Below are 110,433 nucleotides of genomic sequence, written 5' to 3'. Positions count from 1 at the left end.
ATGATGGGCGGCAACCGGGGCCAGGGCGGCAACCCCATCGCAGCACTGCTGCTCGCCTTCCTCGCACCGCTGGCCGCGGGCCTCATCCAGACCGCGATCGGCCGCACCCGCGAGTTCGACGCCGACGAGGACGGCGCGATCCTCACGGACGACCCCCTGGCACTCGCCTCCGCCCTCCGCAAGCTCGCGAGCGGCACGCAGCGTGCACCGCTGCCGCAGGACCAGCGCCTCGTGAACACCTCGCACCTCATGATCGCGAACCCGTTTAAGGGAGGCGGCATGAACCGCCTCTTCGCGACCCACCCGCCGATGGACCAGCGCATCGCGCGCCTCGAGGGCATGGCCGGACGCCCGACCGGCTGAGCACCCCGACGACGACGGCGGCCCCACCTCGCACAGGTGGGGTCGCCGTCGTCATGTCCGGGTGTCTCCGAACGGGTCAGCGCATGTTCACGAACTGGAGGTCCGCCTCGTCGAAGTTCCGGAGCAGCGCCATCGTCTCCTGGAGGTCGTCGCGGGACTTCGAGCTGACGCGCAGCTCATCGCCCTGGATCTGCGACTTAACGCCCTTGGGCCCCTCGTCGCGGATGAGCTTGTTGATCTTCTTCGCGATGTCCTGCGCGATCCCCTCCTTGATGGAGGTCTCGAGGCGGAATTCCTTGCCCGAGGGGTAGGGCTCGCCGGTGTCCAGCGACTTCAGCGAGATGCCGCGCTTGATCATCTTGGACTGCAGGACGTCGAGCACGGCCATCACGCGCTCCTCCGAGTTCGCCTTCATGAGGATCTTCTCGCCGCTGAAGTCCACCTCGGCACCGACGCCCTTGAAGTCGTACCGCTGCGCGATCTCCTTCTGCGCCTGGTTCAGCGCATTGGCGACCTCCTGCTTGTCCACTTTGCTTACGACGTCGAACGTGGATTCGCTCGCCACGATGCCTCCTAGGGGTGGTTGGGTTTCTTGCCATCAAGACTATCCGTAACGCCTCTGCGGCGGCGCGGGCTGTTCACAGCCGGCGCTCAGGGAGCGCCGGGGACGCGCACACACTCGGGTGGCACGGTGGGAATCACGCCACCGCCCTCGAAGGAGCTCCATGTCCGAGATGCCACGCCGCCGCTATCAGGTCCGACTCCGGAAGGCCGTGGCGGGGTCGTTCCTCGCCGCCGCCGGCGCGGCGTCCCTGACGGGGTTCACGGCCGCCCCGGCGCTCGCCGTGCCACCGCGGGTGGTGGCCACGGGCGCGGACACGGCCGACTACGAGGCGGGCGACATCATCCTCGGGCTCGACTCGGCGGCGGCCGTGACGGTCACCTCGCCCATCGCCGTCACGAGCTCCACGACGTCGGCGGAGGAGCGGCTCGCGGGCGTCCGGGCGGACCTCGATCAGGCTGTCCTGCTGCGGATGGTCACCCCGGAACAGGCGGACGGCTTCTATGCGCAGATCGAGCGCCGGGTGGCCGCAGGCCTGTGACCCGTGGCCCGATTCGTGTCCGGGGCGGTTTGTGGGTAAAGTTGTCTTGCCCGCGCTTGCTGCGGGCGGTCTTCCTGTGAAGACGTTCGGCAGATTACCCGAGCGGCCAAAGGGGGCTGACTGTAAATCAGCTGGCAACGCCTACGGGGGTTCGAATCCCTCATCTGCCACAGCAAGGAACGGCCGGTACTTCCACTGGGAATCAGGGGAGGTGCCGGCCGTTCGTATTCCCGGCTCGGCCCGCTGGAGGGAAGGCATCGGACGCCGCCTCCTCACCGGCACGCGCCTTCTGCCGTCGATGCTCCGGTACCGGGTACTGCAGGAGGTGGCGGGATGCCCTGCCCACGACGGCACCTCCAGTGGCGCAGGCGGGTCCGTCAGCCGGTGAGGACGAGCCTCGGCGTGACAGGTAGGCGCTACCGCAGGAACAGGTGTGCCGCTCCGGTGTCGCGACGACGGACGGCCGCGTGCCCCGGAGGCCGCTCGAGCAGGTGCGTCCACACCGAGGAGTAGGCGAAGGCCGGCTCACATGACCGTCGGACGGGCACGGCGAACGGATCGAGCCGCGTCGACGGTGCGGGGACTGTCGGCGCTGCCGTCAACTACGCGACCTCCGGCCCATCCGCACGGGGGCGCTCAACGAAATGTCGGTAAGCCTGCTTACAGTGGACAGGATGGCTGGGAGGTCGTGATCGTCGTTTCGGGGAGTACACGGGTCGGATGGCTCGACAGCCTGCGCGGCGTCGCCATCCTGCTCGTCGTCGTGCTCCACGCGGGGGAGGCCCTCCGCGTCGCCGTCGGACCCACTCCCGGGCTGGACCAGGTCAACCTGTTCCTGGAACCCTTCCGCATGCCCGTGCTCATGTTCCTCTCGGGGTTCCTGCTGCCGCAGTCGCTCGCCAAGTCCGGGCGGACGTACTTCGCCGGCAAGGTCTCGATGGTCGCATGGCCGTACGTCCTCTGGTCGGTGATCCTGCTCGCGGCGAGCGGCGACTTCGGCCCCGAGGGGATCGCGCAGATCTTCTACCTCTCGCCGACCTACCTCTGGTACCTGTGGTTCATCCTCGTGTTCTATGCGGTCGCCTACCCGCTGCGGCGCGTTCCACCGCTGGTCCCCGCCGGTGTGGGCCTTCTGCTGTCCTTCCTGCTGCCCGACGGCGGCAGGCCCGAGACCCTGGCCTTCCTCGCGGCGTTCTTCTTCTTCGGGGCGTGGTGTGCCGGGCACGCGCAGCTCGTGGAGCGGTTCATCGGGAGGCCCTGGGTACTGGCGCTGGCGGCGGCGTCCGCGGTCACCGTGGGAGCCCTCAACGTGGCCGGCCGGGAGGTGCTGTACCGGGGCGAGTTCGCCTGGGGCGTGGTGGGGGCACTCGGCGTCGTGTGCTGGGTCTTCCCTCGGCTCGGCACGCACCGTGCGACGGCGGTCCTCGAGTTCGTGGGGCGCTACTCGCTCGTCTTCTACGTGGCGCACCTCGGCCCGATCATGCTCACCCTCGCCCTCGCCGACGCCCTCGGGATCGCCGGTACCTGGCTCGTGCCGGTGCTGCTGGTGGTCGGCGTCGGCGTGCCGCTGGGCCTGGCGTGGGTGTACTCGACGAGGGAGCACGCCTCCGTCAATCTGCTGTTCGAGCTGCCGGCCCTCAAGCGCCGGCCGCTGGAGGCGGCACGCAGCACCGGCCGGCGGTCGAGGGCCTGAACGTAGCCGGCGCCGGTACCTGCCGTGTCACTGCCGCGTCAGCGCCGTCGTGAGCAACTGGTCCTTCGACGGGCCGGTGACATCCCAGGTGTAGTCGATGGTGCTGGGGGAGGTGACCGTGAACTGCACGCGGTAGGTGTCGGGAGGGCAGGCGTGTTCGTCCCGGCTCGTGCCGCTGCGGAGGTCGAGCCGGCAGAGGACACGGCCGTCGGCGAAGTGCACGGTCGCCACTGCACCCGCTGCGCTGATCCGATAGGAGCGCGACGCCGGGCCCTCGAAGTGCGGCCACGTGACGGTGCCCTCCTCGTCCCACCGCAGTCCGTCGCCGTCGGGGGTGAAGGCGGTGATGCCGGTAAAGATGCCCGTCACACCCGTGGTGCGGTCGAGCAGTTCGCGGCGCGTGGACCATCTCCCGGCGAGGAAGGCGAGGGTGTCGCCCACGCCGACGCCGCTTGCCCCGTCCTGCATGGTCCCCTCCCGTCGCTCCACCCCACGCTAGCGCCGGCGCGGCGACATCGCACCTTGCCGTCGCGGCGCAGAAATGTTAGGCTGCCTAACTATGAACTCTTCCGCGACGGACGTCCGACTGCTGGCCCTCGCGCAGTCCTTCCGCACGACGCTGCGCCACGCCGTGTACCTCAGCCGTTCCATGGACGGCGACGGGGAGCTGACGACCATGCAGATGAGCACGCTCAGCATGGCCGCGGAGGAGCCCCTCCGCGTGAGCCGTGTCGCCGCGAACCTCGGGATCCGGGTGCCGTCCGCCACCGAGCAGATCATCAAGCTCGAGCAGGCAGGACTGGTCAGCCGGGGGTCGGACCCCACCGACTCGCGCGCCGTCCTCGTGCAGCTCACGGAGAGGGGCCGCGAGGCGTGGGAGGCGGCCAGCCGGCGGCGCAACGAGCTCGTAGCCGCCCTGCTCGACCAGCTCGACGACGACGACCGCGCCACGCTCGCCGCGGCCCTGCCGATCATCGACAGGCTCAACGCCACGGGCTGAACCGCCGCGCGGCGCCCGCGGGTCACTCCCTCCGCGGGCCTGCCACGCATCCGCGTCACCCTGCCAGGATCGAGGTCGTCGCCCCGTCCTCCTCGCCGGCGAAGTAGCGGTCCAGGACGGCCGTGAACCACGGCTCCTGGGGTGCGGCCCGGCCGAAGAGCGTCATGGAGGACTGCAGTTTGCGGGCGTCGATCCCGCCGAGCACTGCGACCGGATCGCTGCCGTCCAGATTGAGGAGCGCGTGGACGCTCTCCATCAGCCGGGGCCCGAGCACCGGGTGCGAGAGGTAGGCGCGCGCCTCGTCGAGGGACGCCACGGCGTACCGTACGGAGGTCGGGCTGCTCCCGAGCCCGGCGATCTGGGGGAAGACGAACCACATCCAGTGGCTCGTCTTGCGGCCGCGCTGCAGCTCGGCCAGGGCCTGGTCGTAGGTGCCGTGCGCGTCCTGCGCCTCGACGAACCGTGCCAGATCGTGCGGGTCCTCCACGTGTGCCTCCGGGTATCTCTCGAGCGTGCGTATTCTTCATCGGTAGCGAACAGGCCTGACAAGGGCATGGTGGGGTCGCTAGCGTTAAGGGATGTCGACAATCAATATCACCGAGGCAAGCTTCCCGGAAACCATCGAAGGCAACGACATCGTGTTCGTTGACTTCTGGGCCGACTGGTGTGGGCCGTGCAAGCAGTTCGCGCCGGTGTACGACGCCGTGTCGCAGCAGCACGAGGACGTCACCTTCGCGAAGGTGGACACCGAGGCCGAGCAGTCGCTCGCCGCGGCCGCCGGGATCACCTCGATCCCCACGCTCATGGCGTTCCGCGAGAAGGTCCTCGTCTTCTCGCAGCCCGGTGCCCTCAACGCGACCCAGTTCGGCGAACTCGTCGATGCCGTCAAGGGCCTGGACATGAAGGCCGTCCACGAGCAGATCGCCCAGCAGCAGGAGGGCGCCTCCGCCCCCGACGCGCAGTAGAGGCGCTGTAGACGCGCTCACGCCGTCCCGGGAACCGAGAAGCCCCGCACTCACCGAGTGCGGGGCTTCTTCCGTGCTGCCGTCAGGCCGCCTGGTCCGAGCGGACCACCTCCGCGGGCCGGGCGAGCAGTGCGCTGAGGGATTCGCCGAGGTCCTGGACGGCGGGTCCGCGCAGGTGTGTGTCCAGCAGCTCGGTGGACTCCCACTGCTCGGTCAGGACGATGCGGTCCTGCTGTGCGTCGGTGATCTCGTAGCGGATGCACCCGGGCTCCTGCACCACCTGCTCGATGGCGATGTCCAGGGCGAGCTTCACGCGGAAGAACTCGCCGTCGAGCGGGGTGAACACTGCGGTGACGTCTACTGGTCGGCTCATGCTCCAACCCTAGCGGTGGCGATGATCCTCGGGGGTCAGGCGCGGCCCGTAGGCCTGCTTGCGGAACCCGCTCGCGTACAGGGAGCGGACCACGCGCTGCCGCTGTCCCTTCCACGGCCTGAGCAGCTCGATCATCCCGGCGTCGTCGGTGCGGCGTCCCGTGAGCGCCGCGCCCACGTAGGCCGCCAGGTGGTAGTCACCCACGGAGATGGAATCGGGGCAGCCGTGCGTCCGCTGTATCACCTCCGCGACGGTCCACACGCCGATGCCGGGAACCGACCGCAGGCCCGCCCGCACTGTGTCACCGCCGGGCTGGGAGCCGAGGCGTTCGAGGCCGCTGGCCACGAGGGCGGCCTTGAGGATGGTGGTGGAGCGCTTCGCGTCGACGCCGGCCTTGTGCCACTCCCAGGAAGGGATGCGGCGCCACTGCTCGGGCGTCGGGGGGAGGCGGAGCCCCGCGGGCGCGCATTCCCCGGCACCGGGAGCGGGATCCCCGTAGCGGGTCAGCAGGTAACGCCACGAGCGCTTCGCCTCGAGGTTGGTGACCTTCTGCTCGAGGATCGCCCTGACGATCGTGTCCAGCATGCGGCCCGACGCGGGCAGGCGCAGTCCCGGGTTGAGGTACCGGCCCTTGCGGGCGAGGTCGGGCAGTGTCGCCGCGAACGCGGCGCTGTCGAACGCGCTCCAGTCGTCGTCCGCGCCGAGCAGGCGCGGCACCGACTCGAGGGCGCGCGCCGCCCCGGGTCCCCACGCCGTCGCCTGGACCCGGCAGCCGTTGAGCGGGCCGCGCTGCCGCAGGGCCAGGGTGACGGGCCCGTCCGCGGTGCGGTACGCGAGCCAGTGGTCGGGGCCCTGGACGATGAAGGAGGGGTCGTACGGCCCGCACTGCAGGGTGCCGACCGTTCCCGCGAGGTTGTACGGGCCGTCGGGGGTCCACTCCGCGGCCTCGGCACCCGACGGCACGACGGCGGGGGCGATGGTCATGCGTCCAATGGTGTCACGGTGCGCGGGTCCGGCAGAGCGCCCACGGCGTGTCCCGCCTCGCCTTCCCGGGAGTAGCATCGGGCATCCGGTGGAATCGTGAGGACCAGCAGATGGCCGAGTCACGCAGGGGTGGAGCGAGTGGCTCCTCCCTGCCTGCGGCCGGGCAGCGGCGTCACCTCCCGGGGACGGGCATACGTGTTGTCGTCCTCCTGTGGTCGGTCCTGCTGTGCGGCGGGTGCCCGGGGAACGGGGCCGAGGACGCCCGACAGAGCCCGGCACCACCGGCGGAGGCCCGGGACCTGGCGTCGCCGGCGCCCACGCCGACCCCGATGCCGTCTCCCGTCGCCTGCACGGACTGCGTCAGTGTCGTCCTCACGGGCGACCTCCTCGTGCATCCCCAGCTGTGGGACCAGGCCGCAGTGGACGCGGCCGCGACGGGTGGGTATCCGCTCGATTTCGAGCCGCTGCTCGCGGGGCAGCGCCCCTACCTCTCGGCCGCCACCCTGGGCATCTGCCACCTCGAGACGCCCGTGGCCTCGGCCGGAGGACCGTTCGCGGGGTACCCGCGGTTCAACGTCCCCCCGCAGATTGTCGGCGCCGCCAGGGAGGTCGGCTACGACGCCTGCACCACGGCCAGCAACCACTCCCTGGACCAGGGCACGGAGGGCGTGGAGCGGACGCTTGTCGCCCTGGAGGCGGCGGGCCTCGACCACACCGGGTCCTACGCCGGCGCCGCGGACGCGCAGGAGATCCTGATCCTCGACCTGCCGGAGGCACGGGTGGCGGTCATCGCAGCCACCTACGGACTGAACGGGCTCGTCGCCGACCAGCCCTGGCGGGTGGACATGCTCGACGCACCGGCGATGATCGCGAAGGCCCGGGCCGCCAGGGCCCAGGGCGCGGACATCGTGCTCGCGGCACTGCACGCCGGGGACGAATACGCCTCGGTCCCCAACGCACAGCAGACCGAGGTGGCACGTGCGCTCGCCGACAGCGGGCAGGTGGACTTCGTCTACGGACACCACACCCACTCGGTCCTGCCCATCGAGAGGTACAACGGCAGGTGGATCGTGTACGGGCTGGGGAACGGGGTGACGGAGCTGTCCCCGACCTACGCGGTCAACAACGAGGGCCTGATGGTCAGGGCCCGCTTCAGCCGGGACGACGGGGGGACCTGGACGGTCTCCGGGCTCGACTGGTTGCCGTCCCTCATCGTCGCCGGGCCCTATCGCTGGTGTTCGCTCGCCCCCGACCGGCCCGTCGGCGCGTGCTCGTCACCCGAGCACGAGGCAGCCGTCCGGGAGCGCACGCGCAGCGTGGTCGAGTCCCTCGGCGCAGCCGGGGCAGGAGCCCGCCAGTGGGAGCTCTCCGCCGAGGGCACGGGGCGCTAGGAGGTCCCAGCGACGGCGGACGCGATCGTCGCACCCAGCGACGCCGTCGTGCCCGTTCCTCCGAGGTCCCGGGTCAGTGCCCGGCCGCCGGTGGCGAGCACCGACTCGATCGCCGCGAGGATCCCGGCCGCGGCCTCCGTCTCGCCGAGGTGCTCCAGCATCATGGACGCACTCCAGATCTGTCCCACCGGATTCGCGATGCCCCGGCCCGCGATGTCCGGGGCGGACCCGTGAACCGGCTCGAACAGGCTCGGGAAGGTGCGGTCGGGGTTGATGTTGCCGCTGGGTGCCACGCCGATGGTCCCGGTGCAGGCGGGCCCGAGGTCGGAGAGGATGTCGCCGAAGAGATTGCTGGCCACGACGACATCGAACCAATCGGGGTGGAGCACGAAGTTCGCGCACAGGATGTCGATGTGGAACTTGTCGGTGCGGACGTCGTCGTACCCCGCCGCCATCGCCTCCACCCGCTCGTCCCAGTAGGGCATGGTGATGGAGATGCCGTTGCTCTTCGTCGCCGAGGTCAGGTGCTTCTTCTCCCGCTTCCGCGCGAGGTCGAAGGCGTACCGGAGGATCCTGTCCACCCCCGTGCGCGTCATGACGGTGTCCTGGATCACCGTCTCGCGGTCGGTACCCTCGAACATCCTGCCGCCCACGCTCGAGTACTCGCCCTCGGTGTTCTCGCGGACCACGTAGAAATCCACGTCGCCCGGCTCCCGGCCCGCCAGCGGGCTCGTGATCCCCGGCAGCAGGCGCACGGGGCGCAGGTTGACGTACTGGTCGAAGTGGCGCCGGAACTGCAGCAGGCTGCCCCACAGGGACACGTGGTCCGGGACCACATCGGGCCATCCCACCGCACCGAAGAAGATCGCGTCGAAGCCCCGTAGCTCCTCGAACCAGCCGTCGGGCAGCATCTGCCCGTGCTTTAGGTAGTACTCGGCACTCGCGTAGTCGAACTCGACGGCGTCCACCGCGAACCCGTACCTGTCCGCCGCCGCCCGGAGCGACCGCAGCCCCTCCGGCATGACCTCCTTGCCGATCCCGTCGCCCGCGATGACCGCGATCCTGTAGGTGTTCGTCATGGTCGGGTCTCCTCGTCGACGGGCGGCATGTCGTTCCAGCCTAGGCTCCCGCTCCCAGCACCCACAGCACCACCACGGCCGCCGGCAGCACCACGGCGGTGACCAGCAACCCGGCCACGGCGAACGGCACCCACCGGATGGTGATGCCGAGCGAGCGGAGCCGTTCGGCCCAGAGCAGCGTCGCGAGCGAGCCCCACGGCGTGACGAGCGGCGCGAGGTTCACCCCGATCAGCAGCGCTGCGAGGCGCAGCGGGGACCCGGCCACCGGTTCCAGGGCGAGGTAGGCCGGAAGATTGTTCACTGCGTTGGCGCCGGCCGCACCGACGGCGGCGAGCCGCAGCAGGTCCGTCAACCCCTCCCCCTCCCCGGCGAGCGGCGAGACGAAGGCGTCCAGCCCCTGCGCGTGCGCTGCGGTGACGAGCACGAAGAGGCTGAGGGCGAGCAGGAGCGGTTTGACGGGAATCAGCCGGATGGTCAGCACGTCCCGCCATCGGATCGCGAAGAGGACGGCCAGGACGACGGCGGCCGCGCTCGCGCTCAGGGCCACGGGGATGCCGCTGACCAGGGCGGGGAGGAGGAGCGCGAGGACGGCGTAGCCGCAGCGCAGCAGCACCCGGTCCTCGGCCGCGCGCGGTGGTGCGGGGGAGAAGCTCCCGGAGAGCTGACGCCGGAACAGCAGGTACAGGACGAGGCACGGCAGGGCGACGCCGACGATCGCCGGTCCGTGGACCAGACCCGCGAACGCGGCCGGACTCAGCTGCAGCTCCTCCTGTACGAGCAGGTTGGTGAGATTGGACACCGGGAGGAGCAGCGACGCCGTGTTGGCGAGCCACACGATCGTGATGGCGAACGGCAATGGCGGCAATCCCGCCCGACGCGCGAGGAGCACCACGAGCGGCGTGAGCAGGACCGCCGTCGTGTCCAGCGAGAAGAAGACGGTGCAGGACACGGCAAGGAGCACCGTGACGAGCCACAGTGCGAGGACGCGGCCGCGCGCGAGGCGTGCCGAGGCCGAGATCACCCGTTCGAAGACCCCGGCGTAGAACAGGAGGTCCGTGACGACGGTCATCGCGGTCACGAAGAGCAGGATCGGCCAGATCCGGGTCCACAGCTCCGCGAGGTCGGGGCCGGGCAGCAGCCCGCCGACCACGCAGGCCACCGCGAGGGCCGGCAGGACCGCACGCAGGGCGGTGCGACGAGTCAAGGGCTCCTCCGTTTCGCGGGAAAGTATCGCACGATCATCGGGGTGGCAGGCGTAGCGCCTTCCGCGTCCCACGGCGTAACGGCGGCGCGGGAGGACACGGCGCCAGCCGGTAGCGTTGTACCCATGAGATACGCCAATTCCATCGTTGACCTGATCGGCAACACCCCGCTGGTCAAGCTCAACTCCGTCACCGAGGGCATCAGGGCCACCGTGCTCGCGAAAGTCGAATACCTCAATCCAGGCGGGTCGGTGAAGGACCGCATCGCGGCGAAGATCATCGACGCCGCGGAAGCCGAGGGCAGGATCAAGCCCGGTGGCACCATCGTGGAACCGACCTCGGGCAACACCGGCGTGGGGCTCGCCCTCGTGGCCCAGCAGCGCGGCTACAAGTGCGTCTTCGTGGTGCCGGACAAGGTGGGCGAGGACAAGCGCAACGTCCTGAAGGCCTACGGCGCGGAGGTCGTGGTCACCCCCACCGCCGTCTCACCCGACAGCCCCCAGTCCTACTACGGCGTGTCCGACCGCCTGGTCCGCGAGATCCCCGGTGCATACAAACCCGACCAGTTCTCCAATCCCAACGGCCCGCTCAGCCACTACGAGACCACCGGCCCCGAGATCTGGAACGACACCGACGGCACGCTGACGCACTTCGTGACCGGCGTGGGCACCGGCGGCACGATCACCGGCACCGGCCGCTACCTCAAGGAGGTCTCGGCGGACCGCGAGGTCGGCCCGGTGCGCATCATCGGCGCCGATCCGGAGGGCTCCATCTACTCGGGCGGCACCGGGCGCCCCTACTTCGTCGAGGGCGTCGGCGAGGACATGTGGCCCGACTCCTACGACCCTTCAGTTCCCGACGAGATCCTCGCCGTCACCGACGCCGAGAGCTTCGAGATGACCCGGCGCCTCGCCCGCGAGGAGGGCCTGCTGGTCGGCGGCTCGTGCGGCATGGCCGTCGTCGCCGCGCTGCGCGTCGCGAAGGACCTCACCGAGGACGACGTCGTGGTGGTGCTCCTGCCCGACGGCGGCCGCGGCTACCTCGGCAAGATCTTCAACGACGACTGGATGAGCTCCTACGGCTTCCTGGACAGCGGCGAGGAAGCCAGCGTCGGCGAGGTGCTGCGCACGAAGAACGGGTCGCTGCCGGACCTGGTGCACACGCACCCCGCAGAGACCGTGCGCGACGTCATCGCGATCATGGACCAGTACGGCGTCTCCAACATCCCCGTGCTGTCGCAGGAACCCCCCGTGAAGTTGGGAGAGGTACTGGGCTCGGTGCATGAGCGGTCCCTGACCGCGAAGATCTTCCACGGCGAGGCGAAGCTGACGGACAAGATCTCCGAGCACATGGATGCGAAGCTGCCCCTCATCGGGTCGCTCGAATCCGTCGCCACTGCACGCGAGCGCCTCCGGGACAGCGACACGCTGATGGTGACGTCCGTCGGCTCGCCGGTGGGAATTCTTACGCACCACGACTTGCTGACATACATGAGCAAGTAACCACCACCGGATTCCAGGAGCATCGTGACCCACTCCGCCCAGGGCTTCAACACCCGCGCCGTCCACGCCGGCCAGACCCCCGATCCCGCCACGGGAGCGGTGATCCCGCCCCTGTACCAGACCACCACCTTCGCGCAGGACGGCATCGGCCGGCTGCGCAACGGCTACGAGTACGGCCGTGGCGGCAACCCGACCCGCGACGCGCTGCAGGTGCAGCTCGCCGCGCTCGAGGGCGGCAAGCACGCGTACAGTTTCTCGTCGGGACTTGCCGCCGAGGACGCCCTGATCCGGGCCGCCCTCCGCCCGGGCGACCACATCGTCCTCGGCAACGACGCGTACGGTGGCACCTACCGCCTGATCGACCGCGTCCTGTCCCAGTGGGGCATCACCAACACCGCCGTCGACATGGCCGACCCCGACGCCCTCCGGGCCGCCATCGCCGCGAACAACACGAAGATGGTGTGGGTCGAGACGCCGTCGAACCCGATGATGAAGATCACCGACATCGCCGCGACGGCCCAGCTCGCGCACGACGCCGGTGCCCTCCTCGTAGTCGACAACACCTTCGCGTCGCCCTACCTGCAGCAGCCGCTCACGTTCGGCGCCGACGTCGTCGTGCACTCGACCACCAAGTACATCGGCGGCCACTCGGACGCCAGCGGCGGTGCCGTGGTGGTGGACGACGACGAACTGGCCGAGAAGATCGGCTTCGTGCAGTTCGCCGTGGGCGCCGTCTCCGCGCCGATGGAGGCCTGGCTCACCACGCGCGGGTTGAAGACCCTCGGAGTCCGCATGGACCGTCACTCCTCCAACGCGACGGCGGTCGCGCGCTGGCTGCTGCAGCAGGACGAGGTGGAGCGCGTCTACTACCCCGGACTGCCGGAACACCCGGGCCACGAGCTCGCCTCGGCACAGATGAAGGACTTCGGCGGCATGATCTCCGTGACCTTCAAGGGCGGTGCCGAGGCCGCGAAGAAGGTCGCCGAGTCCACGCACGTCTTCCTGCTCGCCGAATCCCTGGGCGGCATCGAGTCGCTCATGAACTACCCGTCCGACATGACGCACGCCTCCGTCAAGGGCACCGAGCTGGCGGTACCGGAGAACCTCATCCGGCTGTCCGTCGGCATCGAGGACATCGAGGACCTGATCGGGGATCTCGAGCAGGCCCTCTCGGCCCTGCGCTAGGCCCCTACGGCGAAAGGCCCCTCCTTCGGGAGGGGCCTTTCGTGTGTCGTGCTACTGCGTGGCGGCCCCGGTCGCCCACGCCTCCGCGTAGAACGCGGGGGAGTGCGAGTCCAGCAGTTCGTCGTACAGCACCGGGTCCAGCGCCTGGGCGGAACCGTCCGGGACCGTCGGGACGAAGGCGGACACCCCCAGCCCTGCCTCGGAATCCTCCAGTGTCAGGCCGGCGGCCTCCAGGATCGTGGGGTACATATTCAGCTGGTCCACGCCGGGGCGCAGTGCGACGTCCTCGTCCCCGCCCGGGACGCGGATCCGGTTGAAAATGGTGCGGTTGTCGTGGTGGTCGAGCTGCGCGTGGAAGGCGTCGCCGGCACTCATGTGCTTGAGGTGGTCGCCCATGATCACCACGGCGGTGTCCTCGAGGTACCCCTTCGCCTCCATGTGCTCCACGAACCCGGCCACCTGGGCGAGGGAGCAGGCGAACACGGAGGTGACCTCCTGCTGCGTGTCCACGGTGCAGGAGGGGTAGACGTGCACCGGCTCGTGGGTGTCCAGCGTCAGCAGGGAGAGGTTGAACGGCCGGCCGGTCCGCTCCGATCCGGCGTGCAGCCGGTCGATCTCGTCCTTGGCGTGAGCCAGGAGACGTTCGTCGCTCAAGCCCCAGTCGCTGCGGAAGTTCTCCTCCGCCTCTCCGGCGGCGCGCCACTCGGAGAGGCCCTTCACCTGGGAGTAGCCGTGGCTGCGCAGGAACGTGTCCTTCCCTGCGAAGGAGGAGTTGGCGCCACCCAGGAAGACGCTGGTGTAGCCGTGCGTCTCCAGGACGTCGCCCAGGCAGGTGGCCCCACCGAGGTAGGTGTCGGTCTCGCCGTCGAGCTCATCGGTGGTATCGCCGCTGCTCGAGGAGCCGGTGCCCTTCAGCGGGACGCCGCACTGCGTGGCGGTGAGGCCCGCCATCGTCCAGCCGCCGCCCTTGTACTGCCGGAGGTCCTCCACGCTCTGCCAGCCCTCCGCGGCCGGAGTGGACTGCTTCAGGGAGGCGAAGGCGTCCTTCTCGAAGAGCTGGTCGTCCGCGAGGGTGGCCTCGCCGGACTCGAGGTAGATCAGCACGAGGTTGCGCCGGTCCTCGTCGCTGGTGACGGCGGGTTCCACGTAGTAGTCGCCGAGGTCGTGCTCGGAGTTCGCCGCTTCGATGTAGTCCCTCATGCCCACGGCGGTGGCGAAGGCAGTGGTGCCGCCCACGACGACAGCCCCCACCAGCGCGGTGGAGACGGAGCGCATGAGCCAGGGGGAGCGACGGGGACCTGCGCCGTCGCCGGCCAGGCGGCGCTTGCGGCGCCGCCGGTGCTGCCAGAGTGCGATCGCCGAGGTGAGGAACAGGGGAGCGACGCCGACCGCCAGGATACCGGTCCACACGATTGCTCCGCCCCCGCCGTCGGTCTCCACGGAGACGAGGTTCAGGAGCATCTGGCTCACGGAGATCTGACCCCAGTAGAGGTGGATGCCGATGGCGGCGCTGAGCAGTGCGAGCCCCGCCCAGATCAGGACGTAGACCACGATGCCGCCCAGGACGACGCCGCCCCGTCGGGTCGCGGAAAGAATCCGGCCAGCCACTGCACCACCTCGCGTTCGCGATGTCCGGTGCTCCCCGAACACCCTCTCCATCCGACCCGTCCCCGGAGCGCATGAGAGCCCAGTAGCGCTCTGCTACTCGTTCAACACCAATTTACCCGTTGTCCACCGGCTGTTCATTGACGGGTCGGCTCGGGGATGCAGCCGCGGGTCAGCGCGCGCCCGGCAGGCGGAAGCGCTTCCTGGCCTTCGGCTCGGTCAGCTGGAAGTAGTCGCTGCTCTGCGGCAGCCACATGAGCAGCATCGCGACCAGCATCGCCCCGGCGATCAGGGACAGCCCGGGCGTCCCGCGCACGATGATCGGGACGCCGACGATGATGCCGATGGTGCTCAGGACCTCCCGGGCGCTCCTCCTGCCCCGCCGCAGCGGGAGCAGGAGGAGCAGCTGGAGGACGGCGAGCGCCCCGAAGAGCGCACCGAGTCCGATGAACCCCGCGCGGTCGAGGTCCTGCACGGCGGCCGAGGTGATGAACGTGCCCGCTGCGACGAGCAGGAGCAGCGCGACCGCGAGCCACAGGACGATCGCGGCGCGCAGCGTGAACGGCCGCGGTGGCAGGGGCTTCGGCAAGGGTGGCGCCTAGCCCCGAGGAGCGACGGTGCCGCTGCGGGTCTCGACGTCGTAGGAGTAGACCTCCGTGCCGCTGATCCACACCTGCAGGGCGCGCTGCATGACGTCGAGCGGGTCGCCGCTCCACAGCACCAGGTCCGCGTCCTTGCCGACGGCGAGCGACCCGAGGCGGTCGGCGAGCCCGAGGACCTTCGCGGGGTTGATCGTGATCGAGCGCAGCGCCGTCTCCCGGTCCAGGCCCTCCTTGATCGCCAGGGTGGCCTGGTGCACCAGGAAGTTGATCGGGATGACGGGGTGGTCGGTGATGATCGAGATCTCCACACCCGCCCGCGCGAGCTTGCCCGGGTTGGCGATCGAGCGGCCGCGCAGCTCCACCTTGGACTTCGTGGTGAAGAGGGGGCCGATCAGCACGGGGGTCCCGCGTTCCGCCAGCACGTCGCCGAGCAGGTGCGCCTCTGTGCCGTGGTCGAGGACGAGGTCGTACCCGAACTCGTCGGCGATGCGCAGGGCTGTCGCGATGTCGTCCGCGCGGTGTGCGTGCTGGCGCCAGGGGATCTCGCGGCGCAGCACCATGGCGAGTGCCTCGAGGTGCGGATCACGGGCGTTGTCCTCGGCCTTGCCCATGTAGTTCTGGGCCTTCATGAACGCCTCGCGGATCACGAGCGCCGTGCCGAGGCGGGTGGACGGCATCTTGTTCTTGGCACCGTACACGCGCTTGGGGTTCTCGCCGAGGGCGGACTTCAGGCCGCTGGGGGAGCGGAGCACCATCTCCTCGAGGTAGCGTCCGTGCGTGTGGAGGGCGACGGCGAGGCCGCCGATCGGGTTGCCGGAACCGGGATTCACGTTGACCGTGGTCACGCCGCCGGCGAGGGCGTCGTCGAACCCGGGGTCGTAGGGGTTGATGGCGTCGATCGCGCGGACGCCGGCCGTGTTCGGCTCGGTCATCTCGTTGGTGTCGTCGCCGGCCGCGCCCTCACCCTCCTCGTGCGTGCCGAGGTGGACGTGCGCGTCGACGAAGCCGGGGAGCAGCCACTTGCCACCCGCGTCGATGACGTCGGCGCCGTCGGGTACCGCGACCGACGCACCGAGGGCGGTGATGCGGCCGTCCTCGACGACGACGGTGCCGTCGAACGGCTCGCCGTCAATCGGGACGACGTGCGCGTTCGTGATGGCTGTGGCGCGCGCGGGGGGAGTGGTTCCGCTGGGGGAGGGCATGGGTGCATGGGCCTTTCACGGGAGGGCAGGGTGATTTCCAACATACCGCGCACCCGGGAGGTGGCCCGGCGCCATGCCTACACTGGATGAGCCGTTCCCGGGCCCCCACCGGGCCGGTACGAGCACCACGTCCTCCGGAAGGAAAGTATGAGCCAGCGCAGCAACCCGGCGACCGTCCGGGCGCTGGGCCTCGTCGCCTCCGTGATCGTGGCCGCGGCGCTCGGCCTCTGGGCCTTCGCCTGGGCCGACTTCATCGGTCTCGACTTCCGGGTCTACCGGATGGGCGGGCAGTCGGTGGTCGACGGCGACGGCTCGCTCTACACGCGGTCCTTCGGTGAGGGCAAGGGCTCGCTCCTGTTCACGTATCCGCCGTTCGCGGCTCTGGCGTTCACCGTCCTGACGCTCGTGAGCGCCGAGACCGGGGCCCTGCTCTTCGTAGGTCTGTCCGTGCTCATCGCGGCCGCCACGTCCCTGCTCGTCATGCGGTACCTCGGCGGCTTCCGTGCCCTGCGGGACGTGGTGGCGCACCCCACGGCGCTGCCGCTGGCCGTCGCAGGGACCGGCCTGGTCTGCCTGCTCGGGCCGTGGCGGGAGACGATGGCCTTCTCCCAGGTCAACATCCTGCTCTTCGCGATGATCGCCGCCGACCTCCTCTCGGGGCCTCACCGGAGGATGCCGACGGGCCTGCTCACCGGGATCGCCGCCGGCATCAAGCTGACACCCCTGGTCTTCGGTCTGTACTTCCTCGTGCGCGGCGAGTGGAAGCAGCTGTTCACCATGGGGGCGGGATTCTTCGGCACCATCGCGATCGGTTTCCTCCTCCTGCCGGCCGAGTCGACGACGTACTGGCTGCAGATGCTGCGCGACACGGGGCGGATCGGCGGCGAGGGCTATGTCGACAACCTCTCGGTCCGCGGCGCCATCCTCCACTTCCTGGGGCCCGATTTCCCCTCCACCCTCCCGTGGCTCGTGGTCTCCCTCCTGCTCGTCGCGGCCACCGCGTACATCATCCGGACCTCGACGCGGCGCGGGGACCGGTTCCTGCCCATCGCGATGACGGCGCTGCTCATGCTGCTCATCTCGCCCATCTCGTGGTCCCACCACTGGGTGTGGATCGTGGTGGTCCTGGCGGTCCTCGCCGGCCAGGCCGGCGGGCTGCCCGCCGAGCTGCGGGCGTACCGGACGACGGCGGCCGCCCTCTTCGTGGTGACCCTCCTGGTCTTCATCTACTCTCCGAAGACGATCGGCCTGCTGTTCGGTGCCGGGGACCTCAATTCCCAGCTGACCACCGGCTGGCTCATGGCCTCCAGCGCAGGAGTGTTCTGCGCGCTCGCGATCACGGTCTTCTGGGTCCTGCTGTCACGCACGCTGCAGGCCCGGCCCGGTGCGGGGACCGTCGAGGGGGGATCAGCAGCCGGAGCCAGGGCGCCCCTGCCGGCCGGGCGGACGCGGGCGACCGCCATCGGACACCACCCCGACGTCCCCGGCCCCCGCACCCTCTGATGGACCCGGCGGCCCGGCGCACCCTCGCGGCTCCCGTCAGCCGACCGCGCGTCGTCGCGGGCTGCGCCGTCGCGCTCGTCCTGCCCCTGCTGCTCGAGGCAGCAGTGTTCTCGGCGGGCAACTCGCTGCTCGCCGTCGACGTCCTCTTCCAGCTCGCGGGCGTCATCGCCGTCGCGCTGATCGGAGGGCTCTGGTCCGCGCTGCTGGCAGCGCTGTGGAGCAGCGTCATCCTGAACTACACCTCCACGGAGCCCTTCGGCTCGCTCGAGATCTCCGATCCCGAGAACGTGATCACGGTGCTGATCTTCATCGCCGTCGCGGTGACGGTGTCGCTGGTCGTCGGGCTCTCGGCACGCCGCTCGCGCGAAGCGGTCCTGGCCCAGCAGGAGGCCGGGTTGCTCGGTGAGTTGGCGCGGGGGGCCCTGGCGGAGGAGGACACGCTGCAGGGTTTCCTGCGCCACGTCCAGAGCCAGTTCGACGTCGATGCGGTGGCCCTGTTCGGACCGGCACAACCGGCGGGCGACGACGCCGGCGGCCCGGCGGCACCAGCAGGCGCGATGAAGCGTACGGCCCTCGCCGTCCGCGCCGAGGACGCGCCGCCACGCAGTGGGGAGAGCGGGCCGCCGCCCAGCAGCACCCGGCCGGGTCGGGAGGCGACCGCGCACCCACGCAGCGGGAGCACCGTCCGTCCCCACCCCGGGGCCCCGGCCGACCGCTGGACCCTGGAGCGCGCCACGACCACGGAGCCGGTCGACGGCGGTTTCGTCCTCGCGCTGTACGGACATCAGCTGTCGGCACGGGATCGCGGCCTGCTCACCGCCTTCGCCGGGCAGCTGCGGTCGATGCTCCAGCGCCAGGAACTCCTCGCGAGCACCCGGACCAACCGCAGGCTCGTCGAGGGCAACGTCATGCGCACGGCGATCCTGCGCTCGGTCTCCCACGACCTCCGCACCCCGCTGGCCGGCATCAAGCTCGCCGTGAGCAGCCTCCGTTCGCCGGACGTCACCTTCTCCCCGGAGGACGAGGACGAGCTGCTCGCGACCATCGAGGACTACTCCGACCGGCTCGACGCGCTGGTCAACAACCTGCTCGACATGTCGCGCATCACGGGTGATGCCGTGAACCCGCACGTGCGCCCGCTGCGCTGGTCCGACGTCGTCGGGCCAGCGCTCGCGAACGTGTCCGGGGACCGCGTCCGCGTCACGATCCCGCCGAACCTGCCGGCCATCGAAGCCGATCCCGGTCTGCTGGAGCGCGTGCTGGCGAACATCGTGGAGAACGCGGTGAAATACGCGCCCGACGCGCCGATCGAGGTGACCGCGTCCGTCGGAGGCACCGGCAAGGCCCTCGTCAACGGTTTCCCGGCCAGCGAGCTGCGGGTGATCGACCACGGGCACGGTGTGTCCAGGGACGACGTCGCTGCCATGTTCCGCCCGTTCCAGCGCCTCGACGACGCCCCATCGGGAGCCGGTGTGGGGCTCGGCCTGGCCGTGGCCAAGGGGTTCACCGAGGTGATGGGCGGAGTGCTCGACGCCGAGCAGACGCCGGGCGGCGGCCTGACCCTCGTGATCCGCCTGCCCATCTCGACGGGAGCCGGCCGGTGACCCGCGTCCTGGTGGTCGACGACGAACCGCAGCTCCTCCGCGCGCTCGAGATCAACCTGCGCGCCTACGGCTACCAGTGCGTGACGGCGGTCGACGGCGAGACCGCCCTGGCGGCGGCGTCCGAGCACCATCCGGACATCATCGTGCTGGACCTGGGGCTGCCCGACCTCGACGGCGTGGAGGTCATCCGCCGGATCCGTGGCTGGTCCCAGGTGCACATCATCGTGCTGTCGGCCCGGCACGGGTCACAGGACAAGGTGGAGGCCCTCGACGCCGGCGCCGACGACTACGTGACGAAGCCCTTCGGCCTCGACGAACTGCTGGCGCGGCTCCGGGCGGCAGCACGGCGGGCCGCCGTCCAGGCCGATGCGCCCGTCATCGAGACCCCCGACTTCACCCTCGACGCCGGGGCGCGGCGCGTGGTCAGGGACGGGAAGGACGTCCGGCTGACGCCCACCGAGTGGAAGATCGTCGACCGGCTGATCGCGCACCCGGGCAGGCTCGTCTCCCAGCAGCAACTGCTGCTGGACGTGTGGGGGCCCGCCTACGCCAAGGACGTGCAGTACCTCCGCGTCTACATGGCGCAGCTGCGCAAGAAGCTCGAGCGCGACCCGGGCGCCCCCCGCTACTTCGTCACCGAGAGCGGTATGGGCTACCGCTTCGAACCGTGACAGGGCGGACCGCGAGCGCGCGACGCCGCATAGGATGGTCGCCATGACCACTGGCACCCTCCTGGCAGTCTGTCGCGTGCACGAGTTGCTGCCCACGAAGGACGCCACCGGCGTGACGGCCATCGACAAGCGCCCGGTCGAGGGCCCGGTGAACGTGCATCCGCTGGGGCTCACCGGCGACATCCAGGCCAGCCGCAAGCACCACGGCGGTGCCACGAAGGCCCTCTACGCCTATGCGCAGGACGACGCCGATTTCTGGGCCCGCGAACTGGGACGCGACGTCCGGCCGGGCCTCTTCGGGGAGAACCTCCGGGTGGCAGGGATCGACGCCTCCCGGGCCGTGATCGGTGAGCGCTGGGCCGTCGGTGAGCAGGTGGTGCTCGAGGTGACCATGCCGCGTACCCCCTGCGTGAATTTCGCGCGGTACCTGGGGGAGCGGTCATGGGTCCGGCGCTTCGCCGAGGCCAACCGCGTGGGCACGTACCTCAGTGTCGTGACGAAGGGCAGCATCACGGCGGGCGATGCCATCCGCCGGGTCGTCGTCCCCGCCCACGGCATCACGGCTGCCCAGGTGTACGGGGGCCTCGACGAGGAACAGGCCCGTACCCTGCTCGATGCCGCGGCCGCGGGACACTTCGCCCTCACCCCGCAGGTGCGCAAGGCGGCCCTGCAGGGGCTGAGGACGTCGCAGGTGGCCCCTTCGGCCTGACGTGCCGAACATCACCTGTCCGTGGTCGTCCCCGGTCCGCGGATGGAGCGGGTGTGCCGTAGACTTGTTCCATCCCCCACACCGGTATTCCCTTTACGTCCGCCCCTTGGGCCGGATTGGTTGTGTTGGGGCTCGGAGCGCAGACTCGCGAGCAGATTCATCAGGGAGCGCCGGCTAGAAGAAAAGTCACACATCACTGCTGAGAGAGCAGCGAGCAGGTGTGGCAGGAAGTCCTGCCGCGGGATTGAAACAGTGCCGGATTTCTATGTTCATTCGGCCCTGCGGTCTCCCGCCAGGCCGTCCGGCACCTACCTGGAGGACTCTTCCCGTGCCTGAAAACCTGTCCGAGAACACCACCGACATCACTCCTGACGCCGAGTCGACCGCAGCGGTTCCCGCCGTCGAGTCCGACGACGCCGTCACCGTCCGCTTCACCGACCTGAACCTCGACGGCCGCGTCCTCGCGGCCCTGTCCGACGTCGGTTACGAGACGCCCTCGCCCATCCAGGCCGCCACGATCCCCGCGCTGCTCGAGGGCCGGGACGTCGTCGGCCTCGCGCAGACCGGTACCGGCAAGACCGCCGCGTTCGCCATCCCCGCGCTGTCGAAGATGGCCGAGCTCGCCGACGTCAACGGCGGCCCCAGCAAGAACACGCAGGTCCTGGTGCTCGCACCGACCCGTGAGCTCGCACTGCAGGTGGCCGAGGCCTTCACGTCCTACGCCAAGCACATGGAGGGCTTCACCGTCCTGCCCGTCTACGGTGGATCGCCCTACGGTCCCCAGCTCACCGGGCTGCGCCGCGGTGCGCAGGTCGTCGTGGGCACCCCCGGCCGCGTGATCGACCACATCGAGAAGGGATCACTGGATCTCTCCAACCTCGAGTACGTGGTGCTCGACGAGGCCGACGAGATGCTGCGCATGGGCTTCGCCGAGGATGTCGAGAAGATCCTCTCCTCGACGCCGGCGGAGAAGCAGGTTGCACTGTTCTCCGCGACCATGCCCCCCGCCATCCGCCGCATCGCCAAGAAGTACCTGAACGATCCGGCCGAGATCTCGGTCAAGGGCAAGACCACGACGGGCACCAACACGCGCCAGCGCTACCTGCAGGTCATGGGCCCGCACAAGCTGGACGCGATGACCCGCATCCTCGAGGTGGAGGATTACGACGGCATCATCGCCTTCGTCCGCACCAAGATGGCTACCGAAGACCTGGCGGACAAGTTGCGTTCACGGGGCTTCTCGGCTGCAGCCATCAACGGAGACATCCCCCAGCAGCAGCGTGAGCGCACCGTCGAGGCCCTGCGTGAAGGCAAGATCGATATCCTCGTCGCCACGGACGTCGCCGCCCGTGGCCTCGATGTGGAGCGCATCTCGCTCGTCGTGAACTACGACATCCCGCACGACACCGAGTCCTACGTGCACCGCATCGGCCGTACGGGCCGTGCGGGCCGTTCGGGCGACGCGATCCTCTTCATCACGCCGCGCGAGAAATACCTGCTGCGTTCGATCGAGAAGGCCACGCGCCAGCCCGTCGAGCAGATGCAGCTGCCCTCCACGGCAACGATCAACGAGCTGCGCCTCGGCAAGTTCGCGGAGAAGATCACGCAGACGCTCGCCACGGAGGACGTGTCCCTGTTCCGCGAACTGATCGCGAACTACGAGCAGGAGCACGACGTGCCCGCTGCGGAGATCGCTGCTGCACTGGCCGTCATGGCGCAGGGTGGCCAGCCGATCCTCGTGCAGGACATCCCTGTGGCGCCCGCCGGGCAACGTGAGCGCTCCGAGGGCCGCAAGGACGCGTTCGGGTCGCGTGGCCCCACGCGCACTCTCACCGAGGGCAACGCCACCTACCGCATCGCGGTGGGTCGTCGCCAGCGCGTGATGCCGGGCTCGATCGTCGGTGCCATCGCGAACGAGGGCGGTATCTCGTCCGCGCAGATCGGCGGCATCGACATCCGTGCGGACCACAGCCTGGTGGAGCTGCCGGCTGACCTCTCCAAGGACCAGCTGCGTGCGCTGTCCAAGACGCGCATCGGTGGCGAGCTCATCCACCTCGAGCTCGACAAGGGCCGCAAGCCCGCAGGCAACCGCGGTGCGGGCGAGTTCAAGAAGCCCTTCAAGAAGGATTTCCCGAAGCGCGACGGCGACACCCGGTTCTCGGGCGAGGCGAACCGCAAGCCCCGCCAGGGCAAGGGTGCCGGAGCCGGCTCGGGACGTTCCAGCGCCCAGTCCGAGCAGTGGTAGGACCTAGCTGACCAACCCCGTCGGGACCGTGCCCCACCCAGGCCCGACGCGGGATCAGGGGTCCGTCCTCCGGGGCGGCTGTCGATTTCGCACCAGCGGCAGGGTACTGGTAAAGTTTCTTGCTGTTGCCCCCCTAGCTCAGTGGTAGAGCGCGTTCTTGGTAAGAACGAGGTCACCGGATCGATTCCGGTGGGGGGCTCATGAATGAGGGGCCCGTGACGATCCTAGGATCGGTGCGGGCAACCTCATTTAGGGCGGTGTAGCTCAGCTGGTTAGAGCGCACGACTCATAATCGTGAGGTCGTGGGATCGAGTCCCACCACCGCTACAGCAAAGACCCCCGGAATCCGCCAGATTCCGGGGGTCTTCTTGTATCTCACTCGATTGAACGGCGCGTCGGAAACCCTGAGGCGCGAGATCCGCCTTCGCTCGTTTCCTTGCCAATAGGCGATGCGGTGCCCGGGAGCTGGGATGCTGGGTACATGACAGACCACCCCGTCGAGGAGCAGCCCAGGCCGCTGCGGTTCCTCACCCTGCAGCAGGTCGCTGATGAGCTGAACACAAAGCACAACACCATCCGCGGACTTATCCAGTCAGGGGACCTGCCGGCTATCCAGATCGGCGGCCGCGGCCAGTGGCGCATCGAACGCTTCAAGCTCGAGGACTACATCGCCAGCGCCTACGCCAAGGCTCGCACCGATGTCGAGAAGGGCGAGGTACAGCCGTAATCGATCTGCAGCTCCAGGAACTGGCGGCCGAAGCGGAGGAGATACGGGATCCAGACGGGCCTCAGTGCCTGCTGAGGCCTGCGACCGGGAAGTGGTGCGGGAAGGGAAGGGGCGCTGGGTCCGCCCCTTCCCCTGTCAGAGCATGTCCCTCTCGCTACCAGTCCGCATTCCGTGAACGTCTCTGACTAGTGGTGCCCGGCTTCTGTGGTGCCGAACATCAGGGTTCGGCGTTGCACGTCGTAGTACACGGTCTCGGCGGTGGAGAGCAGGTCCTGGAGGTTGTCTGCATCATCGGCGTCGATGGTGAGAACTTCCTCCCATGCTCCCTGGTCGAGGACCAGTTGCAGGGTCCAGGAGCCGGGCTGGCCCGGGTCGCCGGCTACCCAGCTGAATTGGTAGTGGCTGAGTTGGCGGACCTTGATGCTGTCATCGGTGACGGGTTGATTCAGGTTCTGTGCCATGGTGGTTTCCTTCCTTGCACGCTCCACCTGGGGGCGGGCGCTGTGACCGGTTCGGACAGATACCAGGAGAGTCCCTTTGCAGTGCTGAGCGGATGGACTGGGCTCACCCGGATGCCCCCAAGGTAGTGCCGCCGCCGACGCTGGTAAACACCCGCGCATCGGGACCGGGGAATCCTTGACGCCGGGACAGTGGACACGTGTCGGCAAGCAAAGCCGGGGACCTGAGGTCTCTGGTCTGTTGCTCTGGTCAACGGCGCCGGGTAGTGGAAGGCTGAGGGGTCCTGAACGAGACGAGGTTGGTCGACGCGGTGAAGCGTGAGGACGCCCGGTCGTCCAGTACGGAGGATCCGAACAGCGAACCCGTCGACGTCGCAGAAGAACTCACCGTCAGCGGAACCCTCGTCGGCAGCATCCCCGAACTCAACACACCCGACGATCGTGAAGCGACATGAACCTGGTGCTCAGGTACCCGAATACGAGGGGAACGACTGAGGGCGGGTTCTGAAAGGGTCGAGGTCGATGGTGAGGCTGAGGGTGTGCTCGACCGGGTCCTGGCAGAGCGTGTCGTGCATGAGGCGCAACCATAGAAGTGCTTCGTCCTTGTCAGTGAAGTACTCGCAAGGGTAGACGGCGTGCTCGTACGGGGCGGACAGCATCCGATCCATGGGTGTGCTGCCGAGCATCGCAGCGACCAGGATGTTTCGGGCGGAGGAGAACACCCGCCGGGCCTCAGGTGAGACATCGATGGTCATACTCACGTCGACCAGGACGACGTACTGGCGGTGCTGGGTGAGTTCGAAGCTCTCGTGCAGAATCCTGAGGGCGTCCTCCTCCGTGATGCACATGGGCCGCGCCAGGGATACGAAGACCGCACACCTGTCCAGGCGCACGATCCGGTAGTCCCTGAAGTTCGTATTGGCTGCACTGATGCTGGTCATGGTTCTCCGGGGCAGGATCTGGTTCGGACCTCACCTTTTTCGATGCCAACCCAACACCAGCTCCGAGACCAGCCGGACGTCAAAGGATTCCCCATCCTAACCACAGGTGCGAAGGCCGCCGATTCGACCACAGGTGCACGGCTGTGAGCTCCACCCTTCGGGTTCCACCCGCCCCCAGTGGATGACCCTCCAACGAGCGGGTTGTAGATGCGAGGAACCGCTTTCACTTGTCGGACCAACCCCGTGGGGGAGACGGACCCGATTGCCCGCTGAATCGGGTTGTGGCCCCGCTGGAGTGCGTCTCGATGAACGATGGCGGTCTCAACCGGTCGCTCCGGTCGATCCAGCCGTTCTCAGCATCGGCGGGAAGTTCTATGTCCCTATCGTGTCTCATGTCGGTCATTCTCACCGAAACAGAAGAAAGCCTCTGACGAGCGTAAGGGGCATGGGACGGCAAGTATCAGGTACGCCAGGGTCGGCAGCCCGGCAGCGTACCCGCCGATGGCCGGTCTTGAACCCGACCTCTCAGCCTTTACTGTGCACAGTTCCCCTGAACCTGAGACCTGCACCCCTGTCGGTATAGAGCCGAGGCCATTTCAGGTGCTTTTGGGTAGGGCGGTGAGGACGACGTTCTTGCCCCAGGGATCTTCGGTGTAGCAGCTGATGAGGACGACACGGTGGGGGGTGACGTTCCAGATGTCGCTGTCTTTGAGGGTGTCTTTGTCGTGGGTGATGACCGATTCCACGACGTAGGTGATAGCGCCTCCTTGGGTTGTCAGGGTGAACTCGGAGCCGAGCAGGGATTTGTCGCTGAGTCGGTTGAAGGGGGCGTCCTTACCGTCCCAGCTGTGCCCGACGATGTAGGTGGTGTCAGCTGATTCGGGTCCCGGGGATCCGTAGGGGGTGAGCCAGTAGGCGTCGAGGGTGAGTGGGGGGACTAGTTGTTGCGATGCGAGTTCGGTCGCGCTGGGAGTCAGGGCCAGGATGGCCATGTCGATGTCTGCGGCCGGGAACTTCAGTGCCAAGGGTTGTGATGCCGACGCATCGTTCGAGAGTGTGGGAGTGGTTGGAGGAGCCTCGGGCGTTGGGGTCGACCCAGCAGCCGGCGATGAGATGTCACCCGTTGCAGGTTGTGCTGACCGGTCAGGTAGCGGATCGGTGGGGTTGGTTGTGCCGGGTTGTACGGGTGTTGCCGGGGCCGAGATGCTGCTGGACGGGTCTGTTCCGGGTGATCCCTCCGATGCGGCCGGCGGTATCACGGCAACAGCGAGGGCGAGTCCGGTTCCAGCAATCAGGGGCAACGCCAGCCAGCGCGGTCGGCGGGACTTGGCCGACCCGGGTGGAAGGGGGTTTCTCGCTTCCCGTTCATCTCGAATGTGGGGCTGCTGGGGTTGCTGCTCCATGGTGTCCTTGGCTCGTGGGTTTGGGTGTGAAGTGGTCCGGCCCCGTTTCGCAGGGTGGGGCTGCTCAACGGGGCCGGAGAATCTACTTCATCAGGGTGCTCTCGGGGGAGAGGGGGGTTACTGGTCGTTCATCTTGAGTGAGCGGCGTGCCCAGACGCCGGCTGCAGCGAGGAGCCCGAAGCTGGCGGCGAGCATTCCGCCCAGGGGGACTCCGCTGTCGGAGGTGCTCTCCACTGCGGTGCCGGTCTGGACGTTCATGCCACGGTTGGCACTGGAGAGCGTCGAGCCCTGGCCGCCGGTTCCGCCGGTGCCGGTGATGATTCCGCCACCGATTCCGGTGCCGGTTCCGCCACCGACGATGACCTCGACGTTGCCGTCCCCATCGATGTCGATGTCGATGTCGATCGTGATTGTGCCGGAGCAGGCGACGATCGCGGCGTCGAAGAGGTCTTCGAGGGCACCGAGGTCGATGCTGATCGCGTCGGCATCGATGCGGATCTCGTTCGCTGCCGCGACTGCGGCAGTCAGGCGTGCGTTGGCAGCGATGATCGCCTCGAGGTTCGCGGCCGCGGCCAGTGCGTCGCGGGCTTCGTCAACACGATCCTCGGCGGCGGCCAACGCAATCAGGGCGGCATCGAGATCGGACTGAGCCGCGTCAACGTCGGCTTGTCCTTCAGCCGCTGCTGCGACGGCCGTGGCGAGGGAAGCCCGTAGGGCGACCAGATCGATTCCCGCTTGGATACGTACCTGTGCTGCGCGGGCGTCGTCGATGTCCTCCTGCAGGGCGTCCAGGTCGATGTCCACTTCAGCCTGAGCCTGTACGGCGAGAGCATCCCTGAGCTCGATGCGCAGATCGGCGAGGATTGCTGCTGCGGCGTCCCGATCGTCCTCGAGAGCATCAAGGGTCGCCTGCAGGGCTGTGATCCTTGCGGTGCCTTCGCCCTGGAGTGCGATGGCTGCGTCGAGGGTTGCCCGCAGGGCTGTGATTCTCGCGGTGCCTTCGCCCTGGAGTGCGATGGCTGCGTCGAGGGTTGCCCGCAGGGCCGCAACCCTCTCTGCACCGTCGGCTTGCTCACCGAGGGCCACATTGAGGGTGATTTGGAGGGCCTCGATCGTCCTGATGCCTTCAGCCTGATCGGCCTGCGCATCGGCGAGGATCTCCCGGAGAGCGGCGGTGGCCTGCACATTGGCGGCCGCATCGGTCCGGGCATCATCGAGTTCGATCCCCAGTGCGATGATGGCCTGCTCATTCGCGACCACAGCACCATTGGCGAGGCCGAGCTCCGCCCGAAGGTTCGCCACGAGAGTCTCGCCTGCGGTATCGGCGTTCACGGCCGCGACGAGCGTGGCCTGCAGGCCGCCAAGCGTCAGCTGGGCAGCGGCCAGAGCCGTTGTGGCTGCTGCGAGATTCACGCGGGCGGCGACGACAGCCGGGGAGTCCACGGACACGGCCACCAGGGTTGCTTGTGCGGTCGCTAGGACAGTCAGTGCTGCGGTGTTGTTCGCGTTGGCCTGGTCGAGCGCTGCTGCTGCGGCATTGATCAGTGCCTGATCTCCGGTCCCGACCGCAAGGGCCAGATTGGCCTGCGCAGTGAGGACTGCAGTGTTGGTGGCGGCGGCGTTCTGGCTGGCTACGTTGACGGCGCCCTGAGCTTGAGCGATCACTCCGGCCTGGATGGCAAGTGCTTCGTTCAGAACCCCAGCGGCGATGTTGGCCTCAGCCTGCAGTCCACTGACGGTGTTGGCACCAATGGTCACATTCGCGGCGGCGACGTCGACGGCGGCCTGCAACCCGGGAAGGGCCGCTACGGCAGCATCGAGCCGGAGCGTGAGATCGGCGGCGTTACCTGCCAGGACGGGCCGGGCAGCGATGGCATTGGCGAGATTGCCTTCCGCGGTCACGACGGCGGCATTCAGTCCGACCTGCGCCGCGATGACAGTGGCAAGGTTTGTCTCTGCGGCGGTGACAGCCGCGTTCAAACCGAGCTGGGCTTCCTCCGCGCGGTTGACGTTGAGCTGCGCAGCGAGGACAGCGGCGTCGAGGGGCTCCTGATCTTCCTCGGCAGCAAGAAGATTCACTCGCGCTGTCGCGACAGCGGTATCGAGGGCTTCCTGGTCTTCCTCGGCGGCGTCGAGGGCGTCCTGCGCGACGTCCACAGCGGCGTCCAGAGCCACCTGGTCTTCCTCCGCGTCGTCGAGGGCATCCCGGGCGGCATTGACGTCAGCGTTCAGGTCGGCCAGAACACCGACGGCGATCGTGACCTTGTTCTCAGCGGCTACGACGTCAGCCTCAAGCTGCGCCAGAAGGGTTACAGCGTTCGCCCGCGCCGTCACTGCGGCGTCAACATCGGCCTGCGCATCCGCAAGGGCCCGCACTGCGATGTCGAGATCGATTCGTGCGTCCTCTACGGCCTGGTCAAGGGGTTCCTGATCCTCTTCCGCATCGTCGAGGACCTCTTGAGCTCCTTCGGCGTCAGCCTGCGCGTCGGCCAGAACGATCAGCGCCGCGTCCAAGGCGGCTTGAGCGTCCTCTATGTCACCGGGAACGGCCGCAACGAGCGCGTCACGCTCGGCCAGGGCAATGAGCACGGCCTGAAGAGCTGCTCCCAACTCATCCGAGAGCGCCTGGTCCGTCTCGGCGTTAGCCAAAGCCGCCCGGAACAGGTCCTGGGCAGCGAGGCACTCTGCGGTATTCGGTGCGGCCGAAGCCGGGGCCGCGGTAAAGAAAAGACCGCCAGCTACGAGAGCGGCGGTCGAACCTGCGGCAAGAAGTCGGTTGTGCTGAGCCATGACGATGTTTCCCCTTTGAAGAATGCTTTCCTGAGTAAAGCGAGCCAGCAGGACGCCGTTGAACCTGAGAATCGGCTGAGAGACCTGAGAATTTCCTGTAAACGTGTCCTAGGTCTTATGCCACACCACCCCTGGAGCGGGCGCCACGGCCACGCGGCTAGACATCTTTAGCCGAACGGCTACTAAGTAGCCTGAGTAATCGGTGGAAAGTACCCGAGTGGTCAGGGACACTGAACAAGTGGCCAGCGTCGGCCGCCCGGGGGGCAGGTGGGGGAACATGCGCATTGCAGCACGGTCTCAGAACTATGTGAAGGTCCATCTGGCGTCGAAGGACGTCCTGACAATCGCCGGGTTACGGCAGCTTCTCAAACCCTGTTCGTTCATCACCGTCATCGGCACAAGTGCCGATGAGTCCTCCACGATGGCAGCGATTACAGCCGAAACCCCTGACGTGCTCCTCTTCAGCGCCAACACCGAAGCGGATGTGAGACGGGTCGCCCGAGCTGCTCGTGCCATCAACGAGTCGCTGAAGATCGTGGTCCTGACCGATGAAGCCCTCGCTGTGCAGCTCATGGCAACCCGCCAGACGCGCCTCGAGGGAATCCTCATCGCAGGCGGGGACTGTCTTCAAGACATCGGCGCAACTTTGCGCATCGTGCACCACGGCGGCCACGTGACTTCCCTCCATCACGAGACCCGGTCCTACCCAGGCCCGCAACCAGTCAGCCCCAAAGTAGCTGCACGCCTTCGCTCCCTCTCCGGCCGGGAGACCACCATCCTGCGGGAAGTAGTCAAAGGCTACACAAACGCAGAGATCGCCAAGCTCCTTCACGTCAGCGTCGCCACCATCAAAGCGGACCTGGCCCGGATCATGACCACCATGGGAGTCTTCAGCCGGGTCGAACTCGCGGTCATCGCGGTGCAAAGCGGCTTCGTGGACGTATTTCACCAAAGCCAGGGCCATTTGCGTCCGATAGCCTCGCTTACCGGGCGGGAATACGGAAGCCCGGTGTGACCGACTAGTCATGGAGGGTCAACTCGTGGAGCCGATGAATCACGCGGCATCCCGGGATCTGTTCGCGCTCCTCAGCATCTGCGCTAACGAAGCCCTCAAAGTCCTCGTGCTGCGGGTCGAGTATGCGCGGTAGGAGCGATGTGTTCACCCGTCGCATCGCTTCCCTAAAGGTCCAGTAGATTCCGGACAAGGCGCTGCAGGACGGGTTCATCCGATACGGGCGGGTATACCCCACACACATGGAGGTGAACCGCAACGGGATCCTGAGTGCGCGCCCGGTTTTCCTGCATGATCCTAGGTGACGCACCTTTTCTGGATCAGAAGACCTCTCCGAGCAAGTTGAACCACTCCGGTACGTTTCGATGCGCTCCTTAGAAAACCTGCTCATGGACCCTGTGCTGAACCGCCTGCGAAGGCGCCCGAGTCTGGCCGACACCGCACACGCCATCCTGGGACGGACCCTCAACCTCTGAATACCACCCACGAGCGTCCGCTTGATGGCCAGATCCAGGCTTTCCGAGGTGTTCTGCGTAGCGCGCCACGGGGACTCCGGTGGAGGAAACTCTTCATGGAGGTCGGCGTCGAGGTGACTGCCGAATACCCGCGTATTCAGGTTCAGGCCCGATGCTGGTCGGACTCGAGTGACGTCAGCTGTGCTCGTGGTCCTGAGCTTGGTGCGTTTGATTTCCCATCCTTACCGCGAGGATTTACAAGAGCAGCAATCACTCCTCGCTCCTGATGCCATCAGTGGCGTGTTGGGCGCTATGTCAGATGGTGGACGTCAGTGGGGTCGAGCATGCGATGACCGATGACTGCGTGGCCCTGTGTGCGTGATGGGACCGCTCGTTGGCACGCACGTGTCGTCCGCGCTTCATTCCCTTCGCCTGCCGGCCAGTACGGGATTGGGGTGAGGTCAATGTGACGCGTCGCTCCCGGGGAACCTCTTCAAGCAGTGTCATCCACGTGCCCGACGGGGTGAGGGTGGTAACTAGGAGCACTTTGAGGAGGTTCAGGATGCTCCTGGTGCGGGATGCCGGATTGTCCATGGAGGTACCTTTCGTTGTCATTGCCTCCATGCTTCTAGCTGTGACGTCTGCCCACATCGGGGCTTGGTGCGACCTACTCATAGTGACCCTCCGCCCTGGGAGGGAGTGGTGAGTCACCCTCGACTGCGAGGGGGGGGGAGGTTTTCCCGAGAGGGTCGGTGCACCCTTGTGCGACCAGGGTAGGAGGGCTGGTCGTCTCTGGGTGCGATGCGCCGGCTGCTTGTCGGGACAAGAGTGGAAAGCGCACATTTCAGTCTTCCAACGAGTTCGTCCGTGAATAGCACGTCCCTGCAGTCCTTTCCCCGCCGCTTCATGATCGGCGGATTCGCTTTCCTGTCGATGGTGACGTTGTCCTCCTGCGCGGGGCTCAGTGACCCGAACCACGAGAAGGAATCGTCCTATGCCAAGGCCAGTGATATGGACGAGGGGACCATTGAGTTGCAGAACTGGATTCCGAGAGAGGCGACTGACGTGAAGATCAAGTTCAGCACGACGGCCGAAGCCCGCCCGATCACCCGCTTCACCCTGCCGGGCGGGCAGCTTCCCGCACAGTGTGAGGACGCAGCCACCGCGCCGTCGGCACCACAGCTCGAGGCGGAGTGGATGCCCGAGGACGCCGCCAGTCAGGCAACAACTCTGTGTGGCGACTTCGCTATTATCGCGGACGGATCAACGATTACCGCATGGGACACCAGAGCACCAGAAGCGAGCTGAGAGGGTTCCTCAAGTAACGCGTGGAGCGGAGTCACCACTGCACAAGCGCGGTCAACACCGGCGAGTCGGCCGATGCTCGCTACGACGGGTAGACGTCGCGGGATCAGGGCAGGATCGGGTCACCTGCGTGTGCATGGTCGGGGATGCATGTCCATAGGGGAGCTGGCTTCGACCGGGAGTACGATGCCGCCGATCACTGCGCGTCGTTCATCGATGCCTCGCACGGTCTCAGGTTCCAGTGCTCCCAGGGTTGTCGCTGGCGCTCCGCCCGCAACACCTCGGACGCGGCGGCAGCCTGGGCACACGAGGATCCTCCTGCGGGATGGTGCTGTTGCACTTCCAGTCACGCATCAGATGAGCCTGCGCCCGTTGGTAGCGTCATCACCAGGTAATGCTGTGGCGGTTACCGAGGGGGACGATCATGCACTTCAAGCAGGCAGCAGCGGCAACAGTCCTGGTTTCAACGCTGATCGTGATCAGCGGATGCAGTAGTGCCGAATACGGCATCGCGGCCTTGGATCGGGAGGCCGCCGCTGAGGACCGGTTACCAGACGTCGTCATCGATGAGAGCGTGAATGCCGACTCGGTCAGGAAGGTCGCTGAGCAGCATCAGGTCGCCTACTTCGTAGGGGTGATGAACGACGACCAGGGCTACTGCGCGTACGCGGTCGATAACGATGACTTCATTGGAGGTTGTGGCCGCGGCAATGGTCAACTAGTCACCGTCTCGCCAGGTGGAGGCTCGAAACTGCCTCAGATGACGCTGGTCATGGACTCTTATGACAGCGCTGACCTGAAGCGCGACAACTGGGTTGAGGTCCATACCAACATCCTCATCCGGTAGAGCCGGAAAGGACTGCACCTGAAGAGATCCTTAGAGAACCCCTTCTTCTCGGGGACCGAAATCCTTGAATGCGACTACCTCTCCGAACAATTCCTCTCCTGTCGGAACGAAACCGAGCTTGAGGTAGAACCCTTCCGGGCCGTGTTCTCCGTGTTCCCACAGGACAGAAATGCGTCGTACGCCGCGGTTTCGCGCCTCCTCCTCCAAACTACGGACGGCGAACCGTCCCACCCCGCGACCCTGAGCGGTTGCGGCCACATTGAGCCGCCAGATCCCGGCACGGAAGGCTTCGATCTCGTGGTCGGGATCGAAGTTCCCCATGATGAAGGCCAGCACTTCGTCCCCGTCGACTACAAGACGCGGCCAGGCCGTGGGGTTGACGTAGGCTTCGGCGATCGATTGCACCACCGGCGCTACGAACGCTTCCTGTTCGGGTCGGAGCGTGATGCGCACGGCCTTACCGAGGTTCTCCGAAGTCAGGGAAACAAGTTCCATGCACCGACGATAAGCACCATTGCGGTCACCCGCAGTCCTGATCGACGGACGATCACCAAGGCATCAGCCGGCGCTATACGGCCACAAGACTGCTTTTCATGACGACGTTGGGCTGACAGAGGCAGTAGGTGTCGACGCGAGAACACGCACATGACTTGCCACAACGGAAACAAACCTTTAGTCTTTCCACCATGGAAACTAATCATCAGGGACCCTCACGCGATGAAGCCATACACGCGCTGGAGGGGCTTGCCGTAGACCGTGACCGGCTCGCGGCAGGTATCCAGGTTCCCTGGTTGCTCCTTGCAGGGTTAGGAGCAGTGGCAGCGTGGTGGGTCAGCGCAGCCGCCGCTACAATCCCTGGCGAGAACTACGAGCCGCCAGCGGTAGGTGGGCTCGTCCTGGCCATTGTGTTCGTGATCATCTACCTGATCCAGAGAGAGACTGGCGTCCGATTCGGGAGCATGGGATTGCGGGCCGGATTGGCCGTGGTCGGTATCGTCGTCGGCTGCCTGGCGCTGTTCAGCGTCTCTCTCGGCCTGGTGTCCTTCGGCCTGCACTGGACCGTCACTTTTACCAGCATCATGGCGTTCGCCCTCACGACATGGCTGGCGTCAGTGGCCTATCGCTCCGCGGCCCAGAACCTCCGCCGTGGGTGAGGCGCGTTTCGACGACGTCATACACGCGCCGCTGCGCTTGCGGATCTGCGGGCTTCTCCGCCCTGTCGACCGGCTCGACTTCGCGGTTCTCCGGACCGCCCTGGAGGTCTCGGACGCAACACTGTCGAAGCACGTCAAGACGTTGATCCTTGCGGGGTACGTTGTTTCCGATAAGACGGCGTCGGCGGATCGTAGTGATGCGCGCCGGGTGATGTGGCTGTCACTGTCCCGACCCGGAAGAGCGGCTTTCGACGCACACATACGGGCACTCCGGGAAATAGCCGGCACCGTCTGACACATCATTCGTGGATCAGGTGTCAAGGGATCCCTCGCCGCATGTCGCCAGATGCGATCCCGCTGAGTGTCCCGTTGAAGGACGCTCGAGCCGGTCCGCAGTGTGCTCGACTGCCCGAGAGACGAGCTCCTGCTCTGGCGAAATGAATGACCACAAAAGTACGCGGCCCATTCCTTCAGGCCCGCCACTGACCTGAACCGCCCACGACTCTTCAAGGATTCGGCTGCGAACAGTGGGGTACGCGCGACCCCTTTCTCTGCACCTGTCCGAACAAAAAATGCGCCTCTGTGGCACAGTGAACACCGTTCGCGGCAACGCATGAGGGGGACGGAATAAGTGCACCACGATGGTTCGGTTTGCTTCTCGCGGGGATAGTACTGATCTATTCCGTCATAGCTGGAGTCCGGGGATCCGGTCCTCTGTGGGCAACCGCTGCGGCCATGGTCATTGTCATCGCAGGAATCCTTCGGAGTGCTCGAAAAAGTCGGCCCCGCCAAGGACCGCCGCCACAGAACCCAGCACCATGAGTGGCGTCCATACCGGGCCCTAAGCGCAACCGTAGGCAGCACGGATCTCGCGTTGCTTGGTAGCTGACCCGTACGTCCCGAAAGACCATCCTGCGGTGGGACGACTCCGGCATGTGTGGGCGCCGGGCGCGGTGCTCGATTTGATAGGCGGCTGGTTTTGCCGGGCTGCTTCGGGCATCAAGCTTTCGAGCGCATCATCTTCTCTGCGGTGTGGAGAACGAAGTGCTTGCTGAGGACCCGCGTCGACAAAGCGGCAACGAGACTGTTCATGCGTCCGTCGACGACGGAGGGCGCTTTCGTGGGCATGGCTTTCCACGCAGTGTCGACCACCTGGTGTGTTTGGCGCTTGTTCTTCCCCGCTCCGGGGTTCATCGGGGTGTCGGTGTCTCCAGGGGCAACGGAGAAGATCTGGAGGCCGTGGCCGCGATGTTCCATAAAGCGCTGCGACCTTCGCTCCACTTACCGCTGCGACTCACACGAGAAGTGGCTGATTGTTGTAGCGGAACCGGTTTCTATGTTCCACTTCTATCCGATGGTGGCGGGTTCTGTTACCTTCGGCTTTGTGTCAGTCGGCGGAGCCTGGCTTGTTGATAGCTTCGTCACGCAGGCACCGCCTGCGGGGCCATTCGCGGCGTACCAGCGGAGGTTCAAGGGTATGAATTCGGGCGAGAGGGCGCGGGCAAGATGAACGAAACTACGGCGAAGCCCGACTTCACCGACGCCGAACTGCAGTTTCTGGACTCGGTTTTCGAGCTCGCACGGGAGGGACACACTGATGAGCTCATGGGTCTTGTGAGTTCGGGTATTCCAGTGAACCTGACGAACTCTCGAGGCGACACACTGCTCATCCTCGCGGCGTACAATCGACGGGCAGACACGGTATCAGCGCTCCTCAGTGCAAGCGCGGACACCAGCCGGGTAAATGACATGGGTCAGACCGCACTCGCAGCCGCGACGTTCCGCTGCGATGCGGGAATAGTCAGCGATCTGCTCCGGGCCGGCGCAGATCCACACCTCGGATCTCAAAGTGCGATCGCTGTCGCCCGGCAATTCGATCTAAGAGACATGCAGACCCTATTCACTTGATCGCCGGTGCCGGTGACCTGTCCGAGGTACTGGGCGGACACCGTAGTAGCCGAGAACTAATCCGACGCTGATGTCGGGCACGAGGCGTCGAATGGTTACAACGACGGTCGGGGTGGTTCCACCGAGGGCTACGCCGGTTAAGGACCGCAGGTGCCCAGCCTCTGAACATACTGCCCCCTGTTATCTCAGTGACAGGGGGCAGTATGCGTCATGTGCCACGAAAGGGAGCGTCCGGGGAACCGTCCTCCTGGAGGGCAGGCTGAAAGGCGTCCGGCCGGACTAGCTGATGGTTCTTGTCCAGGTCTCTTGATTGGCGGTGCGTTGCCAGTGCTGGCGTGGGTCTTCCCACTCGCGTGCGGCATTGGTCAGCCAGATGGTCGTGTCGGGGTTCCACCCGGCGATGACAGTGGACGTGTCGGCGTCGACGTGCAGCGGACAGTTGGCGCTCGTCAGGTACGCCAGGGTTGTCAGGTGCACCGCGTCCCACCGCTCCGCGAACTTTTCCCAGTCCGGAATCACCCACCTGCCATCGTGTCCGGTGCAACGGAACCAGTCATGACGTCGGGACGCGGTGACTTCCAAGGGGTGTTCACGGCACAGGGACACCCAGTCCTCACCACTGCGTATTTCGTAGGTGCGGCCGGTACCGCGCACGGCGATCACGGTTGCCTGCTCCCAGCCAAAGGAGTCTTCGATGAGATTCAAGCCCAGGGGTATCTGCCCCACCGTGTGCAGGGTTCCTTGCGGGAAGGACCACCACGTACCCGACCAGGGGGCGTGAGGATCTCGGGGCCGTTCCTTGGCGGCGCGCACTTCCTCGTCGCGTGCACGGCGAGCCCATGCAGCCAGGGTTTGTGATGGTTCCCGGGGTAGAGGTGCTGGATCATCGGGTGATCGCCAGTCGATGGCCCACTGTTCGACCTGCCGGCTGTGCAACCACCACTGTGTGGACGGTGACGTCATGATGTGGTGGGCGAGTGGGGTGAGGGCAGCTGTCACCTCGGGAAGGACGGCGAGGACGTCCTCTCCGTCAGGTTCCTGCCAGGGACGTGATGTGTCGACCGCCTCAGCCAACGCGCGATCGATGGCCTCAGGCCCAGCCTGTGTGACCTCGAATGAGGCCAGAGCGCTGAGAAGGTCTGTGAGCGAGGGCCGCGGTGGCAGCTCAGCGTCGTCGTCTGAGATGGAAACTAGAAGTACCCGGGACGTGCCACTGCCCGGATCCAGGTCATGGGCGAGCCAGAACACTGCAGACCTGACAGATGGATCCAGCTCCGTCACAAGCTGCAGGCACAGGCGTCGCCCACGAGGCCCTGCCAACAGCGCTTCCGCCCCCATATTCATCTGCTCACCTTACGTGCGAGCTCGCGTTCACCACAGGATCGCCTTCCGGTGAGCTCATTGACACGTGGAGAGCTGGCTGACTGACTAGCGGGATGACGACCGACGCGGTTCTCGACAAAGTGCTGTCCTTGAGCCATGCAGCGGTAAGCGGAGATTTGCTCTCCGACGCAGATTCCCTAGCAGCAGGGATCGGCGCGACAGGCTGGAGCCGCTCAATCGACGGAGGGCACTGGCATTGCCCTGATGAACCGTCCTGGTCGTTGATTTCTTCGGATCACGCCCCAAATCTCGCGGTCTTCCTGACCGACGAGGACGCGGCAGCGATCTTCACAGCAGGCCAGGACCTCGCACGACGACTCGATCGGCTCGCAGGTGTGTCCCGTCACGGGGTTAGTCCCGGCTGGCCGACCTGGTCCCTGGACGACCAACGCTGGGCAGAGTGGAACGGGCTTGGGCCTGACTGGGTCATGTGGAGCGGCGGTCCGGCCCGGATCTCGCTGAACGTCAGTCCCGCCTATCAGCCAGGACGTCACAATTCGCCGCCGCACCTGCACTTCCAGATCGAGCGCCTCGACACTCCGTCGGAGGGTCTTCCGGTGGACCATGATCGCGCCCGTCGGATCGTGCGCTCGGGATCACCTGTCGCGCGGTGGTACCTCGCCGGCGAGAACGACTTACCCCAGGACGTCATCGACGCACTTCAGCGTGATGAGGACACGGCTGTCGTTGCGGCCGTGGAGTCAGGCGAGAAGTTCCGCACCATGCATGCTGCTGCCCAGGAACACATGAGGCGGCATGAGGAGTCACCCCAACTCCGGCCGTTGGCATTCCCGCCGAGGGCTCCCTCAGCGGCATCCTCACCGTCTTATCGGATGTGCCGCTGCTTGAATAGAGCTGATGAATTGAGCGACCGATGTAGGGGATGTGACGTGACACCAGCAACTGGAGAAGCCCACGATGTATGGAACCGGGGTACGTGGAGCAACCCTCCCGTGAGCGTGGTCGCTGACGGCCGGACGCTGCTGGTAACCGCAGCCGAGAACAGTGACGCCTGGAGGCACACCTCCTACGGCTTCGTCCATGACAGCGCGCACGCCCTGCTGGCACCGTTCCCCGTAGAAGGCGCGGTAGAGGTCTCATTCCTTTTGGATTACACGGAGCAGTTCGACCAGGCAGGGATCTATCTGCACGTCTCGGAATCTGTGTGGATCAAGGCCGGCGTGGAGGTGTCCGACGGCATCCCACAGGTTGGTGCCGTCGTCACACATGGGGTCTCCGACTGGTCAGTGGCACCTGTCCCCGAGTGGATTAACCGGGAAGTCACAGTGCGGCTTAGCAGGGCCGGTAACGCCGTCACCATCAGAGCCCGCGCTGGAGATGAGCCTTTCCGGCTCATCCGTGTCGCTCCTCTGAGTGAAACAGCGGCCGCGGCCGGCCCATTCTGTGCCTCTCCCACTCAGGCTCACCTCAGGACCACCTTCACCGGGTGGATTGAAACCGATGCAGATGCGACGCTGCACCCTGAACACGCCTAGAGTCGCCAACCGGGTGTCGAAGGTCGCGATGCAGCAGTACCTCGCCTCGGTCAACCCTGGGCGCTGATGCAAGCATGGGTAACGAGCATCCGAAAGTGCTTCATGATCCCCGCCCTTGATGCGAGCGCGATCGCGGAACTTCTCGAAGACGTCGACCTCTCCGTCGCTGTCGACTTCCTGCTCACTTTCGATGCACGCCTGGGTCGCCGGATAGAGCGCATCGGACAGGCTCTTGGGGACCATGACGAGGAGGAGATCACCACGGCACTTCTGAGCCTGCAAGCCAGTGCTGCGATGGCCGGCGCAACTCGACTACAAGCATCAGCAACCTGCGCTCTCGCTCAGCAACCGATGGGATCAAAGCCCTCCGAAACCTTCATGCGGGAGCTTCAGGGACAGGCCGACATGTTCAGAGACGCCGTCGCGAACTTCCTCATCCCGGCCGTACCAGCGACGCACCCTGAGCCGCCCGGTAGACCTCGTCGGATCGATCCCATCGGACAGGGACCGGGCAAGGATGCCGCGATCCCGGAGCATGTTCACGATGTTGAATCGTGGCTCACAAACCTCGAAACCAAGCACTTCTGAGACGAAATACGGTAAGACAAGTCCATGAGACAAGGTGAAGCTCATGATTCCGGGGGAGTGGTTGGGCGGTGCCCCACCCGTTCGAGCGCCTTGTAAAGCTTTAGGTTTGTGAAACGTGTTCCCTGCTCGGCTTGCGGGAGGTTCGGCTATCAGAAGGACAAGGATCAGGGTTAGGGCAGCGTCTGTTCGTGCATGAGTTCGCGGACGCGGGGTGCTACTTGGGTTCCGTAGAGTTCGATGCTGTTCATGAGGTGGGTGTGTCCGAGTAGGCCCATGCTGTAGCGCATGTCGAAGCGGGAAGCGCCGAGGAGCCGGAGGTTCTTGGCGATTTTCTGAGCCACGGTCTCGGGGGAGCCGATGTAGAGGGCACCGTCAGGTCCGGCGCCCTGGAGGTACTGGGCACTGGAGAAGGGCGGCCATCCCCGTTCACGGCCGGCTTTCTCCATGAACGCCATGTGGTGCGGGTAAACAGTCTCAAGTGCTTCCTCGTCCGTCTCGGCCACGTAGCCGGAGGAGTGAATGGCGATCGGCTGTGCCGGCTTGCCGAGTTCTGCCAGGGCCCGCCGGTAGAGATCGGCGTAGGGTTCGAAGCGTGCCGGTTCGCCTCCGATGATTGCGAGCATCAGCGGCAGTCCGTACTGGGCTGCCCGGACCGCGGACTGGGGGGATCCGCCAACGCCTACCCAGGTGGTTATGGTGCCTGATTCGGGGCGGGGGTAGACCCACTGGTTCGTGAGGCTGCCGCGCTTGGTGCCCGACCAGGTGACGGGAGCGTCCTTGAGGAGTTCCGCGAACAGTTCGATTTTCTCCTCGAACAGGATCTCGTAGTCGGCGAGGTCGTAGCCGAACAGGGGAAAGGACTCGGTAAAGGACCCACGGCCGAGGACCACTTCGGCGCGGCCCTGGCTGAGGGCGTCGAGGGATGCGAATCGCTGGTAAACGCGGACGGGGTCGTCGCTGCTGAGTACGGTGACGGCGGATCCTAGGCGGATGTTTTTGGTGCGGGCCGCGATCGCGGCGAGGACCACTTCCGGGGCGCTGACGGCGAATTCGATCCGGTGGTGCTCGCCGAGGCCGAAGAAGTCCAGGCCGAGCTGGTCGGCGAGGACCGCCTGGTCGACCACGTCGCGAATGGCTTGTGCGTGGCTGATAAGGACGCCATCGGTGGTTTCGGTGACGTCACCGAACGTGTCCAAGCCGAGCTCGATGGGGTACTGCATAGTGTTCTCCTGATCATGATCCGGCCCGTGAGCCGTGATCCGTGGGGTGGGGACTAGCTGAGAGTTGTGAAGCCCAGGACGGCGGTGGTGATCGACAGGACGGTGAGTACGGCCGGAGGAATGACTGGCTCGTGTCGGCGCTGGTGGACGACGACAGCTCCGATCATCACGATGGCAAGCCCGGTGGCGGCGATGGGGGTGAGGACGGGGGCAATGCCGGTGGCCAGAGGCAGGATCAGGCCGAGCGCGCCGACGATCTCGAGCAGCCCGATGAGTTTGATCGTGGTGGGGGAGAAGTCCTCCGCCCAGGGCATGCCGCCGTCGATCAACGCGGTGCGGGGCTTGACGAGCTTTATGAAGCCGGCGCCGAGGAAGGCGATGGTGAGCAAGGCGACGAGGATCCAGAGGGCGATGAGCATGACAGTCCTGTTCTGAAGAAGTACAAGGTGAAGGTGGGAAAGAAGGGCAGGAGGAAGGAGTGCCACAGCATACGAGGGCATGCGGCTGCCGGGTGAGTGTGTTGGGTACGGTGCCTCGCGGGTGGGGAGGATGTAGTTCAGCGCGCAGGAATGAGCGGGCCCGAGAAGGGACCATATGTTGATACCAATAGCTGGTCGTGATGTCCTCGGGGAAGGACATGTCCGGGACATCTATCTCCCCGAGTAGGGGCAAGGGTCAGCAGCCGGTGGTGGGCCGGTTCTGGAGGTGGGTGCGGAGGGCCTGAACGGCTGTTTGCATGGCGTCGAGTTGTTCGGGGTTGAAGGCGTCGATGAAGACCTCGCGGACCACACGCAGGTGTGAGGGAGATGATCTGCGGAACAGGTCGGCTCCGGCATCGGTGAGGGTGATGGTCGCCCCGCGGCTGTCACCATCGACCTTGTGACGGGTGATCAGTTCACGATCCTCCATGCGGCGGAGGTGGTGGGAGAGTCTGCTGCGTTCCCATCCGATGGTTTCCGCCAGGTCCGAGGAGCGCAGTGCCCGGTCTGGTGCCTCGCTGAGGGCGAGCATCACTCCGTAGTCGCCCGGGGACATGCCTGAGGTTGCCTGGAAGTCAGCGGTGAGGGCACGTTTCACGGCTTCGGAGGTCTCGATATAGTCCCGCCAGACAGCGAGTTCGTCCCGAGTGGGTGAACGCTTGGTCCTTACCGGGACTGTTGTCTCGTCCATGCCTGTTCTCCTTGTTGCTATCTCGTCCCGACACCGCCGGACCGATTTCCCGACCCGAGGGTGGGCCCAGGAGCTGCCGGTCCGGCAGCTCCTGGGAAGGTTCGATCATCCCAGACGATCGACGTCATGACCCGAGTGCGTGTTCGTGGTGGCCCCAGGGAGCGAAGCCGCCCCGCTGCGCCGGCGTCAGTAGGCGACGGAGAAGCGCTGGCGGGAGTGCTTGGGCTGCTCGATCTCGTCGACGAACGCGATCGCGTAGTCGGCACCGGAAATATTCGACTGGTGATTCTCGTCGCTGAGCAGGACGTCACCGCCCAGGCGGAAGGTGCCGGTGCGCTCACCCGGCGCCCAGGCACCGAAGCCACCGGCAGGGCTGAGGTAGAACCAGTCCAGGTCGGCCGGTGCTTCGCGGAGGGCTTCGAGGACGTCTGCGTGGTTCTGGGCTTCGGGGCGGAAGTCCGCCGGGAAGACCTCGAGGTCCATGACCTTGGGTCCGCCGTCGTAGGCGTGCAAGGACCCGGCTCCACCGACCACGCCGAGCCGCGCTCCGGCGGCGAGGGCGGCATCGATGACCGCAGGAATGGAATCCACAAGACGCGGTCCGCCGTCCTCGGTGGCGCTGGCCGGCAGCGACACGACGACGACGTCAGCATCCGCGACAGCGGTACGGACCGTTTCGGCGTCGTGCAGGGATCCGGTGCTGAAGGAGACACCCTCAGGGGCGGTGTCCGGTGAACGGCGGGCGACGCCCTGGACGTCGTGGCCGCGGGAGACGAGCTCGGTGGTGATGTTGCTTCCGGCGTACCCTGTGGCGCCGAAGACGATGACCTTGGACATGGGGTCCTACTTTCTGAGAGTGCTGTTGGAGGTTCTTGGTCGGAGCTTCCGTCCGGCCGATACTCAGAACACTACGCCCATGTAATTGACGTGTCAATTATATTGCTGACCAAGGGTTCATGGCGTCGGGCGCAGCCGACGCCGTGTCGCACTGAATGCGCACAGCAGGCCCTGGAGAGTAATTGACGTGTCAACTACTTGGTCTGTATGCTGCAGATCGATCCGTCCTGCGGAAGAGCCTGCAGCGGGTAAGGGAGTGAGCATCATGAAGAAGATCGGGTTTCTGTCCTTCAATTACTGGAGTGACCAGCGGGGTTCACGTGTGCGTTCCGCGGGGGAGTCACTTCGCCAGTCGGTCGACCTGGCCGTGGCGGCGGAGGAGATCGGCATCGACGGTGCGTATTTCCGCGTCCATCACTTCGCCGAGCAGCAGGCCAATCCGTTTCCTCTGCTGGCCTCCATCGCGGCGAGGACCACGGCACTGGAGGTCGGCACAGGGGTGATCGACATGCGGTATGAGAACCCGCTCTCCCTCGCGGAGCAGGCTGCAGCCACTGATTTGCTCTCGAGTGAGCGCCTGCAACTCGGGGTAAGTCGTGGTTCACCCGAACACGCGGACCGCGGGTACCGCTACTTCGGGCATGAGCCAGAACGGGGATCCTCGGACGCCGATATGGCTCGTGAGCGGACGGCGGACCTGCTATCGGCTCTCGAGGGAGGACCCATAGCCGCACCGAATCCTCAGCTGTACCCGGGAGGCCGGAAGCTGCCTATCACCCCGCGCTCGGACACTCTGCGCGAACGCGTGTGGTGGGGCGCCGGGAACCTCCACTCAGCGCTTTGGGCGGCGAAGCAGGGAATGCAGCTGATGAGTTCCACCTTGATCCAGGATGAGAAGGACATCCCGTTCGACCGGCTGCAACTCGAGCAGATCGACGGGTTCAGGAAGGCCTGGCACGGAACCGGCTGGGAATGGGCGCCCCAAGTGTCCGTGGCCCGTAGCATCATGCCCATCGTCGATGACGCCACGCGCGCCTACTTCGCCGGCAAACGGTCCGGAGGTGAAGGGGTCGGGCAACTCGAAGGAATCAGCAGCCGCTTTGGGCCGAGCTTCTACGGTGAACCGAAAGAGCTCGTCGAACGGCTACGCCACGACGCGGCCCTCGATGCTGCGGACATGGTGATGATCACCATCCCCAACCAGCTCGGCGTGGAATTCAACACCACGCTGCTCGAAGGGATCAAGGCGGTTGGAGACGCACTGGGTTGGAACCACCCCTGACCCGTATAAAGCGTTCACCAGCACAAGCTTCAGCCCCTGCTCGGAACGTGTTGAAAAAAGCAGGGCGAACACTTCAAGTGCAGCCCTGGATTGTTGATCGAAGCGCCGTAATCGAGACGATAAAGGGACAGAAGTTGATTGCCCTACGTGCGGCTTGTTGTGCAGCTTGTTGTGCGCGGTGCACATGGCGCAATACCTTTAGCGGATCAGCCGGGTGTAGGTAGGTGGAGTCCGCAGGGTGAAGCTCAGGGCCGTCCGCTCTACTCAGGGGTAGCGGGAGACTGGCCGGTTTGTGGTGGCCGCCATCCCTCGTCCGTTCGGATGGCTTGCTGGATGCGCGTAGTGATGTTGTGGAGCTGGCGTCTTTGAGTGGCCGTCAACGGGTCCAGGACCAGCTTCCTCACTGTGGCGACGTGAGCCGGCGTTGCCTGTTCAAGTAGTTCATGTCCGACATCGGTCAGGGTTGCCCGGGTTGATCTGCCGTCCTTCGGGTCCTGGGCGCGCTGCACCAAGCCCCGGCCCTGGAGTCGTGCGACTGCGCGGGACAGTCGTGACAGTGAACTGTTGGCGAAGCCAGCCAGCTCACTCATGCGAAGGGTCTGCTCGGGTGCGTTGGACAAAGCGAAGAGGACGCCGTGCTCGAAGTGCGTCAGGCCGAAGTCGTGCATCAATGGCGCATCGAGCGCTGGCGGCAACCACTCCAGAACTGTTGCCAGTCCCACCCACGTTTCGAGGTCGTCCCCCGCAAGATCTTCCGGCCGGCGGGTATCAGTCATATGACCACAGTACGAGAACCAACCCGGACCCGCCGCTTGTTTACTTGACCAAGCAACTATCGAACCCTAGAGTTTAGTTTCCCAGTCAAGTAATAGATGAGGTACGACGAAGCATGGACATGCAGTTGGCGACGAAGCGAGCGTTTATCAGCGGCTCCACCCAGGGCATTGGCTACTCAACCGCGAAGGCCCTTCTCGATGAGGGAGTCTCGGTCGTCATCAATGGGCGCACCGAGGATCGGGTCGAGAATGCGGTACGGAAACTGGAATCAGAAGTACCCGGCGGCACCGTCTCAGGCATCGCCGCCGACTTCCGTGACCCCGCCGAGGTACAGCGCCTCGTGGCGTCGCTCGATGGCATCGACATTCTCGTCAACAATGTTGGGCTCTTCGACGTGAAGCCCTTCGAGGGCACCTCTGATGATGACTGGGCACGTTACTTCGACGTGAACCTCATGAGTGGTGTGCGGCTCTCACGGGCCCTACTTCCACAGATGGTAGACGCAGGATGGGGCCGGATCATCTTCATCAGCAGCGAATCAGGCGTGAACATCCCCGCAGACATGATCCATTACGGCGTCACCAAAGCCGGAATGCTCGCCCTGGGGAACGGACTCGCCAAACTCACCCGTGGTACCGGGGTCACGGTCAACACGATCCTCGGCGGACCCACCTACTCCGACGGGGTAGCTCAGACGGTGGAGCAGATAGCGGAGGTACAACAGCTCGCGACAGACGATCTCAAGGCAATAATCATCAGTGGGAACCAGACCTCGCTTCTCCAGCGGTTCATCGAGCCCGACGAAATCGCCACCCTGGCCGTGTACCTTGCAAGCCCCCTGTCGTCCGCAACGAATGGGGCCGCGGTGCGAGCCGATGGAGGGGTACTCACCTCGATCCTCTAGTAGAACGTCGCGGCCCCCTGTGACTCCGCCCGTCACCGCACAAGAAAGATCGCTACTCACGCGAAAAGGCACCTCTGCTGAGAGAGAAACGCTACTTGTCCCGTAAGTGTTCATTTATTCGAAGGTACATGAATGTGTCCGGTTTGAATCATGTAATGAGAGGTGGAAAGCCGATCTTAGAGGATGATTGCTGGGCTCTTTATCATGCGAGGTGAACACCCTGGATGGGGACTTTAAGTGAGGGAGTCACCCGTAGAGGGGGCGGGGTCTCCGGCAAAGGCTGCTTTGACGAAACGGCTCGGGTCATCGACAAGGACCTCGATTGCCCCGGCTTCGATTCCGGCGAGGCTTGCTTTTGCCACCTCTGCCGAGTGGACCTTCGGGCCTTCGACGCCGGCCATCATGTCCGTGTCGGTTCCTCCGAGGTGGACGCCTTGGACGAGGATGTTCCGGCCGGCGAGTTCCACTCGCACCCCGTTGGTCATGCTCCATTTCGTGGTTGCAGCGACCGAGTAGGACCCGGACCCCGCAGCGGTCACCCAAGACAGACGGAAAGGACATTCACTATCGCCCCTGACCGCTGGGCCTCAATAACGGGGGCGAATGCTCCAATGACTCGGAGAGTGCCGATTGTTCTGATTGTTGACGCCTCTAGCCACGACCATCGGGTTCGTTGGGTCGGGCAGAATGGCGGCATGTGTGGACGCTTCGTGATTGCAGGGAGAACAGGCATTATTAGGGCTCGATGGAGTGTCATCTAGCGATCGGCTATCGCGCATTTGTCATCGATGGTTCGGGGGGCCAGACGCCATCGCTTCCCTGACCCCGAGGCCGGCCGCGATCGGGAATGTTTGGTCGACGTAGGAATCAGAGCATGAAGGCAAAATCCTTGCCGACGATTTTATTCGTCTTCTCCCACAGGTCGTGGGCTAGGTTCTCGTTGCGGGCGGTGCGGGATGGTTGGCGGATCTTCGGGTATCCCTTGATGCTCGCGAAGCCGTCGGGGCCGACGTAGGAGCCCCCGGGGACGTCCTGTGTTGCCGCGTAGAGGGTGGGGAGGGCGCCTTGCTCGACGGTGTTGAGCATCGGCCCGAGGTAATTGATGCGACCGGTCAGTCCACCGGCGTGCGAAGCGAGGGTGGTCCTGGCGATGCCAGGGTGGGCGGCGATGGAACGAACGGGACTGTTGGATGCCTTCAGGCGTCGCTGAAGTTCGTTGGAGAACAGGATGACGGCGAGTTTGGAATCCGCGTACGCGGCGAGGTCGTCGTACTTCCGTGTCTTCCAGTCCAGGTCATCGAGGCGGACGTGACCGGTCCGGTGGAGTTGGGATGACAGGGACACGACCCGATCGGTGATGTGAGGCAGGAGTGTCCTTGTAAGGGCGAAGGCACCGAAGTAGTTCGTCGCCATCTGCAACTCGAGCCCGTCACCGGTGTACGCGAGGGGGACTTGCATGATGCCCGCGTTATTGATCAGTACGTCGATCGGGTCGGACCAGTTCCGCCCGAATTCACGGATGGATTCGAGGTCCGCGACGTCCAGATGGCGGATTTCGATCCGTCCCTTCGTCGGCCCGATGCTGCGGACGACGTGTGCTGCTTTGTGCTCGTTGCGGACTGCCATGATCAGGTGTGCGCCGGCGCGGGCAAGCTCCCATGTCGTTACTTCGCCGAGCCCTGCCGTAGCTCCTGTCACCATGATCGTCTTGCCGTTCAAATCCGGCAGGTCCGCCGTCGTCCACTTACTGGTCATTGCCTACTCTTTTCTTCATCCGTGCTCGGACGGGGTCGGTGGTGGGGTTGGCACCGGTCAAGAACCATTGACTTGGTGACGCTCGGCAACGCTACGGAGATAGTCATGCCTGAGGAAGGACCCACTTATCCTCTGACTATCAGGCAGTGGTTGGGATGTGGCCGGCCCACGAGTCGTGCTGGAAACTACTCGTATGGAGAGAACCGCGCTGGCCGAGTTCTTGCGTTCGAGGCGGGAGAAGCTTCAACCCGAGGACGTCGGCCTGTCCAAGGGTGAGCGGCGTCGAACGCCGGGGCTTCGCCGGGAGGAAGTCGCAGCTCTGACAGGAATGTCCGCCGACTACTACTCGCGGATGGAACGCGGTCATAGCCCGAAACCCTCGGAGCAGATGCTCGCAGCTCTCGCCCGCGGCCTGCGCCTATCCCTGGATGACCGCGACTACCTGTTCCACCTGGTGGGCTACGACACCCAGCAGCGTGTACGCCGCACAGACCACGTCGATGTGGGACTGATGCGCGTTCTGGACAGACTCGCCGACACCCCTGCCATCGTCCTCAATTCCCTGGGCGAGACACTCTTTCAAACCCAACCAGGGTTGGCGCTCCTGGGCGACCAACGGGCTCATCACGGGTTGGCCCGCAGTGTCATCTACCGGTGGTTCACCGACGACAGTGAGCGGAACCTGTACCCGGTCGAGGAACATCCCCAACAATCGAGGGTCCTCGCCTCTCAGCTGCGGGAAGTCCTGACACGAGAAGGCCCCCGATCCCGTGCAACCGACGTCGTCGACGCCCTACAGATCACGAGCACGGAGTTCGCGCAGGTCTGGGCGGAGCACCCCGTGGGATGGCGGTACAGCGAACACAAACGCCTCCTCCACCCCGAGCTGGGGGAGCTGATCGTGTACTGCCAAAGCCTCCTGGACCCCGAGCAGACCCAGACACTGCTGGTCTTCACCGCAACGCCCGGCAGTGAGAGCCACGACAAGCTGCAACTGCTATCCGTCATCGGGACGCAGACACTGAGCTCCACATGAACCGCCAGCGAAACCCAGTGGAAGGAACCAATCACGATCACTTCACCGCACTCAGCCATGGGACGTATGGCTAACAGGTGGGTTTCAATCCCGCGGAAGCGTTGATGTGGTAACTACCTGGGTCCACACTTAGGCACATGGGGTTCCGCTTCTTGGAACAAAGACGTAGGTCGAACTAAGGAGTGACATGTCTGGTGCAACGCTGGCAAAGTCCACGATGACGTTCGGAGCGCGGTTCGGAGTCGCGGCAGTCGCTCTGCTTGTATTGGGCCCGATCATCAACACGAACTTCGGCGTCGGAAACAGCTTGACCTTCCTGTCACTACCCGAGATCTGGGACACCGCACCAGCAGCCGTGCTGGTATCGCTGATCTACGTGGTGCTCTTGTTTACTAGCTTCTTACTCTCCGTAATCCTCGTCACGGCCTCCCTCATCATTCGTCACAGCGAGACAAGCGAAGAATCATTCATGAAGGACACTGCCTCCACCATTCGCTGAGCGCATCTTCCCCGCTGAGCGCCATTCCCGTAGGAGGATCCTTCAGCGGGCGGGGAAATTGCCTTCGTAGTCGTTCCACATGCCGGCCAGGATCTGCATCGCGAACAGCTGGTCGTCCACGGATGCGTCTTTGCCATCGAAGTCCATGACAAAGTAATTGACGCTGAATCCGTCGTCGAGGTTTGCCTCGTATTCCATCGCCGTGGAGTGGGTCCGGAAGCGGTATTAGTTGGCTTCAACCGTGCTGTATGCCTCGACGCACCTGATGTCGCTGTTACACGCCGTGTCGGTGATCTCCACGACGTCGGTGGAGACGTTTTTCCCGGTGTATTTGGCGTCCATCACGTCCTCGAGCGTGAGGGTGAGCTGAGGGTGCAAGAACCAATAAATCATGCCCGCTATAAAAATCAGTAGCACTCCCACCAGGACAGCAATAAGCCAGTTCTTTCCCATACCGCCCAAGTATGGAGGAGTGGGTTCTAGGATCACCGGATGGATCCCTTTGACGTCATGGTCGAGCACGAAGTGTTCCGCGTCAGCGAGCGACGCCAGCCCGGTGGGGCCTTATCGTATGACCTCCTGTGGATCAACGGACCAGCTAGTGGGACATACGGCTTCATTGTCGGACGGACCACGCTCGGGACGGCAGGAATCACCTCGGACGATGCAGCCCGCATGACACGAGAAGAGCTCGTCGCGGAAGTATGAGGGTTCGTCGAGCAGGTGTTCGAACCAGGAGGCATCGGTGAGAGCTGGCCTGACCACGTCCCGGCCCGCGGCCGCCAGCGACCGCCAGCGGATCCTTGTAAGGGCGGTATCGCGCGGTCGATGGGTTTTTCTCAGTTGATCTAGTGCTCAGGGACTGCTCGGTCTGGTTCATCCTCCGGGCGACCGGCGTAGCACTCATGGAACTCGGCACACCGGCCTGATTCATCGAATCTCAGCAACCAGATGTTGTCATATGCCGTGACGACGCGATCGCTATTCGGCTCGTAGAAGACAGTCCGGCCGTGAGTAACGACCCGGTCGCCCTCGATGACGACTGGATAGTACTTGGCGTCGAAGGACTCGCCGGCGAAGGCGTCGCATTCACTCATCCACTCGGCGACTATTTCCTCACGTCCTGATGCTCGCGTCTGGAAGGGGTAATGCCACACCGCAGTGTCCGACCATAAATCGGCAATCGCTCGTTGGTCGTAGGTCTTCCACGCCGTCACGTACGCATCAAGCCACTTCTGCGCGGTGGCCCTCGTAACTGGCACCTGTGGCGTTGGTGTGGTGTGCCAGTCGGGTTGCTCCAGAAAGCTCGTCATTGTCCGATCGTAGTTAGGAAGCCGCCACCGAAGCCCTCCCGTAAGCCGGTCGCTCACCGCGACACCGAGAGCGGGGCCAGTGCCGATCGACATAACCTACTGGCGCTTGATCGGCGCCATTCCCCTATACCCCGCCCGAAAAAATACCCGGCGATGGTGCCCTAACTGCAACACGATCTGGCCCGCTGCCAGGTCGGCCTGCGACCCGCGGAGGAGGGGTGGCACAAACGACCGGTTACGGGACAAACGGAAAGTTCAATGAGACGGGGCCGCGGATTGTCACGTAAGTGTTCACTTATTCTACGGTGCGTGAACGGTCCGGTTCCCGGTTATGTGACGAGGAGTAGTCGGTGATTCCTACTTCGGCGAGCAGTTGACGGGCCCCGTTCTCCCTGTCAGGGCAGAGAGCTAGGAACCGGTAGAACCGGTAGAACCGTTCGGCCTTGGCGGGGTCTCGGCGAGCTAGATTGCTTGCATATCTTGCTAATATGTTGTGTTAACGCAACACTTTGGTCATGCGAAGCAACACCTCAGGCGCAATCGACGACAAGGCGCTCTACAACCGCCTCGCAGTGCTGCGCGCTGAGCGCAGTGTTAGCCGGCGTCAACTAGCCGAAGCGGTCAACGTCAACGTCCAGACCATTGGCTTCCTCGAACGCGGGGACTACGGGCCGTCTGTAGAGCTCGCCCTACATCTGGCTGGCTACTTCTCACTACCGGTCGAGGCCATCTTTTCCCTTACTCCCTTCCCAGCCATGTCCGCGCAGTTGTACACGACAGCCCAGTCACCGATCCCATGACAGGACAAACTTCATGAAGGCATCCCGCTCGAGCAACAGCCAACGCACCCTGGAAGTGCGTGCTGAAGTACAAGCACGCGTTCAGCAGCAACGCCAACGGCACTTACCCGCATGGCTGAGAACGCGCAGCACCCAACGTCTCCTGGCTCTCACGCCCGCTCTAACCCTTGCTTTTGGCGTGCTCGCAGCGACCCTCGACAGCAGTACCGGGGCCCTGCTAGTCCTGATCCTCGCAACCCTTTGCGGAGCAGGTGGCACCATCTTGCTGCGACGCATCACCCAGATGGTCGACACCGCACCTCTGGCTCTCCTAGATGAGCGCGAGATCGCCCAACGCCATCACGGCCACCAACGTGCGTTCCTGTGGGGACTGATACTCATCGGCACGCTATGCGCGCTAGCAGTCATCGACCACACCACGGCCAGCACCTTCCAGTTCTTCAGTGACGTCGGTTGGATCTATCTCACTCTCGTCGCGTTCGTCGCGGCAAGCATGTTGCCGGCCGCGGCCCTCGCGTGGAGCTGGGAAGCGCCCCAGGACCTAGGTGATATCGAGGACTGACTGCGGGTGCCGGACGCGCTTGTCTCAAAGGCCGCTTGTTGATGCTTGAAAACGTGGGTCAGTTTGCGGTCCTTCGACGCTCACCCTGCAGCTGTGGTCCTCGTGCCCGCCAGCACGGCAGCGGCGATGGGCGTTTGACCTGGACGGTGAAAATGGACGGAAGGGTGCCATATGCGTACGCTAAGGAGAGCTTCCGGCTGCCGATGAGCAGTCCAATCAAAGGATCCTCTGATTGGACTGGTTGGTATCTCCGCTAACGGGCTGGGGATGTCTTATGGTTGCGGGCTTAGTGGTGGCGCCACTCGTCTCGGTAATGTGTCTCATCTCAATTGGTCGCGGCAACGCAAAACGGGACCTTTGATGCGACGGCATGCCAGCTTGCCGGCGCGCAAATAGGTGCTCTGTAAGGTGTCTAGTCTCAGGGCCAGCCTTAGCGAGGGTGGCGAGCATGTTCAGCATGAGTCGCCCGGTCGACGTTGCAGGGTCGATTCCGTCCGAGAGGGACCGGACTAGGATGCCGCGGTCGCGAAGTGTATTCACCGTGTTGAGGACGTTGATGAGGGAACGGCCGAGTCGGTCGACCCGCCACAAGACGACGGTATCGCCCTCGTCTGCATACTCGAGCAGCTTCTTCTACCCAGCCGCTCGGTCGCAGCCCTTGTTTCCGAGGTCACATCAGCGAAGACATCGCGTTTGTGCACACCGGCGGCGACCAACGCATCATGCTGCAACTGCGCGTCCTGATTTGACGTGCTCATCCTGGTATACCCGAGATGCGCTCCTAGCGCGGACTGGATTGCCGATGCGGCTTGAGTAACAGACGAGTAATGATTTCGGTAATCAACACTCCTAATATCTCAGCTGAAACAGCAAAGTAGTGTCCTATATGCGGCCAGAACACCTGGCGTTACGATATGGGGGAATCATGATCACTAAGTTCAAGTCGGGCCTTGCTGGACTCTTTCTGTCCGCTCTGGTTCTTACAGGAACCGGGGTTCCCGCTTCGGCTCAACCGGCACTCGATAGTTCCACCGGGGCGGCAGATTCCGCCACAGTCGCAGCAGAGAAAAAGGTACTGGCTGAACTCCGCGCGAACATTGCAAAATCCGCCAACGGGGGTGATGAGACTGCTCGGTCTTCGTTGAAGGCTTTGAATCAGCTCGACGAAGATAAAAAGACAGAGTTGGCCAGGATCCTTCTCAATGAAGGTGTAATTCAGGCTTCTCAGCGACCCGGCAGTGGGATCGAGATCGTTCAGTCGGGGAGCTGCGCGCCGAATGGGACGCCGGCACCCGGATCAGTGTCCCTTATGGCCACGACGTATAACGTCACAGCTAACTGCGATTCAACCTTCACCTTCGCCGGCGTTGCTGTCTCGAAGGTGCGTCTCACCGGCAACTACGTCACCGGGAGTGGCGTCGTACTCCGCGCGACAAACGTCAGTGCGTACACGATGTTCACCTACGAGCCAGGGTTAGCCATCTCATACAGCAACTTCAGCCACTACGTTTCCGGTGGGCGAGGCTACTTTCAGACGACGGTGACGGTCACCAGGAGTATCTTTGGATGGAATCACTCGACTAGGTCCAGCAACCTCCGGTTGGTCACGAACGGTCCTGGTGTCGTTTCCTGTGGATGGGTGTAACTGTATTGGCTGATAATCCTCTCGTCCCCTCCTTCTGGCAGGCCCTCCTTTCTTTCGGCCCGTTGGTGCTCATTTTCGCTTTGGCGCTCCTCATCCTGGTGCGACTGAGCACGAATCTGTACCGAAGCCACCGACGCGAGTCTGTCGCTGCAAAACCGTCGGGGAGCCCTGAGCCCTTCGATCACAACCAATGTTGACAGCCCCTTCCACACCGGGGTAGGGGAAAAGGGGCTTTGTCCTATTGGGCATAGCCCCTTTTCTCTGCCCGGATAAGCACAATGCAAGCATGAGGGTTTCTCCTTGATGACGAACACGCCTGTAGGAGGCTGTGCACGTCCACCGTCCGCTGACGGTGAGTTCTCCTGTATGGATGTCGTGAGGTGGATGGGGACCGTGATGGAACTCGGAATCGTGATGCCGAATCAGACTTTCGCCCTGTGCGGGCCTTTGGAGTGGCGTTACGAGCACGACGGCCAACAGCACGCTCAACAGATCCCAGCAGACGCGGACTTAGGTGAACTGCCGAAGAGCAGGTACTACGCCTACGAAAGCACTACCGAGGGCAACCTCGAACTGCGTGGTGTTAGAAAGCGGCACTATCACATCGAACCGCTTCCCGAGGGGTTCCCTCTTTCCAGCTCACTCAGCAACGAGCCATGAAGTCGTGTATCCGCATAGGTTCCCGTTTGGGGAGCGGATTACGGGCGAACACCCTTGGCCTTCGTCGCAGTCAGTAAGGGTACGGAGAATCCGGGTGGCTGACCTACTCCCGATAAATCAGAGATAGCCTGCAGAAATGAAAACCCGTTAGTCCGCATTCAGGCGAAAGTGATAGCTACATGGAACGTGAACCGATCCAACAGATCAGTGCACTTTGGTATTCGCCGCTTTCGTCTGACAAAGCGCTGACGGCGGTGAGTGAAGCCTTCGATAGAGAGAAGGCGTCCATCGATGCATCATCCGGCACCATGGAAGTGAGAAGCGGATCCAACTTCAAGTTGGATGTGGGGGAGTCCCTGAACGGGTACAAGAACTTCCCTGTCGCTCTCGTATTGAAAGCACGTGATGCACCCGAGGGCCCCATAGTAGATGTTCGTGCGTTCGACACCTTCGGATTCCGCATGACAGAGCGCCTTTTTATGGGCGCCGACGTGACACTCAAATCCAAACTAGTTGATCTGATGGAAGCTGCCTCGAAGGCAGTGACACCGCGTAACCCTGGTTGGTCTTAGCCGTTATGCGCTCGACCTGTCCCGTGAACGCATCGTTGACCGAGTCAGCGTTGGTGCATCCCGTGAGGATACAAGCTGGCAAGCAAAAGTGGAGAGACACGGTCACGTCGATCACCGCGTTGCTCAACGACCTGGATCCGTACGGCTTAGATCCTGGCACTGCAGACGGTGCACCCCATGATGAGTACGAAATCGAGGGGGACCCCTTGGTGGATTTGCTGCTCAATAGAGGATCAGCCACTAGCAATGAAGTAGACGCGATCTGGCAGAGATGGTTTGAAGAACCTCTCAGCGAAGTCATCGGCTTAGAGGCAATGAACCGCTTTTGCGCCAGCCTGAACTCCTTGAACACCTCAGCATGATGCGGGGACGACGTCCGTAGGCCGATCCTTCAGCGGTTCTTCCTTAGTTGAAACCCCATCACTGCACCTACTGCTAGAAGTGTTGTGCCTAGCCGATACAGGGCCTCCGACCACCAGCTATCGACTTGAATGTCTGCGACGATGCCGGTGGTGAACATTAATGCTCCAACCAGGACCATGATGATCAGTGAACGTTTCGCCTTCCGTCTTCCCTCCACGGACAACGGCTTTGGCTTAGCCTTCTCTCTATAGTCCTCCCGGTCAAAAGGTAGGAAAAACACGGAAGCAAAGAGAACTGCGAACATCGTCTGCAGCATAAAGGGCCACTCCTCATCGTTCCTCATCGAGGATTGGCTGACGAAATAAATCAGCATTCCAACAACGAGGGTGACTAGTGAGGCAACAACTATGAGTCGCTTTCGGTCGCGCGCGAGAACGATTGCCTTACCCTTGGAACGGCCTCTGATGAGCCACGCCCCACCGATAGCCACAGCCGAGCCCCACACGAAGAAGATCCAAGAGGTGACTGCGTCGCGGCCGGTCACTTCGATTGCCCGGCTAAAGCTCGCAGATACGCACACCAGACTCAGCCCCAGCGTCAAGCTGCCGCACAGGATTCTTAATAGCGCTCCGCTCGGCTTCCTGCCAGTGGGTATCAAGTCATGTGTCATCGCAGTCTCCGCTTGTCGTAGCAATTTTCATCGCAGGGCATCTTTATCAACGCCAACTTACAGACCGTAGTGCAGGTGACAGTTCCGGCGTGAGCGCAGCCATCTATTTCGATGGTGTATCAGCACGGATTGCCGTGTCCGTAAGCCGGTCGTCCTCCGCACCTGCTGGGATCTCGCGGGCTGGTCAGTGCCGCCAGGCTGGGGGAGCGGGCGTATGCCCGGGACGATGAAAACGGGCGCAGGGCTACCTCAAGTGAAACGCTGGTTCTGGCCATCGAGCACTCGGCGTGTATCGAAAAACTACAGTTTCTTGGGACGCACGGCCGGCATCTACTGAGCCCGCGAAATACTGGAGAAACTCGGGGCATGCACTGTCTCGGAAAGCCGCCTCATCCCAAAGTGTCTTGGTCGTCGTGTTACTAGGACTTCCCGAGCCCTGGAGCGGAGGATGCATGTCCTCACCAGACAAGCTGTCGCGCGCCCACCCGGCAGGACGCGCGCCAGCCCCGAACTCCGCGATCGGACTTCCCGGCGTTCCATAGGACAATGGGATGTGACGAGAAGTGAGAAGTCGGATCCACGCCCGGACATCGTCGTGCGGAGGATTCAGGGCGATGGTGTCTGGGCACGGGTGAGTTCGGTGGGGGAGGTGGGCGACAGGCCGTTCATCCTCGTCTCGGGTATCGGGGTGTCCTCGCACTACTTCGAGCAACTCGCCCCGCACCTCATGCAGTTCGGGCCCGTACATGCTCTCGACCTGCCAGGATTCGGCGGCGTGCCGCACGCACGCCGCGCCATGTCGATCAGTCAGTTCGCGGAGCTCGTCGGCAAGGCCATCGACGATCTCGGGCTTGAGGATCCCGTGATCGTCGGGCATTCGATGGGCATGCAGATCTGCACCGATCTCGTTGCGGCGCGCCCCGAGCTCACCACTCTCGTCCTGATCAGTCCTGTCATCGACGCATCGGCCCGCACCGTCCCCGTGCAGGCCCTTCGTTTCCTGCTGGCGAGTTTCCATGAGCCCTTCCGGGTGAAGCTCCTCGCCGTGGTCGCCTACCTGACGTGCGGGTTCGGCTGGTTCTTCAAGATCCTGCCGCGGATGATGTCCTATCCGATCGAGCGGACGGCCGCTCGCGTGCGCGCGTCGACGCTCGTCATCCGCGGCGAGCACGACGCGGTATGTCCACGCCCGTGGGTCACACAGTTGAGCAGTGTATTCCCCCACGCGGTCGACGTCGTCGAGATCGAGGGCGCAGCCCACTCGGTGATGCACGCCCATGCTCGCGAGGTCGCCGGGCTCTGCGTCCGGCATGTGAACGGTGCGCGTGCAAGGCACGACGACGTCGGAGCGGAGGGTTGTGACGATGCGAGCATCGCCGTCGTTCCGGAAGCGCCGAAGCAAGAGATCTCGCTCGGTGCGGTAGGCGCTGCGAAGGCCTTCGTCGACGAAGTGGAGGGCGCCGTCATCGAGTTCAAGGGCAACAGGATCGACGACGATCGCCTGGTGGAGCTCGGACGCGAGCAGCAGGCCGAGGCGCGGGCTAGGGGCCGCGAATAGTCCAACGGATACCCGCGCTCCGCCCTGGCACCAAGGACTGACCAAATCAATATCGGAGTTCTGGTGCTGCTGAAACGAACGTATTCGGTATAAATTCCACCGAGTGCTGGTAGCAGCCCGCAGAGTGAATGATCCGGTAATCAGGTAAGAGGAATGCGAAATACTTCAGGGGTGTGAAACCGCATTTCAGGAGCGGGCTCGCCGACGTCGCGTGTCGATATGGAAACGCAGGGTCCGGCCTGATCGATTCGAGTTCAGAAGCGGCACGCCATCAATGAACGAGCGCTTTTGCCACGGTGTATCCGACTGAGTTCATGGGGTCGTGTCGCGCTCGGTCGTACCGGCGCGTTGTGCGTGGATCTGCGTGGCCCATGCTGTCCTGAAGATCATGCAGAGTAGTCCCTGCGTTCAGGGCGATGCTTGCGAAGGCATGTCTCAAGTTATGGGGGCTGATCCGGCCTTCGATGCGCGCGAGGCGGGCCAGCCGCTGCACAGTCCGGAATGCCTCCGAAGGTGCCCAGCGCCTGCCTGTGGCCGTGGTGAAAAGTGGCGGACCCGAGTCTGCCGCCGCCACCAGCTCTCGCCCGGTGGTCCCGAGGTAGGCAGTCAGAGCGTCAACGGCGGGAGGCGGAACGGCGACCTTGGCCTGGGTGCCGCTCCTGCGCTGAAGGATCAGCGCCCGGTGCCCGGCGTCGTGCCCGTAGTCCGAAGTGTTGGCGCTGAGCGCTTCACCGAGACGTATCCCGGTGAACAGGAGCAAGCTCACCAGCGCGTGGGACCGAGGGCCGTCCGCTCGTGCTGCGTCCAGCAGGTCGCGCGCCTGGTCCTCCGTCAGGCCCTGTGTAGCGGTGGAATCGGCAGTCACCGTGGGCCGCCGGACGAAGTCCACAGGATTGGTGGTTGTGATACCCGCAGACACGGCGTAGCGGTAGAAGCTTGAAACCGCGGCCAGTTTCTGTGCTGCGGTGGCGGGTGCGCCGGTGAGTGTGTGCCGGTAATCGTCCACGTGCACCCCCTCCACGCCGAGCAAGTCCAACCCGTGATCGTCGAGCCACAGACAGAACTGTTCGATGCCTCGGGTGTACGCGCGGAGCGTATGCGGCGACCTGGCAAGCGATGACTTCCATGCCCCAAGCGTTCGGGCATGCCACAGTCCATTGGCATAATCCGTTACCTGCGTTCTGAGGGTCATGGTCACACGATAACCGACATTATCGTGTGGATGGTGAGGAGGTGACGCCGTTGAGGACATCGGACGATCACCACTGGAGGACGTCTTCTCGAACTGCACTGGGGCGACCACAGGTCAGGACGCTCGATGGAGGGCCTCGCCCATCAGGATGTACAAGCGGCGATCGGTCAGCCCGGAGCGATGCGCGGAGTGGTTCCCGTAACCGTCAGGGAGCGGAGGACAGCCTGCCCGTCGGCCGTCCGATGACCCAGTAGCTCATGGAGTCGTCGGAACACGGGGCCTGCACCATCCCGATCCTGGCCGTTACCCGCTTCGACTGATCCTTGTGCGGATCGATGGTCGCGGAGATCGAGGAGAGAGTGGAGACGTCGAAGACATGAGCCAGCATCGCCCTCCCGACCTCGGTGGCGTATCCCTTGCCCCAGGACCTCCTGTGGAGGACATAGATCAGTTCGTCGAAGTCCTGATCCGGAGGCCTGACCACGCCGCAGTATCCGACGAACGCGCCGGTCTCCCGTTCCATGACGGCCGAGGTGCCGTATCCGCGCGTCGCGTATTTCTCCTGGCAGATGCGGATCCAGCGGGCGACGTCCGCTCTGTCCAGTGTCGTCCCGTCACCGACGAACCGCATCACCGCGGGATCCGCGCAGAGTGCCGCGAAGTCATCCAGATCATCGTCGACGAAGTGGCGAATCCGTAACCGACCCGTTTCGAACATCACGGTCGGACAGGGGTCCGGCGCGTCGGGCCCATCCTGCCGGGCGTCGTCGCCTGTCCGCGTCAGCGCTTGCCCGCTGCCACGTCCTTGACGGACTGCGGGGTGTCGCGGCCGAGCTGCTGGTCGAGGGCTACCCGGAGCCGTGCCTTCGCCGCTGTCACCCGGGGGGTGTCGGCGGGTCGCCGAGTGGCCGCCTGTCCGGCCGGCGCTTTCCGCGCTCGTGCTGTGTCGGTCATGGCCCCTCCTCCGATCGCTGGTCCTCGTCTCATTCTCCGGCACCGCCGTCGGGCAGTCCAGCGCTGGGATCCTCCGGATTGGCCACGGGGTTGCTCACCCAGATGGCATCGAGAATGAGCCGGTCCTCCTCGGTCGCCAGCTCGCTGTAGGAGAGCTGCAGCAAGGCCTCCACGCCCGCCTCCTGGCGTACGGGGTCCAGGGACGTGGCCGCGTCGATGGCCCACTGGGTGCGTCGCCACCACTCGGCGCGGTCGTCCGCGCGTCTCTTCTGCTCGAGGGAAGCCCGATCCGCCGTCGCCCGCTGGTTCAGCGTTGCGAAGGCCGATACCGTGGCCAGGACCGCCGCGAGCAGGATGGCGAAGGGCCCCAGCGCGCCCACGATCTCCCACCACTGGGGATCCGACGCCGCTACCTCCACGAGGATCGGCTCGACGGGACGGGTCGCGGTCGGGACGGACATGGCGTCAGCCTAACCGCGGCCACTCCCATCATCCGCCGTGCCGCTCAATCGCCCTTGACGTTGATGATCTGGCGGAGCGTGTGGCGGATCTCCACGAGGTCACGCGCGTCCTGCATGACGACGTCGATGTCCTTGTAGGCCGCCGGGATCTCATCGAGGAAGGCGGGAGTGTCCCTGAACTCGATACCGCGCATCGCCGCCCGGAGCTGGTCCTGGGTGAACGTCCTGCGGGCCTTGGTGCGGGAGTACTCGCGGCCGGCTCCATGCGGTGCGGAGTTCATCGACTCCCTGTTGCCCCTGCCGGTGACCACGTAGGAGCGGGTACCCATCGAGCCGGGGATGAGGCCGGGGCGGCCGGGGTCCGCGGCGATGGCGCCCTTGCGCGAGAGCCAGACGTCCTTGCCGTAGTGCGTCTCGCGCTGGGTGTAGTTGTGGTGGCAGTTGATGCGCTCACGCTCGTGGACCGGTCCGGCCACCCAGTCCGTGAACTGCCGGACCACGCGGTCCATCATCTCCTCGCGGTTGAGCAGCGCGAACTTCTGGGCCCACAGGAGTTCGCTGATGTAGCGGTCGAACTCGGGCGTGCCCTCCTCGAGGTAGGCGAGGTCCTTGTGCGGGAGGCGGATGGATCGCTTCGCGCAGTAGTCCTGCGCCATCATGATGTGGTGCTGGGCGATCCGGTTCCCGATGCCCCTCGACCCCGAGTGGAGGAACAGCCAGACGGTGTCCTCCTCGTCGAGGGACACCTCGATGAAGTGGTTGCCCGAGCCCAGAGTGCCGAGCTGCAGCCTCCACTGCTTCACGTAGCCGGCCGGGTCGAACCCGGCGGACAGGGCGTCCTGCTCGAGAGCGTCGATGCGGGGCCCCGCCGATGCGCTCACCCGCTTGTTGTTGTTGCCGGCCGAGAGGGGGACTGCCCGTTCGATGGCCTCCCGTAGGGTCCGGCGGTCGAGGCGTGCCACATCCTGCGCCGTGTGGCCGGTGCGGACGGCGACCATCCCGCAGCCGATGTCCACGCCGACCGCGGCGGGGATGATCGCGCCGAGGGTCGGCAGGACCGACCCCACGGCGCAACCGAGGCCGAGGTGGGCGTCGGGCATCGAGGCGAGGTGCGGGTGCACGAACGGCATGGAGCTCGTCATCCTGTTCTGCGCCAGCGTCACGTCGTCGATCACGCTGGCGAAGTTCACGTAGTTCTCGGTGATCCACTGCATGTATCCGAGGCTACCGAGACGACCGGTGGGGGCGCATGCGGTGCCCGCCCCCGCCAGGAGCCTTGCGCGTCAGCGCAGCCGCACGGCCTGGAGCACGGCGTCGCTGATCGTCACGTCGCGCCCGTCCGGCGTACGTTCCACCCGTGGGCGCGATTCACACACCCGGATGTCCCAGGAGTCGTCGAGCAGGTCCGCGATCTGCTGGGGCGTGTAGAAGAGGTCGGCCTGGTGCGGCCGTCCCACCCCGGAGTGGAGGTCCGACGGGTCGTGGGCGACGATCAGCAGAGTGCCACCGATACCCACGAGGCCGGCCAGGGAGCCGAAGATCCGGGAGCGGTGCGGCTCGGGCAGGTGCAGGAACTGGATGGAGACGAGGTCCTGGCCGCCGGGGAGGTCCTGGCCGGCCAGGAGGTCCACCTGCCGCCATTCCACGCGGTCCGCAATCGGTTCCCCGAGTTCGGTGGCATGCGCGCGGCCGCGGGAGAGGGCCACCTCGGAGACGTCGACCGCCAGGACGGTCCATCCCCGCGACGCGAGCCAGACGGCGTCCGCACCTTCACCGCAGCCGACGTCGAGCGCCCTGCCCGGCGGCAGGTCCTCGACCGCGGGGACGAGCTGCCGGTTCGGCCGACCGCTCCAGATCCTCGCGCGCTGCCGGTAGCGGTCGTCCCAGTATTCCTGCGTGTACTCAACCAGCACGGCGCACCTCGTCCTCCTGATCCGCGGTGGCAGGCGCGTCCGTGCGTCCACCCAGGCCATCATCGATCCCGTACCGGCGCACGCCAAGCACCCGTTGCGAGACGTCGGCCTCTCCCGACGCCGAGAACGGGCCACGGTGGCCCTCGACGGCCCATGCGGTCTCCTCCGCGACGAGGTCCGCATTGATCGCTGCGGCCGCCATGGTGCCTTCCGCCGCGGCGACGATCACCTGTGCGGCGAGGTTCGAGACGTTGCCTGCGACGTAGACGCCCGATATCGCGGTGGTGCCCATGGGGCCGGCCTCGAGGAGCCGGCCCATCCCCGACGGATGATCCTGCAGTGCGAGTCCCAGCGGTTCGAGCAGGGAGGCGCGGGCCTCCATGCGCGTCCCGACGGCGAGGGCGTGCAGCTCGAAGACGGTGCCGCCCTGCAGCGTCACGCCCGTGAGGACGCCGTCGGTCGCGTCGACGGCGGCCACGGCGCCGTCGACCACGCGGATGGATCGCGCGGCCAGCCGGTCCCACTCCTCCTCGGTCGGCGTCACCGCGTCATTGAGGAAGAGCGTGATGTCGTCGGACCACTGACGGAACAGGAGTGTCTGGTGCACGGAGAGGGGGCCCGTGCCCAGCACGCCGATGCGGCGTCCGCGGATCTCGTAGCCGTGGCAGTACGGGCAGTGCACGACGCCGGCGCCCCACTGTTCACGCAGGCCGGGGACGGCGGGCAGGCCGTCGGACAGGCCGGAGGCGACGAGCAGCCGTCGGCCGCCCACGATCCGCCCATCGGCCAGTTCCACCTCGAAGCCGGCACTGCCGCGCTGCACGGCGAGGGCCTCGCCGTCGACGATCGCGGCCCCGTAGGACTCCGCCTCGACCCGGCCGGCGTCGAGCAGTGCCTGCGGGCTCATGCCCTCGCGCGTCAGGAAGCCGTGCACCCCTTGGGCGGGGGCGTTGCGTGGTCGGCCGCCGTCGACGACGAGCACGCTGCGCAGTGCGCGGCCCAAGGTGACGGCGGCGCTCAGGCCGGCGGCTCCACCGCCGACGATGACGACGTCGTAGCGGTCCTGCACGGGTCGGTTGGAAAATGTCATGGTCGGATCCTTTCTCTTCTGCTGATGGATCCAGCATCGAGAAGATTCCGAGCGATGGCAAACTTTCTTGCTGGTATGGCAAACTAGACGCATGACTTCGAATCTGGACGCCGTCCTCGATGCCGTCGGCCCCCGACTCCGCGCCCTCCGTGCCCAGCGCAACCTGACACTCGGGGAGGTTTCCGCGGCATCGGGCGTATCGGTCAGCACGCTCTCCCGGCTGGAATCGGGACAGCGGCGCCCCAATCTCGAGCTCCTGCTGCCCATCGCCCAGTTGTACGGCGTCCCGCTCGACGATCTCGTCGGCGCACCGCCCACCGGTGATCCCCGTGTCCATCTGCGCCCCATCACGCACCACGGGATGACGGCCATCCCCCTGACACGGCGCCCCGGCGGGGTGCAGGCATACAAGATGGTGCTCGCGGGGGACGCGCGCGGCACGGAGCCCGAACCGCAGGTGCACGAGGGCTACGAATGGCTCTACATCCTGGATGGCTCGCTGCGGCTCGTGCTCGCCGACAACGACTTCGTGCTCGGCCCCGGCGAGGCAGCCGAGTTCGACACCCGGACCCCTCACTGGTTCGCCAGCGCGGACGGGAAGCCGGTCGAGCTCATCAGCCTCTTCGGTCAGCAGGGCGAGAGGATGCATGTACGGGCACGGCCGAAGCGGTTGTGAGGGCGGCCGTGACGGGCCACCGTAGTGGACCACTCCGGCGGGCCCGAACGGCATTAGTCAGCTTGCTTATCGTTTGGCTGGTTCCTAGGCTGGAAGCGGTACGACACGCACGCTCTACGCAAGGGAGAACAGCATGTCCGAACACGACATCTCAGGCAAGAAGGTCGCATTCCTGCTCACGGACGGAGTCGAGCAGATAGAGCTCACGAGTCCCTGGAACGCGGTGAAGGAGGCCGGTGGGGTCCCCACGCTCGTCTCGCCCAAGACCGGGACGCTGCAGGGCTTCGACGGTATCGATAAGGGCGAGACGTTCGAGGTGGACCTCGCGGTCGCCGACGCGAACGCCGACGACTACGACGCCCTCGTCCTGCCGGGCGGGGTGGTGAACGCCGACTTCATCCGGGTCGACAAGGATGCCCAGGCCTTCACCCGGGCCTTCTTCGAGCAGCACAAGCCCGTGGCCTCCATCTGCCACGGACCCTGGCTGCTCATCGAGGCCGGGGTGGTCAGCGGCCGTGACCTGACCTCGTACCACACGCTCGCCACCGATCTGAAGAACGCCGGAGCCAACTGGAGCGACGAGGAGGTCGTCGTCGACCAGGGTCTCGTCACGAGTCGCCACCCGGGCGACCTCGAGGCCTTCAACGACAAGCTGCTCGAGGAGATCGCCGAAGGCCCGCACGAGGGCCAGACGGCCTAGGCGCAGCGGCGGGGCTGCGGTCCGGGCTGTCTCATCGCATCCCGGGTCGCGACCGCGTAGCCAACCACCCTGCCGGTACGGCACGATCAGGACATGACCGACCTCCCGTTCCCCGTCCAGCCGATGCTCGCGAAGGCGGTCGACGCCGTACCCGAACCCGATAGCACCCCTGGCGGTCTGCTGTACGAACCGAAGTGGGACGGATTCCGGGCAATCGTGAAGATCGAGGACGGCACCTGCGAGATCGGCAGCCGCGGCTCCAAGATGCTGACCCGGTACTTCCCCGAACTCGTCGAGGCCCTGCTGGAGAACCTGCCGGCACGCTGCGTCGTGGACGGGGAGATCGTGGTGCGCCGGGGCGAACCCGGCGCGGAACGCCTGGACTGGGAGGCGCTGTCCCAGCGCATCCATCCGGCCGAGAGCCGGGTACGCCTCCTGGCCGGCCAGACGCCGTCGTCGTTCGTGGCCTTCGACCTGCTCGCCACCGGTGACGACGACCTGACGGGCCTCCCCTTCAGCGAGCGGCGCAGGGCGCTCGCCGTGCTCGGGAAGTCCTTCTCGGCGCCGGTGCACTTGTCGCAGGTCACGCCCGATGTCGCGCTGGCGCGCCGCTGGCTCGTCGAGTTCGAGGGCGCCGGCCTCGACGGCGTGGTCGCGAAACCGCTGGCGGCGCCGTACGAGCCGAACAAGCGGCGCATGCTCAAGGTCAAGCACCACCGCAGCGCCGACACCGTGGTGCTCGGGTACCGCGTGCACAAGTCCGGCAGGGGTGTCGGGTCGCTGCTGCTCGGCCTGTACGACGACGACGGCGAGCTGCGCAACGTCGGCGGCATCTCGGCGTTCCCGGACGCGCGGCGCCTGGAGCTCGTCGAGGAACTCGATGCCGATGTGATGAGGAACGACGACGGCGAACCCGAGCTCGGCGAGACCGACCGCAGCCGTTTCGCCTCCGCGAGGGACGTGTCCTACATCCGTCTGTATCCCCGCCGGGTGGTCGAGGTGCGGTACGACCAGATGGAGGGCAGCCGGTTCCGGCACACCGTCCAGTTCGACCGGTGGCGGCCTGACCGGGAGGCCCGCTCGTGCACCTTCGAGCAGCTGGAGATCCCGGCGGCCTACGACCTCAGCGAAGTGCTCGCCTGAGGTCGGGTGCCCGGACCGATAGTGGGGGTGGCCGCGCCTAGGCTTGCACCGTGACCTCCACCTACCTCTGCAGCGGTGTGACCTGGCACGGCACCGAGCCTGTCCTGGTCCTCCGCGAGGTGCCTTCGGAGCCTGCCGGCGATGCACCCGATGGGGAGCTCGGCCTGCGCGACGTCTCCCTCGCATCGGGCTCCCGGCTCGGCTTCGAGGTGGTCGCCACCGGGCGCTACTGCCTGGGCTTCCATCGCGTCCACGGGCGGGACGACCGCACCTGGGTGCCGTGCGTGGACCAGGCACCGGCTGCACGGAGCCACCAGTGCGGACGGTGCTTCGCCCAGGACGACGTCCGCTTCATGCACGACATCCACCGGTCCGGTATCGCCCCCGCAGGGCTGAAGCGCTACCTCGACCAGCCCCACTGGTTGTATGTCGCGACCTTCGCGGACGGTTCAACGAAGGTCGGTACCGCCTCGGACCCCAGGAAGCGCGGGCGGCTCGTGGAGCAGGGCGCGGTGGTGGCACAGTTCGTCGCGCATGCCGACGACGGGCGGGTGGTACGCATCCTCGAGGACGAGGTCACCCGGAGCGTGGGTCTCCCGCAGGCCGTGCGCTCAGCGACGAAGGCCGCCTCCCTGTGTGCGCCCCTGCCGCTGGCGCAGCTCGAGCGGATCAACGACGGCTTCGCCCTGGCGAGCAGGGGACTGCTGCAGGGCGGCGTGGACGTCGAGGGCTTCGAAGTGGTGCACGAGGAGTTCGAGCCGCCGTCGTCCTGGTCCGCGGTGCTGCGCTACGGCGGCCTGCAGCCCTACCCGGAACCGCTGGAGCGGGGGCAGCACGGGTTCGTTCTCCGTGAGGTCCTCGGCTCCTCGGCGATCGTCGCGATCGACGGCACGGATCTCCTCTTCGTCGCCGATCTCGCCCAGCTCAAGGGCAGGCGTCTGCAGTTCGGCGACTTCAGCACGCGTGTCCCCGCCGTCCAGGAGGCGCTGTTCTGAGCAGCTTCCCTCGCCGCGGCAGTAGAATCGGACAATGCTGAATACGCCCTGGGAGACCGGCTCGGACCTGTACCGCAAGCTGGTGGTCTCCGCACTGGTGACCACGGCGATCGGCATCCTCGTCGCGGTCGTCGGGGCCGCCACCGACCAGGGCGCACTCGTGTTCACCGGCATCCCGGTCATCGTGGTCGGGATGGTGTGCCACCTGGCGGGCATGGTGGTCCGCTCGCGTGACGTCCGGCGCCGCATCAAGGACCAGCGCTGACCCCCTGCCGGCCCTCGGCGTGCCCCGCCGCCCCATCCGACTGTCCCAGTACCCCTACGCCGCTTCCCACGGAGGATCCATGACCATCGACCCAGACCTGCAGGGCCGCAGCTACGCCGCGGGAGAGCCCTATGCCGTGGGTCGCGAGGCCATCCGGGACTTCGCCCGGGCCGTCAAGGCGACCCATCCCGCGCACTACGACGTCGAAGCCGCGGCAGCGCTCGGCCACGCCGACCTGGTGGCGCCGCCCACCTTCGCCATCATCATCGCCCAGCGCGCCGACGCGCAGCTCATCAATGATCCGAGCGCCGGCATCGACTTCACGCGGGTGGTCCATGCGGACCAGCGATTCATCCATCATCGCCCGATCATCGCGGGCGACCAGCTCGTCGCCGAACTGCACGTGGACCAGGTGCGGGCCATGGGCGGGGGAGCGATGATCACGACGCGCGCCGAGATCTCCACCATCGACGGCGAGCGCGCCGCCACGACCACCTCGTCCATCCTCGTTCGCGGAGAGGAGCAGTAGCCATGGCAGTATCGACCACCACCCTCGAGGTGGGGCAGCAGATCGGCTCGTCCACCATCGGGATCACCCGGCAGGACCTGGTGCGCTACGCAGGGGCGTCGGGAGACTTCAATCCGATCCACTGGAACCAGGCCTTCGCCGAGGGCGTAGGGCTTCCCGGCGTCATCGCCCACGGCATGTTCACCATGGGTGCCGCGGTCCAGCTCGTGACCGACTGGATCGGCGACCCGGCCGCCGTCGTCGACTACCAGACGCGCTTCACCAAGCCCGTCATCGTCGAGGACACCACAGCGCAGCCCGGCGAGCCGGGTGCAGTCGTCGAGGTGACGGGAGTCGTCGGGGCAGTGGACGCGGAGGCGTCCACCGCACGCATCGACCTCACAGTGACGTTCGCGGGGCAGAAAGTCCTCGTGAAAGCCCAGGCCGTGGTGAGGCTGCGATGACCGCACCTGTGACCGGTACCCGGTTGGCCGACCTGACGACCGCGCGCGTCGGAGGCCCTGCGCACAAGCTCGTCGGGGCATCGACCGAGCAGGGCATCATCGAGGCCGTCCGTGCCGCCGATGGCGCGGGGGAGCCACTGCTCATCATCAGCGGCGGCTCCAACCTGCTGATCGGTGACGACGGCTTCGACGGCACCGTGGTGCGCATCGCATCCACGGGCTTCACGGTCAACGACGACGACGCCACCTGTGGCGGCGTCATGGTCAACGTCCAAGCCGGGCACGACTGGGACGACCTCGTCCGCTACACCGTGATGCACGCGTTCTCGGGGCTCGAGGCGCTCTCGGGCATCCCGGGTTCCACAGGAGCCACTCCCGTGCAGAATGTCGGTGCCTACGGTGCCGATGTCTCCCAGACCATCGCCACGGTGCGGACGTTCGACCGCGAGACCGACAGGATCAAGAGCTTCACCAACTTCGAGCTGAAGTTCGGCTACCGGGACTCCCTCCTGAAGCGCACCACGGTGGACGGCTCGCCGCGCTACGTAGTGCTGTCGGTCGAGTTCCAGCTCGGACTGGGTCGTCTGAGCAAGCCCATCCGCTATGCGGAACTCGCGCGGGCCCTGGGCGTCGAGGTGGGCGCACGGGCCTACGCCAACGACGTGCGGCGCGAGGTGCTGAAGCTGCGCCGGGGGAAGGGCATGGTGCTCGACGCGGCCGATCCGGACACCCGCAGCACCGGCTCCTTCTTCACCAACCCGATCGTCCCGCAGGCCGTTGCGGACAGCCTGCCGGTCGACGCCCCCCGGTACCCCTCCGGTACCGAGGGGCACGTGAAGCTCAGTGCCGCGTGGCTGATCGAGCATGCCGGGTTCTCGAAGGGCTACGGGCTCGGGGACGACGACGCGCACACTGCGGCGGGTGGCAGGGCGTCCCTGTCGACGAAGCACACGCTTGCCGTCACCAACAGGGGAGAAGCCTCGACGTCGGATCTCCTCTCGGTCGCGCGGCTGGTGCGGGACGGTGTGGAGAACGCGTTCGGCATTCGCCTGGAGCCGGAACCGCTGCTCATCGGCTGCGTCCTGTAGGTCCCCGGAGTCTGTCGTCCCCCTGCGAGCGGGTGAGCGACAGCGGTCCTCCTGGGTCGGTTGCGGGTGCGACGGTCCTTGGTCGCCGGCCGTCCCACGCCCGCGCTCCTAGAGCGCGGGTGACCTGCGGGCCTGCTCGGCGGCAGCGCGCGTCAGCACGACGTCGTGCCAGCTGTCCTCGCGCTCGACGAGTCGGCGTGAACACAGCCACTGGGCAAGGCGCGAGGCCACGCTGATCTGTGCGAGCCGATCATGGAAGTCCGGGAGGAGCTGTGGGACGGCGAGGAAGTCCGGGAGGGCATGGAGCAGATCCCGCGCACCCATGACCTGGGCATAGGGGCTCTCGGTCCCGAACTGCCGCTCCAGGGCGAGCAACTCCTGCTCGGCGTCGGTCAGCCTGACTGCGGCGACCTGCTCGAGGTAGTCGCGGAGGTGGGTCTGGACGCGCTCGTACCGCAGCAGGCTCTCGGGATGCTGCACATGACCGCTCACGGCGAAGAAGCGCCGGAGGATGGTGTCTGCGTTCACGGAATCCATGCGCCCATCCTGCACGGGCCCTCCGACGTTATCGGGTCGAGTCGGGGGATGCCGCGCTTCGGTTGCCCTGTCTGCATGGGGCACGGTTCGGGTGCGTCGATGAAGGACCGGAATTTGTCCACATACGGGTCGGCCTGGCCCCATGGTAGAACGTGTGTTCGATAAGTTCGGGTATGGCTACAGCACCGGTCGAGGACCTCCAGGAAACAGACGTCTCCTTGAGATCTGGTATGTCGGCGAAGTCCGGATCGTCCCTTCGAGCCGCTACATCTCCGACAGCTCGCGGACGCCAGGTGATCGACGCATCTTTGCAGAGCGAGGGATCTGTGGACGCCCAGGCGTCTTCGGAGACTGAGGGGTTTCTAGGGGCAGACGTTCCCCTGGGTTCGGTACGGGCCGCTCTGGTACGGGCGGCCGACCGGCTGATGAGCTCAGGTCGGATACTCTCCACGAGACAGGCGGTGCAGGTTCTCGTGGAGGTCGAGGACATCTCGCGGATCGTCGATCACTTGCAGGTCATCACCGCAGGCATGGCCAGGGACTTCGATCTTGCTTCGGCGGAGCAGCGCCTGGGGTCCAGCTCCCTTCCATCATCGACGGCGCAGGCACCCGAAGGACCAGCGATATCCGCCGCTGACATCGGCGCGGGCTCGGGCGCCACTTCCGGTGAACGACCGGCACAGAGATGTGCCCAGTATCTGCGGGCAAAGCTAGGTATCAGTCGGGCCGAAGCGAAGCGCCGCCTGGTGTTGGCCCAGAATGTCCTGCCCGGTACCTCCGTTTCCGGGGCCTCTCTGGATCCGCCACTGCAGACCCTGAGCATCGCCGTCGGTTCGGGCGAGGTCAGTGGGCGGGCGGCGACGATCATCTGTGCCGCGGTGGACAGGGTCCGCTGCGTCGCCGTCGACGAGCAACTCGTCCAGATGGAACGTCAGCTCACCCTGCAGGCGATCGAGTCCGACGAAGAGGTCCTGCGGTCCGTCACCCGCTACTGGGAGGCAGTGCTCGACCAGGACGGACAGGAACCCACCGAGAAGATCCTGCGCGCCCGGCAGGGTGTGTTCCTTCGGGGCCGACGCCACGGGCTGCACATGCTGGAGATCGGCGCTACGGACGAGCAGTTCGAGCACCTCGCCACGGTCATGAACACCGCCACCAATCCTCGGAGCCCCCGCGATGGCCGGTCCGGCAGCGGGACCCGGCCCGATCATGATGTCTACTTCGCGGGAAACACCACGTCTGCACAGGATCTCGCTGGGAGTGCGGCAAATGCGGGGAGTGGGGCTGGATCAGGTGGATCACCGTCGGTGTACGGCGGACTGGAGGCCGGAACCAGGGCGCAGCGCATGCTCGACGGGCTGGTCGGTGCCTGCCGGATCGCCCTCTCAGGTACGCAACTGCCTGCGACCGGAGGTCACCGGCCCCAGGTCATGGTCACTATCGACTACCGCGACCTCCTAGCCGACCTCACCACCGGTAGCGAAGGCAGCGCAGCCGGCATCGGCAGCGTCAACAGCTCAGTCAGTGCCGGCAGCACTGCCAGCGCCGACAACGCAGGTAGGACCAGTGGCAGAGCTGGCGCTTGGCCAGGAGCCGCGGCTTGGTCCGGGTCTGGGGCCGGCATCAGGTCCAGACCCGGACGTGCTGTCTTCGCCGAGCAGATGAGCACCCGAAGTATCCGACGCCTCGCGTGTGACGCCTACATCATCCCGCTCGTGCTCGGCGGTGACGGACAGGTCCTGGATCTCGGCCGCGCAAACCGCCTGTTCCCGCCCCATCTGCGCCGGGCCCTTGTCGCCCGGGACATCGGGTGCGCGTTCCCCGACTGCACGGTTCCCGCCAGCTGGTGCGAAGCACACCACATCACACCGTGGGCGCACGGCGGCAATACCAGCATCGACAACGGAGTACTGCTCTGCGCCCATCACCACCACACCATCCATCAGGGCCAATGGACGGTCGCGTCCCGCAACGGCATGCCTTGGTTCACCCCTCCACCACACCTCGCCCGACACGGCACCACGGCCCGACGGAACAGATACTGGAACGTCCGGCCCGACGTGCTCACCGCGTCAGGGACGGTGTCGACATGACGCCGACGGACGCCAGATGGCTCACCTACGCGCGACGTTCGACCCGGCGTCGCTCGTCCTCATGGGCGTCGTGCAGGAGTTCCAGCACTGCTGCCCCCACCCGCTGACCAGGATTCACGATCGCAATCCAGCCGAGGTGACCGTAGACCGGGTGAGGCAGGATCGTGTCCACCTCACTGAAGTCGACACCACTGAACCCGACATCGCTGGCGTCGATACCACTGGCGCTGTCTCCACTGGCGTCGACTCCGCTGGCGCTGTCCCTCACCAACTGCCGAGCCTTTGCCGACCCGACGTGGATGTTCAACCGCCACCTGCCCTCCGCATCGAGGTTCGACCGCGTGTCGTCGGGATAGTCCTTGGTGACGATCGTCGCGTAGGGCTGGGTGTGCTGCGGGACGGTTCCGTCCGGAGAGTAGTAGAAGAAGTGGTCACCCCAGGCGATCTGCGGGGCTCCATCACCCTCTCGGGGCGCCACCTCCACCACCCCGTCGAATGCCCTGATCTCGTCGAGGATCTCGTCCATGCGCATGATCCCAGTATCGCCGCCATCCTCCACGACGGAAGAGCAGTGCAGCGCTGCTGTCAGATCATGTCACAGCAACGAAGCGTGCGCCCGGGAGACCCTACCTAGAGGTTCCCGGTGGCGATCATGAGCATGCGCCGGAGTGGCTCGGCCGCACCCCAGAGCAGCTGGTCGCCGACGGTGAAGGCGCTGATGTACTCGGGACCCATCTCGAGTTTGCGGATACGTCCCACCGGGATGTCGAGGGAACCGGTAGCTGCAACAGGGGTGAGGCCTGCAAGCGTCTCCGCCTTCGTGTTCGGGATGACGCGCACCCATTCGTTGTCCGCTGCGATGATCGATTCGATCTCATCGACAGGGAGGTCCTGCGTCAGCTTCAGGGTCAGTGCCTGTGAGTGCGACCTCATGGCCCCCACACGGACGCAGAGACCGTCGAAGGGGATACGGGTGTCGGTCCCGAGAATCTTGTTGGTCTCCGCTCCGGCCTTCCACTCCTCCTTCGACTGGCCGTTGCCGAGGTCGCTGTCGATCCAGGGGATGACGGAGCCGGCCAGGGGGACACCGAACTGGGAGGCCTCGAGGCTCGGGTGACGCTGCTTGGCGAGGATGGCCCGGTCGATGTCGAGGATCGCCGACGCCGGGTCGTCGAGGTTCATGGCGACGGTCCCGTGGAGCGCACCGAACTGGTTCAGGAGTTCGCGCATATGACGTGCTCCACCACCCGACGCCGCCTGGTAGGTCATCGAGGTGCCCCACTCCACCAGCCCGTTGCGGAAGAGCCCGCCCAGACCCATGAGCATGCACGAGACCGTGCAGTTGCCGCCGATGAAGTCCCGCACGCCGTTCGCGAGGCCGGCATCGATGGCGGACCGGTTGACGGGATCCAGCACGATCACGCTGTCCTGCTCCATCCGCAGGGTGGATGCAGCGTCGAGCCACAGGCCCGACCATCCCGCGTCACGTAGCTTGGGGTAGACCTCGGAGGTGTAGTCGCCGCCCTGCGCTGTGACGATGATCGGCAGCTTGGCGAGGGTCTCGACGTCGTACGCGTCCTGCAACGTTCCAGCACCCTCTGCGAACGACGGCGCCGCCCCACCTGCGGCCGACGTCGAGAAGAACACGGGATTGACGCGGGCGAAGTCGCCCTCGTCCTGGAGCCGCTGCATGAGGACCGAGCCCACCATGCCGCGCCAGCCCACGAATCCGACGGACGGCAGGGCGGAGCTCTCGGGTGCTGAAGTCATGCCCTCCAGTTTAGGCGTCGGACGGCCGGAGCGACCGCTTTGTGACTGGCGCCTCGCCCGCCTGCTGTAGTCCTGACAGGCAGCGGGGTGCGAGACCGCCTCCGCGGCGCTGGGGAGAGGTGGTGGGCAGACGCGTCGGGCAGAAGCGCTGGACCGAGGTGCCGGACCGCGCCAACCGACGGGGGACGCATCGCCCGGTCCTCACGTCGCCCCGGGGAGCCCGTCCGGGGACGCCGCGACCGGCGCGTTGATCACCCGATGGACTACGATGTCGGCCGGGATGATCAGCAGCCACACGAACATGGCGATCCCGGGAAGGAGGAAGGCCAGCGGGATGGTCGCGGCGAACACCAGCGGTACGGGGAGCAGCGCCCGCAGCACGTACCGGTAGAGGTCCCGGTCCACGACCGACGCCATGAGCCTCGCCCGCCACGCATATGCCCATACCAGGTTCAGCATCGAGTAGACACCCGCGACCACCGTCGCGTAGAGAGCCACCGGCCAGGGCGAGGACGCCCCGCCGTACTCGCTGAGCAGAGTGGTCGGCAACGGGAGCAAGGCCACGAAGAAGAGCAGCAGCAGGTTCAGGACCTGCAGCCGGAAGTCGTACCGGACGATCACACTGAACTTCCGGTGGTGGTTCAGCCAGGCACTGCCGAGGACCGCGAAGCTGAGGACGAAGGAGAGGAAGTGCGGGAGTTGCCCCACGAGCGCGGCGCCGACCTGGTCCTCCGGAAGACCACCGGGTACCTCCAGGTCGAGGACCAGAAGGGTCATGGCGATGGCGAACACGGCGTCGCTGAAGAACACGGTCCGATCGGTCGAGTCCCCTCGCGTGAGCAGCAGCCTGTACCGGGACCTGAGGTCCTGTCGATCCGGTGGTTCGGCGTCGTCGGGGCGCTGCACGGTCCGAGCCTAGCCCTGCACCCGGACCTAGGATAGGCGGATGAACGAGGCGCCACGCGCTCGCAGGGGCGGTACCGGACGAGGATCAGGACACCTTGCCAGCACCGTGGTGCTCCTCGCCCAGCGCCTCTTCTTCCTCCTGGCGGTAGTACTTTCCGGCTGGGCGATTTACGCGCTCTTCCTCGAAGAGGTGGATGACGGCGTTCGCCAGCCGTGGGTGTTCGTGATCATCTGGGCCCTGGCCGCCTACGTCCTCGTACCGCGGATCAACAGGCTGCTGACCCGCGTCTACGTCCCCGACTACTTCATCGGGAGGACCCGCACGGCGGACGGACTCCTCGGCGATCCGGTCAACCTGGCCGTCATCGGTACGGTCCCGGATCTACGGGCCGCTATGCTGTCCGCCGGGTGGATCGAGGCCGACCCCCTGACGCTCCGCACCAGCCTGCGGATCATCACCGCGTCGGTGCTGCGCCGCAGCTACCCGTCCGCCCCGGTGAGTCCGCTCTTCGTCTTCGGCCGGAAGCAGGACCTCGCTTTCGAGCAGGAGGTCGCCGGCACTCCGTGGCAACGGCACCACGTGCGCTTCTGGACCTGTCCGCCGGGGTGGATCCTTCCTGGCGGGTTCGACGTCGACCTCGTGGGGGCCGCGACGTTCGACCGCAGCGTCGGACTGTCCCTGTTCACCTTCCAGGTGACCCACCGGGTTGCCGCCCGGACCGACGACGAACGGGACTGGGTGGTGACCAGTCTGAGGTCGAGGGCCGACGTGCGCACGATCCGGCATTTCTCCTCCGGCTACCACAGCCGCAACGGCGGTGGAGATGCGATCGAGACGGACGGCGACCTGCCCATCCTTACCCTCACGCCTCAGGGGGTGCCGGATGGTGCTCCCGACGGCTCGGATTGACTCACGTCTCACCACCTCAACGCCTCACCGCCCCGGCGACCGACCCGACGGCTGACCGGTCCTCGCGGCTTCTGTGGTCCGATCCGGCGACCGGAAACTGCCCCGGCACCCGGACGACTCTCCCGGCACCCGGACGACTCTCCCGGCACTCCGTTCAGGCGACGCCCTGTCGCCCGGCCGGCTCCTCGGGCGTCCTGGTCCAGAGACTGATGCGGTACCGGGGCCCCTTCGAGGACTCGAGCCACCCCGATTCGGGCGACAGCGCCGCGAGCGCCCAGTCGGTTCCGAGGGCCGGAGCAACGGTGTCGCCGTCGACCGTGGACTCGACGACGGTGACCAGCGCCGCATTCGCCCGCTCCATGGCGTCGGCGTAGACACGGCCTCCGCCGATCACCCAGATCTCCTCCGATCCGGGACTGGCCCGGGCGGCGTGGAACGCGGCATCGAGCGAATCGACGACGACGGCACCCGGCAGGTCCACTCCGGAGCTGGAGATGACGATGTTCGTACGATCCGGCAGCGGCCGGAACGCCGGGGGGAAGGACTCCCAGGTCCGACGGCCCATGATGACGGGATGCCCCGTCGTCGTGGCCTTGAAGTGCGCCATGTCCTCGGGCACGTGCCAGGGGATGCCGCCGTCCCGGCCGATCACGCCGTTCTCGGTCTGCGCCCAGATCAGGCCGATCACGGGACGCGACGTGACGGCGTCGGCCACGCTGAGCGTGCGGGCCTCGGTCATACCGCCACCGGTGCCTTGATCGTGGGGTGGTGCTGGTAGTCGACCACTTCGAAGTCCTCCAGTGCGTAGTCGAAGATGCTGGCTGGCTTCCGCTTCAGCTCGATCCGCGGGTACGGGTACGGCTCCCGGGACAGCTGCTCCGCGACCTGCTCCACATGGTTGTCGTAGACGTGGACGTCGCCGCCGGTCCAGATGAACTCGCCGGGCTCGAGCCCGGTCTGCTGCGCCACCATGAGGGTGAGCAGTGCGTAGGACGCGATGTTGAAGGGGACACCGAGGAACGTGTCGGCCGACCGCTGGTACAGCTGACAGGAGAGCCTGCCTGGACCGCCGTCCACGCCGGGCGTCACGTAGAACTGGAAGAACACGTGGCAGGGAGGCAGCGCCATGCTGGAGATCTCGGAGACGTTCCACGCCGAGACGAGGTGACGGCGCGAGTCCGGATTGGTCTTCAGGGCTTCGACCACCTGGGCGATCTGGTCGATGTGCCCGCCGTCGGGCGTGGGCCACGAGCGCCACTGGACGCCGTAGACCGGACCGAGCTCGCCGTCGTCGTCGGCCCACTCGTTCCAGATGGAGACGCCGCGCTCCTGCAGCCAGCGGACGTTCGAATCACCGCGGAGGAACCAGAGCAGCTCGAGCGCCACGGACTTGAAGTGCACGCGCTTGGTGGTGATGAGCGGGAAGGACTCGCTGAGATCGAACCGCAGCTGCCGGCCGAAGACGCTCCGGGTGCCGGTGCCCGTCCTGTCGCTCTTCGCCGCGCCGTTCGCCATCACGTCGCGCAGCAGGTCCTCGTACGGGGTGGAGATGGGAGTGCTCACCCCGCAAGTCTAGGACGAACGCGAAGCCGGGGGTTGCCGCCGTACCCCCGGTAGACTTCCCCGGAGCCCGTGTACGGACGGCCGGCGCAGGTCACCTGCCGTTCACATTCCACCGGAAGAATCCCGACTGTGACCACACCTCCGCCCGCGACCGAGGCAAAGCCCTCCTCCGCGCAGTTCGCCGCGTCCGCGCTCGCCCCGACGCCCCGCACGCTCCTCGACATCCTCCGTGCCACGGCCGCCGAACACCCCAGCGCCTCGGCGCTCGACGACGGCACCTCGGATCTGAGCTACGCCGAGCTGGTCGTCGCCGCCGAACAGTTCGCGGCCCGTTTGCACGATGCGGGAGTGGGACGCGGGGACACCGTGGGGGTGCGTATCCCCTCGGGCACCAACGAGCTCTACATCGCGATCCTGGGTGTGCTCACCGCAGGCGCCGCCTACGTGCCGGTCGACGCCGACGATCCCGACGAGCGCGCACGCGTGGTCTTCGCCGAATCCCGTGCTGCCGCCGTCGTCGGGCAGGGACTGTCGGTGACCACCGGAACGGGCGGGCGCCGGGGAGGCGCGGGCGCCCCGACGCCCGACGACGACGCCTGGGTCATCTTCACCTCCGGGTCCACGGGGACGCCGAAGGGTGTGGCGGTCACGCACCGCTCCGCTGCCGCCTTCGTCGACGCCGAGGCGCGCCTGTTCCTGCAGCGTGATCCGATCGGACCCGCCGACCGCGTACTCGCGGGCCTATCCGTGGCGTTCGATGCGTCCTGCGAGGAGATGTGGCTCGCCTGGCGGAACGGTGCGTGTCTCGTGCCGGCGCCCCGTGCGCTCGTGCGCACCGGCGTCGATCTCGGTCCCTGGCTCATCGCCCGGGGGATCACGGTCGTGTCCACGGTGCCCACGCTCGCTGCGCTGTGGCCCGCCGACTCCCTCGAGAACGTGCGCCTCCTCATCTTCGGCGGTGAGGCCTGCCCGCCCGAGCTCGCCCAACGCCTGGCGGTCCACGACCGCGAGGTGTGGAACACCTACGGTCCCACCGAGGCGACGGTCGTCGCCTGCGCAGCACGCCTCGGCCGCCAGGGCCCCGTGCGTATCGGCCTGCCGCTGGACGGGTGGGACCTGGCCGTCGTCGACGAGTCCGGCATGCCCGTGGCGGAGGGCGGCACGGGCGAACTGATCATCGGCGGAGTGGGCCTGGCCCGCTACCTGGATCCCGCCAAGGACGCCGAGAAGTACGCACCGATGCCGACCCTCGGATGGGAGCGGGCGTACCGTTCGGGCGACCTCGTCCAGCTCCACGCTGCCGGACTCGTCTTCGTGGGACGTGCCGACGACCAGGTGAAGCTCGGCGGCCGGCGTATCGAGCTCGGCGAGGTTGACGCCGCCCTGCAGGCGCTGCCGGGGATCGCCGGCGCGGCCGCAGCCGTCCGGTCGACGCCGTCGGGCAACCAGATCCTCGTCGGCTACCTCGTGCCGGCCGGAGCCGATCCCGACCTGCCGGCGCTGCGCACCCTCCTGGCCGACGCACTGCCCGCGGCCCTGGTACCGCTGCTGACCGTCACCGGTGCACTGCCCACCAAGACGAGCGGCAAGGTGGACCGGAACGCCCTGCCCTGGCCCCTCGCCGGCGTCGGCGACCCCGGCGCTCCGGGCAGCATCGAGGACCTCGACCCCCGCGTGCAGTGGATCGCGGACCAGTGGGCCGCCGTCCTGGGCACGGTACCGGCCGACGAGGACGCCGACTTCTTCCTGCACGGCGGCGGATCCCTCGCCGCGGCCCGGCTCGTCTCGCTGATCCGCACGCGCTACCCGGTCGTCACGGTCGCCGACATCTACGCGCACCCCCGGCTCGCCGCCCTCGCCGCATTCGCCGCGGGCACGGGCGACGGCGACGAGCAGCCCGCCGCGCCGGAACGGGCGGTGCGCCACACGGCCCGCAAGTCACAGGTCTTCCAGACGCTCATGGGCATCCCGCTGCAGTTCCTCGCGGGCATGCGCTGGCTGACCTACGCGATGATCGCGAACAACGTCCTTGCAGGACTCGGGGTCCTCACGGCAGCTCCGACCCTGTCCTGGTGGTGGGTAGTGGCGTCGTGGCTCGTCTTCGTCAGCCCGTTCGGCCGCATGGCGCTGTCCGTCCTCGCCGCCCGCATCCTGCTGCGCGGCGTACGGCCCGGTGTCTACCCCCGGTCCGGCAGGGTGCACCTGAGGCTCTGGCTCGCCGAACAGATCTCGGACAGCGTGGGTGCGGTCGGCCTCGCCAGCGCACCCTGGGTGCCCGTGTACGCGCGGGCGCTCGGCGCGAGCATCGGCCCCGACGTGGACCTCCACTCCGTCCCGCCTGTCACCGGCCTGCTCACGCTCGAGGCCGGGGCCTCCGTGGAACCGGAGGTGGACCTCTCGGGGTGGTGGATCGACGGCGACCGCGTCCACATCGGGGCCATCTCGGTGGGTGCGGGCGCCGTGGTCGGTGCACGCAGCACCCTGATGCCGGGAGCGCGCATCGGTACCGGGGCCGAGGTGGCCCCGGGCTCCGCCGTCCATGGCACCGTCAGGTCGGGTCAGCTCTTCTCGGGCTCGCCCGCCACCCGGGCCGGCAGGGCGAAGCACGAGTGGCCGGACACCCTGCCCGCGCGCTCGCCGCTGCGCTCCCGCCTGTCCTTCGCGGCGTTCGCTGCGGCGTCGGGCGCGCTCGCACTCATCCCGTACGCCGCGGCCGTCATCGCAGCGCTGCCCGTCGTGGCGGCACTGCAGGGAGAGCCGTCGCTCTCGGCCGCCCTGCCGTCCCTGGTGGGTCCCGTGGTCCTCGCAGCGGTCCTGTGGTTCGTGGTCAACGCCGTCCTCGTGCTGGCGACGGTGAGGCTGCTGGGGATCGGGCTGGGGGAGGGCCACTACCCGGCGCACAGCCGGATGGGCTGGCAGATCTGGGCCACCGAGCGCACCCTCGACATGGCGCGGGACCTGCTCTTCCCGCTCTACGCGAGCCTGTTCACACCTGTGTGGCTCCGGCTCCTCGGGGCGCGGGTGGGCCGCAATGTCGAGGCCTCCACCGTGCTGCTGATCCCGAAGATGACCACCATCAACGAGGGTGCGTTCCTCGCCGACGACACCATGGTGGCCTCGTACGAACTCGGCGGCGGTTACCTGCGGATCGCGCCCGCGAAGATCGGACGCCGTGCGTTCCTCGGCAACTCCGGTATGACGTCGGCGGGGCGCCGTGTGCCCAAGAACTCACTCGTCGCCGTGCTGTCGGCCACGCCCGCGAAGGCCAAGGCCGGTAGCTCCTGGCTGGGCAGCCCGCCGTCGCGCCTGCGCCGGCTCGCCGTCACGGGCGACCAGAGCAGGACCTTCGAACCGTCCCGGCGCCTGAAGACGGCCCGCGGCTTCTGGGAGGTCTGCCGCGTGGTGCCGATCATCCTCACCGTGATGATCGGCGCCGCCGCCCTCGTGGTCTTCGACGCGCTCGCGCTTCAGGGCGGGTACCTCGTGGCGGCCCTGTTGAGCGGTGTGGTGTTCATGGTGCTCGGTGCGGTCGCGGCCGGGAGCGCCGTCGTCGCGAAGTGGCTGCTGGTCGGACGGATCACGGCGGGTGAACACCCGCTGTGGAGCTCCTTCATCTGGCGCAACGAGGTGGTGGACACCTTCATCGAGAGCGTCAGCGCACCCTGGTTCGCGCGGGCGGCCAGCGGCACGCCGGCGCTGGTGTGGTGGCTGCGGGCCCTGGGCTCGAAGATCGGCTCCGGCGTGTGGTGCGAGAGCTACTGGCTGCCCGAGGCCGACCTGGTGACGCTCGGCTCGGGGTCCACAGTCAACCGGGGATGCGTGGTGCAGACCCATCTCTTCCATGACAGGATCATGAGCATGGACACCGTGGAGCTCGCTGCTGGAGCCACCCTCGGCCCCCACAGCGTGATCCTGCCCGCCGCGCAGATCGACGCGGGAGCCACCGTGGGGCCGGCGTCGCTCGTGATGCGCGGCGAGACCGTCCCTGCAGGCACCTACTGGATGGGGAATCCGGTCAGTTTCTGGTCGGGCCCGGGAGACGGTGCGTGAGCAGCAGCCCCGAGAGCTTCGCCCCTGATCCGTACACACCGACCAACGGCAGCACCTCCTACCGTGTGGTGCACTACGACCTCACGCTCGACTACAAGCTCCTGAGCAACCGCCTGGCTGGCCGCGCCGTCCTCACGCTGACCGCCCACAGGGAGCTGCACCAGCTCGAGCTCGACCTCAGCGGGCTCCGCACCACCAAGGTCACCTCGGACACCGCCCGTGTCCGTTCCTTCAAGGACCGCAACGGCAAGCTCGTCATCGCGTTCAGGGATCCTGTGCCCGACGACGCCGAGTTCCGGCTCGACATCCGGTACGAGGGCAACCCCGCGCCGATCTCCGGCACATGGGGCGAGGTGGGATGGGAGGAGCTGACCGACGGCGTCCTCGTGGCCGGGCAGCCCACCGGGGCACCGTCCTGGTTCCCCTGCAACGACCATCCCTCGCAGAAGGCGTCCTTCCGGTTCACGGCCACGACGGATTCCGGGTACAGGGCCATCTGCAACGGCGTGCTCGTCTCGCGCATCGCCAGGTCCAGCCGGACCACCTGGGTGTACGAACAGGCGGAGCCGATGGCCACCTACCTCGCCACCGTGCAGATAGGACGCTACGATCTCGTGGCACTGAACGATCCCTCGCGGCCCGCCGTCGGCCTGCCCGGCCATGCGATGCCGCGGGAGCCGGGGAGCCCCGTGCCGCAGTACGCCGCCGTGCCGCCGACCCTGGCGCCGGCCGCCAAGGCGTCGCTGGCCCGGCACCACGAGATGATGTCCGTGTTCGAGCAGCGCTTCGGGCCCTACCCCTACCCCCAGTACCTCGTGGTGGTGGCCGACGATGACCTGGAGATCCCGCTCGAGGCCCAGACGCTCTCGATCATCGGCCGCAACCACCTCGACCAGGGCTGGGAGGCGCAGCGGCTGATCGCCCACGAGCTCGCCCATCAGTGGTTCGGCAACGCGGTCACGGCAGCACGGTGGCAGGACATCTGGCTGCACGAGGGCTTCGCCTGCTATGCCGAGTGGATCTGGTCCGAGTCCAGCGGGTCGACGACGGCGGAGACCCACGCGCGAGCCACGCACCAGCGCCTCGGGGTGAAGCCCCAGGACCTCGTGATCGGCGACCCCGGTGCTGCGGACATGTTCGACGATCGCGTCTACAAGCGCGGCGCCCTCACGCTGCATGCGCTCCGCAGGGCCGCGGGTGACGACGCCTTCTTCGCGCTGCTGGGCGCGTGGTCCGGGGAGTACCGCTTCGGGACGGCCACCACGCCCGACTTCGTCGCGCTCGCCGTACGACTGCTTCCGGGCGTACAGGTGGAGGGCTTGCTCACGCCGTGGCTGTTCTCGGAGGCGCTCCCCGCCCTGTGAGGCCGGGGATGCGCCCCGCATGATCCCCGGGACGATCCTTCACGTGTCGTCTCACGGCATCGCGCAGGGACGCCTCCCGGGGTCCCTCGCGCAATCCCTCATGCGATCACGGCGAGAGCGGCCACCAGCCCCAGAGGTTCGAGTGGCACACCGTCGACGGACTGGAGGTCGCCGATACGACGGTCGTGCAACACCTCGACCACGCCGGGATCACGATCGGTGAAGCCCGTGCCCAGTGCCTTGACGAGGGCTTCCTTGCGGGTCCACAGCCGTGCGCGCTCGGTGCCCTGATCCCCGACGGGAAGCGCTCCGACGGCGAGCTGCTCCTCCGGTGTCAGGGCCACGGCGTCGAAGCCGTCGAAGTCCAATGTCGTGACGGCGGCGAGGTCGACGCCGAGACGCGCATGTGTGGTGCGGCCTGCACCGGAACCTGTAGCCCCCGCCGGTCCGGAACCGGCACCCGGTACCCCTCCCGGTCCTGACGCACGCGGGTCCAGCGCTCCCAGCAGCACGAACCCGCCGGCTCTGGACAGGCTGAGGGCCAGCGGCACCTGTTCGTCGTCGAGGAGGTACTCCGGCCGTCCGTGGTCGGGAACTCCGTCCGGTCCGCAGACCGGACACGTGAACCGCGACGCGAGGAGTTCTGCCTGCACACCGAGCAGGTCGGCGACGAAGAGGCGCAGGAGGTACCTGCCGGCGATGAAGGAGGTGGAGTGCGCGGGTTCGATGCGCACAGCCCGCGAGCGTTCGACGTCGTCGAGCAGCCGGAGCATCGAGGCGGCGGGCGGGAGTTCGGGGCCGATGCCGTGCAGCCGCAGCGCCACGGCCGCCGGAGGGCCGGCCGGTGGAACGGCGTCCGGTGCGCGGGGAGAGGACCTCATGTCACCATCGTCCCCGGAAACACGGCCGCTGGGTCACACGCCGACGATGCCGCCCGTGCGCCGTCCCTAGTGGACCCGTCCGAACAGCTCGGCGCAGACGTCGTCGCGCAGCACGAACGGTCGTGGACGGTCGCTGTCGGCGGCCCGCCCGTACACGTAGTAGCCACGGCCCTCGCCGGGGCCACCGGCTGCGCGATCGATGGCGTGCAGGAGCTTCGGCGTCAGCGGTCCGGCAGGCCCGATCCTGTGGATCTGCTCGATCTCGTGCGGTGCGAGTCCCCGCACGAGGGCCTTCACATCGGCCATGGGTGCATTCCTGTCGTCGGTGCCGGTCCGTGCATCAGCCCCCGACAGTAGATGCAGGGGATGAACGGGATGTGAACTGCGGCGGTATCGGCGCTGACGCCACGTGAACTGCTCGTCCTCGACGGGTGGGTGCACGTCGACCGCGGTCCGCCGGGGAGGACCGACGGACGAGGAGCACCGGACGGCCCGACGAGGAGCCACCGGTCCCGGCATCCGGAGGGTGGGGTCCTTGCCGGCGGAGGCTTCGACCCCGGCGTGTCCGACAGGCCCTCGGGTCAGTCGTCGTAGGCGCGGAACTGCTCCACCGAGACGATCCGCCCCTGGTTCAGGCTGCTGACCTGGCAGATCACCGCCTCGCCGGGAGCGAGATACGGGTCGTCGACGGGCAGGAGTCCCTGCAACGCGGCCGCCATGTGGTTCCCCAGGACCGAGAACACGAGCGGCAGGACGGGCCGATGGGTGCACAGCGCCACCGGCCGACGCTTGTCGAACACCCGCTCGACGGCGGACCGCGTACGCCCGGGCCTGCGGGCGGCATCGTGCTCGGTGAGGGCGTCGACGAGCTTGAGCTTCGCCCTGCGCTGGTTGACGTAGGGGGAGATGGTCTGGACGCACCGGTCCCACGGGCTGCTCACCACGCGCTCCGGGTTCCACGCCTGGAGCAGGCGGCTCACCGCGATGGCCTGCCGCCGGCCCGTGGCGGCGAGGGGGCGCTCACCCTCCGCCCTGCTCCACGAGGATCGCGGCTTCGCCTTCGCGTGCCGGACCACGATCAGGGACCAGGTCTGCAGGTCCTTCGCGTCGTGGGCTGCGACGAGGGCGTCGAGGGGTTCGACGTCGGACGGGTTGCTCAGCAGGTCACGCGCCGTCTCCGGCCGCACCCACCGCACCCTGTCCACCTCCTTGCCGTCCGGGGTGGGGCGCGGCCGTTCGGCCCTCGCCGCCCAGTACTGGACGACCTTCTGGCCCGACGTCACGGGGTAGCTGATGGTGGCGAGGGGGATGCCGAGCTTGACGCTCAGTCCCACCTCCTCCATGGTCTCGCGGACGGCGCACTCCGGCGTCGTCTCGCCCGGATCGAGCTTGCCCTTCGGCCATGACCAGTCCCGGTAGCGGGGCCGGTGGATGATCAGGACCTCGAGCCTGCCCTTCTCGATGCGCCAGCACAGCGTCCCGGCGGCGATGATCTCGCCACTGCCCTGGGCGGAGGCAGCGGCGGTGTCGACTGTCGGTGCGGCCATCAGCGGCGTGACACCGCTCGCTGCCGGGACCTGGAGGCGAGCAGCCAGGACTGGATGTCCTCGAGGGGGGCGCCGTCGTCGTCCTTGTGGTGACGCGTCCAGCATCCGCTCTCATCCAGGTGCCAGCTCGAGACCTCGGGGTTCATGTAGCGGTCCATGAGGTTCATCAGGTAGGAGATGTCCTCGGGCGCGCTGAGCTGCACGAGGGCTTCGACACGACGGTCCAGGTTGCGGTGCATCATGTCCGCGGAACCGATGAAGACCGCCGGGTCGCCGCCGTTGGCGAAGGCGAAGACGCGCGAGTGCTCCAGGAAGCGGCCCAGGACGGAGCGTACGGTGACGTTCTCGCTGAGGCCTGGGACGCCGGGACGCACCGAGCAGATGCCGCGGACGATCACGTCCACCGTCACGCCGGCCTGCGACGCACGGTAGAGGGAGTCGATGATCGCCTCGTCCACCATCGAGTTGACCTTGATGACCACGCGGGCGGCCCGACCTGCCTGCTTGTTGGCGATCTCCCGCTCGATGCGGTCGATCAGCCCCGAGCGGACCGAGCGCGGCGCGACGAGCAGGCGCTTGAAGGTGGACTTCGGAGCGTATCCGGAGAGCTGGTTGAACAGGCGCGAGAGGTCCTGGCCCACCTGCTCGTTGGCGGTGAGCAGGCCGAGGTCCTCGTAGTACCGGGCGGTGCGCGGGTGGTAGTTGCCCGTGCCGATGTGGCAGTAGCGGCGCAGTCCGTCGATCTCCTGCCGCACCACGAGCGAGAGCTTGCAGTGCGTCTTGAGGCCCACGATGCCGTACACCACGTGGACGCCGGCCTGCTCGAGCTTGCGCGCCCACGAGATGTTGGCCTGCTCGTCGAAGCGGGCCTTGATCTCCACGAGGGCCAGCACCTGCTTGCCCGCCTCGGCGGCGTCGATCAGGGCATCCACGATGGGGGAGTCGCCCGACGTCCGGTAGAGCGTCTGCTTGATGGCCTGCACCTTGGGATCGGCGGCAGCCTGCTCGAGGAACGCCTGCACCGACGTCGAGAACGAGTCGTACGGGTGGTGCAGCAGGATGTCCCTGCGACGCATGGCCGCGAAGACGTTGGCGGCCTTCGAGGTCTCGCTCTCGTTGAGGTGGCGGCTCGTGTGCGCGACGTGCTTCGGGTAGTGGAGGTCGCCGCGGTCGATCCCCGCGATGACGCTGAGGCCCCGGAGGTCCAGGGGGGCGGGGAGGGTGTAGACCTCGTCCTCCTCGACGCCGAGTTCGCGGGACAGCAGCGCACGGATGCTCGGGTTGATGTCCGTGGTCACCTCCAGGCGTACGGGCGGACCGAACCGGCGGCGCAGGAGCTCCTTCTCGAGGGCCTGCAGGAGGTTCTCGGCGTCGTCCTCCTCCACCTCGAGGTCCTCGTTGCGCGTGACACGGAACAGGTGGTGCTCGAGGACCTCCATGCCGGGGAAGAGCTGGTCGAGGTGGACGGCGATGACCTCCTCGAGCGGGATGAAGCGTGCGATCCGCCCGGCCACGTTGCCGGCTCGGGGACCGTCCACCGATATGAGGCGGGGCAGCTGGTCCGGTACCTTGACGCGGGCGAAGAGCTCCTTCTGGCTGACGGGATTGCGCACCACGACGGCGAGGTTCAGCGACAGCCCGGAGATGTAGGGGAAGGGGTGAGCCGGGTCGACGGCGAGCGGCGTGAGGATCGGGAAGACCTTCTCGCCGAACATCTTGTGCAGTTCGGCCCGTGCGGTCTCGTCGAGCTCCGCCCACGTGGTCAGGTGGATCTGCTCCGCGGCGAGCGCGGGCCGGATGTGCTCGGCGAACACGGCCGCGTGGCGCTGCTGCAGCTGGTAGCCGTCCTGCATGATCTTCTCGAGCTGCTCGATCGGGCTGAGGCCTGCGGCGGACGGCACGGCCAGGCCGGTGGCGATCCGGCGCTTCAGGCCGGCCACGCGCACCATGAAGAACTCGTCGAGGTTGGAGGCGAAGATGGACAGGAAGTTCACGCGCTCCAGGAGGAACAGGTCGGGATCCTCCGCCAGTTCGAGGACGCGGGCGTTGAAGTCGAGCCAGCTGATCTCGCGGTCCAGGAAACGGTCCGGGCGGATGTCACCGGTGGGCAGGAGGCTGGGCGCGAACTCCGGGATGTCGATGCGGTCCTGCGTCGCGCGGGCCGGAGCGGTCTCGGAGGATCCGTACAGTGAAGCGCTCCGGGGTCGGGTCTCTGAATCCATTGCGTCTCCTGCAGCGTGATCGGGCATGGTGGCGTACGCCCCGCCTGTCCGGCCGCGGGCACGCCTCGTGATCAACCTTACAAGGTGGCCTGCGGCGTCCTGCCCGCATACATCACGTCGACGTCCCAGCGCGTGAAACCGAGCTTCCGGTACAGGGCGACGGCGGCCGTGTTGTCGGCATCGACGTACAGCATGATGGCCTGCAGCCCCTTGCCGTGCAGGTACTCGATGCCCGCGATGGTCAGCGCCTTGCCGAGCCCCATGCCCTGGGCCTCGGGGGTCACGCCCACCACGTACACCTCGCCCATGGCCGGATGGGCGCCCACCGCGGGATGCACCTTCGTCCAGTGGAAGCCGAGCAGGGTGCCGTCCTCCCGCACCGCGAGCAGGAAGCCCTCGGCGTCGAACCATTCCTCGGCCATGCGGGCCTCGAGGTCCGCACGCGTCGTCGCGCCCTGCTCGGGGTGGTGGGCGAAGGCGGCCGCGTTGGCCGCCAGCCAGGCCTCCTCGTCCTGGCCGGGGACGAACGGCCGCAGCGTCACGCCCTCGGGTAGGTGCACCTGGGGAACGGACTGCTCGACGGCGGCGCGGGTCAGGCGCATGCGCCACAGCTCACGCACGGGTTCGAAGCCGAAGCGTGCGGCGAGGTCCGCGGCGGCGGAGGAGTTGCCGTGCGACCAGCCGCGGAGGCCCTGGAGGCCCTCCGCCAGGACCGCCTCGACGAGGGCGGTACCGGCGCCCTCACCCCGGCAGTCGGGTCCGACGACGAGCTCCAGCGATGCGCCGTCCTCGACGCCGCGGGTGACGACGGCGACGCCGGCGAGCTCGTCGTCCTGCCCCGTGGCGCGCGCGGTGAGGACGAGCAGGCCGTCGCCGGCGTCGCTGGCGCGGAGGGTCAGGAGGGTCTGCTCCGACAGCGGCGGGTTGCCGTCGGCCTCCGCGGCGGTTGCGGCGAGGCCTTGGATCTCGGCGAGGACGGCGGCCGGGGGAGCACCCGTGGCCCTGTCGACGGACCAGGTGGGGACGTGCTGCGCGGCGGTCATGCGCCCAGCCTAGTCCCGCGTGCGCTGCCGTTTGGTGCGAGGTCCGGTCTGCGATAGTCTGATGATTCGCTCGAGGGGGATGCACCAGTGGGGTGCCCGCGATACGTTCGACCCGTATGTCCTCCACCAGGGTTCCGCGAGGAACACGGGAAAGGCCCCTTCCACCGTCGGGTGGGAGGGGCCTTTCGCGTATCCGGTCCTCAGGCGTCCTGGTCGACGGAGCTGCGGTCCTCGGGCTGGCGGGTCAACGTGAAGCGGTACCCGACGTTGCGGACCGTCCCGATCAGCTGCTCGTGGTCCGACCCCAGCTTCGCGCGCAGGCGCCTCACGTGGACGTCGACGGTGCGCGTGCCGCCGTAGTAGTCGTAGCCCCACACCTCGTGCAGGAGCTGGTCGCGGGTGAACACGCGGCCCGGGTGCTGCGCCAGGTACTTCAGCAGCTCGAACTCCTTGTAGGTCAGGTTCAGCGGCTCCCCGGCGACACGCGCGGTGTAGCTCGCCTCGTCGATCACGACGCCGGACGCATGGATCTCGGTGCTCGTCTCCTCGTTGGCCGCGGCCGACCGGGCGATGACGAGGCGCAGGCGGGCCTCCACCTCCGCGGGACCCGCCGAGTCGAGTACGACGTCGTCCGCCAGCCAGTTGGCTGCCACGGCCGCCATGCCGCCCTCGGTGAGCACGAGGACCAGGGGGGCGTCGAGACCGGTGGCCTTGAGCAGCTGCGTGAGGGAGCGGGCGCCGACGAGGTCCTTCCGCGCGTCCACCAGGACGACGTCGCACGGTTCCGTCTCCAGGAGTGCCGTGGGCTCGGCCGCGAGCGTGTGCACCTTGTGGTTGAGCAGTTCCAGGGCGGGCAGGATCTCGACGGACGAGCCGGAGGTGTTGGTCAGCATCAGGATGTGCGGCATGTGTCCTCCACGGGTAGGGAACGCGCATCATCGGGCAGACGGCCCCCGGGCCCGGGGGCGGGACGGGGGCGGTAAAGATTTGGTTCAGTATAGCCGCAGCCCCGGAGCGGCGGGCCCGTGCACTCCCCTCCTGCATCCGTGGCTTTTCACACCGCCAGTCGGTGTAGGGCAGTATTGCTGGAGTGAAGAGGACGAGTGTGGCCGCAGCGGCCGGAGCCGCCGCGCTGGCGGCCGGGGCGATCGTCGCGTCCTCCTACATCTCGCCCGTGGCCGTGGCCGTGGTCACCGGCGTCGCCTGCGTGCTGGCCGCCATCGGCTGGCCGTACATCCTGCGCGTGCCCGCCAGGAAGAGCCAGTCCGCCGCCATCGGGCTGAGTGCCCTGCTCGCCGTCGTCCTCTCCGCCGTGACGCCCGGCCCGTCCTTCTTCGCCTGGTTCCCCGCCTGCGTGGCCCTCGGCGTCGGTGCCGTCTTCATGATCCAGCTCGTCCGCGGGACGGGGCAGAGCCTCCGCCTGGAATCGACCCTCGGAGCGAGCTCCGGGGTCGTCGCGGTCTGCATGGGTGCGGGCTGGGTGGCCGCCGATCGCCTTGCCGTGAACGCGGCCGACTCCGGCATGACACTCGTGACGGGGATCAGCGTCCTCATCAGCATCGCCGTCTGCCTCCTGCCCTTCCCCGACCGCCTCGTGGCCCCTGCCGCCGTCGTCCTCGCGGCGCTCGCCGGTCCGCTCGGTGCACTGCTGTTCACCGGCGTGCCCGCCCTGGCCGCCGCCGCCGTCGGGCTCGCGTGCGGTGCCGTGATCGCCGGGACGCGTCGGCTCCTCGTCGCCCGGGAAGCGCCGCTGGACAGCATCGCCGCCGTGGCCGCCGGCATCTCGCCGGTGCTCGCGATCGGCGCCGTCGTCTATCTCCTCGACACGCTCTTCCTGGCCTGAGGGTCCCGGGCGACGCATCCGGTGCTGTCCGGTGCTGTCCGGGCCGGGCGCTAGGATGGAATCATGTCCATCCTCGCTCTTGAAATCTTCTTCATCTCGCTGCTGGTCGTCGCCGGTCTCGGCATGGCGGGGTTCGCAGCCCTCGTCATCACCCGTCTGTACAAAGGCCAGAAGTAGCCGACCGACCCGGGAGTCCCCATGTCGATTGACCTGCCCACCGACCTCACGCCCGAGCTCGTCCCCCTGTCATGGCTCCTCGGAACCTGGGAGGGCACGGGCATGCTCGGCGAGGGTACCGCCGACTCGGAACGCTTCTCCCAGCGGGTGGAGTTCTCCCAGAACGGCCTTCCCTACCTGCAGTACAGCGCGGAGTCCTGGCTCATCGACGAGCAGGGCTCGCAGCTGCGCCCGCTGTCCATCGAGACAGGGTTCTGGGCGCTGGACCGCAAACTGAACGACGCAGACGTCGGGCCGGGGCTCAGCCCCGCGGACATCGTCCCGGCGCTCAAGACCGCCGACGAGGTGGAGCAGTTCCGCAACGACGCCGGCGGCTTCGACATCACGGCCACCATCGTGCATCCCGGCGGGATCGCCGAGCTCTACTACGGCAGCATCAGGGGACCGCAGATCCAGCTCAGCACCGACCTCGTGATGCGCGGCCAGCACTCCAAGGAGTACACCGCCGCCACCCGCCTGTTCGGCCTGGTGGAGGGCAATCTCTACTGGCGCTGGGACGTGGCCGCGGACGGCAACTCCCTCGAGGCCCACGCCTCGGCCATCCTCAGGAAGTCATCCTGACCCCACCGGCTCCCGGACCGGTGGCCGGAAGGGCCGCCGCGCGGCCCATCCGCCGGGCCGCGCCGGGCGCGCCCTGAGGCAGGAATAGTCCCGCCCGGAAGGCGTTATACCGTCATGACCCCACACAGCCTTTTCCTGAGCCGACCCGGCGCCGTCGAGGGTGGCGGAGCGGATGCCGGGGTGGCGTCCCACTACGGGGATCCCTTCCGCGAACAGCGCCTCCTGGCCGCCGGCGAGGCCGTCGTCGACCTCTCGCACCGGGGCGTCGTGACGGTGTCCGGGCCGGACCGCCTCAGCTGGCTCAACACGCTGTCCTCGCAGCTGCTCCTCGGCCTGCAGCCCGGACAGAGCTCCGAGACACTGCTCCTCACCGTGCAGGGCCGCATCGAGTACTCCGCGCACGTCGTGGACGACGGCGCCACCACCTGGCTCATCACCGAGGGCGGCGAGGCGGCGCCCATGGCCGCGTTCCTCGAGCGCATGAAGTTCATGCTCCGCGTGGAGGTCACGGACGCCACCGACGCCTGGGCCGTCCTCGGCTCGGTCAGGGCGCTGCCCGCCCTGGGCGACGCCGTCGTGTGGGAAGATCCGTGGCCCACCGTCGGAACGGGCGGCTACGCCTACTCCACCGTCGATGACGCCCATCCCGGACGGGAGAGGCCCTGGTTCGAATACCTCGTGCCGCGCGACGCCCTAGAGACCGCGGTCTCCTCGACCGGCCTGGCTGTGGCGGGTTCCCTCGCCGCAGAGGCCCTGCGCATCGCCGCATGGCGTCCCCGGCCCGGATTCGAGACCGACGAGAAGACCATCCCGCACGAGCTGGACCTCATGCGCACGGCTGTGCACCTCGCGAAGGGCTGCTACAAAGGCCAGGAGACCATTGCCCGGGTGCACAACCTCGGGCATCCGCCGCGCCGGCTCACGTTCCTGCACCTCGACGGCAGCCAGCACACCCTTCCCGCGCCGGGCAGCGCGGTGGTCAGCGAGGGCCGCACGGTGGGCCGGGTCACCTCGGTGGCGCACCACCACGAGATGGGGCCGATCGCCCTCGCCATCCTCAAGCGCTCCGTCGACGCCTCGGCGGACCTGCTCGTGCAGGACGGCGAGGAACGGTATGCCGCCGGCCAGGAGGTCATCGTCGCACCCGATGCAGGGCAGGTCGTCGGGCGGGCGACGGGCTTCCTGAAGGCTCCGCGATGAGCGCGGGGGACGACCAGGACACGACCGACGCAGGGCCACGTGTCGATGACGGCGCTGCAGCCGCGATAGCCCTGGCCCATGCGCTGTTCGATGCGGCCCGGCAGGGCGACAGCGCGACCCTCGTCCGGTACCTCGACGCAGGAGTACCCTTCACGCTGACCAATACCGCCGGCGACAGCCTGCTCATGCTCGCCGCCTACAACGGGCACCCGGCCATCGTGCGCGACCTCCTGGCGCGCGGCGCCGATCCCGACCAGGCCAACGACCGCGGACAGACCCCGTTGGCGGGTGCCGTCTTCAAGGGGCATACCGACGTCGTGCGGCTCCTCGTCGACGCCGGAGCGGATCCGGAGACGGGATCACCGTCGGCCCGTGCCGCCGCCGGCATGTTCGGGCGCACGGAACTCGTGGCCCTGTTCGACCGGTAGGACCCACCGGCCCGCGGCCTCACCGGGGTTCGAGGACCACCGAGGTCTGCGTCCCCCCGTAGGCGAATCCCGCCCGTCGGGCCGTGCGCTGGGAAGCGGTATTGTCCGTCCGGGCACGCCACTGGGGCACGAGGCCCGCCGCCATGGCCTCCTCGACCGCGACGGCCGCCACACGCCCGGCGTAGCCCCTGCGCCGTTCGTCGGGTGGGGTGAGGACGGCGACGTGCGCGAGGATGCCCTCCCAGATGTCGTACCCGGCGCCCGCCAGCGGCGTGGGCCCTCCGGCGTCCGCGCCCTCCGCACCGGCTGCACCCTCTGCAGGGCTCCCCTCGTCCACCAGCACGAACGGGTACTGGACGTCGCCCAGCCCCGCCTCGGCGACGTCGTCCGGCGGGCACCTGCGCTCGAGTGCACGGACGAGCGCGCCCTCGCTGGAGACGACGGCGGGCGGTCCCTCGAACTCGGGGAGCGCGTCGCAGAAGTACAGCTGCGCCTCGCCGAGCCCGCGTCCGCCGTGGTTCCGCGTGAGCGTGAGCAGCGTCGAATGGCTGCGGAGCTCCACCCCCGGCAGGTCCCGTGCTGCGTCGACGGCCCAGGCAGGACCCCTGAGGACCTCCCGACCGAACAGGGTCACGAAGGACAGCACGGAGGCGGTGTCATCGATGCTGCACAGGCGCCCGGTGCCGCCGTCGCCGAGGGCGCCGTCGTCGAGCCCGAGCAGGCGCGACCAGGCCAGCTGGATGATCGAGACGGTCCCCGGGTCGAGTTGCATCGCTCAGCCGAAGAGGATGGCGGCTTCGTCGTAGCGGTGCTGCGGGACCCGCTTGAGGTTCCCGAGCGCGGCCTCGAAGCCCACGTGCGCGATCTCCGTGCCGTGCAGGGAGACCATGGTGCCCCACAGTTCGTCCTTCACCGAGTCCACCGCGGCCATGCCGAGACGGGTGGCGAGCACACGGTCGAACGACGTCGGCACGCCGCCACGCTGGATGTGGCCGAGGATCGTGGCGCGGGTCTCGATACCCGTACGGGCCTCGAGCTCCGGCGCGAGCTGGTCCGAGATCCCGCCCAGGCGGGGGCGGCCGAAGGTGTCCAGGCCCCGTTCGGAATGGGCCTGCTCCATGTGGGAGGGCACGAATCCCTCGGCGACCACGACGAGCGGAGCGCGGCCACGGGCATTGGCGGTGGAGACCCAGTCGGCGATCTGCTCGATGCTGGTCTGCTGCTCGGGGATCAGGATGGCGTGGGCGCCGGACGCCATGCCGGCGTGCAGGGCGATCCAGCCCACGTGGCGGCCCATGACCTCGGCGATCATGCAGCGGCTGTGGGACTCTCCCGTGGTGCGCAGCCGGTCGATCGCCTCCGTGGCGATCTGCACGGCGGTGTCGAAGCCGAAGGTGTAGTCGGTGGCGTCCAGGTCGTTGTCGACGGTCTTGGGCACGCCGACGATCCTGAGGCCGAGGTCCGTGAGCCGCTTGGCCGCAGCCAGTGTGCCTTCGCCACCGATCGCGATCATCGCGTCGATGCCGAGGCGATCCAGGTTCTCCTTGATGGCCTCCGCGCCGCCCTTGCCCTCGAAGGGGTTGGTCCGGGAGGTCCCGAGGATCGTGCCGCCCTGCTTGGAGATGCCCCGCACCGCGTGTCGGGGGAGGTCGATGACATCGCCCTCGACGACGCCGCGCCACCCGTCACGGAAGCCCACGAACTCCTGCTCGTGCACTTTGATGCCCTTGAGCACCGCACCGCGGATGACGGCGTTGAGCCCGGGGCAGTCGCCGCCGCTGGTGAGGATTCCGATCTTCATGTGGCGTGGGGTTCCTTCGAGAGGGAGTGGATGAACCGTCGGGAGCACGCCGTCGGGCCCGACTATGATTCTAGACACACCCGGGCCGCGCCGGCCGTCGGAGGGCTTCTCCCTCCGACGCTCGTCCACCCGGACGACGCTTGTCCTGCGGAGCACGTAGGCTGGGACCGTCCGGCGCACGAGGGGCTCGAGCCCCGGCGGGTGCGCGCCCACCCGGTCCGAGGAGGACGCCCGCAGTGCCCCAGGCAGGTTTCGCGCCAGCGGCGCTGCGCATGGTCCATATCTCCCGACCGGTCCTCTGGATCAACACGCTGGGCACCGGCGTCGTCGGGATGTGGCTCACCGGGACGTTCTGGCAGGCCGAGGCGTTCGCGCTCCTTCTCTGGCTCACGCTGCCGTTCAACCTGCTCATCTACGGCGTCAACGACATCTTCGACCAGGACACCGACGCCCTCAACCCGCGCAAGGGATCGCTCGAGGGCGCCCGTATCAGGACGTCCGAGGTGCGCGCCATCTGGATCTCCGTCCTGGTCACCAACGTGCCGTTCCTCGTGTGGTTCGCGCTGACCCTGCCGCCGACTGCCCTCGCCTGGATAGCGCTCTACGCCCTGGTCTTCGTCTTCTACTCCGCTCCGCCCCTGCGCTTCAAGGCCCGTCCGTACCTCGATTCGATCAGCAACGCCGCCTACGCCTTCCCGCTCGTCCTCGTCCCCTACGCGCTGGGCGACACCCCGGTGTGGGCCGCCGCGATCGGACTGATGGCCTGGAGCGCGGCCAAGCACACGTACGACGCCGTCCAGGACATCGACGAGGACAGGGGAGTGGGCATCACGACGACGGCGGTGAGGCTCGGGGTCCGCGGCGTGGTCGCCTGGAGCGGCGCGTGGTGGGCGGTCTCGACCGTGTGCTTCGCCCTCGTGAACATCCCGGTCGCCGTGGTGAACGCCCTGATCGCCGGCTGGCTCCTGTGGGGGCTGTACCGCGATCCGCGTCCCGAGACGGGCCACCGGCTCTACCGCTACTCGATCGCCTTCCCGTACGTTGCCGGGACCGTCGCCGGCGTCCAGCTCGTGGTGGCCCTGACGCTGGGCCTCTACCGATGAGCCGGGTCGTCGTCGTCGGGGGCGGCATCGGCGGGCTCACGGCCGCCGCGCTGCTCGGACGTGCAGGCCACAGCGTGGTGCTGCTCGAGGCCTCGGACCACATCGGCGGGAAGAGCCGCCGCGTGGTGGTCGCAGGGCAGCGCATGGACACGGGTCCGTCGCTCCTGACCTTCCCGGGGGTGTGGCAGGAACTCCTGGCACTGCTCGACGGCGTCGCGCCGTCCCGTGCGGCTCCCGCGGCGGGCATCGCGGACCTCCGGCTCGAGCGGCTCGAGGAGGTCGGCACCTACTACTACCGCGGGGAGGAGTGCCCGCTGCCCGTGCCCGAGGGGCATCCCTGGCACGGGGCATGGGAGCGCTTCGCGAGCGAGCACGGGATCCTGGGCGGGGACGTGTCCAGCCTGCTGACCACGGGTCCGCTCGAGAAGGCTGCCTATCCTGCGCTCGCGAAGCTCGGCACGCTCTACGGGCGGAGGCTCACCACCCGCAGCTACCTCGACAGCCTGCCGTGGCTGCCGGAGGGTCTGCGCGAGGTCATCGCGATCCACACCCTCAATGCCGGGGTCAGCCCCACCCGTACGCCCGCCCTGTACGCGAGCATGCCGGCGATCATGGCCCAGGACGGCGTGTGGATCCCCGAGGGCGGCATCTACGAGCTGGTGCTGGCCCTGGAGCGGCTCGCGGTCGAGGCCGGCGTCGAGATCCGCACCGGCGAGCCCGCGCGGCGCATCGCACGACGGCGGGTCGTCACGTCGACGGGCACCTACCCGGCCGACGCCGTCGTCAGTGCGGTCGACGCACACCGCCTCGGGGGGCTCCTGGCGGGCCGGACGCCCAGGACCCCGCGGAAGCTCACCTGCTCCGCCGTCGGCATCTACGCGGTCCTCACCCGGCCGCTCCCCGAGGGGACGAGCCGTCACGGCGTGATCATGCCCGACGACCCCGCGGCGCTGTACGCGAGCCTCGAGGCCGGCGACGAGCCCGAGCAGACCATGGCGTTCGCCAACTACTACCCGGCGTACGGGGTGTACCCGAACGCGTCGGCGACCCTCGCGCTGCTCCTGACGGCACCGGCGAACGGCAGGACGTACTCGTTGGAGGACCCCTTCGTGCGGCGCGAACTCGAGAGGACCACGCGCGTGCTGGGCCTGCCCGAGCCGATCGAGGCGTACTTCGGGAGCCACGAGATCCTCGATCCCGGCTATTTCGGCGAGCGAGGCTCAGCCGGCGGCGCCCTGTACGGCGCGGTGCATCCGGCCTGGATGAGCGGCCCGTTCCACGTGCCGCCGTACTCGGACCCGCTGCGGCCGTGGCTGTGGCGCGTCGGGGCCTCGGTGCATCCGGGCGGAGGGCTCCCGGCGGTCCTCGGCGGAGCGATGATGTCCACCCGGAAGCTCCTGGCAAGGCTCGACTCCGGGGAGTAGCCGCACCGGGTCGTGAGGATGCGCCCGGGAGTGCAGGTGTGGCGGTCGTACGGCCCGGCGCCCGCCGAGGCTGCGTGCCCGTCGGCGGAGGACGCAGCGACGATCCGCAGGAGCAGTCGCCTCAGGCGTGCGGAGCTGCCTCCGCAGGCTCGCCGGGCGTCGGCAGAGCGTCCCTGGTCCGGGCGAGCTGCAGGCGACGCCGGACCAGCAGGACGATCAGGGCTGCTGCCAGCACGGCCGGGAACACGAGCCCCGAGAAGACGCACACGCCCAGCCACAGGAACATCGAGACGAGCAGGCTGTCGAGGAGCCCCGGCCGGAGCGGCACATCGGTGAGGCGCCGACCGCCGATCCAGGTCACGAGGGCCGACGCGATGAGCCCCGAGATGAGCCACCCACCGTAGTTGGACAGCGGCACCCCGTAGTACGGGCCGCCGTCGGGCCAGATCCAGAAGCCGAGCGACACCGCCCCGGGATCCAGGACGCCGTCGATCACGACGAGCAGGAGCCCCCCGAGGACGATCCTGCGCGGCGCGGTCCCGCTGCCCGACACCACGGCCACCGCTCCGATGACCAGGGGCACGTAGGACAGCGGCAGCAGGTACGGCACGAGGCCCAGGATCGTCGGGCCGAGCGGGTCGCCGTAGTAGAACGAGCCGTACGGGAAGCCTGTCGCCACCCCGAACCCCTCGATCAGGTAACCGAACACGGACACGGCCGCCAACGCCGCGGCGCCCCGTGCTGCACCCAGCTGCCGGACGAGCGCGATGAACGCCGGCAGCGCGATCAGGAGGTTGAAGCCGTAGGACGCGTAGCTGGCCCCCTCGACGTCGGGGAAGCGCACCACGAAGTAGCCGGAGACGAAGAGGAACACGCAGGAGATGATGAGCAGGCGAGGGAGGCTGCGGGCAGCGGTGGACTTCGACACGCAACCCATCCTCGCAGGTCGCCCGGCTCCGCACCCTGCATGCAGGAGGGGGCGTCCGCCATGTGCGGATGCCCCCCTCGTCCGGGGTGTGCCTAGTTCGCGAGAATCTTCTGCAGGGCGATGGTGCCGTCGGTCGTGGGTAGCAGCAGCCACAGCACGGCGTAGAGCGGCAGCCCGATGAACGGGAGCAGGAAACTCAGCAGCATCACGATGCGCACGTAGCTCACGCGCCAGCCGTACTGCCGGGCGATTCCCGCGGCGATTCCGCCGAGGATGCCGCCTGGTGCGCGCTTGATGGGTGAGGTGCGGAGGAAGCGGTAGAAGGACTGCATGATGGGCCTTTCGGTGCTCGATCGGTTGGACGGGAGGGCCGTGTGCTGCTCAGTATGCCGTTGAACGGGGGTCATCGTCCTGGCCGTAGGCCGCACCGTACGTCGGACTGTACGTCGGGCCGGCGTCGACGCCGTCGTCGTCCGCCTGCCTGGTGCGCAGGGACAGGACGCCGCCGATGACGAGTGACACTCCTACGCCGACGAGGAGCCCGAGGGCCACCACCACCGGGTCGATCGACAGGATGACGAACTGGCCGACGAGGAGCAGGAGGGCGACGGCGAGGATCAGGGCCCCCCAGACGATGGTGGCGACGCGGGCGCGACGCTTCGGCCGGGACAGCAGGGTGCTCATGGTGTGTCTCCTGTGGGAGAGGGAACGGGAGTGGGAGAGGGGTCGCGGATATCGGGCGGGGAGATGTCGGTGCCGTTCGACACCACGATGGTGACCTCACTCAGTGCACCCCTGACATCCAGGACGAGGGCGGCTCCGGTGGCGTCGGGGTTCAACTCCCCGTCACTCAGCTGCAGCACGCCGTCCTCGCCCCGGAACTGCGGTGCTGCGTCGGATTCCGTGGACGCGCCCTGCGCGTCCGCGCTTCCGAGTGCCATGCGGGTACGCACCTCGACGGGCACGTCATCGGGGACGATCACCGTGACATCGCTGGCCAGGGAGTTCACCGGCACCACGACATCGCGGGTGGGGGAGGGCAGCTCGGCGAGGTCGATGGTGGTCTCCGCCACCAGGATGCTGTAGCCGTCGGACGCCGTCTGGAGCGAGGCCGGTACGGTCCGCGCCTGCTGCGCGACGATCCAGTCGCCTCCCACCACGGTGAACGACGCGACGAGCGCCCCGAGCGCCGCGAGCGCCGCCGTCAACCCCACCAACCCCGAGGTACGTCCCCGGGCGCCGAGCGCGATCACGCCGAGCGCGAGGAGGATCGCGGCCGCCGCGAGCGCCACGACGGCGGGATTGGCGGCGTCGAGGATGTTCGCGTAGTCGAGCACGAGGACGACGGCGGCGACGATGACCGCCCCTCCGAGCAGGAGTGCCGTGGTCGGTCCCGACGGGCGGGGAGGCCGCCTGTCGACGGTCCGGGAGGGACGTGTCTGGACGTCCGTGTCCACGACTCCCGACCCGGAGTAGGGGGACGTCTCCGACCACCCCTGGTACGGCCGGTAGGGCTCGTAGGTCTGGGGGTAGCCCCGGAGCGGGCTTGTCTGCGCCGCAGGCCTGTACGGCAGGGGAACGGTCCTGTGGACCTCCTCCAGCGCTCCGGTGGGGTCCTCGCGCTCGCCGTCGCCGCCGTCACCGTCCGAGGGCGCCGCGCGTCTCTCCGTGGGATCGCCGGACGCCGTGTCTCCGGGTGCCGCACCGGGCGCGAGGTTCGTGGGCCCCACGGAAGTCGCGGAACCTGCGAACGCGGAGGCCCCTGTGGAACCGGTCCCCGTGGACCCTGTTCCTGTGGAGTCCGGTCCTCCGGCTGAAGGCGACCCGCCAGGACCAGTCGGAGCGGGACCGGACGGCGTCGGACCGGACGGTGCGGGACCGGACGGCGTCGGACCGGACGGCGCGGGACCCGACGGAGCCGAGCCGAAGGGAGCCGGGCCGAAGGGAGCCGGGCCGAAGGGGGCCGAGCCGAAGGGAGCCGGGCCCGCGGGCGGAACAGGGCCGGATCCCGGACCGCCGTCGCTCCCTGGGCGGCCACCGAAGCCGGGCATCCCGGGGCGGGTCCTGCCGCCGCTGGAGCGGTTGACGATCCAGTACACGAGGAGTGCCACCGCGCCGATCCAGAACATCGTCCACAGGAAGCCGCCGCCGTCCCCTCGGAAGGGGACGTTGGGACCCCAGAGGCCGATCGTTATCAGGACGGCAGCTCCGGTCAGCCCCGAGGTCCATGAGCCCCGATGGGCCTGCTCCAGGTGGATGCGTCCGTCGGGCTCCGGGAGCAGTGCCCAGGCGAGTCCGTAGAGGAGTACGCCGATGCCGCCGAACACCGCGAGGACCACGATGAGGCCCCGGACGAGCGCCAGGTCCAGGCCCGTCCGGCGGGCAACGCCACCGGCTACCCCGCCCAGCCAGCGGTCCGGTGTCCGCGTGACATCGAGCCCGCGGATCCATCGGTAGAACGACGACGAGGTGGGTTGCCCCGTCGGATTCGGTGCGGCCGGTTGTTGCTGCCAGGACGGCCCGCCTGGGTTCGGTGCTGAGGTCATGCCTCCATGCTTCCTCCCGGCACAGGGAGGGGGTATCGGGGCCGACCCTGATTGAACCCTGAGAGTGCCCTGATTCCCGTCCGGGAGGGGACCCGGACGGGCTCCCGTGTGCTGTGATATTGCTATGAGACCTCCGCTGCTGCGCAGAGCCGACGGCGTGATCGCCGGTGTGTGCGCCGGCCTCGCGGTGCACCTGGGCATCTCGCGGTCCTGGGTCCGGGTGGGCATGGTCATCCTGACCTTCGCCTCCGGTGCCGGCATCGTGCTCTACGCCTGGTTGTGGATCTTCGTGCCGACGGCTTCTGACAGGGCGGCCGAGGCAGGGCGCAAGAGCGGCCCGGCGGCCTTCATGCACGGCGTGGAGGCCGCCCCGGAGCTCCTGACCCGATCGGGCGACCGAGGTGGAAAAGCCGGCCCCGGCAGGGCAGGTCACTGCGGCCCTGGTGGGATGCATGGACGCGGTGTCCCCAGCGGCGTCAGCGCCTCCAGCGGCTCAGGTGCCTCCAGCGGGATCGCGGGCTCGGGTCTCCCCGGTGGCCTACACGCTCCCAGCGGGATCGCCGGCTCCGCCCTCCCCAGTGGCCTACACGCTCCGAGCAGGGCCGCGGGATCCGGCAGTACGGGCGGCTCGAGCACTCGCGACGGAGTCGCGGGTTCCAGCATCCCCGGCGGTACAGGTGTTCCCGACGGCATCATGGGCGGCAGCACCGGCACCGGCAGCGCCGGCAGCACCGAGACGGCGACCCATGCCACTACGACCCGTCCCGCTGTCGGCCTCCTGGACCCTGATGCGTGGCGCGATCGCACGGTGAGCGCCGGTCGCCGCGAGATCCTCTTCGGCACGGCGATGCTGCTCGCAGCAGCGGTGCTGGTGGTGCAACTGCTCGGAGTGGACGTCAACTGGGGTTTCCTCGTCCCGATCGCCGTCGTGGCGACGGGCGCAGCCCTCGCCTGGTCCCAGCTCGACGAGGTGCGCAGGGCGAGGGTCATGAACCGAGCCGGGGCGGGACGGGTCGGGGGGACGCTGCGGCTGCTCGCGGGCCTCGTGCTCGTGATCGCGGGTGTCCTCGTCGCCCTGTCCAGCAGCGGATCGTGGACCCTGACGGTGGCCACCCTCGTGGCCGTGCTCGCGGTGCTGGCCGGCGTCGGGCTGGTTCTCGCGCCATGGGGCCTCAAGTTCTGGCGGGACCTCGAGACGGAACGGGCGGGCCGCGTGCGTGAGACGGAACGCGCGGAGATGGCCGCCCATCTGCACGATTCCGTCCTGCAGACCCTCGCGCTCATCCAGAACCGGGCCGATTCGGAGACCGACGTGCTGCGCCTGGCCCGCGCCCAGGAGCGCGAACTCCGCCAGTGGCTGTTCGCGGACCCGGCCCGCGATCCGGGGAGCCTTGCCGAACGGCTGCGCGTCATGGCCGGTGAGATCGAGGACCGCTACGGCCATCCGGTCGCCGTCGTCGCCGTCGGGGATGCCGTCCTGGGACCGGCGGAGGACGCCCTGGCGCAGGCGGCACGGGAAGCCATGGTCAACGCGGCGAAGCACGCGGGCGTCGCCGTGTCCGTGTACCTCGAGGCCGGTCCGGAGATCGTCGAGGTCTTCGTCCGTGACCGCGGACCGGGCTTCGACCTCTCCGCAGTGCCGGCGGACCGCCTCGGCATCCGCGAGTCGATCCACAGCCGGATGGCGCGCCACGGCGGGTCGTCGGACCTGCGCAGCGACGAGGACGGCACGGAGGTGCGGCTCAGGCTGCCGCGGCCGGTCCGCAGCGACGCATAGGGCAGGCGGGGAGGCGAGCCGGCGTGACCGGTCCGACGGCGCAGAGCGCGGCTCCTCTAGGCTGGCCGCAGCGGAACGGTGTCCGCCGGCCGGTGGACACCGGATGGACGGCAGCCGAGAGAGCCGGCCGGCAGGACGAGCGACAGACGACGAAGAAGCACGGCCCGCAGAGGGCCGCTGGGAGGGGCAACCGTGGACAGCGACAACCCACGCGTACATGAGCAGGCACCCGGGACGGTGTCGGTGGTCATCGTCGACGACCACGGCATCTTCCGTTCGGGCCTGCGGGCCGCGCTCGGCGCCGTCATCGACGTACTCGGAGAGGCCGCCACGGTGGAGGAGGCCGAAGCCGTCATCACGGCCACCGCGCCCGACGTCGTCCTCCTGGACGTGCACCTGCCGGGAGGACGCGGCGGCGGTGGCGCCGAGGTGATCCACCGTTGTGTCCGGCGCGGGACGACCTCCCGGTTCCTGGCCCTCAGCGTGTCGGACTCCGCGGAGGACGTGGTCGCGGTCATCCGTGCCGGGGCACGGGGCTACGTCACCAAGACCATCTCCGGACCCGAGATCACCGACGCGGTGCAGCGTATCGCCTCGGGGGACGCCGTGTTCTCCCCGCGCCTGGCCGGCTTCGTCCTGGACGCCTTCGGAACCGCGTCCGTCGCCGTCGACGACGAGCTCGACCGTCTCTCGGCCCGCGAACTGGAGGTCATGCGGCTGATCGCCCGCGGCTACAGCTACAAGGAGACCGCGAAGGAGCTGTTCATCTCCGTGAAGACCGTGGAGACGCACGTCTCCGCGGTGCTGCGGAAGCTGCAGCTGTCCTCGCGCCACGAACTCACGCGGTGGGCCACGGAGCGCAAGCTGCTCTGACCGCACCAAGCCGGGGCGTCAGCGCACGGAGCCGAGGAACTCCTGCAGGCGCGCCACGCCGGTCGCGAGGTCCTCGTCGCCGAGGGCGTAGGACAGGCGCAGGTAGCCACTGGGCCCGAACGCCTCGCCGGGGACGACGGCCACCTCTGCCTTCTCGAGGATCAGTGCGGCGAGTTCGGCCGACGTCGCAGGGACTTCCCCGCCGAAACTTCGCCCGAGCAGGGCCCGCACATCCGCATAGGCGTAGAAGGCACCATGGGGTGTGGGGCACTCCACGCCCTCGATCCGGTTCAGCGCCGACACCATGGCCCGGCGGCGGCGGTCGAACGCCACCTTCATCTCGTCGACGGCCGTCAGCGGACCCGACACGGCAGCCAGTGCGGCCATCTGCGGGACGTTGGACACGTTCGACGTGGCATGCGACTGCAGATTGGTCGCCGCCTTCACGAGGTCCTTCGGGCCGATCATCCAGCCCACGCGCCAACCCGTCATCGCGTAGGTCTTCGCGACACCGTTGAGGATCACCACCTTGTCACCGAGGGAGGGCGCGGCCGTCGCGATCGAGGTGAACGGCACGCCGTCGTACGTCAGGTGCTCGTAGATCTCGTCCGTCACGACCCAGAGTCCGCGCGCTGCAGCCCACTCGCCGATCTCCCGGACGGCGTCGGCACCGTAGACGGCACCGGTGGGGTTCGACGGCGAGACGAACAGCAGCACCTTCGTGCGCGGCGTCAGCGCGGCCTCGAGCTGGTCGACGGTCACCAGGTACCCCTGGTCCGGGCCGGCGAACACCTCCACGGGCACGCCGCCCGCGAGGCGGATGGCCTCGGGGTAGGTGGTCCAGAACGGCGTGGGCACGAGGACCTCGTCCCCCGGGTCGAGGAGGGCAGCGAAGGACTCGTAGACGGCCTGCTTGCCGCCGTTGGTCACGAGGACCTGCGCCGGGTCCACCGCGTAGCCGGAGTCGCGCAGCGTCTTCTCGGCGATGGCCTGCTTCAGGTCGGGGAGGCCGCCGGCAGGGGAGTAGCGGTGGAACCGCGGTTGGCGCGCGGCGTCGATCGCCGCCTCGACGATGTACTCCGGCGTCGGGAAGTCCGGCTCGCCGGCGCCGAAGCCGATGACGGGCCGGCCGGCGGCCTTCAGCGCCTTCGCCTTCGCATCGACGGCCAGGGTGGCCGACTCGGTGATGGAGCCGATCCGCCGGGAGATCCGGGGGAGTGCTGCGCGGAGTGAGTCGTCGGTTGTCGCGTTCATCGGATCCCGTTCCGTGAGGGTCTCTGGTCAGCCTCCAGCTTAGGCCGTGGCCTCAGCCCGGCCCCCACTGCGGCTCCTCCGCGTCGCCGGCCCCGGCGCACGGTCCCGGGGAGAGCCGCGCAACGACGTCCCGTGAACCGGTGCGGGCGCGCCGGTTCGACGTTCCGGCGGTGAGTGCGTAGACTTGTTCCTCGGTGTTGAAACACCATGATGGTTCGTGCCCTCGCCGGGCAGTCCGGAGTGGAAGCAGTACTGGTTCAAAACCAAAGGGTAGTGGCGCAATTGGTAGCGCAGCGGTCTCCAAAACCGCAGGTTGCAGGTTCGAGTCCTGTCTGCCCTGCGCGTGGCCTTCGCGGCAAGCTGGCGAAGGCACGGCAGAAACAGATCACGAAGCCCCGGCGCAGGCACAGGCCCCGCGCGGCGGTAAACATGATCAGCTGGGGGCGCCACTGGTGGTCCGGCTGGAACACCACACAGATTGATGAGGTTGACGGTGACCGATACGGCTGCGAGCAGCTCCATGGGAAGCCCCGCCGAGAAGAAGGCGCCCCGACGCGGGTTCTTCGCACGCATCATGCTGTTCGTCCGCCAGGTCTTCGCCGAGCTGGGCAAGGTCGTCACGCCCACCCGCCGGGAACTGGTCAGGTTCACCATCACCGTGCTCGTCTTCGTGGTCATCATGATGCTCATCGTGACCGGGCTGGACCTCCTGTTCGGCCGCGGCGCGCTGTGGGTCTTCGGCGAGAGCTGATCCCCACCGCAGGAATGCACGCTCCCACACGTCTGGTGTGCGTCGGGGTGAGTACAGGCAAGCAAGACAACTCTTGAAAGCAGGCGGCTAGGTGTCCGAGCAAGAACTCGAACGGCAGATCACTCCCGAAGATGGTCTGGAGAACGAGGAGTACGGAGCGGAGGCGGAAGCCTCCGACGTCGACGTGCCTGCTGACGACTCCGACGCGTACCCCTCCGACACCGACGTCGTGTCCGAGGACGGGCTCCTCGCGGACGACGCCGAGGTGGCCACCGGCATCGAGGACGAATCGGAGGAGTCCGACGCCGACATCGAGGCCACCGCCACGGCCGCCGTCGACGAGGCTGCAGGCGCGATCGACGAAGCAGCCTCCTCGGAGGGCGACGCCGCCGGCGAGGCTCCCGCCGAGGACCCCGTGGCCGCGTTCAAGGCCAAGCTTCGCCGGCAGGACGGCGACTGGTACGTCATCCACTCCTACGCCGGCTACGAGAACCGCGTGAAGGCGAACCTCGAGACCCGCATCCAGACCCTCGACATGGAGGATTTCATCTTCGAGATCCGGGTGCCGATGGAAGAGGTCGTCGAGATCAAGAACACCACGCGGAAGATCGTCAACCGCGTGCGTATCCCCGGCTACGTGCTGGTGCGCATGGATCTCACCGACGAGTCCTGGGGCGCGGTGCGGCACACCCCGGGTGTCACCGGCTTCGTGGGCAACGCCCACAACCCGGTGCCGCTGAGCCTGTCCGAGGTGTTCTCCATGCTGGAGCACACGATCGTCCACACGGACGCCGAGTCGGGCAAGCCCGTCCAGCCGCAGTTCACCCCGGCGACCGTCAACTTCGAGGTCGGCGAGTCCGTGACCGTCAACGAGGGTCCGTTCGAGACCCTCCCGGCCACGATCTCCGAGATCAAGCACGAGTCGCAGCAGCTCGTGGTGCTGGTCTCGATCTTCGAGCGCGAGACCCCGGTCACGCTCTCCTACAACCAGGTCACCAAGATCCAGTAAAGCTTCGGTGCCTCCCGACTCGCTTGGTCGAGGAGCGCCGTGACGGCCGTCGCGCCATGACGGCCACCAACCCGCAGGACGCTCCTGTCCGGCGGGAACGCAATGCAAGAGAAGGACCCTTTCATGGCCCCCAAGAAAAAGGTCACCGGCCTCATCAAGCTGCAGATCAACGCAGGCGCCGCCAACCCGGCTCCTCCGATCGGTCCCGCACTTGGCCAGCACGGTGTCAACATCATGGAATTCTGCAAGGCGTACAACGCCGCCACGGAATCCCAGCGCGGAAACGTCATCCCCGTGGAGATCACGGTGTACGAGGACCGCTCGTTCACCTTCGTCACCAAGACCCCTCCGGCAGCCGAGCTCATCAAGAAGGCCGCCGGCGTCGCGAAGGGTTCGGGTACGCCCCACACGGTCAAGGTCGCCAAGCTGACCAACGCACAGGTCGAGGAGATCGCCACCATGAAGATGGAGGACCTCAACGCCAATGACGTGCAGGCAGCCGCGAAGATCATCGCCGGCACCGCCCGCTCCATGGGCATCACGGTCGAGGGCTAAGAGCCTTCACCTCCGCCCCGTCCGGTCCGCCGGACAGGCACACCACCATTTCACAGCACGACGGGGCCCCAGCGGCCCGTCGTGAGTGGCAGGGCCCAGCGCGGTCCGACGACCACGACTGCATAAGGAGAACAAGCAGATGGCACAGCGCAGCAAAGCATACAAGGGAGCTGCCGCGAAGATCGAGGCGGACAAGCAGTACGCTCCCCTCGAAGCGGTAGTCCTCGCCAAGGAGACCAACCCGTCGAAGTTCGACGCCACGGTCGAGGTGTCCTTCCGTCTCGGAGTGGACCCCCGCAAGGCGGACCAGATGGTCCGCGGCACCGTGAACCTCCCCCACGGTACCGGCAAGACCGCCCGCGTCCTGGTCTTCGCGACCGGTGACCGGGCCGAGGCCGCCATCGCGGCCGGCGCGGACTTCGTGGGCTCGGACGACATGATCGAGAAGGTCTCCGGCGGCTGGACCGACTTCGACGCAGCGGTCGCGACCCCCGACCTCATGGGCAAGGTGGGACGCCTCGGAAAGATCCTCGGCCCCCGCAACCTCATGCCCAACCCGAAGACGGGCACGGTCACGGCGGACGTCGCCAAGGCCGTCACCGACATCAAGGGCGGCAAGATCGACTTCCGCGTCGACAAGCACTCGAACCTCCACTTCATCATCGGCAAGGTCTCCTTCGACGAGCAGAAGCTGGGCGAGAACTATGCCGCAGCACTCGAGGAGATCCTCCGACTGAAGCCGTCGGCTTCGAAGGGCCGCTACATCCAGAAGGCCACTGTCTCGACTACCTTCGGTCCCGGCATCTCCGTCGACCCGAGCGTCACCAAGGTCTTCACCGTCTAATTCCTGCAGGATGATCTCGACGAAGCCCCGCGGCACGCGCCGCGGGGCTTCTTCGTGTCCGCCAGCACTACTGATTGAGAAAACCCAATCGATTCCCCTATGCTGGGCCGATGACCTTCACGATCGAGCAGCTCCCAATCCCTGCGACCCTCGAGGCGCCAGGGGGGAATGACTTCGCCCGGAGCGCGGCGGTCAGCAACGAGGTGGAACACGGCCTGTGGGGCCACGAGGACTTCCGGCTGGACGTCCGGGAGCGCCTCACCATGATGCAGCCCACGCCGGACCGCGAGCGCGTCCTCGGCGTCGCACGGGATCGCGGCGAGATCGTCGCCAATGCCCGTCTCAGCATCCCGCAGCGCGACAACCTGCGCACCGCCTACCTCCAGATCGAGGTGCTGCCCTCGCATCGGCGACGGGGCGCGGCCACCGCCCTCCTCGCCTTCATGGAGCGCCAGGCCGCGTCCTGTGGCAGGAGCATCATCATGTCGTGGAGCGACGCCCGCGTCGACGGGCATGACGGGCAGGACCGGCCGTTCCTCGTGCCGCCGACGGGCGCCGGTGTCTTCCCTGCCGACGACGCCTCGGCGGTCCTCGCCCTGCAGGCGGGGTTCGACCTGGTCCAGGTCGACCGCCAGAGCGTCCTCGACCTCGGTATCCTGCGACAGGATCAGGACGGGACGCACGGCCTGGAGGCACAGGAATCCGAGGCTGCAGCGGCGGGATCGGGCGAGTATACGCTCCTCGGCTGGGCGGATCGCTGTCCGGAAGACCTGGTGGGCGACTATGCGCTCCTGCGGCAGCGGATGAGCACCGACCCTCCCCTCGGCGGTTTCGCGCAGGAGGAGGAGTTGTGGGATGCCGGCCGCATCCGCCGGGAGGAGGAGACGTCCCTCGCGGGCGGCGCCTCCAGCCTCGTCTGCGCGGTCCAGCACACCTCCACCGGACAGCTGGTAGGGCACACCATCCTTGAGCGCTTCGGATCGAGGCCGGCCGTGGTGTACCAGGAGGACACGCTCGTCCTGAAGGAGCACCGCGGGCACAGGCTCGGCATGTGGCTGAAGGCGGCCAATCTCCGGCGTGCACTCGACGAGTGGCCGGACGCCCGGCGGGTCTACACCTGGAACGCCGAGGAGAACACGTTCATGCTCGCCGTCAACGTGGCCCTGGGCTTCCGCGCGGCCGGGCGCACCGCCGGGTGGCAGAAGGTCCTTTCCTAGGGATGGGGGCCGGCCCGATTTGGAGGCCGCGCCCCGGTCCCGTAGGCTTGGAGCACCAAAGACCGTCGGTCGGTCCACCTCCACTTCCTGGCAGCGCATCCGTGCGTGTCCACGAAGAAGGACACGGATCCGAAAGTTCCCGTCAGGGACGGCCTACGCAGGTGATACGAAGCTCCTCTCCACCGGCCCCGCGCCCGTGTCGAGCAAGGCCCCGTGCACCTGCGCGGGGCGTTTTTATTGGAGCTGGAAAGCCGGCGCCTATTCCCCGGAAGGAGGGTTATGGCAACGCCAACAAAGGTTTCTGCAGTGGATGAGATCACCACCGATTTCAAGGATTCCACCGCCGCTGTCCTGACCGAATACCGCGGGCTCACCGTTGCTCAGCTCAAGGACCTGCGTCGTGCCCTCGGCAACGACAACAAGTTCTCCGTCGTCAAGAACACCCTGACGGGCATCGCGGCGAAGGAGGCGGGCATCGACGCGTTCGACGGCCAGCTGTCCGGACCCACCGCGATCGCCTTCATCAAGGGTGACGCCGTCGCTGCAGCCAAGAGCCTCACGGATTTCGCGAAAGCCAACCCGAAGCTCGTCATCAAGACCGGAATCTTCGAGGGCAAGGCCCTCAACGCTTCCGAGGTCGTCGCCCTGGCGGCCCTCGAGTCGCGTGAACTCCAGCTCGCCCGGGTGGCAGGTGTCCTCAAGGCACCGATGTCCGCCCTGGCCCGCACGGTCGATGCACTGCGCATCAAGCTCGAGGAGGAAAGCGGCGCTGCACCTGCAGCCGGCGCCGACGCTCCTGCAGCCGAGGAGGCCGCTGCTCCCGCAGAGGCCGCCACGGAGGCTCCCGCCGAGGAAGCCGCAGCAACCGAGGCGAACTAGCTTCTCTTCGACCCACACACTCCGGTGCAGTGCACCACTAAAGGAAGGACGCCTCCCATGGCGAAGCTCACCAACGAAGAGCTCATCGAAGCTTTCAAGGAACTGTCCATCATTGAACTCTCGGACTTCGTAAAGCTGTTCGAGGAGACCTTCGATGTCACCGCTGCTGCTGTTGCAGTCGCAGGCCCCGCCGGCGGCGGCGCCGGCGAAGCCGCCGAAGAGGAGCAGACCGCGTTCGACGTGGTCCTCGAGGCAGCCGGCGACAAGAAGATCGCAGTGATCAAGGAAGTTCGCGCGCTCACCTCGCTGGGCCTCAAGGAAGCCAAGGACGTTGTCGACAGCGCCCCCAAGGCCGTCCTCGAAGGCGTCACCAAGGAAGCCGCGGACAAGGCCAAGGAGGCCCTCGAGGCCGCCGGCGCCACCGTCACCCTCAAGTAACACCTCCCTGCATCCGCGGCCGGCACACGCCGGTGGCCCCGCAGGACGAAAGAGCCCCGCTTCTCGCGAAGCGGGGCTCTTTCTCGTTCCGGGCGATACTCGGCCGTCAGCGCCAGAGCAGGACGGCCTCGCCCTGTCCGCCGCCCCCGCAGAGGCTGACCGCCGACTTCCCGCTCCCGCGCCGCGCCAGTTCCATGGCGGCGTGGAGGGCCAGCCGTGTGCCGGACGCACCGATCGGGTGGCCGAGCGCGATGGCCCCGCCGTGGATGTTGCACTGCTCGAGGGGGTAGTTGAGGTCCCTCAGGGACTGCACAGCGACCGACCCGAAGGCCTCGTTGATCTCGATGAAGTCGAGGTCGGCGGCGCTCCAGCCGGCCCGGTCGAGGGCCTGCAGGATGGCGGCCGAGGGCTGGGAGTGCAGCGTGTTGTCCGGTCCCGCCACCTGGCCCGGCCGCCCCACGACGGCGAGTACGGTGAGCCCGGCCTCCTCCGCATAGGAGCGCGTGGTCACGACGAGTGCCGCGGCGCCGTCCGACAGCGGGGAGGAGTTGCCCGCCGTGATGGCACCGTCGGGGTTGAACGCCGGCCGCAGCTTGGCGAGCGACTCGACGGTGGTCGTCGGCCGGATGCCCTCGTCGGTGGTGAGGACGACGTCGTCGCCCTTCCTCTGCTTCACGGTGACGGGGACGATCTCCTCCAGGAGGACGCCGCTGTCCGTGGCGGCCGCCGCGCGCCGGTGGGATGCCGCAGCCACCGCGTCCTGCTCGGCACGCGGTATCTCCAGGCGCACGTTCCCGCGTTCGGTCGAGGCTCCCATGGATTCGTCGTCGAACGCGTCGGTGAGGCCGTCGTGCGCCACGGAGTCGAGGGCCTGGAGGGACCCGTAGGTCCAGCCCTGGCGTGAGCCGGGCAGGAGGTGCGGTCCGCGTGTCATCGATTCCTGGCCGCCGGCGACGACGACGCGGGCCTCACCGCTGCGGATGAGGCGGGCGGCGTCGATCACGGCGGTGAGGCCGGAGAGGCACACCTTGTTCAGCGTGACGGCGGGGACGTTCCAGGGGATGCCCGCCTTCACCGCGGATTGCCGGGCCGGGTTCTGCCCGCAGCCCGCCTGCACCACGTGGCCCATGATCACGGCGTCGACCGTCTCGGGCGCCACACCCGCGCGCTCGAGCGCACCGGTGATCGCGAGTGCGCCGAGCTCGACGGCGGAGAAGGAGGCGAGCTGTCCGTTCAGGCGTCCGAGGGGTGTCCGGGCGCCGCCGACGAGAACGACGTCGTCGGGGGCTGGCGTTAGTGTCGCCATGGCGATACTCTCTTTCGTCGTTGAAATGATGCCGCTCCCAGCCTAGGGGGTGT

117 protein-coding genes, 4 tRNA genes and 1 pseudogene (1 of these 122 running past the window's edge) are annotated in these 110,433 nt (G+C 67.2%); 66 read left to right on the top strand and 56 right to left on the bottom strand.

All coding sequences use genetic code 11. The annotated features are described in order from the left end of the window. A protein-coding gene (gene htpX, locus ACX80N_RS01410) for a zinc metalloprotease HtpX (RefSeq protein WP_459337993.1) crosses the window boundary here: on the top strand, nt 1–363 show its 3' end. It extends 516 nt beyond the left edge of the window; 363 of the gene's 879 nt are visible here — the last part of the coding sequence; the start codon falls outside the window, past its left edge; its stop codon occupies nt 361–363. A 76-nt stretch (nt 364–439) separates the two neighbouring features. On the opposite strand, the gene ACX80N_RS01405 is transcribed toward htpX, so the two are convergent. Next, nucleotides 440–928, bottom strand: a complete 489-nt coding sequence (locus ACX80N_RS01405; RefSeq protein WP_105033023.1) for a YajQ family cyclic di-GMP-binding protein — start codon at nt 926–928, stop codon at nt 440–442. Nucleotides 929–1,088: 160 nt separating this feature from the next. Between ACX80N_RS01405 and ACX80N_RS01400 the strand changes: the two genes are divergently transcribed. Both ACX80N_RS01400 and ACX80N_RS01395 read left to right on the top strand, forming a co-directional pair. After that, nucleotides 1,089–1,466: a hypothetical protein gene (locus ACX80N_RS01400; protein WP_459337992.1), complete on the top strand. Its 378-nt coding sequence runs from the start codon at nt 1,089–1,091 to the stop codon at nt 1,464–1,466. An 88-nt stretch (nt 1,467–1,554) separates the two neighbouring features. Continuing rightward, a tRNA-Tyr gene (locus ACX80N_RS01395) sits at nt 1,555–1,636 on the top strand. A 246-nt stretch (nt 1,637–1,882) separates the two neighbouring features. Here ACX80N_RS01395 and ACX80N_RS01390 read toward each other — a convergent pair. Further along, nucleotides 1,883–2,068, bottom strand: coding sequence for a hypothetical protein (locus ACX80N_RS01390; protein ID WP_459337991.1), 186 nt, complete (start codon nt 2,066–2,068; stop codon nt 1,883–1,885). Nucleotides 2,069–2,154: 86 nt separating this feature from the next. Here ACX80N_RS01390 and ACX80N_RS01385 point away from each other — a divergent pair, with 86 nt between their 5' ends. Then, nucleotides 2,155–3,159 (top strand): acyltransferase family protein, encoded by a 1,005-nt coding sequence (locus ACX80N_RS01385; protein WP_459337990.1) that lies wholly within the window; start codon nt 2,155–2,157, stop codon nt 3,157–3,159. A 27-nt stretch (nt 3,160–3,186) separates the two neighbouring features. On the opposite strand, the gene ACX80N_RS01380 is transcribed toward ACX80N_RS01385, so the two are convergent. After that, nucleotides 3,187–3,627, bottom strand: coding sequence for a DUF6314 family protein (locus ACX80N_RS01380; RefSeq protein ID WP_459337989.1), 441 nt, complete (start codon nt 3,625–3,627; stop codon nt 3,187–3,189). Nucleotides 3,628–3,718: 91 nt separating this feature from the next. On the opposite strand from ACX80N_RS01380, the gene ACX80N_RS01375 reads away from it, so the two are divergent. Beyond that, nucleotides 3,719–4,159: a MarR family winged helix-turn-helix transcriptional regulator gene (locus ACX80N_RS01375; RefSeq protein ID WP_459337988.1), complete on the top strand. Its 441-nt coding sequence runs from the start codon at nt 3,719–3,721 to the stop codon at nt 4,157–4,159. A 55-nt stretch (nt 4,160–4,214) separates the two neighbouring features. On the opposite strand, the gene ACX80N_RS01370 is transcribed toward ACX80N_RS01375, so the two are convergent. After that, a complete protein-coding gene (locus tag ACX80N_RS01370; RefSeq protein WP_105033017.1) occupies nt 4,215–4,646 on the bottom strand; it encodes a DUF1810 domain-containing protein in 432 nt (143 codons plus the stop codon). Between the two features lie 91 nt (nt 4,647–4,737). On the opposite strand from ACX80N_RS01370, the gene trxA reads away from it, so the two are divergent. After that, nucleotides 4,738–5,124 carry a thioredoxin gene (gene trxA / locus ACX80N_RS01365; protein WP_459337987.1) on the top strand — a complete coding sequence of 129 codons (387 nt, stop codon included), beginning with the start codon at nt 4,738–4,740 and terminating at the stop codon, nt 5,122–5,124. A gap of 82 nt (nt 5,125–5,206) precedes the next feature. On the opposite strand, the gene ACX80N_RS01360 is transcribed toward trxA, so the two are convergent. Both ACX80N_RS01360 and ACX80N_RS01355 read right to left on the bottom strand, forming a co-directional pair. Then, entirely contained in the window at nt 5,207–5,497 is a 291-nt protein-coding gene (locus ACX80N_RS01360; protein WP_105033015.1) for a putative quinol monooxygenase, read from the bottom strand. A 9-nt stretch (nt 5,498–5,506) separates the two neighbouring features. Next, nucleotides 5,507–6,481 (bottom strand): DNA-3-methyladenine glycosylase family protein, encoded by a 975-nt coding sequence (locus ACX80N_RS01355; protein ID WP_459337986.1) that lies wholly within the window; start codon nt 6,479–6,481, stop codon nt 5,507–5,509. A 110-nt stretch (nt 6,482–6,591) separates the two neighbouring features. Here ACX80N_RS01355 and ACX80N_RS01350 point away from each other — a divergent pair, with 110 nt between their 5' ends. Next, on the top strand, nt 6,592–7,872 hold the full coding sequence (locus ACX80N_RS01350; RefSeq protein WP_459337985.1) for a CapA family protein: 1,281 nt from the start codon (nt 6,592–6,594) through the stop codon (nt 7,870–7,872). Here ACX80N_RS01350 and ACX80N_RS01345 read toward each other — a convergent pair. Both ACX80N_RS01345 and ACX80N_RS01340 read right to left on the bottom strand, forming a co-directional pair. Next, nucleotides 7,869–8,951: a tartrate dehydrogenase gene (locus ACX80N_RS01345; RefSeq protein ID WP_459337984.1), complete on the bottom strand. Its 1,083-nt coding sequence runs from the start codon at nt 8,949–8,951 to the stop codon at nt 7,869–7,871. The two genes, ACX80N_RS01350 and ACX80N_RS01345, sit on opposite strands and share 4 nt — an antisense overlap. Before the next feature lie 40 nt (nt 8,952–8,991). Then, complete coding sequence (locus ACX80N_RS01340) at nt 8,992–10,155, bottom strand: SLC13 family permease (RefSeq protein WP_459337983.1); 1,164 nt, start codon at nt 10,153–10,155, stop codon at nt 8,992–8,994. Between the two features lie 123 nt (nt 10,156–10,278). On the opposite strand from ACX80N_RS01340, the gene ACX80N_RS01335 reads away from it, so the two are divergent. Together ACX80N_RS01335 and ACX80N_RS01330 are read left to right on the top strand one after the other, a co-directional pair. Beyond that, on the top strand, nt 10,279–11,655 hold the full coding sequence (locus ACX80N_RS01335) for a cystathionine beta-synthase (protein WP_459337982.1): 1,377 nt from the start codon (nt 10,279–10,281) through the stop codon (nt 11,653–11,655). Nucleotides 11,656–11,679: 24 nt separating this feature from the next. After that, nucleotides 11,680–12,840, top strand: a complete 1,161-nt coding sequence (locus ACX80N_RS01330) for a cystathionine gamma-synthase (RefSeq protein WP_459337981.1) — start codon at nt 11,680–11,682, stop codon at nt 12,838–12,840. A gap of 51 nt (nt 12,841–12,891) precedes the next feature. On the opposite strand, the gene ACX80N_RS01325 is transcribed toward ACX80N_RS01330, so the two are convergent. The 3 genes from ACX80N_RS01325 to ACX80N_RS01315 all read right to left on the bottom strand — a co-directional run bounded on the left by ACX80N_RS01325 (nt 12,892) and on the right by ACX80N_RS01315 (nt 16,249). Next, entirely contained in the window at nt 12,892–14,448 is a 1,557-nt protein-coding gene (locus ACX80N_RS01325) for a sulfatase-like hydrolase/transferase (protein ID WP_459337980.1), read from the bottom strand. 169 nt (nt 14,449–14,617) lie between these two features. After that, entirely contained in the window at nt 14,618–15,034 is a 417-nt protein-coding gene (locus ACX80N_RS01320; RefSeq protein WP_459337979.1) for a hypothetical protein, read from the bottom strand. A 9-nt stretch (nt 15,035–15,043) separates the two neighbouring features. Beyond that, nucleotides 15,044–16,249 carry an amidohydrolase gene (locus ACX80N_RS01315; RefSeq protein WP_105033007.1) on the bottom strand — a complete coding sequence of 402 codons (1,206 nt, stop codon included), beginning with the start codon at nt 16,247–16,249 and terminating at the stop codon, nt 15,044–15,046. Nucleotides 16,250–16,396: 147 nt separating this feature from the next. Between ACX80N_RS01315 and ACX80N_RS01310 the strand changes: the two genes are divergently transcribed. From ACX80N_RS01310 to ACX80N_RS01275, 8 genes are all read left to right on the top strand, one after another. After that, complete coding sequence (locus ACX80N_RS01310; protein ID WP_459337978.1) at nt 16,397–17,752, top strand: glycosyltransferase 87 family protein; 1,356 nt, start codon at nt 16,397–16,399, stop codon at nt 17,750–17,752. Then, nucleotides 17,752–19,356, top strand: a complete 1,605-nt coding sequence (locus ACX80N_RS01305; RefSeq protein ID WP_459337977.1) for an ATP-binding protein — start codon at nt 17,752–17,754, stop codon at nt 19,354–19,356. Before ACX80N_RS01310 ends, ACX80N_RS01305 begins: the two co-directional genes overlap by 1 nt. Then, the gene (locus tag ACX80N_RS01300; protein ID WP_459337976.1) at nt 19,353–20,027 is read left to right on the top strand and encodes a response regulator; all 675 of its coding nucleotides are present in this window, start codon (nt 19,353–19,355) and stop codon (nt 20,025–20,027) included. The genes ACX80N_RS01305 and ACX80N_RS01300 overlap by 4 nt, the downstream gene beginning before the upstream one ends. 43 nt (nt 20,028–20,070) lie before the next feature. After that, on the top strand, nt 20,071–20,736 hold the full coding sequence (locus ACX80N_RS01295; RefSeq protein ID WP_459337975.1) for an MOSC domain-containing protein: 666 nt from the start codon (nt 20,071–20,073) through the stop codon (nt 20,734–20,736). Nucleotides 20,737–21,064: 328 nt separating this feature from the next. Beyond that, on the top strand, nt 21,065–22,981 hold the full coding sequence (locus ACX80N_RS01290; protein ID WP_240615239.1) for a DEAD/DEAH box helicase: 1,917 nt from the start codon (nt 21,065–21,067) through the stop codon (nt 22,979–22,981). 127 nt (nt 22,982–23,108) lie between these two features. Beyond that, a tRNA-Thr gene (locus ACX80N_RS01285) sits at nt 23,109–23,180 on the top strand. A gap of 54 nt (nt 23,181–23,234) precedes the next feature. Then, nucleotides 23,235–23,308 (top strand) — tRNA-Met (locus tag ACX80N_RS01280). Nucleotides 23,309–23,462: 154 nt separating this feature from the next. Continuing rightward, entirely contained in the window at nt 23,463–23,708 is a 246-nt protein-coding gene (locus tag ACX80N_RS01275) for a helix-turn-helix domain-containing protein (protein WP_459337974.1), read from the top strand. A 185-nt stretch (nt 23,709–23,893) separates the two neighbouring features. On the opposite strand, the gene ACX80N_RS01270 is transcribed toward ACX80N_RS01275, so the two are convergent. Beyond that, entirely contained in the window at nt 23,894–24,169 is a 276-nt protein-coding gene (locus ACX80N_RS01270) for a hypothetical protein (protein ID WP_105033000.1), read from the bottom strand. A 296-nt stretch (nt 24,170–24,465) separates the two neighbouring features. Here ACX80N_RS01270 and ACX80N_RS01265 point away from each other — a divergent pair, with 296 nt between their 5' ends. Continuing rightward, complete coding sequence (locus ACX80N_RS01265; protein ID WP_459337973.1) at nt 24,466–24,621, top strand: hypothetical protein; 156 nt, start codon at nt 24,466–24,468, stop codon at nt 24,619–24,621. A 9-nt stretch (nt 24,622–24,630) separates the two neighbouring features. On the opposite strand, the gene ACX80N_RS01260 is transcribed toward ACX80N_RS01265, so the two are convergent. The 3 genes from ACX80N_RS01260 to ACX80N_RS01250 all read right to left on the bottom strand — a co-directional run bounded on the left by ACX80N_RS01260 (nt 24,631) and on the right by ACX80N_RS01250 (nt 29,300). Next, nucleotides 24,631–25,107, bottom strand: coding sequence for a DUF7793 family protein (locus ACX80N_RS01260; RefSeq protein WP_105032999.1), 477 nt, complete (start codon nt 25,105–25,107; stop codon nt 24,631–24,633). A 596-nt stretch (nt 25,108–25,703) separates the two neighbouring features. Then, nucleotides 25,704–26,132, bottom strand: a complete 429-nt coding sequence (locus tag ACX80N_RS01255) for a class F sortase (protein WP_459337972.1) — start codon at nt 26,130–26,132, stop codon at nt 25,704–25,706. Nucleotides 26,133–26,627: 495 nt separating this feature from the next. Continuing rightward, nucleotides 26,628–29,300, bottom strand: coding sequence for a coiled-coil domain-containing protein (locus ACX80N_RS01250; RefSeq protein ID WP_459337971.1), 2,673 nt, complete (start codon nt 29,298–29,300; stop codon nt 26,628–26,630). A gap of 277 nt (nt 29,301–29,577) precedes the next feature. Here ACX80N_RS01250 and ACX80N_RS01245 point away from each other — a divergent pair, with 277 nt between their 5' ends. From ACX80N_RS01245 to ACX80N_RS01235, 3 genes are all read left to right on the top strand, one after another. Then, nucleotides 29,578–30,315 carry a helix-turn-helix transcriptional regulator gene (locus ACX80N_RS01245; protein WP_459337970.1) on the top strand — a complete coding sequence of 246 codons (738 nt, stop codon included), beginning with the start codon at nt 29,578–29,580 and terminating at the stop codon, nt 30,313–30,315. Between the two features lie 1,319 nt (nt 30,316–31,634). Beyond that, nucleotides 31,635–32,075, top strand: a complete 441-nt coding sequence (locus ACX80N_RS01240; RefSeq protein ID WP_459337969.1) for a hypothetical protein — start codon at nt 31,635–31,637, stop codon at nt 32,073–32,075. Nucleotides 32,076–32,496: 421 nt separating this feature from the next. After that, complete coding sequence (locus ACX80N_RS01235; protein WP_459337968.1) at nt 32,497–32,919, top strand: hypothetical protein; 423 nt, start codon at nt 32,497–32,499, stop codon at nt 32,917–32,919. Nucleotides 32,920–32,949: 30 nt separating this feature from the next. On the opposite strand, the gene ACX80N_RS01230 is transcribed toward ACX80N_RS01235, so the two are convergent. Continuing rightward, on the bottom strand, nt 32,950–33,414 hold the full coding sequence (locus tag ACX80N_RS01230) for a GNAT family N-acetyltransferase (protein ID WP_459337967.1): 465 nt from the start codon (nt 33,412–33,414) through the stop codon (nt 32,950–32,952). A gap of 191 nt (nt 33,415–33,605) precedes the next feature. On the opposite strand from ACX80N_RS01230, the gene ACX80N_RS01225 reads away from it, so the two are divergent. From ACX80N_RS01225 to ACX80N_RS01215, 3 genes are all read left to right on the top strand, one after another. Further along, nucleotides 33,606–34,073 carry a hypothetical protein gene (locus ACX80N_RS01225; RefSeq protein WP_459337966.1) on the top strand — a complete coding sequence of 156 codons (468 nt, stop codon included), beginning with the start codon at nt 33,606–33,608 and terminating at the stop codon, nt 34,071–34,073. Beyond that, a complete protein-coding gene (locus ACX80N_RS01220; RefSeq protein ID WP_459337965.1) occupies nt 34,066–34,368 on the top strand; it encodes a transcriptional regulator in 303 nt (100 codons plus the stop codon). The genes ACX80N_RS01225 and ACX80N_RS01220 overlap by 8 nt, the downstream gene beginning before the upstream one ends. 1,211 nt (nt 34,369–35,579) lie before the next feature. Then, entirely contained in the window at nt 35,580–35,981 is a 402-nt protein-coding gene (locus tag ACX80N_RS01215) for an ankyrin repeat domain-containing protein (protein WP_459337964.1), read from the top strand. 279 nt (nt 35,982–36,260) lie between these two features. Here the strand turns inward: ACX80N_RS01215 and ACX80N_RS01210 are convergent, their stop codons facing one another. Further along, nucleotides 36,261–36,707, bottom strand: a complete 447-nt coding sequence (locus ACX80N_RS01210) for a hypothetical protein (protein WP_459337963.1) — start codon at nt 36,705–36,707, stop codon at nt 36,261–36,263. Between the two features lie 1,547 nt (nt 36,708–38,254). Between ACX80N_RS01210 and ACX80N_RS01205 the strand changes: the two genes are divergently transcribed. Together ACX80N_RS01205 and ACX80N_RS01200 are read left to right on the top strand one after the other, a co-directional pair. Next, nucleotides 38,255–38,860 carry a DUF1349 domain-containing protein gene (locus tag ACX80N_RS01205; protein ID WP_459338457.1) on the top strand — a complete coding sequence of 202 codons (606 nt, stop codon included), beginning with the start codon at nt 38,255–38,257 and terminating at the stop codon, nt 38,858–38,860. Nucleotides 38,861–38,962: 102 nt separating this feature from the next. Beyond that, complete coding sequence (locus ACX80N_RS01200) at nt 38,963–39,448, top strand: hypothetical protein (RefSeq protein ID WP_459337962.1); 486 nt, start codon at nt 38,963–38,965, stop codon at nt 39,446–39,448. 170 nt (nt 39,449–39,618) lie between these two features. Here ACX80N_RS01200 and ACX80N_RS01195 read toward each other — a convergent pair whose 3' ends face one another. The 4 genes from ACX80N_RS01195 to ACX80N_RS01180 form a co-directional block, all read right to left on the bottom strand. Then, nucleotides 39,619–40,668 carry an LLM class flavin-dependent oxidoreductase gene (locus ACX80N_RS01195; RefSeq protein WP_459337961.1) on the bottom strand — a complete coding sequence of 350 codons (1,050 nt, stop codon included), beginning with the start codon at nt 40,666–40,668 and terminating at the stop codon, nt 39,619–39,621. Between the two features lie 53 nt (nt 40,669–40,721). Beyond that, on the bottom strand, nt 40,722–41,087 hold the full coding sequence (locus tag ACX80N_RS01190; protein WP_459337960.1) for a DoxX family protein: 366 nt from the start codon (nt 41,085–41,087) through the stop codon (nt 40,722–40,724). 256 nt (nt 41,088–41,343) lie between these two features. Next, on the bottom strand, nt 41,344–41,838 hold the full coding sequence (locus tag ACX80N_RS01185; RefSeq protein ID WP_459337959.1) for a MarR family winged helix-turn-helix transcriptional regulator: 495 nt from the start codon (nt 41,836–41,838) through the stop codon (nt 41,344–41,346). Nucleotides 41,839–42,024: 186 nt separating this feature from the next. After that, the gene (locus ACX80N_RS01180; protein ID WP_459337958.1) at nt 42,025–42,675 is read right to left on the bottom strand and encodes an NAD(P)-dependent oxidoreductase; all 651 of its coding nucleotides are present in this window, start codon (nt 42,673–42,675) and stop codon (nt 42,025–42,027) included. A gap of 265 nt (nt 42,676–42,940) precedes the next feature. Between ACX80N_RS01180 and ACX80N_RS01175 the strand changes: the two genes are divergently transcribed. Then, nucleotides 42,941–43,957, top strand: a complete 1,017-nt coding sequence (locus tag ACX80N_RS01175) for an LLM class flavin-dependent oxidoreductase (RefSeq protein ID WP_459337957.1) — start codon at nt 42,941–42,943, stop codon at nt 43,955–43,957. A 260-nt stretch (nt 43,958–44,217) separates the two neighbouring features. On the opposite strand, the gene ACX80N_RS01170 is transcribed toward ACX80N_RS01175, so the two are convergent. Continuing rightward, on the bottom strand, nt 44,218–44,733 hold the full coding sequence (locus ACX80N_RS01170; RefSeq protein WP_459337956.1) for a MarR family winged helix-turn-helix transcriptional regulator: 516 nt from the start codon (nt 44,731–44,733) through the stop codon (nt 44,218–44,220). A 113-nt stretch (nt 44,734–44,846) separates the two neighbouring features. On the opposite strand from ACX80N_RS01170, the gene ACX80N_RS01165 reads away from it, so the two are divergent. Then, nucleotides 44,847–45,638, top strand: coding sequence for an SDR family NAD(P)-dependent oxidoreductase (locus tag ACX80N_RS01165; protein ID WP_459337955.1), 792 nt, complete (start codon nt 44,847–44,849; stop codon nt 45,636–45,638). 233 nt (nt 45,639–45,871) lie between these two features. Here ACX80N_RS01165 and ACX80N_RS01160 read toward each other — a convergent pair whose 3' ends face one another. Together ACX80N_RS01160 and ACX80N_RS01155 are read right to left on the bottom strand one after the other, a co-directional pair. After that, nucleotides 45,872–46,123: a hypothetical protein gene (locus ACX80N_RS01160; protein WP_459337954.1), complete on the bottom strand. Its 252-nt coding sequence runs from the start codon at nt 46,121–46,123 to the stop codon at nt 45,872–45,874. Between the two features lie 382 nt (nt 46,124–46,505). Further along, complete coding sequence (locus ACX80N_RS01155) at nt 46,506–47,393, bottom strand: SDR family NAD(P)-dependent oxidoreductase (protein WP_459337953.1); 888 nt, start codon at nt 47,391–47,393, stop codon at nt 46,506–46,508. A 193-nt stretch (nt 47,394–47,586) separates the two neighbouring features. Here ACX80N_RS01155 and ACX80N_RS01150 point away from each other — a divergent pair, with 193 nt between their 5' ends. After that, nucleotides 47,587–48,429 carry a helix-turn-helix domain-containing protein gene (locus ACX80N_RS01150; RefSeq protein WP_459337952.1) on the top strand — a complete coding sequence of 281 codons (843 nt, stop codon included), beginning with the start codon at nt 47,587–47,589 and terminating at the stop codon, nt 48,427–48,429. 187 nt (nt 48,430–48,616) lie between these two features. Further along, the gene (locus ACX80N_RS01145; RefSeq protein ID WP_459337951.1) at nt 48,617–48,928 is read left to right on the top strand and encodes a hypothetical protein; all 312 of its coding nucleotides are present in this window, start codon (nt 48,617–48,619) and stop codon (nt 48,926–48,928) included. Between the two features lie 42 nt (nt 48,929–48,970). Here ACX80N_RS01145 and ACX80N_RS01140 read toward each other — a convergent pair whose 3' ends face one another. Continuing rightward, nucleotides 48,971–49,126, bottom strand: a complete 156-nt coding sequence (locus ACX80N_RS01140; RefSeq protein WP_459337950.1) for a hypothetical protein — start codon at nt 49,124–49,126, stop codon at nt 48,971–48,973. 27 nt (nt 49,127–49,153) lie between these two features. After that, entirely contained in the window at nt 49,154–49,417 is a 264-nt protein-coding gene (locus ACX80N_RS01135; RefSeq protein WP_459337949.1) for a hypothetical protein, read from the bottom strand. A gap of 3 nt (nt 49,418–49,420) precedes the next feature. Between ACX80N_RS01135 and ACX80N_RS01130 the strand changes: the two genes are divergently transcribed. Further along, the gene (locus ACX80N_RS01130) at nt 49,421–49,636 is read left to right on the top strand and encodes a hypothetical protein (RefSeq protein WP_459337948.1); all 216 of its coding nucleotides are present in this window, start codon (nt 49,421–49,423) and stop codon (nt 49,634–49,636) included. Nucleotides 49,637–49,776: 140 nt separating this feature from the next. On the opposite strand, the gene ACX80N_RS01125 is transcribed toward ACX80N_RS01130, so the two are convergent. Continuing rightward, nucleotides 49,777–50,241, bottom strand: a complete 465-nt coding sequence (locus ACX80N_RS01125; RefSeq protein WP_459337947.1) for a nuclear transport factor 2 family protein — start codon at nt 50,239–50,241, stop codon at nt 49,777–49,779. A 515-nt stretch (nt 50,242–50,756) separates the two neighbouring features. On the opposite strand from ACX80N_RS01125, the gene ACX80N_RS01120 reads away from it, so the two are divergent. Beyond that, nucleotides 50,757–51,041, top strand: a complete 285-nt coding sequence (locus ACX80N_RS01120; RefSeq protein WP_459337946.1) for a helix-turn-helix transcriptional regulator — start codon at nt 50,757–50,759, stop codon at nt 51,039–51,041. A gap of 13 nt (nt 51,042–51,054) precedes the next feature. After that, nucleotides 51,055–51,603 carry a hypothetical protein gene (locus tag ACX80N_RS01115; protein WP_459337945.1) on the top strand — a complete coding sequence of 183 codons (549 nt, stop codon included), beginning with the start codon at nt 51,055–51,057 and terminating at the stop codon, nt 51,601–51,603. Between the two features lie 429 nt (nt 51,604–52,032). Here ACX80N_RS01115 and ACX80N_RS01110 read toward each other — a convergent pair. After that, a pseudogene (locus ACX80N_RS01110) lies at nt 52,033–52,361 on the bottom strand (recombinase family protein); the annotation flags it as partial. A gap of 167 nt (nt 52,362–52,528) precedes the next feature. On the opposite strand from ACX80N_RS01110, the gene ACX80N_RS01105 reads away from it, so the two are divergent. The 4 genes from ACX80N_RS01105 (at nt 52,529) to ACX80N_RS01090 (ending at nt 54,842) form a co-directional block, all read left to right on the top strand. After that, nucleotides 52,529–53,248: a hypothetical protein gene (locus ACX80N_RS01105; protein ID WP_459337944.1), complete on the top strand. Its 720-nt coding sequence runs from the start codon at nt 52,529–52,531 to the stop codon at nt 53,246–53,248. A 396-nt stretch (nt 53,249–53,644) separates the two neighbouring features. Next, complete coding sequence (locus tag ACX80N_RS01100) at nt 53,645–53,908, top strand: hypothetical protein (protein ID WP_459337943.1); 264 nt, start codon at nt 53,645–53,647, stop codon at nt 53,906–53,908. Nucleotides 53,909–54,087: 179 nt separating this feature from the next. Continuing rightward, nucleotides 54,088–54,480, top strand: a complete 393-nt coding sequence (locus ACX80N_RS01095) for a hypothetical protein (protein ID WP_459337942.1) — start codon at nt 54,088–54,090, stop codon at nt 54,478–54,480. 23 nt (nt 54,481–54,503) lie between these two features. Then, nucleotides 54,504–54,842, top strand: a complete 339-nt coding sequence (locus tag ACX80N_RS01090) for a hypothetical protein (protein ID WP_459337941.1) — start codon at nt 54,504–54,506, stop codon at nt 54,840–54,842. Nucleotides 54,843–54,871: 29 nt separating this feature from the next. On the opposite strand, the gene ACX80N_RS01085 is transcribed toward ACX80N_RS01090, so the two are convergent. Beyond that, a complete protein-coding gene (locus ACX80N_RS01085; protein ID WP_459337940.1) occupies nt 54,872–55,513 on the bottom strand; it encodes a hypothetical protein in 642 nt (213 codons plus the stop codon). Between the two features lie 553 nt (nt 55,514–56,066). On the opposite strand from ACX80N_RS01085, the gene ACX80N_RS01080 reads away from it, so the two are divergent. Continuing rightward, complete coding sequence (locus ACX80N_RS01080; RefSeq protein ID WP_459337939.1) at nt 56,067–57,071, top strand: alpha/beta fold hydrolase; 1,005 nt, start codon at nt 56,067–56,069, stop codon at nt 57,069–57,071. A gap of 271 nt (nt 57,072–57,342) precedes the next feature. Here ACX80N_RS01080 and ACX80N_RS01075 read toward each other — a convergent pair whose 3' ends face one another. The 7 genes from ACX80N_RS01075 to ACX80N_RS01045 form a co-directional block, all read right to left on the bottom strand. Continuing rightward, nucleotides 57,343–58,263, bottom strand: coding sequence for a tyrosine-type recombinase/integrase (locus tag ACX80N_RS01075; RefSeq protein WP_459337938.1), 921 nt, complete (start codon nt 58,261–58,263; stop codon nt 57,343–57,345). Between the two features lie 205 nt (nt 58,264–58,468). Next, entirely contained in the window at nt 58,469–58,981 is a 513-nt protein-coding gene (locus tag ACX80N_RS01070) for a GNAT family N-acetyltransferase (protein WP_105032975.1), read from the bottom strand. Between the two features lie 62 nt (nt 58,982–59,043). Next, nucleotides 59,044–59,217 carry a hypothetical protein gene (locus ACX80N_RS01065; protein ID WP_170068248.1) on the bottom strand — a complete coding sequence of 58 codons (174 nt, stop codon included), beginning with the start codon at nt 59,215–59,217 and terminating at the stop codon, nt 59,044–59,046. 29 nt (nt 59,218–59,246) lie between these two features. Beyond that, the gene (locus tag ACX80N_RS01060; protein WP_105032974.1) at nt 59,247–59,678 is read right to left on the bottom strand and encodes a hypothetical protein; all 432 of its coding nucleotides are present in this window, start codon (nt 59,676–59,678) and stop codon (nt 59,247–59,249) included. Between the two features lie 44 nt (nt 59,679–59,722). After that, nucleotides 59,723–60,892 carry an RtcB family protein gene (locus ACX80N_RS01055; RefSeq protein ID WP_459337937.1) on the bottom strand — a complete coding sequence of 390 codons (1,170 nt, stop codon included), beginning with the start codon at nt 60,890–60,892 and terminating at the stop codon, nt 59,723–59,725. A 69-nt stretch (nt 60,893–60,961) separates the two neighbouring features. Continuing rightward, a complete protein-coding gene (locus ACX80N_RS01050) occupies nt 60,962–61,591 on the bottom strand; it encodes a class I SAM-dependent methyltransferase (protein ID WP_459337936.1) in 630 nt (209 codons plus the stop codon). Next, entirely contained in the window at nt 61,581–62,681 is a 1,101-nt protein-coding gene (locus ACX80N_RS01045; RefSeq protein WP_459337935.1) for an NAD(P)/FAD-dependent oxidoreductase, read from the bottom strand. The genes ACX80N_RS01050 and ACX80N_RS01045 overlap by 11 nt, the downstream gene beginning before the upstream one ends. Nucleotides 62,682–62,772: 91 nt before the next feature. Here ACX80N_RS01045 and ACX80N_RS01040 point away from each other — a divergent pair, with 91 nt between their 5' ends. The 8 genes from ACX80N_RS01040 (at nt 62,773) to ACX80N_RS01005 (ending at nt 68,520) form a co-directional block, all read left to right on the top strand. Continuing rightward, nucleotides 62,773–63,357, top strand: coding sequence for a helix-turn-helix domain-containing protein (locus tag ACX80N_RS01040; RefSeq protein ID WP_459337934.1), 585 nt, complete (start codon nt 62,773–62,775; stop codon nt 63,355–63,357). A 133-nt stretch (nt 63,358–63,490) separates the two neighbouring features. Next, a complete protein-coding gene (locus tag ACX80N_RS01035) occupies nt 63,491–64,057 on the top strand; it encodes a type 1 glutamine amidotransferase domain-containing protein (RefSeq protein ID WP_105032970.1) in 567 nt (188 codons plus the stop codon). Nucleotides 64,058–64,150: 93 nt separating this feature from the next. Beyond that, nucleotides 64,151–65,200, top strand: coding sequence for an ATP-dependent DNA ligase (locus ACX80N_RS01030; RefSeq protein WP_105032969.1), 1,050 nt, complete (start codon nt 64,151–64,153; stop codon nt 65,198–65,200). 50 nt (nt 65,201–65,250) lie between these two features. Next, nucleotides 65,251–66,195: a DUF2797 domain-containing protein gene (locus tag ACX80N_RS01025; protein ID WP_105032968.1), complete on the top strand. Its 945-nt coding sequence runs from the start codon at nt 65,251–65,253 to the stop codon at nt 66,193–66,195. Between the two features lie 34 nt (nt 66,196–66,229). Beyond that, the gene (locus ACX80N_RS01020) at nt 66,230–66,460 is read left to right on the top strand and encodes a hypothetical protein (RefSeq protein ID WP_105032967.1); all 231 of its coding nucleotides are present in this window, start codon (nt 66,230–66,232) and stop codon (nt 66,458–66,460) included. A 79-nt stretch (nt 66,461–66,539) separates the two neighbouring features. Next, the gene (locus ACX80N_RS01015; protein WP_105032966.1) at nt 66,540–66,989 is read left to right on the top strand and encodes an FAS1-like dehydratase domain-containing protein; all 450 of its coding nucleotides are present in this window, start codon (nt 66,540–66,542) and stop codon (nt 66,987–66,989) included. Between the two features lie 2 nt (nt 66,990–66,991). Then, a complete protein-coding gene (locus tag ACX80N_RS01010) occupies nt 66,992–67,432 on the top strand; it encodes a MaoC family dehydratase (protein WP_105032965.1) in 441 nt (146 codons plus the stop codon). Further along, nucleotides 67,429–68,520 carry a UDP-N-acetylmuramate dehydrogenase gene (locus ACX80N_RS01005; RefSeq protein WP_459337933.1) on the top strand — a complete coding sequence of 364 codons (1,092 nt, stop codon included), beginning with the start codon at nt 67,429–67,431 and terminating at the stop codon, nt 68,518–68,520. The genes ACX80N_RS01010 and ACX80N_RS01005 overlap by 4 nt, the downstream gene beginning before the upstream one ends. A gap of 108 nt (nt 68,521–68,628) precedes the next feature. Here ACX80N_RS01005 and ACX80N_RS01000 read toward each other — a convergent pair whose 3' ends face one another. Beyond that, nucleotides 68,629–69,057 (bottom strand): hypothetical protein, encoded by a 429-nt coding sequence (locus ACX80N_RS01000; RefSeq protein ID WP_105032963.1) that lies wholly within the window; start codon nt 69,055–69,057, stop codon nt 68,629–68,631. Nucleotides 69,058–69,230: 173 nt separating this feature from the next. On the opposite strand from ACX80N_RS01000, the gene ACX80N_RS00995 reads away from it, so the two are divergent. Next, nucleotides 69,231–71,150 (top strand): HNH endonuclease signature motif containing protein, encoded by a 1,920-nt coding sequence (locus ACX80N_RS00995; protein WP_459337932.1) that lies wholly within the window; start codon nt 69,231–69,233, stop codon nt 71,148–71,150. A 25-nt stretch (nt 71,151–71,175) separates the two neighbouring features. On the opposite strand, the gene ACX80N_RS00990 is transcribed toward ACX80N_RS00995, so the two are convergent. The 3 genes from ACX80N_RS00990 to ACX80N_RS00980 all read right to left on the bottom strand — a co-directional run bounded on the left by ACX80N_RS00990 (nt 71,176) and on the right by ACX80N_RS00980 (nt 73,826). Beyond that, a complete protein-coding gene (locus tag ACX80N_RS00990; protein WP_459337931.1) occupies nt 71,176–71,676 on the bottom strand; it encodes a DUF6194 family protein in 501 nt (166 codons plus the stop codon). A 104-nt stretch (nt 71,677–71,780) separates the two neighbouring features. Next, complete coding sequence (gene asd, locus ACX80N_RS00985; protein ID WP_105032961.1) at nt 71,781–72,920, bottom strand: aspartate-semialdehyde dehydrogenase; 1,140 nt, start codon at nt 72,918–72,920, stop codon at nt 71,781–71,783. Between the two features lie 201 nt (nt 72,921–73,121). Next, nucleotides 73,122–73,826, bottom strand: coding sequence for a TMEM175 family protein (locus ACX80N_RS00980; protein ID WP_459337930.1), 705 nt, complete (start codon nt 73,824–73,826; stop codon nt 73,122–73,124). 40 nt (nt 73,827–73,866) lie between these two features. On the opposite strand from ACX80N_RS00980, the gene ACX80N_RS00975 reads away from it, so the two are divergent. Then, nucleotides 73,867–74,736: an LssY C-terminal domain-containing protein gene (locus tag ACX80N_RS00975; protein ID WP_105032960.1), complete on the top strand. Its 870-nt coding sequence runs from the start codon at nt 73,867–73,869 to the stop codon at nt 74,734–74,736. Nucleotides 74,737–74,890: 154 nt separating this feature from the next. Here ACX80N_RS00975 and ACX80N_RS00970 read toward each other — a convergent pair whose 3' ends face one another. Together ACX80N_RS00970 and ACX80N_RS00965 are read right to left on the bottom strand one after the other, a co-directional pair. Further along, nucleotides 74,891–75,475, bottom strand: a complete 585-nt coding sequence (locus ACX80N_RS00970; protein WP_459337929.1) for a dihydrofolate reductase — start codon at nt 75,473–75,475, stop codon at nt 74,891–74,893. Beyond that, a complete protein-coding gene (locus ACX80N_RS00965) occupies nt 75,472–76,251 on the bottom strand; it encodes a thymidylate synthase (RefSeq protein ID WP_240615272.1) in 780 nt (259 codons plus the stop codon). Before ACX80N_RS00965 ends, ACX80N_RS00970 begins: the two co-directional genes overlap by 4 nt. A 177-nt stretch (nt 76,252–76,428) precedes the next feature. Between ACX80N_RS00965 and ACX80N_RS00960 the strand changes: the two genes are divergently transcribed. Together ACX80N_RS00960 and ACX80N_RS00955 are read left to right on the top strand one after the other, a co-directional pair. Next, a complete protein-coding gene (locus ACX80N_RS00960) occupies nt 76,429–80,349 on the top strand; it encodes a Pls/PosA family non-ribosomal peptide synthetase (RefSeq protein WP_459337928.1) in 3,921 nt (1,306 codons plus the stop codon). Further along, complete coding sequence (locus ACX80N_RS00955; RefSeq protein WP_459337927.1) at nt 80,346–81,713, top strand: M1 family metallopeptidase; 1,368 nt, start codon at nt 80,346–80,348, stop codon at nt 81,711–81,713. The genes ACX80N_RS00960 and ACX80N_RS00955 overlap by 4 nt, the downstream gene beginning before the upstream one ends. Nucleotides 81,714–81,811: 98 nt before the next feature. Here the strand turns inward: ACX80N_RS00955 and ACX80N_RS00950 are convergent, their stop codons facing one another. From ACX80N_RS00950 to ACX80N_RS00925, 6 genes are all read right to left on the bottom strand, one after another. Beyond that, on the bottom strand, nt 81,812–82,594 hold the full coding sequence (locus tag ACX80N_RS00950) for a 4'-phosphopantetheinyl transferase family protein (protein ID WP_459337926.1): 783 nt from the start codon (nt 82,592–82,594) through the stop codon (nt 81,812–81,814). 66 nt (nt 82,595–82,660) lie between these two features. Further along, a complete protein-coding gene (locus tag ACX80N_RS00945) occupies nt 82,661–82,900 on the bottom strand; it encodes a hypothetical protein (RefSeq protein ID WP_105032954.1) in 240 nt (79 codons plus the stop codon). A 275-nt stretch (nt 82,901–83,175) separates the two neighbouring features. Beyond that, on the bottom strand, nt 83,176–84,141 hold the full coding sequence (locus tag ACX80N_RS00940; RefSeq protein ID WP_459337925.1) for an NUDIX hydrolase: 966 nt from the start codon (nt 84,139–84,141) through the stop codon (nt 83,176–83,178). Beyond that, nucleotides 84,141–86,363: an RNA degradosome polyphosphate kinase gene (locus ACX80N_RS00935; protein ID WP_205753646.1), complete on the bottom strand. Its 2,223-nt coding sequence runs from the start codon at nt 86,361–86,363 to the stop codon at nt 84,141–84,143. The genes ACX80N_RS00940 and ACX80N_RS00935 overlap by 1 nt, the downstream gene beginning before the upstream one ends. 77 nt (nt 86,364–86,440) lie before the next feature. Beyond that, nucleotides 86,441–87,406: a mycothiol synthase gene (gene mshD / locus ACX80N_RS00930; protein ID WP_459337924.1), complete on the bottom strand. Its 966-nt coding sequence runs from the start codon at nt 87,404–87,406 to the stop codon at nt 86,441–86,443. Nucleotides 87,407–87,606: 200 nt separating this feature from the next. Continuing rightward, complete coding sequence (locus ACX80N_RS00925) at nt 87,607–88,314, bottom strand: winged helix-turn-helix transcriptional regulator (protein ID WP_105032951.1); 708 nt, start codon at nt 88,312–88,314, stop codon at nt 87,607–87,609. A gap of 182 nt (nt 88,315–88,496) precedes the next feature. Here ACX80N_RS00925 and ACX80N_RS00920 point away from each other — a divergent pair, with 182 nt between their 5' ends. The 4 genes from ACX80N_RS00920 (at nt 88,497) to ACX80N_RS00905 (ending at nt 91,675) form a co-directional block, all read left to right on the top strand. After that, on the top strand, nt 88,497–89,249 hold the full coding sequence (locus tag ACX80N_RS00920) for a hypothetical protein (protein WP_459337923.1): 753 nt from the start codon (nt 88,497–88,499) through the stop codon (nt 89,247–89,249). 198 nt (nt 89,250–89,447) lie between these two features. Then, the gene (locus ACX80N_RS00915; protein WP_105032950.1) at nt 89,448–90,047 is read left to right on the top strand and encodes a nitrobindin family protein; all 600 of its coding nucleotides are present in this window, start codon (nt 89,448–89,450) and stop codon (nt 90,045–90,047) included. Between the two features lie 114 nt (nt 90,048–90,161). Then, on the top strand, nt 90,162–91,247 hold the full coding sequence (ygfZ, locus tag ACX80N_RS00910; RefSeq protein ID WP_459337922.1) for a CAF17-like 4Fe-4S cluster assembly/insertion protein YgfZ: 1,086 nt from the start codon (nt 90,162–90,164) through the stop codon (nt 91,245–91,247). Continuing rightward, nucleotides 91,244–91,675 (top strand): ankyrin repeat domain-containing protein, encoded by a 432-nt coding sequence (locus ACX80N_RS00905; protein ID WP_459337921.1) that lies wholly within the window; start codon nt 91,244–91,246, stop codon nt 91,673–91,675. Before ygfZ ends, ACX80N_RS00905 begins: the two co-directional genes overlap by 4 nt. Before the next feature lie 19 nt (nt 91,676–91,694). Here the strand turns inward: ACX80N_RS00905 and ACX80N_RS00900 are convergent, their stop codons facing one another. Next, complete coding sequence (locus ACX80N_RS00900) at nt 91,695–92,447, bottom strand: GNAT family N-acetyltransferase (protein WP_105032948.1); 753 nt, start codon at nt 92,445–92,447, stop codon at nt 91,695–91,697. 3 nt (nt 92,448–92,450) lie between these two features. Further along, nucleotides 92,451–93,476: a 6-phosphofructokinase gene (locus ACX80N_RS00895; protein WP_459337920.1), complete on the bottom strand. Its 1,026-nt coding sequence runs from the start codon at nt 93,474–93,476 to the stop codon at nt 92,451–92,453. 236 nt (nt 93,477–93,712) lie between these two features. Here ACX80N_RS00895 and ACX80N_RS00890 point away from each other — a divergent pair, with 236 nt between their 5' ends. Continuing rightward, the gene (locus ACX80N_RS00890) at nt 93,713–94,579 is read left to right on the top strand and encodes a UbiA family prenyltransferase (RefSeq protein WP_459337919.1); all 867 of its coding nucleotides are present in this window, start codon (nt 93,713–93,715) and stop codon (nt 94,577–94,579) included. Continuing rightward, nucleotides 94,576–96,003 (top strand): phytoene desaturase family protein, encoded by a 1,428-nt coding sequence (locus ACX80N_RS00885; protein WP_459337918.1) that lies wholly within the window; start codon nt 94,576–94,578, stop codon nt 96,001–96,003. Before ACX80N_RS00890 ends, ACX80N_RS00885 begins: the two co-directional genes overlap by 4 nt. Nucleotides 96,004–96,124: 121 nt before the next feature. Here ACX80N_RS00885 and ACX80N_RS00880 read toward each other — a convergent pair whose 3' ends face one another. The 4 genes from ACX80N_RS00880 to ACX80N_RS00865 form a co-directional block, all read right to left on the bottom strand. Continuing rightward, complete coding sequence (locus ACX80N_RS00880) at nt 96,125–96,931, bottom strand: carotenoid biosynthesis protein (RefSeq protein ID WP_459337917.1); 807 nt, start codon at nt 96,929–96,931, stop codon at nt 96,125–96,127. A gap of 92 nt (nt 96,932–97,023) precedes the next feature. Then, entirely contained in the window at nt 97,024–97,263 is a 240-nt protein-coding gene (locus ACX80N_RS00875) for a PspC domain-containing protein (RefSeq protein ID WP_105032944.1), read from the bottom strand. Between the two features lie 49 nt (nt 97,264–97,312). After that, nucleotides 97,313–97,615 carry a hypothetical protein gene (locus tag ACX80N_RS00870; protein ID WP_459337916.1) on the bottom strand — a complete coding sequence of 101 codons (303 nt, stop codon included), beginning with the start codon at nt 97,613–97,615 and terminating at the stop codon, nt 97,313–97,315. Beyond that, a complete protein-coding gene (locus tag ACX80N_RS00865; RefSeq protein ID WP_459337915.1) occupies nt 97,612–99,477 on the bottom strand; it encodes a PspC domain-containing protein in 1,866 nt (621 codons plus the stop codon). The genes ACX80N_RS00870 and ACX80N_RS00865 overlap by 4 nt, the downstream gene beginning before the upstream one ends. A gap of 124 nt (nt 99,478–99,601) precedes the next feature. On the opposite strand from ACX80N_RS00865, the gene ACX80N_RS00860 reads away from it, so the two are divergent. Together ACX80N_RS00860 and ACX80N_RS00855 are read left to right on the top strand one after the other, a co-directional pair. Then, on the top strand, nt 99,602–101,254 hold the full coding sequence (locus ACX80N_RS00860; protein ID WP_459337914.1) for an ATP-binding protein: 1,653 nt from the start codon (nt 99,602–99,604) through the stop codon (nt 101,252–101,254). A gap of 192 nt (nt 101,255–101,446) precedes the next feature. Beyond that, on the top strand, nt 101,447–102,127 hold the full coding sequence (locus tag ACX80N_RS00855; RefSeq protein ID WP_459337913.1) for a LuxR C-terminal-related transcriptional regulator: 681 nt from the start codon (nt 101,447–101,449) through the stop codon (nt 102,125–102,127). A gap of 18 nt (nt 102,128–102,145) precedes the next feature. On the opposite strand, the gene ACX80N_RS00850 is transcribed toward ACX80N_RS00855, so the two are convergent. Beyond that, nucleotides 102,146–103,381: a pyridoxal phosphate-dependent aminotransferase gene (locus ACX80N_RS00850; protein WP_105032940.1), complete on the bottom strand. Its 1,236-nt coding sequence runs from the start codon at nt 103,379–103,381 to the stop codon at nt 102,146–102,148. A gap of 267 nt (nt 103,382–103,648) precedes the next feature. Here ACX80N_RS00850 and ACX80N_RS00845 point away from each other — a divergent pair. The 8 genes from ACX80N_RS00845 to rplL all read left to right on the top strand — a co-directional run bounded on the left by ACX80N_RS00845 (nt 103,649) and on the right by rplL (nt 109,074). After that, nucleotides 103,649–103,721 (top strand) — tRNA-Trp (locus tag ACX80N_RS00845). Between the two features lie 141 nt (nt 103,722–103,862). Beyond that, nucleotides 103,863–104,132, top strand: a complete 270-nt coding sequence (gene secE / locus ACX80N_RS00840) for a preprotein translocase subunit SecE (RefSeq protein ID WP_105032939.1) — start codon at nt 103,863–103,865, stop codon at nt 104,130–104,132. A 91-nt stretch (nt 104,133–104,223) separates the two neighbouring features. Beyond that, on the top strand, nt 104,224–105,141 hold the full coding sequence (gene nusG / locus ACX80N_RS00835; RefSeq protein WP_459337912.1) for a transcription termination/antitermination protein NusG: 918 nt from the start codon (nt 104,224–104,226) through the stop codon (nt 105,139–105,141). A 123-nt stretch (nt 105,142–105,264) separates the two neighbouring features. After that, nucleotides 105,265–105,696, top strand: a complete 432-nt coding sequence (gene rplK, locus ACX80N_RS00830; protein WP_043440576.1) for a 50S ribosomal protein L11 — start codon at nt 105,265–105,267, stop codon at nt 105,694–105,696. 139 nt (nt 105,697–105,835) lie between these two features. Beyond that, nucleotides 105,836–106,540 (top strand): 50S ribosomal protein L1, encoded by a 705-nt coding sequence (gene rplA, locus ACX80N_RS00825; protein WP_105032937.1) that lies wholly within the window; start codon nt 105,836–105,838, stop codon nt 106,538–106,540. Nucleotides 106,541–106,650: 110 nt separating this feature from the next. Further along, a complete protein-coding gene (locus ACX80N_RS00820; protein ID WP_459337911.1) occupies nt 106,651–107,757 on the top strand; it encodes a GNAT family N-acetyltransferase in 1,107 nt (368 codons plus the stop codon). Between the two features lie 279 nt (nt 107,758–108,036). Further along, nucleotides 108,037–108,636 (top strand): 50S ribosomal protein L10, encoded by a 600-nt coding sequence (gene rplJ / locus ACX80N_RS00815; RefSeq protein WP_459337910.1) that lies wholly within the window; start codon nt 108,037–108,039, stop codon nt 108,634–108,636. Between the two features lie 57 nt (nt 108,637–108,693). Next, on the top strand, nt 108,694–109,074 hold the full coding sequence (rplL, locus tag ACX80N_RS00810; RefSeq protein ID WP_087076922.1) for a 50S ribosomal protein L7/L12: 381 nt from the start codon (nt 108,694–108,696) through the stop codon (nt 109,072–109,074). 106 nt (nt 109,075–109,180) lie between these two features. Here the strand turns inward: rplL and ACX80N_RS00805 are convergent, their stop codons facing one another. Next, nucleotides 109,181–110,380 carry an acetyl-CoA C-acetyltransferase gene (locus ACX80N_RS00805; RefSeq protein WP_459337909.1) on the bottom strand — a complete coding sequence of 400 codons (1,200 nt, stop codon included), beginning with the start codon at nt 110,378–110,380 and terminating at the stop codon, nt 109,181–109,183. Nucleotides 110,381–110,433 lie beyond the last annotated feature (53 nt).

This window comes from Arthrobacter sp. MDT2-16 (genome assembly GCF_054510925.1).
This window is presented reverse-complemented; position numbering and strand designations above follow the sequence as displayed.

Bases quoted from the DNA above. Each gene is read 5' to 3' on its own strand.
- ACX80N_RS01400 (WP_459337992.1), top strand. From the start codon at position 1,089: ATGTCCGAGATGCCACGCCGCCGCTATCAGGTCCGACTCCGGAAGGCC.
- ACX80N_RS01380 (WP_459337989.1), bottom strand. From the start codon at position 3,627: ATGCAGGACGGGGCAAGCGGCGTCGGCGTGGGCGACACCCTCGCCTTC.
- ACX80N_RS01375 (WP_459337988.1), top strand. From the start codon at position 3,719: ATGAACTCTTCCGCGACGGACGTCCGACTGCTGGCCCTCGCGCAGTCC.
- trxA (WP_459337987.1), top strand. From the start codon at position 4,738: ATGTCGACAATCAATATCACCGAGGCAAGCTTCCCGGAAACCATCGAA.
- ACX80N_RS01360 (WP_105033015.1), bottom strand. From the start codon at position 5,497: ATGAGCCGACCAGTAGACGTCACCGCAGTGTTCACCCCGCTCGACGGC.
- ACX80N_RS01355 (WP_459337986.1), bottom strand. From the start codon at position 6,481: ATGACCATCGCCCCCGCCGTCGTGCCGTCGGGTGCCGAGGCCGCGGAG.
- ACX80N_RS01350 (WP_459337985.1), top strand. From the start codon at position 6,592: ATGGCCGAGTCACGCAGGGGTGGAGCGAGTGGCTCCTCCCTGCCTGCG.
- ACX80N_RS01345 (WP_459337984.1), bottom strand. From the start codon at position 8,951: ATGACGAACACCTACAGGATCGCGGTCATCGCGGGCGACGGGATCGGC.
- ACX80N_RS01335 (WP_459337982.1), top strand. From the start codon at position 10,279: ATGAGATACGCCAATTCCATCGTTGACCTGATCGGCAACACCCCGCTG.
- ACX80N_RS01315 (WP_105033007.1), bottom strand. From the start codon at position 16,249: ATGCCCTCCCCCAGCGGAACCACTCCCCCCGCGCGCGCCACAGCCATC.
- ACX80N_RS01310 (WP_459337978.1), top strand. From the start codon at position 16,397: ATGAGCCAGCGCAGCAACCCGGCGACCGTCCGGGCGCTGGGCCTCGTC.
- ACX80N_RS01305 (WP_459337977.1), top strand. From the start codon at position 17,752: ATGGACCCGGCGGCCCGGCGCACCCTCGCGGCTCCCGTCAGCCGACCG.
- ACX80N_RS01295 (WP_459337975.1), top strand. From the start codon at position 20,071: ATGACCACTGGCACCCTCCTGGCAGTCTGTCGCGTGCACGAGTTGCTG.
- ACX80N_RS01275 (WP_459337974.1), top strand. From the start codon at position 23,463: ATGACAGACCACCCCGTCGAGGAGCAGCCCAGGCCGCTGCGGTTCCTC.
- ACX80N_RS01270 (WP_105033000.1), bottom strand. From the start codon at position 24,169: ATGGCACAGAACCTGAATCAACCCGTCACCGATGACAGCATCAAGGTC.
- ACX80N_RS01260 (WP_105032999.1), bottom strand. From the start codon at position 25,107: ATGACCAGCATCAGTGCAGCCAATACGAACTTCAGGGACTACCGGATC.
- ACX80N_RS01250 (WP_459337971.1), bottom strand. From the start codon at position 29,300: ATGGCTCAGCACAACCGACTTCTTGCCGCAGGTTCGACCGCCGCTCTC.
- ACX80N_RS01245 (WP_459337970.1), top strand. From the start codon at position 29,578: ATGCGCATTGCAGCACGGTCTCAGAACTATGTGAAGGTCCATCTGGCG.
- ACX80N_RS01235 (WP_459337968.1), top strand. From the start codon at position 32,497: ATGCACTTCAAGCAGGCAGCAGCGGCAACAGTCCTGGTTTCAACGCTG.
- ACX80N_RS01230 (WP_459337967.1), bottom strand. From the start codon at position 33,414: ATGGAACTTGTTTCCCTGACTTCGGAGAACCTCGGTAAGGCCGTGCGC.
- ACX80N_RS01225 (WP_459337966.1), top strand. From the start codon at position 33,606: ATGGAAACTAATCATCAGGGACCCTCACGCGATGAAGCCATACACGCG.
- ACX80N_RS01215 (WP_459337964.1), top strand. From the start codon at position 35,580: ATGAACGAAACTACGGCGAAGCCCGACTTCACCGACGCCGAACTGCAG.
- ACX80N_RS01200 (WP_459337962.1), top strand. From the start codon at position 38,963: ATGATCCCCGCCCTTGATGCGAGCGCGATCGCGGAACTTCTCGAAGAC.
- ACX80N_RS01195 (WP_459337961.1), bottom strand. From the start codon at position 40,668: ATGCAGTACCCCATCGAGCTCGGCTTGGACACGTTCGGTGACGTCACC.
- ACX80N_RS01190 (WP_459337960.1), bottom strand. From the start codon at position 41,087: ATGCTCATCGCCCTCTGGATCCTCGTCGCCTTGCTCACCATCGCCTTC.
- ACX80N_RS01185 (WP_459337959.1), bottom strand. From the start codon at position 41,838: ATGGACGAGACAACAGTCCCGGTAAGGACCAAGCGTTCACCCACTCGG.
- ACX80N_RS01180 (WP_459337958.1), bottom strand. From the start codon at position 42,675: ATGTCCAAGGTCATCGTCTTCGGCGCCACAGGGTACGCCGGAAGCAAC.
- ACX80N_RS01175 (WP_459337957.1), top strand. From the start codon at position 42,941: ATGAAGAAGATCGGGTTTCTGTCCTTCAATTACTGGAGTGACCAGCGG.
- ACX80N_RS01170 (WP_459337956.1), bottom strand. From the start codon at position 44,733: ATGACTGATACCCGCCGGCCGGAAGATCTTGCGGGGGACGACCTCGAA.
- ACX80N_RS01165 (WP_459337955.1), top strand. From the start codon at position 44,847: ATGGACATGCAGTTGGCGACGAAGCGAGCGTTTATCAGCGGCTCCACC.
- ACX80N_RS01160 (WP_459337954.1), bottom strand. From the start codon at position 46,123: ATGACCAACGGGGTGCGAGTGGAACTCGCCGGCCGGAACATCCTCGTC.
- ACX80N_RS01155 (WP_459337953.1), bottom strand. From the start codon at position 47,393: ATGACCAGTAAGTGGACGACGGCGGACCTGCCGGATTTGAACGGCAAG.
- ACX80N_RS01150 (WP_459337952.1), top strand. From the start codon at position 47,587: ATGGAGAGAACCGCGCTGGCCGAGTTCTTGCGTTCGAGGCGGGAGAAG.
- ACX80N_RS01145 (WP_459337951.1), top strand. From the start codon at position 48,617: ATGTCTGGTGCAACGCTGGCAAAGTCCACGATGACGTTCGGAGCGCGG.
- ACX80N_RS01140 (WP_459337950.1), bottom strand. From the start codon at position 49,126: ATGGAATACGAGGCAAACCTCGACGACGGATTCAGCGTCAATTACTTT.
- ACX80N_RS01130 (WP_459337948.1), top strand. From the start codon at position 49,421: ATGGATCCCTTTGACGTCATGGTCGAGCACGAAGTGTTCCGCGTCAGC.
- ACX80N_RS01125 (WP_459337947.1), bottom strand. From the start codon at position 50,241: ATGACGAGCTTTCTGGAGCAACCCGACTGGCACACCACACCAACGCCA.
- ACX80N_RS01120 (WP_459337946.1), top strand. From the start codon at position 50,757: ATGCGAAGCAACACCTCAGGCGCAATCGACGACAAGGCGCTCTACAAC.
- ACX80N_RS01115 (WP_459337945.1), top strand. From the start codon at position 51,055: ATGAAGGCATCCCGCTCGAGCAACAGCCAACGCACCCTGGAAGTGCGT.
- ACX80N_RS01105 (WP_459337944.1), top strand. From the start codon at position 52,529: ATGATCACTAAGTTCAAGTCGGGCCTTGCTGGACTCTTTCTGTCCGCT.
- ACX80N_RS01100 (WP_459337943.1), top strand. From the start codon at position 53,645: ATGGAACTCGGAATCGTGATGCCGAATCAGACTTTCGCCCTGTGCGGG.
- ACX80N_RS01095 (WP_459337942.1), top strand. From the start codon at position 54,088: ATGGAACGTGAACCGATCCAACAGATCAGTGCACTTTGGTATTCGCCG.
- ACX80N_RS01085 (WP_459337940.1), bottom strand. From the start codon at position 55,513: ATGACACATGACTTGATACCCACTGGCAGGAAGCCGAGCGGAGCGCTA.
- ACX80N_RS01075 (WP_459337938.1), bottom strand. From the start codon at position 58,263: ATGACCCTCAGAACGCAGGTAACGGATTATGCCAATGGACTGTGGCAT.
- ACX80N_RS01070 (WP_105032975.1), bottom strand. From the start codon at position 58,981: ATGTTCGAAACGGGTCGGTTACGGATTCGCCACTTCGTCGACGATGAT.
- ACX80N_RS01065 (WP_170068248.1), bottom strand. From the start codon at position 59,217: ATGACCGACACAGCACGAGCGCGGAAAGCGCCGGCCGGACAGGCGGCC.
- ACX80N_RS01060 (WP_105032974.1), bottom strand. From the start codon at position 59,678: ATGTCCGTCCCGACCGCGACCCGTCCCGTCGAGCCGATCCTCGTGGAG.
- ACX80N_RS01055 (WP_459337937.1), bottom strand. From the start codon at position 60,892: ATGCAGTGGATCACCGAGAACTACGTGAACTTCGCCAGCGTGATCGAC.
- ACX80N_RS01045 (WP_459337935.1), bottom strand. From the start codon at position 62,681: ATGACATTTTCCAACCGACCCGTGCAGGACCGCTACGACGTCGTCATC.
- ACX80N_RS01040 (WP_459337934.1), top strand. From the start codon at position 62,773: ATGACTTCGAATCTGGACGCCGTCCTCGATGCCGTCGGCCCCCGACTC.
- ACX80N_RS01035 (WP_105032970.1), top strand. From the start codon at position 63,491: ATGTCCGAACACGACATCTCAGGCAAGAAGGTCGCATTCCTGCTCACG.
- ACX80N_RS01030 (WP_105032969.1), top strand. From the start codon at position 64,151: ATGACCGACCTCCCGTTCCCCGTCCAGCCGATGCTCGCGAAGGCGGTC.
- ACX80N_RS01020 (WP_105032967.1), top strand. From the start codon at position 66,230: ATGCTGAATACGCCCTGGGAGACCGGCTCGGACCTGTACCGCAAGCTG.
- ACX80N_RS01015 (WP_105032966.1), top strand. From the start codon at position 66,540: ATGACCATCGACCCAGACCTGCAGGGCCGCAGCTACGCCGCGGGAGAG.
- ACX80N_RS01010 (WP_105032965.1), top strand. From the start codon at position 66,992: ATGGCAGTATCGACCACCACCCTCGAGGTGGGGCAGCAGATCGGCTCG.
- ACX80N_RS01005 (WP_459337933.1), top strand. From the start codon at position 67,429: ATGACCGCACCTGTGACCGGTACCCGGTTGGCCGACCTGACGACCGCG.
- ACX80N_RS01000 (WP_105032963.1), bottom strand. From the start codon at position 69,057: ATGGATTCCGTGAACGCAGACACCATCCTCCGGCGCTTCTTCGCCGTG.
- ACX80N_RS00995 (WP_459337932.1), top strand. From the start codon at position 69,231: ATGGCTACAGCACCGGTCGAGGACCTCCAGGAAACAGACGTCTCCTTG.
- ACX80N_RS00990 (WP_459337931.1), bottom strand. From the start codon at position 71,676: ATGGACGAGATCCTCGACGAGATCAGGGCATTCGACGGGGTGGTGGAG.
- asd (WP_105032961.1), bottom strand. From the start codon at position 72,920: ATGACTTCAGCACCCGAGAGCTCCGCCCTGCCGTCCGTCGGATTCGTG.
- ACX80N_RS00975 (WP_105032960.1), top strand. From the start codon at position 73,867: ATGAACGAGGCGCCACGCGCTCGCAGGGGCGGTACCGGACGAGGATCA.
- ACX80N_RS00970 (WP_459337929.1), bottom strand. From the start codon at position 75,475: ATGACCGAGGCCCGCACGCTCAGCGTGGCCGACGCCGTCACGTCGCGT.
- ACX80N_RS00965 (WP_240615272.1), bottom strand. From the start codon at position 76,251: ATGGCGAACGGCGCGGCGAAGAGCGACAGGACGGGCACCGGCACCCGG.
- ACX80N_RS00950 (WP_459337926.1), bottom strand. From the start codon at position 82,594: ATGAGGTCCTCTCCCCGCGCACCGGACGCCGTTCCACCGGCCGGCCCT.
- ACX80N_RS00945 (WP_105032954.1), bottom strand. From the start codon at position 82,900: ATGGCCGATGTGAAGGCCCTCGTGCGGGGACTCGCACCGCACGAGATC.
- ACX80N_RS00940 (WP_459337925.1), bottom strand. From the start codon at position 84,141: ATGGCCGCACCGACAGTCGACACCGCCGCTGCCTCCGCCCAGGGCAGT.
- ACX80N_RS00935 (WP_205753646.1), bottom strand. From the start codon at position 86,363: ATGGATTCAGAGACCCGACCCCGGAGCGCTTCACTGTACGGATCCTCC.
- mshD (WP_459337924.1), bottom strand. From the start codon at position 87,406: ATGACCGCCGCGCAGCACGTCCCCACCTGGTCCGTCGACAGGGCCACG.
- ACX80N_RS00925 (WP_105032951.1), bottom strand. From the start codon at position 88,314: ATGCCGCACATCCTGATGCTGACCAACACCTCCGGCTCGTCCGTCGAG.
- ACX80N_RS00915 (WP_105032950.1), top strand. From the start codon at position 89,448: ATGTCGATTGACCTGCCCACCGACCTCACGCCCGAGCTCGTCCCCCTG.
- ygfZ (WP_459337922.1), top strand. From the start codon at position 90,162: ATGACCCCACACAGCCTTTTCCTGAGCCGACCCGGCGCCGTCGAGGGT.
- ACX80N_RS00905 (WP_459337921.1), top strand. From the start codon at position 91,244: ATGAGCGCGGGGGACGACCAGGACACGACCGACGCAGGGCCACGTGTC.
- ACX80N_RS00900 (WP_105032948.1), bottom strand. From the start codon at position 92,447: ATGCAACTCGACCCGGGGACCGTCTCGATCATCCAGCTGGCCTGGTCG.
- ACX80N_RS00895 (WP_459337920.1), bottom strand. From the start codon at position 93,476: ATGAAGATCGGAATCCTCACCAGCGGCGGCGACTGCCCCGGGCTCAAC.
- ACX80N_RS00885 (WP_459337918.1), top strand. From the start codon at position 94,576: ATGAGCCGGGTCGTCGTCGTCGGGGGCGGCATCGGCGGGCTCACGGCC.
- ACX80N_RS00875 (WP_105032944.1), bottom strand. From the start codon at position 97,263: ATGCAGTCCTTCTACCGCTTCCTCCGCACCTCACCCATCAAGCGCGCA.
- ACX80N_RS00870 (WP_459337916.1), bottom strand. From the start codon at position 97,615: ATGAGCACCCTGCTGTCCCGGCCGAAGCGTCGCGCCCGCGTCGCCACC.
- ACX80N_RS00865 (WP_459337915.1), bottom strand. From the start codon at position 99,477: ATGACCTCAGCACCGAACCCAGGCGGGCCGTCCTGGCAGCAACAACCG.
- ACX80N_RS00860 (WP_459337914.1), top strand. From the start codon at position 99,602: ATGAGACCTCCGCTGCTGCGCAGAGCCGACGGCGTGATCGCCGGTGTG.
- ACX80N_RS00850 (WP_105032940.1), bottom strand. From the start codon at position 103,381: ATGAACGCGACAACCGACGACTCACTCCGCGCAGCACTCCCCCGGATC.
- secE (WP_105032939.1), top strand. From the start codon at position 103,863: ATGAGGTTGACGGTGACCGATACGGCTGCGAGCAGCTCCATGGGAAGC.
- rplK (WP_043440576.1), top strand. From the start codon at position 105,265: ATGGCCCCCAAGAAAAAGGTCACCGGCCTCATCAAGCTGCAGATCAAC.
- rplA (WP_105032937.1), top strand. From the start codon at position 105,836: ATGGCACAGCGCAGCAAAGCATACAAGGGAGCTGCCGCGAAGATCGAG.
- ACX80N_RS00820 (WP_459337911.1), top strand. From the start codon at position 106,651: ATGACCTTCACGATCGAGCAGCTCCCAATCCCTGCGACCCTCGAGGCG.
- rplJ (WP_459337910.1), top strand. From the start codon at position 108,037: ATGGCAACGCCAACAAAGGTTTCTGCAGTGGATGAGATCACCACCGAT.
- rplL (WP_087076922.1), top strand. From the start codon at position 108,694: ATGGCGAAGCTCACCAACGAAGAGCTCATCGAAGCTTTCAAGGAACTG.
- ACX80N_RS00805 (WP_459337909.1), bottom strand. From the start codon at position 110,380: ATGGCGACACTAACGCCAGCCCCCGACGACGTCGTTCTCGTCGGCGGC.